Source organism: Staphylococcus sp. M0911, from assembly GCF_003491325.1.
GTDB classification, from domain to species: domain Bacteria; phylum Bacillota; class Bacilli; order Staphylococcales; family Staphylococcaceae; genus Staphylococcus; species Staphylococcus warneri_A.
Map to the genome: position 1 here is coordinate 2,133,846 of NZ_CP022881.1, position 115,343 is coordinate 2,249,188.

Here is a 115,343-nt window from a genome sequence, read left to right on the forward strand (position 1 = left end):
GACGCACATCTCTTACTGGATTCAATTGATATTTAGTAAGATCTAACCACTGGTGTTCAACATTTTCTAGAGCATATTTTGTGAGTTGTGCAGTATTGCCTTCTGGACGACTCCCACCAAATAATACCGTAATCATTCATTATTCCTCCTATATCATTTCAGTTTGAAACGCTTTCATTTATTCAATATCTTTCCTTACCCGTTTATAAAAGTTTTATGTATGTATTGAGCAAAATATTGTTATTATCCAAAGATAATTTTTCCATTAAAAAAATACCCGTAAAAAACTATGTGCTAGTTCCTTTACGGGCATATTCTAAAAAAGTTAGTGACTCAAATGATTTCATGACTTTCAATATTATTTATTAATCGGGAATAATGAATCAATTTGATTAATTTCATCTTGAGATAATTCGACATTAGCTGCATCAATATTTTCTATCACTTGTTCTGCACGTTTAGCTCCAGGGATAACAACGTCTAATGCAGGACGAGTTAAGTAAAATGCTAAAACGATATTAGCAATAGAAGTTTGATGCGCTTCGGCGATATCTTTAAGTTGATTGACACGACGCACGTTATCTTTAAACACTTCTGGTTTAAAGTCTCTTCTTGTCGCACGGTGATCATCAAATGTTGTATCTTCATCATACTTACCAGCTAGAATACCAGAAGCTAATGGGAAATATGGTACAAATGTAATTTGATTTTCTGCTGCATATTGCATCACTTCTTCATTTTCTCTATGCAATAAATTATATTCTAACTGCACAACATCTACATAGCCATCTTTATTAGCCTCTTTCAATTGGTCTAATGTAAAGTTAGATACACCAATTGCTTTGATTTTCCCTTCTTCTTTTAGCTCTTGTAAAGCAGCGACAGCTTTGTCTTTTGGCGTATTATCATCTGGGAAATGAATATAATACAAGTCTATATAGTCAGTTTGTAGACGTTTCAAACTGTTTTCAACTTGTTGTTTAATAAATTCAGGGTCATTATTTTGTTGTACATTATCATCTTCATCGAAATAATGAGATCCTTTGGTAGCAATTTTAACCTGTTCTCTTGGATATTCTTTGACTACTTCTCCAACTAATTCTTCAGAACGCTCTGGACCGTATATATAGGCTGTATCAAGTAAAGTAATACCATGATCTATTGCTTTTCTTACAACTTCTTTTCCTTGTTCCTCATCTAAATTTGGATATAAGTTGTGTCCACCAACTGCATTTGTACCTAATGCAATAGGGAAAACTTTAACATCTGATTTACCTAAAGTGACTTCTTTAGCCATAATAGACATCTCTCCTTCAGTGATCATATATTTAATATTTACCCTAATTTAAATCTAATCATACATAAGGAAATCGCTACTTTATTATTAACAAAAAAAGAGGTCTGACAAAAGTTTTGTGCATTTGAAACGCTTTAACAGTGTCCCAAAAGCAGGATTTTGTCCCGACCTCTTCATTCATCATATATTATTTAACTGCTTTTTTCTTAGCTAGCTTTTCTTTTAATTTACGATCTTGTTCTTCTTTACGACGTTTACGTTCTTCATTTCGCTTTCTTAGTCGCTCTTCTTCTTCAGGATCTCTAGGTTTTTTAAGTTGTTTCGTAACCTTTTCCATTAATTCTTCTTCAGTCAAAGCAGCAAGCGGACGATTATTCACAAATGCAAAGGTTTTTCGTCTACCAGGACCACAATATGACTGACAACCAATTTCTATCTCTGCATCAGGATCAAGTTTTTCTAATTTCTTTTTTAATGTTTTAATATTTACAGCCTGACATTCATCACAAATTAAAAACTTATTCTTCATATTGCTTCCCACCTTTCTGCTCATTTGTTTTATTTCCAATCTTCTTTTTAACGTTCATGTTAATTGTCTGGAACATGAATAAATGTCCCAGTATATAATCATATTTACCAATAGTGGCTTTTAAAGCCATTCTTTTCTTTAAAACCTTAGTATTTCTTACGCATATTCATAATATCTATGATTCTTATTAAGAATAAATGAGCTAAGGTTAATGCGTTTGAACCACTACATAATAATCGAAAAGTGGTTCTTCATTACTTCTGTCCCGCTCGTTTCTATTAATTATCAACTCTAATTATTTTACTCTTTTTATTTAAAAATTCAAGGTCATTTTTTCCAACACGCTATTAGAACATAAAAAAACAACCTTTTTAAATGAAAAACTCAATGACCATCTAAAAGATGAGATAGATGATCATTAATTATCATTGTAAAGATTGTTTCATTATTGTCCGTGATAGATTTTAAATTGTAATGGTTTGATATCATTCTCTATCCATTCATCGTAAATCTTTTGTTTATCTACATTTTGATGAATAATAGTGATACCGCAATCGCCACCACCTGCACCTGATGTTTTAGCAGCGCCACCATGCTTTTCAGCAATATCACATAATGATTTTAATTTATCCGTTTCAATATCAACTGATGCTTGGTCATCCATCTTACGAATGATAGCGCGATTTTGACGAATCATTTTTTGTACGCCTTTAATATTGTTGGTCTTAAATGCATGAATTAAATATTCAACACATTGATGAGAATGATCTAAGAACTCACCATAAAAAGCCGGGTCCGCTTTTAGTCGTTTAACTTCGCTTACTAAATGCGGTGATGATGCAGGTGATCCAGTCCAACCGATCAGAACTTCCATATTTTCTGGTGCCTGTAATGGCTCGATATGTAGACCAGGCCAGTTCTTCTCTAACACTGTGTTGACCGATGTTGTTTCGATTTGTTGTTTCACCCAATCATGATCAAACGTACTATACGCTAGCCAACCACTATAAACACTTACTGCAATATCGCCACAAGAACTTAAACTTTGTAATTTCATATTTGAAATAACAGCTAATTTATAAATATAAAGATTGGATAATTCTAGTCCATAAAATTCATTCAATACTTTAACTACTGAAACTAGCACTGCTGCACTCGATCCAAGTCCATATTTATTACCATTCGCATCATCTAAGTTACTGTCTATCGTTAAATGAAAGTGTTTTAACGGAATCTCACAACTTTTGGCATATTGCTCAAATACCTCTATTGCTGTAACAACATAATTTAGTTGTTTGGCAGCTTGAGGGTCAGAAATGACAATACTATCCTCATCTCTATAAAAAGTGACCGGTTCATGATGTAATGTCTTTGAGTGTATCGTACCTTCAACTTGTGTAGAAGGTTCAATAGTAGCTGTAACAAAGCGGTTTAGTGCAATTAAGACAGACTTATACCCTGGTTCTGTAACTGCATATTCACCAGCTATATAAAGTTTACCGGGTGCTTTGACCTGAATCATTCTATCATTTCCTTACTTAATTATTTCAACGCCTGTAGCGATAATATCACTCGCAATAATTTGTGATGCTTCAAAATGTTTTAAAAATTGGTCGATAACTAATTGTTTATTTTTCTTTTCTACAAGGACTTTTACATTAGGCCCTGCATCCATAGTGAAATAACAAGGCACTCCCATCTTACGACATTCATGTACAATAGCCATCGCATCGTAACTTTCTTGAACCAAATATGTAAACGGTGGTTGAGAACCTAAATTCGTTGCATGCATACGTAGACCATTGGCTTCTATGACTTCACCTAGTTGTTTAAAGTCTTTAGCTTCAATTGCTTGTTTAGCCTCTTTAATGTCTTCATCGACATGATCTAACCAATATTGATAAAAACGTGACGTATCACGTGTCAATGACATCCCAGATCGACTTGATACTTTTTTCGATTGATTATTAATGACCACAAATATCATTGAAAGTTCATCTTCCCAGTGTTCTGCATCTATAGGGTGTGCATATGATGTTTCATCATCATGGCCTTTTTCCCATTCTGCAAATCCACCAAAAATACTACGTGAAGCTGAGCCAGAACCACGGCGTGCTAAACGCGATAAATCTTTATCTGATAACTCAAGTTGTAACGCTTCATTACATGCCGCTGCTAATGCTGCATAAGCACTCGCAGATGATGCTAATCCAGCTGCTGTTGGTACAAAGTTTTGACTATCAATTCGTGCATGCAAGTCTGTATTAGCAATCTCTCTAACTATATCCATATATGATTGAATCTTTTTAGTTTCTTTCTCATTGGCTTCTTTACCATTTAAAATCAATTGATCAGCAGGGTAATCACTATCAAATGTGACTTTCGTTTCCGTATAAAACTTATCTAATGATACTGATAAACTATTATTCATAGGTATGATCAATTTTTCATCAGCTTTACCCCAATATTTAATCAATGCGATATTTGTATGTGCGCGTGCTTTACCACTCTTTGCCAATGGGTTAACCTCCTAAATTCTCAATCCATGTATGTGCTGCTCCAGCCTTTTCAACTGCAGCTACAATGTTTTTAGCTGTTTTTAAATCTTCAGTAAGTAATAACATACTACCACCTCGGCCGCCACCAGTTAATTTACCTGCAATGGCACCATGTGCTTTACCGATTTCTAACAACTCTTCTATTTTATCATGGCTTACTGTTAAATTTCTTAAATCTTGCTGGCATTCATTAAAAATACGGGCAATCTGATTAAAATCGTGATGTTCTATTGCTTGGCTTGCTTGATACACTAAATCCCCGATATGTTCTATATGACTCATATATTCTGGTGATTCACATAATTGGTGAACGTCTTCAACTGCTTGTTTTGTAGAACCTTTTACACCTGTATCAATGACAACCATATAACCATTTAATTGTAGTGTTTTCAACGTTTCTGCATGTCCTTTTTGGAACCAAACAGGTTTGCTAGAGACAATGGTTTGTGTATCAATACCACTTGGTTTACCATGTGCAATTTTCTCAGCCCAATTGGCCTCTTCAATTAATTCTGCGTCACTTAACGGCTTGCCTAAGAAATCATAACTGGCCCTAGTAAATGCTACTGCTATAGCAGCACTTGAGCCTAAGCCTCTAGAAGGCGGCAAATTCGTTTGTATTTTAACTAATAATGGCTCTTCTACACCTGTATTATCTATAAAGCGCGTTACCATAGACTTTAAATGCTCTGGTGCATCATACAATAGTCCATCATAAACATTACTTTCAATCGCTGAATAATTTCCTTTTTCAAGACTTTCAATTAAAACCTTAATCTTACCGGAATTAAATGGAATAGCTATAGCAGGTTGACCAAAAGTTACTGCGTGTTCACCTATCAAAATAATTTTACCGGTAGACTCCCCGTATCCTTTTTTTGTCATGTTATTATCACCTTTTAATATACCTTCACTAATCTGTTTCGTATTATTAATGCCCGTGCTTTTATTTGTACTATTAAGTTTATCATTAATAGCAAACACATGATTTTATAATTTTTGTTCAAAATCTTGCATATATTTACCTTTAAATAAGATTTTGTAAACATTTTTCGAATAATATATAAACAGTTTGCTATTTATTCTTAAATTTTTCCACCTAAACTATAATACTACAAATATTTCTTGGAATACACAGATTTATATATATAATAAGGCAAGTTTAATACATAAAATTTGGCTTTCGCGAGAGATGAATGCGTAAAAAACCGCCTTATTCAAAATGCATCATAAACTAGGACTATGCAACCAGTCTCAAGTGCATAGTTATGATGACAAAAGATGTCTGAATAAGACGGTCATTACTATTTTGTTATCTTTAATATCTAATTTATACTACTTTTCGTTCATTTTTGTAATCATTTTCGCATTACGATCAATCATCTTATCGAAATAACCCTCATAGCGTTGCCATTCTTCATCAGTGATAGGATCCATATTTAAACGTCCACCTAAATCTTTAATAGCATACAATAGTAAAAACATGACATCTTGAACTGAAATTTTTCGGTTTAATAGCGTCTCAAGTGAAGCCATACAATTGGGTTCAATGTCAGGATAAGTGAATTTAGTTGCTTCACCTTTAAGTGCATGCTCATAAAATTCTTTCATCATTAATGCACGCTCAGAACCAGATCCTTCGACACATAGATATACCTGTACAGCGATTCCACCACGCACACGTCGTTGTGAAATACCGGCAAATTTCTTACCATCAATACTCAAATCAAATTTACCAGGACAGTATGAGCGTTCAATTTCATGTGTATCGATGTCTACATCTTCATCTTCAAACATTTTAGCAATAAGTAAGTACATGACTGTAAATGCCTCATCGATTGTTGTCTCTGTCTGTCCTTTGAACATCAATGAAATATTGAGCACACCTTGGTCTAAGACAACCCCTAGACCTCCCGAATTACGTACTATTGCATTATATCCTATTTTATCTGTTAAAAAGGCAATACCATCCTTTAAAAATGGTAAACGTGAATCATGAATGCCTAAAATCACTGTATGTTGGTGAACCCATGTCCTCACTACATTAGTCGACATATCTTTGCCTACACTTTCGCAAAACGTATCATCAAAAGCAAATGATTGCATAGGTTCTAAGCCACTAGAATGATCTATATATCGCCATTCAATACCATTAAAATATTTGTTACCTAAATCCATTATTGTAATGACTGTGCAGCAGTAATAATTGATAAATTATAGACATCTTCGATAGAGCATCCACGTGATAAATCATTTACAGGAGAATTAAGTCCTTGAAGAACCGGACCAACAGCGTCATAGCCACCTAATCTTTGTGCAATCTTGTAGCCAATATTACCCGCTTCTAAACTAGGGAAAATGAACACATTTGCATCTCCTTGAATTTTTGCACCTGGTGCTTTTTTCTCAGCTACACTTGGTACAATTGCGGCATCAAATTGGAATTCACCATCAATGACAACATTATCCAATTGTTCTTCAGCTACTTTATCTTGTGCTAATTTCAATGCATCTTGAACTTTAGTCACATCGTCTGATTTAGCAGAACCTTTAGTTGAAAAGCTTAACATAGCAACTTTTGGTTGCATACCGAAACTTTGAGCAGATTTGGCACTTTCTACTGCAATTTCAGCTAATCCTTGTGCATCCAATTCTGGATTAATTGCACAATCACCAAAGATATATTGTTCTTCACCTTTCATCATAAAGAAGATCCCTGATGTTTTAGAAACACCTGGTTTAGTTTTAATGACTTGTAGTGCTGGACGTACTGTATCTCCAGTAGAATGTGCTGCACCACTTACTAATCCTGCTGCTTTACCAGTGTATACAAGCATAGTTCCAAAGTAATTAACATTATCTAATAATTCTTCAGCTTGTTCTTTTGTCGCTTTACCGTTACGACGTTCAACAAATGCGTCTACCAATTCTGATTTCAATTCACTTGTTGAAGGATCGATGACTTCTATATTGGCAAGGTCTAAACCTTTGTCTTTTGCTAATGATTGAATCTTATCTTTATTACCTAAAACGATTGGTGTTACATAGTCAGTCACTTGTAATTGCGTTGCTGCAGTTAACACACGTTCGTCTTCCCCTTCAGGTAATACAATATTTACATTTTTCCCTGCTAATTTGTCTTCTAATATGTTTAATAGATTAGCCATAATGTCCTCCTTGAATTTCATTTCATAATAACGTTTACAAAACTAATTATACGTCATTTTAAAATAGAATGCCATTTCACTCTTTTGTAATCATTTACTTAGTAGTTAGCTATTTGTTTATGATAAAATTTAGTATGAATTGAACATATAGTTTTAAAGGAGCGATAAACATGAGTGAAGCAGCCGAAACACTAGACGGTTGGTACAGTTTACATTTATTTTACGCAATTGATTGGGCAACATTTAGATTAGTACCAGAAGAAGAACGTGAAACTATGATTACTGAATTTGAAAATTTCGTGAACAGTAAAGCGGAAGCAAGAACAACACGTACTGGCGATCAAGCAGTTTATAATATTACTGGTCAAAAAGCAGATTTATTATTATGGTTTTTACGACCTGAAATGAAAGAACTCAATTCAATTGAAAACGAGCTTAATAAGCTACGTATTGCAGATTTCTTTATTCCAACATACTCATATGTATCTGTTGTCGAATTAAGTAATTATTTAGCAGGTAAATCTGATGAGGACCCTTATGAAAATCCTCATGTAAAAGCTAGATTATACCCTGAACTACCTCATGCAGAATATATTTGTTTCTATCCAATGGATAAACGTAGAAATGAAACATATAACTGGTACATGTTACCTATGGAAGAAAGAAAATCATTGATGTATAACCATGGTATGATTGGCCGTAAATATGCCGGTAAAATCAAACAATTCATCACAGGTTCTGTAGGTTTTGACGATTTTGAATGGGGTGTCACATTATTCTCTGATGACATTCTACAATTCAAAAAGATTGTTTATGAAATGCGTTTTGATGAAACAACTGCACGTTACGGAGAATTTGGCAGTTTCTATGTTGGCCATATCTTAAAATCAGAAGACTTTACTCAATTTTTTAAATTTTAAATATAAGCGATGTCGATGAATCCTTATTAAATAGGGGTTCATCGTTTTTTAATGGCATAAAAAAGTACACTTTGCATGCAAAGTGTACTTCTGACGAGTAGTATCCTTGGGAGAACTTTAATCACTACTACGTATAAGTTAACTACAAAAAATATATTGTCGCTACCCAATATATTCTGTAATAGTTAACTAATGTTATTTTAACCATTTTGAAATATTTGAAACATAACTTTAGTGTTTATTTATATAAAAGATGTAATAAGTTTATATAAGTTGACAATTGAACCTACAAACCTACATTTTCTAAAAATTATCAAATACTGTTCAATATAAAACCATTCTACATTATATATCCAAACAACCATAATGCGTCTTCTTACTTTTGCAGTCTTTACTTCATTTCGCCTTTTATTAAGACACCCTTAACTTTATATAATGGTTTTTTCTCAATACATCCTCTATAATAAATCTAACTTCAAAATTTTAAAAAATTGGTGATTAAATGACAAAAGTAGTGAATGAAAACGATCATGAGCGTCTTATTAAAGATGTTGTCATGTTGGCAGCGCGCATTTTACTAGAATCTGGTGCTGAAGGTACAAGAGTCGAAGATACAATGAATCGCATCGCCAAAAAATTAGGCTATCAAGAGAGCAATAGCTTTGTTACAAATACAGTAATTCAATTCCATTTGCACAACGAATCAACACCTCGCATGTTCAGAATTAATGCGCGAGATACGAATTTAATTAAGATTTCTCAAGCAAATGAAATTTCTCGTTTGATCACTAAAGGTGCTATCACATTAAAAGAAGCTAAAGAAAAATTAGAGAAAATATATGTTGCTAAACGAGATAGTAGTCTCCCCTTCAAGGGATTTGCAGCAGCAATGATCGCTATTAGCTTTTTATATTTGCAAGGTGGTTCGCTTATAGACATTTTGACTGCCTTACTTGCAGGAAGTCTAGGTTATCTAGTCGTTGAAATTCTAGATAGAAAACTACATGCACAATTCATTCCTGAATTTATTGGTTCCGTCGTCATAGCCATTATAGCTGTTGCCGGTCATACCCTCATACCTCATGGCGATCTCGCAACAATTATTATTGCTTCAGTCATGCCTATTGTACCTGGAGTATTAATCACAAATGCCATTCAAGATTTATTTGGTGGTCATATGCTAATGTTTACCACTAAATCATTAGAAGCACTTGTCACTGCCTTTGGTATAGGTGCTGGTGTTAGTTCAATTTTAATTTTAGTCTAGGAGAGCTGTTATATGTTTTGGATATTAAATTTTATATTTAGTTTTTTAGCATCGCTGTTCTTCTGCGTGATATTTGATGCTCCTAGAAAATTATATCTTTCTTGTGGTGTTGTAGGTGCGTGTGGATGGATGATATATATTCTCTTTTATAATGGTTTACAAGTACACACCATATATTCTAGTTTCTTTGGCAGTCTTGCGTTAGGCTTATTAAGCCACTATATGGCACGATATAAGAAAGAACCAGCAATTATCTTTATGGTTACTGGAATCATTCCATTAGTACCTGGAGGGCTTGCCTATGATGCTACTAAAAGCTTAGTCCTTTTACATTTCAATAAAGCCATCAATACGATGTTAGAGGTGACATTAATCGCAGGCGCAATAGCCCTGGGCTTACTTTTTGCAGATCAAATCTCAAAAATTATTATCTCTGGCTTCGATAGAACAAGAAAGAAATTATAAGTCATAATAAAAAAAAGTCATGGTGAGTATAAAGAGATTCTCTCTTCACTCACCATGACTATTTTTTATGATTTATGATTTGCTGGTTCTTCGACCATACTTTCTACTTCGTCTTCACTTCTATTTAAAATTAATCTACTTAATTCATCATTGTCCATTTTTTTAAGTTTAGGATAGCGAATCGCAAAGAAGACTAATCCTAATACTAACCATACACCTAATGCAATGTATGATGGTAATGATAATGAAGCTTTAGTTCCTGGTATTAATAATAAACATAAGAAGATAAACGATACGACTGAACCGATGATACCGAATGTTTTATAAATAGGTGCATACGTATTACTTTGTTTATTATAACTAAATAATTTAGTAGCTGATAAACAGGTTACAAAGTACGCAACAGAAACACCTGTTGATGACATATCAACTATCCATGTTAACGCTGTACGTCCTAACCATGGCGCAATTAATGATACACCTACTAGGAAAATAATTGCCACATAAGGTGTTTTGTATTTACTGTGAATACGACTGAATACGCTTGGCATAATGCCTGAGCGTCCCATTGAGAAAAGCAGTCTACTGGCACTCATTAAGAAACCATTTAATCCAGTAAAGATGCCCATCATAATGGCAATGGCTAAAACGGCTAATCCAACATAACCAAATGCTGATTGCGTTTCAGCACCTGTTAACCATAGTTGTCCATTTAAACTTTTCTGATTTGTACTTAACCATCCTGTATATAACAACATCACTACATAAGTCATTGATGCTGCAAGTAAACTATAGACGATTAATTTAAATGTCTTATTAGGCGCAAAGTTAAATTCTTCAGCTGTCTGCGGAATATTATCAAATCCTACATAAGCCCATGGCGCAATCGATACAATCGTAATAATTGAGATAAACCAACCTTGTTCTGGATTAGCCAAAGGTTGTAAATTATCTAAAGCAAAATTATTACCAAAGAACGAACCAAAGAACATCAGTAATACTACAACAACCATCGCTACACAGAAATAATATTGTAACGAGCCAGATACGCTTGCACCTCTAATAGCTACAAACATAAATACAAGCAACAATATTGTCGCAATAATAATTTCTGTTATGTAGACGTCCCAACCTGCAACAGTGTATAATTTCCCATTATTCAATACATTAGGTAATAAGAATTTAATCAATAAACTAAATGCGGTAGCATTTAAAGCTACGACACAGACATACCCAAAGGTTAAGAACCATGAAGAAAAGAAACTCACATATCTACCGAAACTTAAAAAACTAAATGCAAACGCCCCACCTGATACAGGGAATTTTTCTACTAAGGCGCCATAACTTACTGCAATTAAAATCATAAGCAAGGCACCGATCACTATACCGATGGATGCTGCAATGGGACCTGATTGTCCTATCCAGTCACCTGGAAGAATAAATGCGCCCCAACCAATACACGAACCATATGCAATCGCCCAAACAAACTTCTCTGATAAGTTTTGTTTGAGGTCGCCTCTATCTACCTGTTTATTTTTGTCATTTTCCATAATTAAAAACTCACCTCGAGATATTCATATACCCGAAAAGGTGAGTCATGTAACTTAATTATTAAATTATTGTTATCAAATTTACATGTAATTCGTAAAATTACCATACATTATGCTGAGAATTTAAATGTAGCAATAATAAACATTAACCAACGATGAATAAAACGCCTCCAATTGGCGTAATGGCACCTAAAATACGAATTTGAGTTAACGCTAAAACATATAATGATCCACTAAAGAATACAATACCGAAGAAGATGAGCCAACCTGCCCAATTCACATTAATAGGTGTTGTACCACTAATGACACCGATGATAAGTAATGCTAAGCCATGATACATTTGATATGTTGTTGCCTTTTCCCAAACAGACATGTATTTGTCCGATAGTTTACCTTCTAAACCGTGTGCCCCAAATGCGCCAGTACCTACTGCCATCATTGTATTTAAGGCCCCTAAAATAATAAATAATTTCATCATAATTTACGTTCTCCTTTATTATTAAAAATCAAATATCGATTCACCGTTTCCAATTTCATCATCTGTTGTCATTAAATTAGAATTAGATAACGTTGAGGATGATTGTTCTTTATTTGAATGATTTGTATGCGTCACCTTTCCACCTATTGCTTGAATTTCTTCTGGTGTCACATGATCATATGACTTTTGCTGATTTGTTGTCTTCATCAACTTATGCTGTGTATCAATATCTGTGTGTGTAAAATCATTATGTTGTAAGCTTTGCGTAGATGATGTTGTGTACAGAGATGTAATGGTGTGTATGGCATACATATGTTTCTCAAATTCATGTTGTGATGATGATTCATCAGCTTGAACTAATTCACGCTCAATTAATTGAATAATTTTGTCTTTATCCATGTGTTGTATCCTCTCTTTCACACCATTGAATAGGTGTTTGCCCTTTAGATTCTAAATATGCGTTTGCTTTAGAATAAGGTTTTGAGCCGAAGAAACCTCTATAGGCCGATAAAGGACTTGGATGTGGTGATTTTATAATAAAATGTTTAGACGTATCTATTAACTTTATTTTTTGTTGGGCCGGTTTTCCCCATAAAATAAAGACGACGTCTTCTCGCTCTTCTGAAATTGTGCGAATCACTTCATCTGTAAATATTTCCCATCCAATGTCTTTATGAGAATGTGCTTCACCTTGTCTTACTGTTAAAACCGTATTCAAAAGTAAGACACCTTCTCTTGCCCAATCTTGTAAATGAGGTGACTGACGTCGACATCCTATATCGTCTTCTAATTCTTGGTACATATTTCTTAATGAAGGCGGAAATTTCGCATTTGGTTGAACTGAAAAAGCTAAACCATGTGCTTGATTAGGACCATGATAAGGATCTTGTCCTAATATCACGACCTTAATATTTTCAAATGGTGTTAAATCAAAAGCTTGATAAATATTTTCTCGATCCGGATAAACAACTTGTGTTGTATATTCCTTTTCAAGAAAGTCATGCATAGCTTTAAAATCATGTTTTGTCGTTATATTGTGAAATACTTCAGACCATTCCATCCTATTCACCTCAATGGTATTTTAACACAACTATCTCTATAAATTATATTGCTTCATTAATGTAAACTGTATAAATAGAAAAGTTTACAAATGTATTCGTTTTGTATATAGTGCATATTAAGATGACTTAAGTTTGGAGCGACGTATATGTGTACAGGATTTTCATTTTTCACACAACAACAACATCATTATTTAGCTAGAACGATGGACTTTGCGTTTGAATTTAACGGAGTACCAACTGCAGTACCTAGAAACTTTGAGTATCAATTTGATTTAGAGCCTTCAATGAAACTGACCTATGGCTTTGTAGGAACAAATTTAAAGGTAGGCCGCTATCGATTCGGGGATGGTATTAATGAATGTGGTGTAGCAATTTCGAATCATTATTTCACCGGTGAAGCTTCCTACAGTAAACATAAGAGATATGGCTATTTCAATATGGCTCCTGAAGAATTTATTATTTGGGTTCTAGGTTTCACTAAAAGTATTCAAGACTTAAAACATAAAGTTAAAAAAGTTAATATTATGAATGAAAAAAACGAAACACTAAATATTGTACCTCCACTTCATTTTATTATCACTGACCGTGAAGGACATACCGTTTCAGTTGAACCACATAATGGTCTACTTATCGTTAAAGATAATCATGTAAAGGTACTAACCAATGCCCCGAAATTAGAATGGCATGTTGAAAATTTAAGGAATTATGCATTGTTATCACCTGAAAAGTCAACTAATCAACTAGTTGGTAAAGTTCTTGTGCGTTCTATGGGTTGTGAGGCAGGCACTAACGGTTTACCAGGCGGCTATACATCTACTGAGCGCTTTGTTAGAACAACTTATTTAAGACATCATTTGCCTCAATCACACGATGAAAGCGTAAATTTAATGAATTGCTTTAAAGTGTTAGACGCAGTGAGTATTCCTCAAGGTGCAGTGGTCGATGCAGGAGAAACGCATTATACACAATACCAACTAGTAATGGATAGTAAAGACCGTGCGTACTACATCAAACCCTATTTCACGAATCAAATATTTAAAATACAATTAAACGAACAATTACTTACTAAAAAAGATATGACTTTTATAGATGTTAATCATCAATTGACTATCACACAATTGAATTAAAACAATTAACCAATCCTACCATAGCACAATTTTATTTTTCTCATACTTGAATCGTGATATGATGGTACATGTATTAGAAAACATTGGGAGTGAATACAAATGGCATTAAAAAAAGTATTAACAATAGCTGGTTCAGATACTAGTGCAGGTGCTGGTATGCAAGCAGATTTAAAAACATTTCAAGAGTTAGATGTCTATGGTATGGTCGCTTTAACAGCTATCGTTACAATGGATAAAGCAACATGGTCTCACGATGTAACACCATTACCTATGGATGTATTTGAAAAACAACTTGAAACTGCAATTTCAATTGGTCCAGATGCTATAAAAACAGGCATGTTAGGTACTGAAGAAATTATCAAACGTGCTGGTGAAGTATATGAACAATCTGGTGCAGACTACTTCGTTGTTGATCCTGTAATGGTATGTAAAGGGGAAGATGAAGTACTTAACCCGGGAAATACTGACGCAATGATTCAATATTTATTACCTAAAGCAACGGTCGTGACACCTAACCTATTTGAAGCTGGACAATTATCTGGCCTAGGTAAACTTACTTCTATCGAAGACATGAAAAAAGCAGCTCAAATCATTTTTGATAAAGGGGCTAAACATGTCATTATTAAAGGTGGTAAAGCACTAGACCAAGATAAATCATATGATTTATACTACGATGGGCAATCATTCTATCAATTAACAACGGATATGTTCCAACAAAGTTACAATCACGGTGCAGGTTGTACATTTGCAGCAGCTACCACAGCTTACCTTGCAAACGGTAAATCTCCAAAAGAAGCTGTCATAGCAGCCAAAGCTTTCGTTGCTTCAGCTATTAAAAACGGTTGGAAAATGAACGATTTTGTAGGACCCGTTGATCACGGTGCCAATCGTCGTGTTGAACAAATCGACGTACAAGTCACTGAAGTGTAAACCATAATGGTACTTTCAAGCTCAAAAAGAACATTAACGTTCTTTTTGGGCTTTTTATGTCTCTATAAATTATGAAAATGGACTACGCATAAAGTCGTAGTCTTGCCTCCAATGTTTGACTGATACAAAGTTGATACTAGAGCCTCATGTTTTTTATTAAAAAGAGAGATATTATATAAAGTGTAGAGAGACAAAGGAGGCAATACAACATAATTATTCATAAACAAGATATACAAAATGGTGTCCCTATGTATGAAATCATCACGAAAAAGTTCAAGACAATTACAGTTAAATTTGATGAAACTTTAAATGACAATGATTTCTATCGCTTGCTCTCTCTACTAGAAAATGACATAGACACTATGCAATTCAGTCAAACATGAGTGTTATTTTCAACATCAAAGAAGAGATACATTATTTGCTATTGAACATTAATCATTCCATATTGTATAGCTGCCCAAAATGATGATTTTAAAGTTGCTTGTCCCCTAACCAATGCATACTTTAAATGCCATCACCCCTAAAATACTCATCTTAATATTAATCAAAAGCACTATTGTTAGCCAAAGTTGTCCCCTTTGGCGCTCAGAGAGAAACTTTGAGCTATTCTAACAATAGTGCTTTTCTTATTGAATCCAATTTACATATAAGCATAAAAACACAAGAGTCAAGCAAAGCATTCTATAGTTTTATTAATTTTATTAACGAATTTGCATAAACTTATATCACTTTAGATTTTTATGATTTATATATAAAATATAATGTTATATTAATTTATGAAAGAGTTACCTTTAAATTAATAGAAAAGGAGTGTTTATATGATAACCAAATGTCGCAATGCCATAACCTTGGTACTACTGTTTTTAATGGGATTGAGTATCTTTAGTTTTCTTAATCAAGCACACGCAAACTCAAACGTAAATCAAGAAACCACACAATCCAATAGTACTCAAGTTAAAGTAGAAAATAAGGATGTTCCTAAAGATGTTGACCGTTTAGCAAAGAAAAATTTCCTATCACATGTCAGTTTGCTAGATCAAGCATCTCACACTTCAAAAAGTGCTTATACATTGGGTGAGCCATTCAAAATTTACAAACTCAATAAACAAAGTGATGGCAACTTCTATTATCCCGTCCTTAATAAAAGTGGCGATGTAAAATATATCGTTACAATTTCTCCTAATCCTTCTAATAAAGCAAAATATTCAATTAATGTTTCCCCTTTCATTTCAAAAGCATTAAATAACTATAAAAATCAAAAGGTCACTATCTTCACTAGTAAAAAAGGTTACTTTATAATGGGTGAAGATAAAGCACCTCACTTAGTATTAAAAACGCCTCGACAAGATGCCAAATCAGATAAAAATCTTACTAAAGAATCAGCCGTAAGATATAGTAATGAATTTAACCAAACAAGCCATATTGCAAAACCAATTACTAAATATCAAACAGCTATTAATCAACAACCTCAATATGTTAATACCCTTAAAAATATGCAAATTAGAGAAACTCAAGGCCAAAATGGGTGGTGTGCAGGTTATACTATGGCATTTTTATTAAATGCTACTTATAACACTGGTCATTATAATGCTGAAATGATTATGAGAGCATTACATCCAAATCTAAGTGGCCAAGCCTTCCAATTCACAGGGTTAACCCCTCAAGAAATGATGAGATATGGTCAATCTCAAGGTAGAAATGTCAATTACTTAAATAGAATGCCTCAGTTTGATGAAGTAGATAGATTAACTAAACAAAATAAAGGTATTGCTTTAATCAGTTCTAGTGTAGAACCTAGAAACGGTATTCATGCTGGTCATGCTATGGCTGTTGCTGGTAATGCTGTATTAAATAATAACCAACGTGTTATTCTAATATGGAATCCATGGGATAATGGTTTAACTACGCAATCAGCTGACAGTAATGTGATACCTGTGTCTGATGGTACTCATTTTAGATGGAATGCTTCCATTTATGGTTACTAATAATGTGAAAGATAGAGGGACTATATGACTCAATTCGAAATAATTAATATTATAGATGTAAATCCCTACTCTCCAAATAGTTCATTCCTTAAGGTTTTAGAGGGTAATTGGTTTCCTAAAAATTTTGACACAACACCTCTTAAATTCGTATTTAATGAAACAATGCAACCAAGTTATTACTGTACCAAATTAGATACTAATCAACGGACGATTGTATTAACTGAAAAATCCACTTTATCTATAGTGATTGAAATATGCATCATCAATCCAAATAAAATCATTTTCAATTTAATTAATATCAATGCTATTGGCGCTTCACCTAAGATTATATTTGAAAGATAGGCAATAGAAGGTAACTCTTTCATAGCAATATAAAAAGGCTAAAAGATGAAATACACATTTCACCTTTTAGCCTTTCTTTAATGACTATTACTTACTCTGTTTCACTTTAGAATGTATCTAACAATAAGTAACTAAAATCATCATATTAAATTAAAAGTTTTCTTTATCTTGTCTTTCTTTAACCCACCATAATGCTTCCTTAGGGTGTGCTTCATAATATGCTCTATCTTCTTCATTATCTACGTTTGGATAAGACCCTTTAAGTGACTTACCAGCTGTAGTGACATGAAGTAATAAAATGACTAAGAAACCAATCACACTAATTGCTGTTAAATAGTACGCTGGCGCTAATACATTACCAGTAGATTCAACTAACCATGACGCAACTAATGGTGTTGTACCACCAAAAATTGATACTGAGATGTTGAATGTGATTGATAACGTACGATATCTAATATGTGTATAGAAAATTGTTGGTAACGATCCAGGCATTGTTGCTTCATACGTTGATAAGAAGAAACCTAAGATAAGTACACCAATAATAATAAACGGTAAAGATTTAGTTGCTAACAATGAAAATGCAACAATACTTAATAATGTAAGTCCACCTGTACCGATTAAGAATACTTTTTTCTCTCCAATTCTATCAGCCATTTTACCAAATCCTAATGCTAAAGGAATCATAATAGCCATCACACAAGTAATAATCACACTTGTCGTTGTTTCGTCTACTTTGGCTACTTGCCCTAAGTATGTTGGTAAATATGCTGTTACCATATAGTTTGTAACATTGAAGAATACTACCGCAACAAAGCAAACTAAGATATCTTTATAATAATAGCGAATAATACCGAAGAAACCGATTGTATCACGTTTCGGTGTTGTTGCTACATCATTTTCATAAACTGGTGATTCTTCCAATTTACGACGTAAGTATAACCCAAATAATCCTAAGAATAATCCTAAAATGAATGGAATTCTCCAACCCCATGATTGCATTTGATCATGTGTTAAGAAGAAACTTAATAACGCAATCATAATTGACGCTGCAATGTAACCTGATAATGTACCAATTTCAAGCCCGCTACCTAAACTGTTACGTTTTTTATCTGGAGACGATTCAGCCACATAAGTCATGGCACCTGCATATTCCCCACCAGTTGAGAAACCTTGCAATATACGCGCCAATAGTAAGAGGATAGGCGCCCATATACCAATCGTATCGTAATTCGGTAATAACCCGATTGTTAGTGTTGAAAGGGCCATTAAAATAATAGTCGTTGTTAATACAACTTTACGTCCATATTTATCTCCAATAATACCAAATACTATTCCACCAATAGGTCTAAGTAAAAACGCTATAGCTAGTGCAGCAAATGTAAAGATTTGTTGTATTTGAGGGTTTTGCACTGGAGAAAAGAAATTCGCTCCTATGTATGCAGTCGTATAAGCATAAACACCAAAGTCAAACCATTCCATGGCATTACCAATACCGGTTGCAACAACGGTTTTTTTCGCTTTTTGAGCGTTGACCATGTTAATATTTTCTTTTTCGAAATCCATGAATTTAAACACTCCCTTTTATATGTTACATAATTATACTCAGTTAAATATCAATGTCAAATTAATTCAAAATTAATTCTTTTCAAAAATACAAGTTTATTCAATTTACAGAATATTTTATTTAACATTTGAACCCGACACGATTAACTAAGTGTTATACGAATAATAATTTGAAATGATTATTTTTTTATCTATTTTTAAATATAGATAGTTTTACCCTCTCTTTTTTGATCCAAACCGTTTAAAATAAACATATTTGTCAATCATTAATGATATCAATGGTTTTAAGGCAACAAACTTGTACTATCTTCCCTAAATAGCGCCACTATTCACTTTATCAAACTAAAATTTCTTTTAATTTGATATCGGTGTCATTTCATAATAATGTTTCTTGATTTCACCATAGCTTCATTTTCATAATCAATTGGACAAAAATACTATTTTAAATATATATACATCTTCAGTTATTTTTATTAATTTGGAATCATTGCTAAAATTTGACGTTTTTTGCCTCTCTTTTTCTCAAAATTCCCTGTATAGTCGCTTTTCAAATAATCTATGTAACAAATTTATTATTATAGGTATATTAATACTATTATTTTAAAATAATGATTTAGTTTATGAAGAAGCAAAATAAATATTGCCCCTTTTGTATTTCTTTAATAACTTCAAACTTACATTTAACATTCTAAATGCCAGCAAAGTAATAACACTTCACTGGCATTAAGATAATCTATTTATAGTATGGTATTGATTTCATCCGCTTCATTTAAAATATAATCTGGATTTTCTCTTAATAATGCCTTTGCGTCAAAAGCACCCCAAGTTACACCACAAGACTTAATACCAGCTGCTTTAGCCATTTGAATATCATGTATAGCGTCGCCAATGTATATACTGCGTGCCGGATTAAGATGATGATTCTGAATAATATAGTTGATACCATCTGGATCTGGTTTATAACGTGTTACTTTATCAGAACCAATAGCTTCTTTAATAAATCTACCAAGGCCTAAATGGTCTAAATTTCTCAACAACACATCTGTTTTTTTACTAGAAACCACAAACACCTGCTTCTTTTTTCGCAATAATTGTTCTAATGTTTCAGATATACCGATTACCGAACATAAATATGTTGTTTCTAATTGACGGTATTGTTCTCTAAATAATTGTAACAATTGATTTAATGCATCTTCTGTTAAAAAACGGTCACTCATTTCTATAAATGACTTTTCAATGGGAATTCCCATATAATGTACAATATCTGCATCACTTGGTTCAGATAACCCAAATTGTGCAAAAGCTTCTTTAGTTGCTTCAATAGAGCACTGCTTAGAATTCGCTAACGTTCCATCAAAGTCAAAAATATAGTTGTCAAAATTCATGATGATCACCTCTAAAGTACATATAACATATTTTCATTATATAGTAATTTCATTATTTTTTTCTATAAAAAAAGTAACTCTCAATTCATGAGAGTTACTTTTTATGATTTATTCTAAATTGGCATGATTATTTTGCATTGTCGTCTCATCGACGTCTAATTGTGCCATTAATCCAATAACTACACTATCTAAAAAGATTTGTGATGATTGTTCAAACAAACTACCTAACGGTTGATTAGATCCAGTGGCATCGTGCTTTGTACCTGCGGGTAATTCAACTACTGTGTCTGCAATTTCACCAATTGCAGAATCTAGTTTAGTTGTTAGTAATACCACTTCTGCTTCAACTGATTTCGCTTTATCTGCTAATAAGCGAAGATGTTCTGTTGAGCCTGAACCAGAAATCACAATAAATAAATCACCTTTTTGAATTGATGGTGTTGTTGATTCGCCAATAACAAATGCTTGCTTGCCTAATTGATTGAGTCTCATTGCAAAACTATTTGCAACGAATCCAGAACGCCCCTTACCTGCAACAAATATACGTGATGCTTCAGTTACTTCTGATGCAAATCCATCAAATTCTTCATCTTTAACATGAGATAAAGTGCCCTTTAGCTCATCTAAAATTAATTGATAATGATTAAAAGTTGCCATCATTATTTACCTTCAATAGCATCACGACATTGTTTAGCTGCTTCAACAGGGTCATCAGCATTGGCGATACCGCCACCAACAATTACTAAGTCAGGTTCTTCTGCAACAATTTCTTTAATTGTATCTGGTTTAATACCACCAGCAACTGCGACTTTAGAATTTTTAATTACTGATTTAACTTTACGTAAGCTATCTAATGGAGATTGTCCTTCAGCTTGTAAATCATAACCAGTGTGCACTGCAATATAGTCAGCACCCATTTCATCTAATTCTTTCGCACGTTTTTCTAAATCTTGAACAGCAATCATATCTACTAATAATTGTTTGTCATTTTTATGTGCTTCTTCAACTGCTGCTTTAATTGATGCATCTTCAGCTACACCTAAAATTGTTACAACATCAGCGCCGAATTTAACAGCTTGGCTTACTTCATAGTCTGCTGCATCCATGATTTTTAAGTCTGCTAATACTTTAGCATTGCTTATATTTTCATTTAAATGTTGAACGGCAGGTAAACCTTCGTTAATCACAATTGGTGTACCAATTTCTACAATATCAACATATTCTTCTACTTTTTTCGCTAATTCTGCTGCTTCTTCTTTATTTAATAAATCAATAGCTAATTGTAATTCCACTATAATTCATCCTTTCAAATTTATCTGTATTTATCTATCTCATTGAATGAATTACCCTGTACACTTTTATTTTAAACGAAATATATTTTTCAAAATAGCTTAGCTATTCTTTAAGTCTGGTGCAGCCGCGTCATCTACATAGATTTCTACATTTGGATGTATCTTTAAAATTGTAGACGGGATATCTTTGCTTACCGGTTGATTCAATAAGTCATTTATTGCTTGTTTCTTTTTCTCTCCAAACGCTAATAAAATGATTCTTTTAGCTTTAATAATTGACTGAAGGCCCATTGATATTGCTTGCTTAGGTACTTCAGACTCATCGTTAAAGTATCTACTATTTGCTTTAATTGTACTTTCAGTTAAATCCACGACATGCGTTTCACTTTCCAATGATGTTCCTGGCTCATTAAATCCGATATGTCCATTTTCACCAATACCTAACAATTGAATATCGATCGGTCCTTCTGATTCAATTAATTGATTATAGCGTCTTGCTTCTTGTTCAAAATCAACTACGTCTCCATTAGGGATATGAATCCGTTGGCGATTAAAATATGGATATTGATTAAATAATATGTCATCCATATAATAATGATAACTTTGTTCATGCTCAGGTTCTAAACCGACATATTCATCTAAATTGTACGTAGTCACTTGTGAGACATCTATTTGATTTTTCTTTAATAGTGTAACTAGACTCTGATAAACATCTGTCATAGTACCTCCTGTAGCTAATCCTAATTTACTATCTGGGCTATAGTCCATTTGTTTAAATAACTCACAGGCAACATAAAATGATGCTAATTCTTTAGAACCTAAATTAATAATTTTCATAATTAATCACCTCAAAAATTTGCTATCAACCAACATAAAAACAAACCCCTTAATTACATTTGGATTATAACACGATACAACATTTTTTTAGTACTAAAGTGATATGCCAACTTTAAAACACTGATATATATGAATAATTTTAAATTTCATAAAAGAAATTGAGCAGAGATGTACATTTATTGCGTTGTTTTTAGTAAAATAGACTGATAAACACATTGAATGGTGTAAGGAGTGAACGTGTTGGAACCTATCAAATATGAAGCAGTGATGAAATTACTCACCTCTTATGAAAATAAACCCGTTTACCTACATGTTGAGACGACAAATGGTGCATATGCTAACCATTTTGATGAACGTGTATTTAATGCAGGTACTTTTTTAAGAAATATACAAGTGACTTATGAACACGCACAACTAAAAGGCGGAGATAAAGATCCATACCGTATCGGTTTAAAACTTCGCGATGGCGGTTGGGTTTATGTTCAGGGACTAACACATTACGAAGTCAACCAAGATAACGAATGTCTCATAGCAGGATTTAATTATGAAGGGCAATTGGCTGCTACATTAGAAATTAGCGAAAAGCCATTTACTATATAGAGGAGGTCAAAATCATGACTGATGAAAGACATGTACTCGTGATATTCCCTCATCCAGATGATGAAACCTTCTCATCTGCGGGAACCATTGCAAGCTATATTGAAGCAGGCATTCCTGTAACCTATGCTTGTTTAACACTCGGTCAAATGGGCAGAAATTTAGGTAACCCCCCATTTGCCACAAGAGAATCATTACCGGATTATCGTGAAAAAGAATTAGAAGAGGCTGCTAAAGCGATTGGTATTACAGATTTACGCAAAATGGGATTACGAGATAAAACAGTAGAATTTGAACCCCATGATCAAATGGATGACATGATTAAAAAATTAATTGATGAAACGAATCCTTCATTAATTATTTCATTCTATCCTAAATTCGCTGTTCACCCTGATCACGAAGCAACTGGCGAAGCTGTAGTAAGAACTGTTGGACGCATGCCTAAAAATGAGCGTCCAAGGTTGACTTTAGTTGCATTCAGTAATGATGCGCCAGATATTTTAGGCGAGCCAGACATCCAAAACGATATTTCTAAATATAAAGACATTAAAATCAAAGCTTTTGAAGCACATGCATCACAAACTGGCCCTTTCTTAAAAGAATTAGCAAGTCCACAAGTAGATGGACAAGTTCATAGCTTTTTAGAAATCGAACCATTTTGGACATATCATTTCGAATCTTAATGGAGGTTAACAATGACAGAATTTGATTTATCTACACGAGAAGGCCGATGGAAACATTTTGGTTCTGTTGACCCTATCGAAGGTACGAAACCAACTACCAAAAATGAAATGACTGATCTACAAAGCACACACAAAAACTTCTTATTTGAAATAGAAGAAGTAGGTATTAAAAATTTAACCTATCCTGTATTGATTGATCAATTTCAAACAGCAGGTACATTTAGCTTTTCAACAAGTTTAAATAAAGATGAAAAAGGTATTAATATGAGCCGTATCTTAGAAAGTGTTGAAAAGCATTATAATAATGGTATTGAATTAGAATTTAATACGCTCTATCAAGTATTAAGAACATTACAAGAAAAGATGAACCAAAACGCAGCAGGTGTGGATGTTAGTGGCAAATGGTTCTTTGACCGCTTTAGTCCGGTAACCCAAATTAAAGCCATTGGAAATGCTGATGTCACTTATGGTTTAGCAATTGAAGGTACTAAAGTAACGCGCAAAGAATTAACAATTCAAGCGGCCGTTACGACGTTATGTCCATGTTCAAAAGAAATCAGTGAATACTCAGCACATAATCAACGTGGTATCGTTACAGTGAAAACGTATTTAAATAAAGATGACATTGTCATTGATGATTATAAAGATAAAATTTTAGATGCGATGGAGGCAAATGCAAGCTCCGTACTTTATCCAATTTTAAAACGACCTGACGAAAAACGTGTCACGGAACGTGCTTATGAAAATCCACGTTTTGTTGAAGACTTAATCCGATTAATAGCAGCTGATTTAGTTGAATTTGATTGGATAGAAGGCTTTGATATCGAATGTCGTAACGAAGAATCCATACATCAACATGATGCTTTTGCGCGTTTAAAATATAGAAAATAATAAAAGAAATGCAGTACTTCCAAATATATCAATTTGGGAAGTACTGCATTTTTTATTTTGTCATATGCATTTTCTTTTCACCTGGTCTAACAAAGCACATTGCAATGATACTAATTAATGATGCAACCACTGCAGATACAAACATTGAAGAGTAGCCATAAGATGCTACTAAATAGCCTGTTAATGTTGGCGCAATGACCGTTGCAGTATTAACAAAGAAATGTGTAATACCTCCGTATGTACCTGTATTGTTAGGTGTTGTATCAATAATTACAGCCCAATATACGGCATTAGGTAAGAAAATAAATGCGTTTCCAATCATCATTAAAATCATGACCGCTACAATACTATGTGTAAATGGAATGATTAAAAAGCATGTAGCAGCGCAAATCATACCTGCTATTGAAAGTCCAGATCTCGCAATACGTAGACTTCCTGTCTTTTTTCTAAACCAATCTGATAATTGACCACCGAAGTAAGCTGTAAAGACTGCCCCAATCCATGGAATCATACCTAAATACCATAATGAATGGATTTCAAAATGATATTCATCCTGTAAATATTTAGGCGTCCAAGTTAAAATAAGAAAGTTAACATATTGGAAACCAAAATAACCTAACATATTACAAATTAACGTTGTACTTGTAAAAAAATGATACCATTTTTCTTTAGATTGTTCTGTATCAACTGTCTTTTCGACATTTAAACTATCCTCAGTAGATCGAATAGATTGTAATTCTTCTTCAGAAATTCTTTTATTATCTTCAGGGTAATCTGTAAATACCATAGACCAAACAACTACCCAAATCAGGCCTAATATCCCTAGCAAGATAAATAGTAAACGCCAATTAGAAATTGTTAAAAAACCTGAAACAATGGGTGCTGTAATGAGTGCACCTAATGGTACACCGATTAATCCTAATGCAGATAATAAACCTCTTTCTTTAGGCGCAGCCCAATTGGCATTGGTTTTACTAATTGTAGAAAAAATAGGCCCTTCAGCCACACCAAACATGACACGCAACATGCCGAATCCTGCTAAAGCAGAACCTCCAAATACTGCAATACCTAATTCACCAGCAAATGCCATAGCAATTTCTACTAATGACCAAGCAGTTCCTGCTACAATCCATACAAATTTCGGTCCTTTTTTATCCGCTGTAATACCCCCTAACAGCGAACCAAACATATAACCATAACCAAAATATCCTAGAATAGAGCCCCAAGCAATCGTATCAAAACCAAATTCTTTGATAATATCCTCTTGAGCGTATGAAATAGCACCCCTATCAATATAATTAATCATTGTCATAATGACAATCATCGTAATAATAAAATAGCGATAACGCTTCATTATGTCCCACCCCTTCATGAACTTTTACACTCGTTAGTAGTGTAGCATAGTTGTAATTGGAAGCGATACCATAAATAGTTAGAATTTTAAAATAATTAGAAAAAAAGCGAAATGTTGTATGCATTAATATATTTATATGCAATAAACATGTTATAATTAATGAAAAATATACTAAATATGAGGTATTTATATGAATTATTTTGTAGGTTTTAATTTAGGAAGTACAATTACAGGGATTGAGAAAGCTTTAATCAATCGTCTTTATCTATTTAAAAAAGCAGGATTACCAGCTAAATGTGTTTTTATTAAATGGAATCGTTTTATAGCAAAATAGCATAGTGATTTTATCAATAAAGAAGATATGATAAATATGTATGATTATTTTCAAGAAGTAGATAACATTACCGAATCATATCATTTCGATTGGATATCGTATTGGGAAAATGAATGTAATTATGATATAGAATATGTTCCAAATACGAACGATGTAAGGGTCTATAATAATGGCACTTTCATTATTTATGCTCATTTTTTCACTCCAAAGCGTAAGCAAATCGACTATATTAACTATTTTGATAAAAACAGAAGAAAAGTTAAAAGAGAATTTTATGATGTACGTGGCTTTTTAAGTTGCACAAGACTATTAACTGGAAAACAAAATACTGTTTATGAATCCTATCATAATATCAATGGTGAAATTTTAATCGAAAAATATTATCATAATAATTCTGAAAAAGATGTCTTAGATTTAATTGTCTTACAAAATCATAATAAAAATCATTATTTTAATAATGAAAATGAATTAGTAGCATATTTCATTGAAAGTATTTATCAAAAAGGAGATATGTTTTTTAGTGATAAGAACTTACATACTGCACCTTCATTTAATTTAACTAATCCTAAAATACCTGTAGTAGCTGTTTTACATAATACACACGTGAAAAATGCAAATGAAATTGAAACTTCCAACTATAAAAATTCTTACAAACACTTATTTAGCAATTTGCCAAGATATAAAGCAATTATAGCTTCTACTGTAGATCAAAAAGAAGATGTTACTAAGCGAATCAATAATGCAATACCTGTTGTCAATATACCTGTTGGATTTACTAACATTACTTTAACGAATCCAAAAAAAGTTGAACCAAAAAAACTCATCGCTGTTGCAAGGTACTCACCGGAAAAGCAACTTGACCATCAAATTAGATTAGTTGAAAAATTAAAAGATACTTATCCTCAAATAGAATTACATATGTTTGGTTTTGGTATGGAAACTGAAAAATTACAGACAATGATAAAAGAAAAAAATTTAGAAAAACATGTATTTTTACGAGGTTTCTTAAATTCATTAGAAGAAGAATACAAAAATGCTTACTTATGTTTAATAACTAGTAATATGGAAGGATTTAACTTAGCTTTATTAGAATGTTTAGCTCATGGAATACCTGCAGTTAGTTATGATATGAAGTATGGTCCTAAAGAAATGATTAATAATGGTGAAAATGGCTATTTAATTGAAAAAGATAATGAAGATGCATTATACGAAAAAGTAAAATATCTATTAGATCATCCTAAACTGCAACACGAATTTTCACTAAATAGCATAAAAGTTGCCAATCATTTTTCTGAAGATCATTTAATTAAACAATGGCAATCCTTCCTTAAAACGTTATAATTTCTAGCAATCATAAAAATTCCCAAGATACATTTTGTACCTTGGGAATTTTATTATCCTTTAATCCTTAAAAGCTTTTTGATATTGAACATAACCAGAAACATAATGTTCTATATCATCAATTCTAACTCTATAACCGTGATGTTTTATAAAGAAACTACCTAATATTCTAGCTGGATTTTTAAAATACATAGCTAATTCTGGATAGAAAAAGCCTGTTCTTTGATAATCTGCTCTTATATGGATAATATCAATTAATTTCTGTTCATCTATTAATGATTCAACTAATTCTTCATGTCCTTCTTGTTTGGCTTTTTGAATCAATCTATATGTGGCCATTAACATTTCTAAAAATGTTGGGAAAGTAGTTTCACGATTTTTAATATAATCTAAATGCGTGCTTACATTTTTAATTCCAAACTCAAAATATTTAGCTTCTGGATTAATTTGTACTAGTTCATTAGTACAGTATCCTAACCAGTGGTCATGATATTTCCAATAATCTTTAGCAATAAATTGATCAACTAAACTTTTAACTGTATTCAACCATTGTTCATTATGGTCTTGTTGATATAGTCGCATTAATGCTAACGCTGCCTCACCATCATAATAAACAATTCTAAATTTCTCTTTAACAGGTAAATCAGGATAGTTTAATACATGAGTAGTATCCCACGTATTTTCATCTATCATAGTTAATATGCCATTAGCCACCTTTTGTGCTGCTTCAAGGAATCTTTCATTATTGTGTTCTTTTAAATATTCACATACTGCAAATATAAATGATGCATTTTGTCCTAATTTAATCTCATTTATATTTTTTGTATCATCAAATACATATGCATTGCCATTACTTTCATATATATAATTGTCGATGATATAATTAATAGCTTTTTCTGTTGAATTTAGTGGTTCTCCTAAATAGTTTAATCCTTCAATTAACGCGTATGTAGATGAAGAATGTCGTAAAATATTATAAAATCCTATTTTTTTATCAAAATGTGGTAAATATCCGTAATTATATCTACCACTATCTTCCATCATATCATCTAAAAAGCGAGTACTACTTTTTATCAATTTATCTATCTCATTACTCAAATCGTCTATTTTTCTTAAGCCTTTTCGATAGCCTTTCGAATGCAACTCATAAACTTCTTCGTCATCTAAAAAGTATGATTTAGTATAAAATTTAGTGACCTCTTTACCTTTATATAAATCCTCAGAAAATGGTCTTTTATAATTAGTATATTTACGCATATAGTTATTAATATTGTCTTCAGATAAATAAAATTCTTTAGTCTCTTTAGATGGTCTTACAAATGCATTTACATTAATTTCCTCAGGTAAAAAAGTGATATTCCAATTTGAGTCAAGAGCAATACCATATTCAATATAATTTCGTCTAGTTGTAATCAAATCATTTTTCAGTTCATTAAATGGTACATTATCAAAATGCGTAACAATATCAACTTTAATCCATGTTGGATATACAGCTGCCTTTTTCTTGTATTTTTGACATAATTTATTAATCTCACGTTCTAAATAAGTAGTTTTCTTTAAAAGCTTCACCTGAGCTTTAACATTAGGTTTCCCTAAACTAACAAACGCATAACCTTCAATATTTTCTTTATCATTAATAAACTCTACTAATTTTCTTATTTTTCTTTCAATATCCATATTAACCTCCATATTACACATATATCATAATCAATTATATCAATTATTAATATTTTAGTGTAATTTTCAAATAAAACCAGGCCAAAATGACCTGGTTTTATCCATAATTATATATTTAACACAGATTAGATATTACTTGTTATCTGCATCTTTTTTACGACGTCTACCAAATAAGAATAGAGATCCTAATGCCGCGAATAATGAACCGAATAAAGTAGCATTGTTTTGATTAGAGTCATCACCCGTTTCAGGTAATGCATCATCTCCATGCTCTTTATCTGCATCGCTATCTGAGTCGGAATCGCTGTCTGAATCTGAGTCACTGTCGGAATCAGAATCGCTATCTGAGTCGGAGTCGCTATCTGAATCAGAATCGCTATCTGAGTCGGAATCGCTGTCTGAGTCTGAGTCGCTATCTGAGTCTGAATCGCTGTCTGAATCTGAGTCGCTATCTGAATCGGAATCGCTGTCTGAATCAGAATCGCTATCTGAGTCGGAATCGCTGTCTGAGTCTGAGTCGCTATCTGAGTCGGAGTCGCTGTCTGAATCTGAGTCGCTATCTGAATCGGAATCACTGTCTGAGTCTGAATCGCTGTCTGAATCTGAGTCGCTATCTGAGTCAGAATCACTGTCTGAGTCGCTGTCTGAATCGGAATCGCTGTCTGAGTCTGAGTCGCTATCTGAATCTGAGTCACTGTCTGAATCGGAGTCACTGTCTGAATCTGAGTCGCTATCTGAATCGGAATCACTGTCTGAGTCTGAATCGCTGTCTGAATCTGAGTCGCTATCTGAGTCAGAATCACTGTCTGAGTCGCTGTCTGAATCGGAATCGCTGTCTGAGTCGGAGTCACTATCTGAGTCTGAGTCACTATCTGAATCGGAATCACTATCTGAGTCGGAGTCGCTATCTGAATCAGAATCGCTATCTGAGTCGGAGTCACTATCTGAGTCACTGTCTGAATCTGAGTCACTATCTGAGTCGGAGTCGCTGTCGGAATCTGAGTCGCTATCTGAATCTGAGTCACTGTCTGAGTCTGAATCACTGTCTGAGTCTGAATCACTATCTGAATCTGAGTCGCTATCTGAGTCGGAATCGCTATCTGAGTCGGAGTCGCTGTCTGAGTCTGAATCACTATCTGAATCTTCTTCGAAGTAACCATTGTCTATTGTGAAATCATCATGATCTTTAATAGTTACATGTACATCTTCCCCATCAGCATCTTTATCATCATCACTAGAATCTACTTTAGTTTGTGTTAAGTTTGCTGGTTTATCAAAATGAACAACGTAATCACCATTATCTAAATTATCAAAACGGTATTTACCATTTTCATCTGTTGTTGTTGTTTGAAGCACGTTACCATCTTTGTCTTTTAATGTAACAGTTACACCAGGAATTCCTTTTTCAGTATCATCTTGTTTACCGTCTTTGTTTGTATCTAACCAAACATAATCACCTAAACTATATTTTGGTGTTTTATAGAAACCACTATCTAATGTCCAGTTATCTGCATCTTTAATCACACCAGTAGTAGTTAAGCCATCTGAATCGACACTATCATCTGTACCAGCATTTGCTGTTGTTGGTGTATAACCTTCTGGAGTTGAGAATTCAACTGTGTACGTCCCATTTGTTAAGTCATTAAATTGATATTTACCAGTGGAATCTGTAGTAGTACGATCTAATTCTTTTCCATTAGCATCTTTAAGGATGACGTATACACCTTGAATACCTTTTTCATCAGCATCTTGTTTACCGTCTTTATTCGTATCTTCCCATACGTAATCACCTAATGAATATTTTTTTAAATCTCCATTAGCAGTGGAAGATCCTGCAGCAGTTGAATAAGAGTTAGACCAAGTATAAATTTTTTCATTAGTATCTAAACGGTAATCAATTTTACCATTCGTATCATTTGCTGTATCTAGAGGATAGGCAACTTGTTCAATAATATATTGCTTATTACTACTTCTTGCTCCGTTTAATAAATCAACAGTTGCAGTTTGATTGTTATTACTGTAATTAATTTTAAAATTACTAGTTACGTCCTTAAGATTAGATGTATCTGGTGTAAAACTATCTACAAATTGGTTTTGATCTGTTACTTCATAGATTTTGAAGTTATTTTTAGTTGGATCGAATTTAAATCCCGTTAGGTTTGTAGTAAATATTTCTTTCGTAAATGTTGATTTAGGTTGGTTAATGTAAGCTGTCATATGACGTGCTAATGTACCATTTTCAATATAATTTGTACTTGTAATGATAGGTGCATTCTCTTTATTACCATAATCCACAATAACATCTTTAGAATATGATTGATTACCTAAAGTGACTTGCATTGGATAAGCCGTTTTATCAGTTGTTGCATTTTCACGTTTAGCAAACGTAATCTGTTCAAAACTACCTTTAATATTATTATATTGATCAACGTAGTTAGTAAATGTATAAGTAGTTGAATTAGTATTACTATCGTAAATACCTTTAGCAACTAATCCACCATTTGCATCATATAAATTCTGTTGAGTAGAAGGTAAACTTACTGAACCAGGACGGAAGTAGTCACCGTATTGGAAAGTCATTTGATCGCCTTCATGTACATCATCATCGATTGTATAATCTGCTTTTAATTTTAAAACATCACTTGATGTAGCCCAGAATTCTTTTTGTCCTGTTTGAGGATTTGTATGTCCTTTATCAATAGCTATATCGATATTAGAAAAATGAACTTTATCATTTACATTTGTACCTTGTCTTACTGCTGCTAATTTTTTAATACCTAAACGATTAACAGGTTTTGGTGTTGATGTAGTTGAACGTGGTGTAGCATACGTTGTTGTTGAATCTTTTTTATTTGAATAATCTTGAGCTAGTGCACTTAATAATGTTGTTTCATCAAGATTCTTATAATCTAAATCTAAGTTTTCAACTTGTGCTTTTGCATCTTCTTTACTTGTGTTATTTGTATCAGCAATATAATTCGTTAAAGCTTCTTGTTTATCTTCAGTTGTTGATGCATTTTGAACATTATTTACTACTGTATCAAATTCTTGTGTTGTATTTGCTTCTGGTGAATTTTGAGTTTGAGTTGTTGGTTGAGTTGATTGTTCTGTAGTTGTTTCTTGAGAATCAGTTTGGTTTGATTCTGGAGTTTGATCTGTAGTTGTTGGAGTTTCTTTTGTTGTGTCAGCTTTTGGTGTTTCTGTTGTTGCTGGCTCTTCTTTTGTTGTGTCAGCTTTTGGTGTTTCTGTTGTTGCTGGCTCTTCTTTTGTTGTGTCAGCTTTTGGTGTTTCTGTTGTTGCTGGCTCTTCTTTTGTTGTGTCAGCTTTTGGTGCTTCTTCCGTTGTTGCTGGCTTTTCTTTTGTTGTGTCAGCTTTTGGTGCTTCTGTTGTTGCTTCTTCTGAAATGCTAGCTTCATTTGTTACATCAACTTGTTCAGGAATGTCATTATTGTTAGTTGCTTGTTCACTAGTTTGAACATCACCTTTTTGTTTAACACTGTCTTGTGATGATGTATCTTCGTTAGATTGTGTAGATTCTTCAGTACTTGTTTTCTCAGCAGCTTGCGCTTCGTTATTACTAATACCGAATACTAATGTAGCTCCGACTAAAATTGACACCGTCCCTACTGTAAATCGTCTGATTGAGTACTTGTTCATTTTGTTTGGTAAAAAATCCATTCTTTTCTTCATATATTTCCTCCTAGAGAAATTTTTCATAATTATATGTAACAACCATATATATTCTTTTGATTGCTAACACAAATATAATACAAGCAATATTATTTTACAACACATAATATTTTAATAATAAAGTGCATACACTTAGTATTCTAAATATAATAAAACAAATAATGAATTAAAAATAGAAATTACATTTGTTAAAACATTCAGTTTGAAAATTTTTCAAATAAATAATCCTTTTGAAAGCTATATGTCATATAGTTACGCTATAAAATAATGATTAATCGATTCGCACTATATTTTTAATGACAAATATAACAATCAAAAGGATTATTGTTTTATATATTCTAAACTTATTATCAAAACATGCTTGTTTATCAAACTTCATTTAATTATTATGTATAATTTGTTAGATAATGACTTAAATCATTAAATGACCTTCAATGATTTAAGAATATCATTATATAATCTTTTTAAATAAATCACAACAATAATATCATTTGAGAATTAAATACTTTAATTCTCAAATGAATATAAATAAAACATATATTTACTTATCAGCAACAAAAAACTCAAACAAGTTTTATATAATGTAGATATTTAGAAATTAGTATATTTTCTAACTACTCTTTAATATCTATTCAATACTTGTTTGAGTTGATTTTAATCATTTTCTATTTTAGTTGTGCTTTTATTTTAAATGGTCATATGGACTATTATTTACGAAAGATACAATTTGATCTACAAATAATCTAGCACGTAACTGGAATTCATCATCTTCTAAATATAATGTGCCATCATCTAATTTAGCGTAATCACTATCATGCGTAGCAATTTGCGTAGGTACAGCAATGCCTAATAAACTTCTCACGATAATTCTTAAATGTGATAGTGGTTCAGAACTTAAAATACCACCACTATTTCCAATCAATCCAACAGGTTTCATTTTAAAGTAATCCATATTCAAGTGGTCTAATGCGTTTTTTAAAATACCTGAAAATGAACCGTGGTAATTAGGTGTCCCTAATATGAAGAAATCCGCTTCCATAGCCTTACTTTGTAATAAATCAACATTATTTTTAATCTCTTCAGTCGCTTGTGTTGTCCCTGCAAAATCAAGTTGATGTATAGGATTTTTCGCTAATTCAAAAATTTCCAACTCTACACCATGTTCTTCGAATTGACCTTGTAAATATTGGGACAATGCGTGTGTATGAGATCCTAATTGTGCACTACCGATAATTGCTAGTCCTTTCATTATCTATATCTCCTTTGTCGATTGTATTATTTTTTCTGATCAATCAATTTCATTATAGCTTTACCAACACCACTATTTTCATTAGTGTCAGTAGTGTATGTTGCAATTGCCTTCACTTCCGGTGCGGCATTTTCCATTGCAACAGGATAGCCAACACGTTCTAACATAGACATATCATTCAAGTTGTCACCAAGCGCCATTACATTTTCCATTTTCACACCTAAACGTTCTGCGATTGTTTCCAACGCAATACCTTTTTGGGCATCTGAATGTGTAATTTCTAAATTTCCTCTTGAAGAAGAAGATATAGCTAGGTTAGGTGACGTTGCAAGTTCTTGTCCAACACGATCCATTTTTCCTAAATCAGGATTGAAGGCTAACACTTTCATTATTAATTCACCAGGGATGTCCTCTATCGCATCGTAGCTATCAACAACTTTTAAAGTTCCATTCTTAATACGTTTTTGAATACCATTTTTAATTTTTTCGACATCTGCTTTTTGACCTGCTCTCTCAGCGATATCAATATAAATATCCAAATCACGTTGTGGATCTTCAGTATAAATACCTCTATTGGTATAGATTTGGTAATAAATACCTTCCTCTTTTAATTTTGAAGTAACTTTATGCACTAATTCATGATTCAAATGAGAGGTACTCATTATATTGAATGTTTCATCTCGAACCTCTGCCCCATTCAAGCAAATATAAGGTACTTTCAAATCTGTCTCAGCAACTGGCGTGTTAGCTTCATAAAATGCTCTACCTGTCGCTATGACTACAGTAATACCTTGTTCTTGGGCATATCGAATTGCTTGCTGATTTTCTTCTGAAATTTCGTGTGCTGCGTTTAATAACGTACCATCCATGTCTGTTGCTATTAACTTAATCATTCGTTAACCTCGTTTCATACTATATAGTATTCATTATATTAAAGATTCGTGGATTGACAATCACTTGCCTTACTACACTATTCTAACAAATCCGATTCATGATTTAGTATAGCCCGTTTGTCAGATTTTTTCTTTTTTCTTAACTTTCTAAAGAAGTTTCTTAGTAAATCACCACATTGTTCTTCTAAAAGTCCACTCTCTACTTGTGCTCTATGATTAAAGTCCGGTTGGGTCAATAAATTCATTAAACTGCCTGAACATCCGCCTTTAGGATCTGCTGCGCCATATTTAATATATGGTATTCTACTCATGACAATAGTGCCTGCACACATCACACAAGGTTCTAACGTGACATATAAAGTACAATCTTCAAGTCGCCAACTACCTATTACTTTGGCTGCCCGTTCAATAGCTAAATGTTCAGCATGGGCCGTAGGTTGTTGCATCGTTTCTCTCAGATTATGCGCTCTTGCGATTACATGACCGTTCTTAACTATAATTGCACCAATAGGAACTTCACCTAGTAGTTCGGCTTTTTTAGCTTCTTGGATTGCAAGTTTCATATAATATTCATCAGTTTCCATTCGTGTCCAGACACCTCACTTGTGTTACAATACTCACTGTCTATCTTAACATTTGGAGAAGTGAATATGAATAAACCATTTATCGCAATTGAAGGTCCAATCGGTGTTGGAAAATCTTCTCTTGCCCACAAATTAAGTCAATCCTTAGATTTTTATGAAGAAAAAGAAATTGTCGATGAAAATCCATTTTTATCTGACTTTTATGATGACATTTCAAAATGGAGTTTCCAAACAGAAATGTTCTTTTTATGTAATAGATACAAACAGTTTAAAGATATCGAGTCACTTCATAAAGGTATAGTAAGTGATTATCACATTTATAAAAATAAAATCTTTGCTAAAAATACATTAGACAATCATGAATTCAATAAATTCTCACGTATATATGACATTTTAACTGAGGATTTAACAATGCCAAATACAATTATCTTTTTAGATGCAGAATTAGATGTATTAAAACATAGAATTGCTAAAAGAAATCGTAGTTTCGAACATCAAATCGAAGATGATTATTTACTGGCTTTGAAACATGATTATCATACATTTTATAGTTCTTTAAAAGATAGTAACGTTCAAGTATTGCACATCAATACGTCAAATATGGATTTTGTCAATAATAACAAAGATTATCAAGAGATACTTACTCAGGTAAAATCAATGATTGGAGATAAATAAAATGAATTCATTTAACATACCACAAGATGCCATTATCACAATTGCAGGTACAGTAGGTGTCGGTAAGTCTACCCTTACTCAAGCTTTAGCAGATAAGTTAAATTTTAAAACCTCATTTGAAAATGTAGATCATAATCCATATTTGGATAAATTCTATCAAGATTTTGAGCGTTGGAGCTTTCATTTACAAATCTACTTTTTAGCAGAACGTTTTAAAGAACAGAAGCGTATGTTTGAGTATGGTGGTGGATTTGTACAAGACCGTTCTATATATGAAGACGTAGATATCTTTGCCAAAATGCATGAAGAAGAAGGAACTATGAGTCAAGACGATTTCAATACTTATTCAGAACTATTCAATGCCATGGTCATGACACCTTATTTTCCAAAGCCAGATGTACTTATTTATTTGGAATGTGATTATGACGAAGTCATTGAACGCATCAAGCAGCGTGGTCGTGACATTGAAATTGATACCAATCCTGAATATTGGCAAAAATTATTCGAACGTTACGATCATTGGATTAATAACTTTAATGCTTGTCCAGTTGTTCGCGTGAATATAAATGAATATGATATTCATAACGACCCTGACACACTTAATCCTATTATCGATAAAATTGCACATGTTATCGATACGTATCGTCAAGTTGACCCAAGATAATCAATAACCAAATATTTAAGCTCCCAACTTTATTTACCCACATATTTAGTGGACACAAAGTCGGGAGCTTTTTTATTTTAAAAATCACGATTATTATTGTTTATCAAGCACTTGTTTAACTTCACTCGCACTTTCAACGATGACATCCGCTTCGTGAAGTTCTTCTCTTTTAGCAATACCTGTTAAGACACCAATACTCAATCCTAATTGTGCATTAATTGCAGTCTTCATGTCATTTGCTGTATCCCCTACAATCACTACATGTTCTGGTTTAACATCATAGACTTCGAATAATGGGTCTAATACTTTGGGACTCGGTTTTTCTTCAGCATGTGTTTCAGTTGAAATAACTAAATCGAATAAATGTTTTGATTGTGTTGCTTCTAAAAATTGGGTAACCCCTTTTTTAGTATCACTTGTTACAATGCCTATTTTATAGCCATCTTGACGTAAAGCTACAATCGTATCGTATACACCATCTACCCAATGATTTTCAGGCTCTCTTGAGTCCACTAACTCTTGACTCGTATTTCTTGTCCATTCAGATGTGTCTTGGCCGGTAACATCATCGAAGGATTTGATCATTTCACCTAGAGATCCTGAACCCATCACAGAATCTGGAACAATTTTATCATCTATGATTCCTAATTGTCTGTGCGCTACTTCTTTATCATGAACAGGAAATGTATCTAACAATTTATCAACCAGACGTATACCAATTTTTTCCCAACTCTTATCAAACTCTATTAACGTGCCATCTTTATCAAACAGTATCCATTCCATTGATATCACTACACTCCATATTTTATTTTTGTTTCAATACGTACTATTGTAGTACAATCATTCTTAAAAATGTAGGAAAGTTACTTTTAAGTCGCTTCTTGGATTAAAAATAATTATTTTAACTATACGAATAATATTATAACTTTAACGCATATAATCGCTGTATTATTGTTTATTAAAAAAAACTAGAAACCTTTAATAAAGGCTCCTAGCATTAATTTAATATTTTAATATCTAGGCACTACAAAACGCCAACCGTGACGATCTTCTAGTGAACCATTTTGAATACCTGTATATTCATTATAAAGTTTTGTCGTAATTTCACCTGGTTCATTGTTATTAATGACAATTTCTCTATCTTCATAACGCAAAGTTCCTACCGGTGAAATAACTGCTGCTGTACCAGTACCAAATACTTCGGTTAACTCACCTTTGTCGTACGCTTCAAATAATTCGTCAATAGAAACTCGACGTTCTTCAACTTCATAACCTAAATCTTGTGCTAATTCGATAATAGATTTACGTGTTATACCAGGTAAAATACTACCATTTAATGCAGGTGTAACGATTTTTCCGTTTTCAACAAAGAAGATATTCATACTGCCTACTTCTTCAACGTACTTTTGTCCAACACCATCTAACCAAAGTACTTGGTCGTAACCTAATTTGTTAGCATTCGTTTGCGCTAATAAGCTTGCAGCATAGTTACCTGCTACTTTAGCAAACCCTACACCACCACGTACTGCACGTACATACTCATCTTCAACATAAATTTTAGTTGATTTTAGTGTGTCACCACCATAATAAGCACCTGATGGCGATAAGATAATGAATAATTTATATGAATGAGATGCTCTTACGCCAAGAATGCCTTCAGTCGCAAATACAAATGGACGAATATATAATGATTGACCTTCGCCTTCTGGAATCCAATCACGTTCAACATCTACTAATTGTTTCAAACCTTCTAACAACACTTCTTCATCTACTTCTGGCATTTCCAAACGTGCTAAAGAATTATTAATTCGTTTAAAGTTTTCATCTGGGCGGAATAAAACAACTTCATCATTATATTTATATGCTTTCAAACCTTCAAATACAGCTTGACCATAATGTAAACCTTGAGCGGCTGGTGAAATTTCAAATGGTGCATAAGGCACTATTTTTAAATCATGCCAACCCTTATCAGCATCATAATCATAACTCAACATATAATCTGTAAAGTATTGACCAAACCCTAAATTCGAATTATCTGGTTTTTCTTTTAGCGTATCTCGTTTCTCAAATTTAACTTGTTCTGTCATGATAACGGCCTCCTAATATTGCTACCAATATAAATAGTTATACTAGATTATAGCAATCGTATATATACTATTCAATAAATTTTCCGAAAATTCAAACTAAATACTAATATGTATAATATACCTTAAGTAAAACACTATCGCTTTTATCTTACAAGTCAAGTAACTACTCGAAGATAAAAAATCACTCCTTCTAATGTAAAAATAATTAGAAGGAGTAAAACTAACATTTACTACGTTATATTTAATAAGCAGATTATTTTGTTGCTTTTTCTTTAGCTTCAATAGCATCTAACATTAATTTAGTCATACTTTCTAAATCATATTTAGGATTGAAACCCCATTCTCCACGTGCACAACTTGTATCGATACTATCTGGCCAACTTTTAGCAATCCCTTCTCGAACTGGATCCACATCATAGTCTAACGTAAAGTCTGGATAGTGTTCTTGGATAGCTTCTTTAACCATTTCAGGATCAATACTCATAGCACTTAGATTATATCCATTTCTAGTTTCTAATTTAGCACCATCAGCTTCCATTAATTGAATAGTAGCTTCAATTGCATCGTCCATGTACATCATATCCATAAATGTGCCTTTATCAACATAACTTGTATAATGATTTTCTCTAACTGCTTTAAAGTATATTTCTACAGCATAATCTGTAGTACCACCGCCTGGTTCTTTAATATGTGAAATTAATCCTGGGAATCTTACACTGCGTGTGTCTACGCCAAATTTCGTAAAGTAATATTGACATAATAATTCTCCGGCAACCTTGTTAACACCATACATTGTTGTAGGTTGTTGAATTGTGACTTGTGGCGTATTGACTTTAGGTGTTGAATCTCCAAATGCACCAATTGAACTTGGTGTGAAGAAATGTAAATCGTATGTACGCGCTGCTTCTAAAGCATTCATTAATCCACCCATATTTAAATCCCAAGCAAACATAGGGTTCTTCTCTGCTGTAGCTGATAATAAAGCAGCCATGTGCATTAACGTATCAGCTTCAAAATCCTTAACTAATTCAAACATTTTGTCACGATCTGTTACATCTAAAATTTCAAAAGGCCCATCATTAACTGGTGAATCCGCTTCTGGTTCTCTAATATCCGTAGCTAGTACATTATCTGTTCCATAAATTTCTCTACATTTAACTACTAATTCTGTACCTATTTGTCCTAAAGCACCTGTTATCATAATTTTTTTCATTATAAATCTCCCCTTGTGTTTATAGAAAATTCGTTGTCTTTCTCGTGTGAACAAATTCTCGATTTACATCTATATTATAATATAAAAGCGCTTTCTTGTATATATAGTGAGTACAAAGTTAAATTTTCTATTTTTTGTTATTAAATCAATATTTAGAGGAAATTCTATATTTATTACTCACAATGACATACACGTTAATCAAATATTAATAAACCTTAAAATTACAGTAAATTATGTTTATACAATATTTTTATTTAAAATTTATATGCTAAAATTGACTTGTTATATTTTTGATTATTAAGGAGGCCAATATGAAGCGTCTATTTTTTTCATTCATATTAATCATGTTGATTGGTTTAGGTTTTATAAATCATCCTATACAAGCAGCTGAAAATCAAAGTGAAATTCAAAAGAGCAATGCCACAACAACTCAACAAATAAATACAAGTAGTCAAGATTCAACGCCAAGAGCCCACATAGAACAGCAACTTTCAAAAGACGATACTACGACATCGTTACCTGAAGATAAAACTAATCATACGTCTTCAAATAATAACAATGATAATTCGCAAAATATTTCTTTACATAAAGAGGAACGAGCGAAACATCAAAACAAAGTAGATGATACAAATACTCAAAGTAATGGCAACAATAGAAATGATTTAGTAAATAAAAATGCTACAAACACAACTTCTTATCATTTAAATACACAACACGAGCAACCAAATTCAAATACCAAGGAACCAGTAGTTAATATTAACAAGAATTCAAATACACCAAAGCAACAGTTAAAAGAACAGCAATCTTCAACTAAAAATCAAAGTAACAATGATAAAAATCATCAACAGCAGGCTGATCAGAACAAGCAACTATATGTAACTTCTACACAAACACAAGAAAAAGCTAAAAATAATGATAGCTCGAAAACAAAAAGTACTAACAAAAATGAACATAAAATTTTACATACAAACGATATCCATGGTCGTTTTGTTGAAGACGATGGAAAAGTCATTGGTATGCCTAAAGTTAAAGGCCTTAAAGATAAAGAAAATCCCGATTTATTATTAGATTCTGGTGATGCTTTCCAAGGCTTACCTGTGTCTAATAATTCTAAAGGTGAAGAAATGGCAAAGGCTATGAATAGTGTCGGTTATGATGCCATGACTCTAGGCAATCATGAATTTGATTTTGGATATGACCAATTACTTAAATTAAAAAAGCAGCTAAACTTTCCGATGATTACTTCAAATGTTTATAAAAATGGCAAAAGTGACTTCGAACCATCAACAATAATCAATAAAAATGGAATTCGATATGGTATCGTCGGAGTGACCACTCCAGAAACTAAAACTAAGACTTCACCATCGGCTGTAAAAGGTGTTGAATTTAAAGATCCACTGACAAGTGTGAAACGTGCTATGAATGACATTAAAGATCAAGTAGATGTTTTTGTCATTTTATCTCATTTAGGTGTAGATCCTAATACTAAAAAAGAATGGCGTGGCGATTATTTGACTGAACAATTATCGAAAGATAAATCATTTAAACAATCTATCATCGTGTTAGATAGTCACTCTCATACTGTCATTAAAAATGGTAAATCATACGATAAAAATGTATTAGCTCAAACGGGAACAGCATTAGAAAATGTGGGACGCATCCGATTTAATAGAGAGGATAATCAAACGAAAAATCTTAAAGCTGATTTAATTAACGTTGCTGATACAAAAAACATTCAGCCTGACACTAAAGTTGAAAAACAAGTAAACAAAGCGAATGATGACTTCTTAAAAGCGACATCAACAGTCATTATTCCTAATAACAAAGTGAAACTTAATGGTGAACGTAATGTTGCCCGTACACAAGAAACAAATTTAGGTAATTTAATTACCGATGCAATGGAGGATTATGCTTCTAAGAAGTTTAGCCATCGACCTGATTTTGCTATTACGAATGGTGGTGGCATTAGAGCGTCTATCGATAAAGGTAAAGTAACTCAAAATGACATTATTACTGTTTTACCTTTCGGAAACTTAATCTCTCAAATTAAAGTAAAAGGCTCTGACGTAAAAAAAGCTTTTGAACATAGTTTAAGTGCACCTACAGAATCAAAAAATGGCAAACCACAGTTGACGGCAAATGGTGGCTTCTTACAAGTATCTAAGTCTATTCGCATTGGGTTCGATATGGATAAAAAGTCAGGCGATAGAGTTACAGATATACAAATCATTAATCATGATACTGGTAAATTCGAAAAATTAGACCCCAATAAAACATATTATGTAGCAACGAATGATTTCACAGCTAATAAAGGTGATGGTTATGACATGTTCGGAGGCAAACGAGAAGAAGGTGTTTCTTTAGATGAAGTAGTTGCTCAATACATTAAAAATGCTGATTTATCTAAATATGATACCAACAAACCTGAAAGAATCATCAATAGTCAACTGCCTCAAAATAATAAACATAGTGACAAAGTCATCCCACTTCCAAAAACAAAAGACATTAAAACGACTTATTACCCTGGAAATAATGTAGCGACAATCTCATCACATCAAAGAAACCACTCAGGCAAACCTTCAAACAGAACGGTTAGTCATATCGATGCCTACCAACCAAGCCCTAGCAATAAAATATCAATAGCGACTCAAAACAATACGCATCATCATGATAAGTCATTAAATAAAAAGCGCAGTGAAACATCAAATCAAAGTGATGACCAAATCAAAACTAATATATTTAATACAAAATCTACTTATCTAAAAAACGCAACATCATATTCTCAATCAAATTTAGATATCGTAACATCTAACACTAAACATATACAAAACATGTATAATGGAGAACGTTCTCAACAATCGACTCATGACAATTTAGCTATTCTTCCTAATACAGGAGGTAGCAATCATTCTGATGTAATCGCACTATTAGTAGCGATAACTGGCATCACTTTATTATATTCACGTAAAAAATCTGCATAATATAAAGAAGGTCATGAGACAGTATTGCATGTCTCATGACCTTCTTATTACAACCTTTATTCCATTAGAAAGTCTTTAAATGTTTGTGGCTTGTCGTTAACTAAGTTTTCAAAATCATTAGAATGTTGATCCAGTAATCCCCTTGCACCCGCTTCATACATGGATGCTAGAAGTGCTCCAAATCCTTTTGGTTCATCATACATATTTGCAAACGTCTCTAATGAAACAGGTTCATATTTAATTTCTGTTTGAGATACATCTGATAAAATATCTGCAAGCTCATACATATCATAACTATATCCTGATAATAAGTAACGTTCTCCCCATGTATCAGGATTTTCTATGATAGCAATGATACCTCTTGCAATATCATGTCTAGTTATATAATTAATTCGTCCTTCACCTACTGGATATATCAACTTATGCATATCCATTAATTCTGGAAGATACGGTTTCAATGGATCCATATACATTGCCATTCTGACATATGTATAATCAATACCGCTTGAAGCAAGAAGACGTTCAGCATATCCAAAGTAAGGACTCATATGGAAAGGATTATTATGTTGATCAGCATAATATCCAATATAAATTATATGACTAACACCGCTTTGCTTTGCTGCACTAATTAGATTCTCTACTTCTGGAATTCTTTTAATAGATGGATGTATGATACTTGGTATAAAAATGACCGTATCCATATCTTGAAATGCTGTAATCATACTTTTTTCATCAAAATAATCCAATTGCCTTACAGAAACATTATCTCTCCATCGTTCTGGAACTTTCTCTAAATTTCTTACCCCTATATAAAATCGGTCAATACCATGTTCGATGGCTTGGCTAGTAATATGATGACCTAAATTTCCTGTAGCACCTGTTAACATTATATTCATTTCAGTCAGCTCCTTTATTTAAGCCTAATACTTCTAACCACATAAATAAACTTATTGATACAAAAAACACTTAGTGAATTCAACTTCTCCAACTCACTAAGTGCTAAAATCTATTTTTATGCTTCCATTAATTTACCCACATTACGCATGATTCTCGCTTTTTTATAACCATGAATATCATGCAATTCTTTATACGCGCTGAATAGTTTCTTATAACGTTTCACTTTTTCAGGATCTGGCGTTACTTCATATAAAACAGGTTCTTTCATAGACTCAATAGCTTCATTTAACGTTTGATGTGCACCACCACAAACTGAACCAAGAATTGCTGCACCAATAGCAGGTGCATATTCACTATCTATTATTGTTACTTTTTTATTTAGTACATTTGCATAAATGTCCATCATTAGTGGATTTTTCTTAGGAATACCACCACAAGCAAAGACATCTTCAACATCCATATTCCAACTTTGGTATTGTTGCATAATCATTTTAGTACCAAATGCTGTAGCTTCTAAGTATGCACGGTAAAGTTCTTCATGTGTCTTTTGTAACGACATGCCAAATACACACCCTTTTAAGTTACTATCACTTAACACACTTCGGTTACCATTGTGCCAATCTAAAACAATTAGACCACTCTCACCTGGCATTTGGTCTTTTACTTTCTCATTTAATAATTCAAAAATTGAAATATCTCTTTCATTCGCTTCATCGACATATGCTTTCGGTGATTGATTTGCAATATATTCAAAAAGATCACCTACTGCTGATTGTCCCGCTTCATAAGCATATAATTCTGGAATAATTGCACCTTTAACAGAACCTGAAATACCAGGCACTTGATGTTGTTGTTCATTTAACATAAGATGACATGTACTTGTTCCAATTACCATTGTCATTTGCTTGTCTTGTTGTGAACCAATACCTAATAAACTAGAATGTGCATCGATGATAAACGGACTTACTTTTGTTTTGGTAGAAAGACCCAATTTCTCTGCCATCTCTTCAGAAATTTGGCCAACTGTTTCGCCTATTTTAACAATTGGTGCGTCCACCTTTTCACGTACAACATCTGATAATTGATCATCTACTTTATCAAACAAATCATAATGGAATCCTTCATTTTCTTCCCAAAATGATTTAAAACCTAAACCACAATTAGAGCGAACATTTTGTCCTGTTAATTTATTAACAATCCAATCTCCAGCTTCCATGATATTAGATGTTTTTTCTAACACTTCTGGTGCCTTGTTCATTACTTCCATAATTTTAGGAATCATCCATTCACTACTAACATTAAATCCATAGTAGCCTAACCATCTACTCTTATTATCTAATGCCGTTTGGAAAAGTTGATCCGCTTCTGCTTGAGCACCATGATGCTTCCATAGTTTTACATATGCATGTGGATTATTTTCAAATCCTGGTAAATTATGAATAGGTTCTAAATGTTCATCTGTAAACATAACTGTAGAAGAAGTAAAATCAATGCCAATACCTACAATTTCTTCTGGGTTTACACCTGAAGATTCAATTAAATATGGCACACCCTCTTCTAAAACTTCCATATAATCATTTCCATTTTGAAGTGAGAAGCTATGTGGTAACTTAACTCCATTTAAATTCTTTTCAATTGTGCCATGTGTATATGGCTTTATATATTTATCTATTATTTTTCCATTTCTTGTATCAACTAAAAAAGCTCTTCCTGAGCCTGTTCCGTAATCTACTCCAATGCTATAACTCATAGTTATACCCCCATACTTTATCTACATCTCTTTAAGTAAGCGTTTTCCTAAATAATACGCATAAATGAACAATAAATCAATCATAAAAGTTCAAAAAGAACCAAAATGAACATTTTTATATAAAAAATCATTGACACAGGCAACTGTAAGCGTTTACTATTGTTTACATAAATAAAAGTGAACAAGTATTAAAGGTAGATGAACAAAAATGAGCATTGAGTCAAAAGCTTATCGCCTAATTCAACCTGGCGAATTTGAATATACAACAATTAATCATGAGTTTAGAGATGGTGATGTTATTGTTAATCCTTCTAAAGCAAGTGTTTGTCATGCTGATTTAAGATATTACACAGGTAATAGACGTAAAGAAGCATTAGACAAAAAATTGCCTATGGCATTATTCCATGAAGGTATCGGTACTATTGAAGATTCTAAACATCCTGATTATCAAAAAGGAGATAAAGTAGTTATCGTTCCGAATATCCCTTCTCGCTTAAGAGCTGGTGACTTCGAAGAAACAGATTTATTAGATAATTATGATGAAAATGCCGTATTTATGGGTAGCGGCTATGATGGTATTTGCCAAGATAGAATGGTTGTACCCGGAGATAACATCGTGAAAATTCCAGACACATTAGATGAAGACGTCGCTTTATTAGCTGAATTATGTTCAGTATCATTATTCCCAATCAATCAACTTAAAGAGATTACTACTAAATCTTCTCCACAAGTTGCAGTATTCGGCGACGGCCCGGTTGGTTATTTAGCAGCAACTGCACTTCATTATATATATGGCATTGAAAAAGAAAATTTAATTGTTTTCGGCGCTATTGAAGAAAAACTTCAATCATTCGAAAACTTTGCGACAACACATCTTGTATTTGATTATGATTTCAACAGTCATAAAGGCGTTCATACTGTATTTGAATGTTGTGGTGGTAAATTCTCTGAATCTGCAATCAACCAAGCTATCGATTTAATTGATAGACAAGGACAAATCGTTTTAATGGGTGTTACTGAAGACTTAGTTGGTATTAATACACGTGACGTATTAGAAAAAGGTTTAACACTTTCAGGTAGTTCAAGAAGTACAAAACAAGAATTTGAACAACTCATTGCTTCATTCGAAAATGAAGAGTATCAACAAGCCCTTAAAAAATTAATCCCTGATGAATACTATGATATCCATAGTACAGAAGATCTTAAAAAGGCGATGGATGATACTGCAGCACATAAAGGTTGGAAAAAAACATATTTAAGATATCACTGGTCATAAACCATGATATCTAAGGGGAGATAACATAATGATGAATAAGACAACGTTTTTAGGTATGCCCAAACAAATCGTATGGGGTTACATTGGGATATTAATATTTATGATGGGAGACGGCCTAGAAATTGGTTGGCTAAGCCCCTATTTGCAACATAATGGCTTTAGCTCAAATGAAGTAAGTTGGTTATTTGGGTGCTATGGTATTACGGTTGCAATTGCAAGTTGGTTCAGTGGTGTTTTAGCTGAAGCATTAGGCGGTAAACGTACGATGTTTATCGGTTTAGTATTGTACATTATTGGAACAATATTCTTTGTTGGTATTGCACTACCTTCTGAGAATTTAGCAATTATGTATCCTGCTTATGCATTAAGAGGTTTAGGTTATCCTTTATTCGCTTATTCATTCTTAGTTTGGATTTCATATCGTTCTGAACAACGTACGTTAGGCGCAGCTGTAGGTTGGTTCTGGCTTGTATTTACTGGTGGATTAAATGTGCTAGGTGCATTTTACTCTATCTTTGCTATTAAATACTTAGGTCATATCGGAACATTATGGAGCTCATTATTCTGGGTAGTTTTAGGTGGATTCTTAGCAATCGTCTTGAATAAAGATAAATTACCTACTGATAAAAGTAATGCCAAAGCAAAATTAGCTGAAATGTTAAAAGGATTCACAATCGTTGTTGAAGAACCAAAAGTATTAGTAGGTGGTATTGTACGTGTCATTAATACTACTGCACAATTTGCTTTCCCAATCTTCTTACCACTTTACTTAGAATCATACGGCATCCCGACTTCTAAATGGTTAGCTGTTTGGTCAGCTATTTTCTTCGGAAATATCGTCTTTAACCTTATTTGGGGTATTATCGGAGATAAAATTGGTTGGCGTAATACTGTTATGATTTTCGGTGGTATCGGTAGTGGTATCTCATGTCTATTAATGGGCTATGTACCTATCTGGTCACACGGAAATATCATTTTACTTACAATTGTTGGTGTTGCTTGGGGTATCTTTATCGCAGCATATGTACCTTTAACTGCTTTAATTCCTTCATTAGTGAAAAAAGATAAAGGTGCTACCCTTTCAATTTTAAACTTAGGTGCTGGTTTACCAGTGTTCGTAGGCCCAATGATCGTAAGAATTTTCTTAGAACCGTTTGGTGACTTAGGCGTAATTTGGATTTTAGGTATATTATACTTTATTAGTACAATTTTAACTTACTTCATTAAAATGCCGAAAAGTCAACAATACGGTGAAACAGAATAAAACTCAATAATATAAAGGCTGTAGGCTAAGTATAAGATGGTCATTTCATTGTCATACTTTCATCTACAGCCTTTATTATGTATTTGATATACTATAATAAGCATACATAAATCATGGATTATTTATATAATTTGAACAAAACTACTAGATGGAGACGGTGAATATGTTACCTGCCGAAAGAGAACAAAAAATTATATCCTATTTAACTAAATACAAAACTGCCTCAGTTCACACATTAGCTAAAGAATTTAATGTACATGATGCCACAATTCGTCGCGATCTTGTTAAACTCGAGCAATATAACCAAATTAGACGTACACATGGTGGTGTGGTGTTAAATAATGAAAATGTATATAGTGAGCTGAATTTCGATGAAAGACAGACAGAATATTATTACGAAAAGCTAGGTATTGGATACAAAGCTGCTGAGTTCGTTGAAGATGGAGACACACTTATTATCGACTCAGGTTCAACCACATTATTATTTGCTAAAGCTTTACTGCATAAGCAACATTTAACCATCATTACAAATGATATCCATATCGCTTCGATACTTCGTTCTTCTAACCATAAAGTCATCGTGACTGGCGGCACACTATATCATAACAACTATGTACTAAATGGTTTAATTACGACACAAACACTACAATCATTTAACTCGATGAAGGCTTTTTTAGCTACTCCTGCTATAGATGCGATCAAAGGTGTAACTCACTATAGTGAAGAATTTGTAGACGCTAAACGCCAAATGGTAAATCAATCTAAAGAAGTGTATATGCTTACAGACAGTTCTAAATTGAATAAAATTGCTTTTTACCAAGTATGTCCTATTCATAAAATTACTGCTTTAATCACAGATCATCACGAAGACATACATGAGTATAAGAAGACCATTCCAAATGTGATTGCAGTCAACCCTAAAGATTATCAATAAATAAGCGTTCCTTATATTGAAAGTACTATTAATCGATGTTATAAAGAAGATAAGCGATTTCACATTTATCTATTTTAAATGATAAGTCTGCTGTTTGTCTGCGAGGATACTGCGGATAGTCTTACTTAGTCACATTTTTATTGAATGAGGATGATATTATGAATAATCAAAAGCCGTTGCAAACATACAAATCAAAACAAACAACCGTAATAATTACTAGTATAATATTTATGTTATTTATCATTTCAGATATACGTACGATATTAAGTAAAGACGAATGGCTACCTCTGGCATTAGCCGGTGGATCTTTAATTATATTTATTGTCTTTTTAATGATTAATATAAAGTCATTCATCCATAATTATAAACGCAGACCTTATTAAATTGAAAGTAATGATAAAGATAATGGGAGTGGGATAGAAATAATAAAGAGGTCTGGACAAAAGCGTTTAGGATTTGAGCAGAACCGAACGATGATAAAGAACTACTTCCTTATTCATAGGTTAGTAGTTCTTACAAACTCAATAGTTGAGTTTGTTCATTTGAATTGTTTTCCAAATTTTGTCGAATCGTGAGCGTTTGCCCAACTTGCATTATTTGCAGAAATTGGAATACCAATTTCTCTATGTTGGGTCCCTTCTGCCGATAATCCTGCTTTTGGGACGCCGTTAATCGGTTTCCCAGAAGCACAAAAACTTTATGTCTCAACCTCTTACGCATTAGCCACAGCTAATGTGTACTTTAAAATAGGAATACATGAGTGAAACTCATTCATAAGAAATACTAATTTCTAAAGAAAAAGTATTTCTTTATCGTTGTCCATCCCCAACTTGCATTGTCTGTAGATTTTCTTTTCGAAACTCTCTATGTTTGGGGCCCGTCCTCACGGCAAGGTTGACTTGAAATGAAAAAGCTTAGTACATTAGACCGTCTTTGTAATTTATTACTTAGACGGTTTTATGCATGAACTTTAGTTCATGTATACCTCTAAAGCTTAATTTGAACACATGAGTCAATACGCATGTGTAAGTCAACTACTGCCTAAATATGAATATAACTTGAAATATATTTATGCCCTAGCATGATTTCTTTTATTTCTGTGCTTTTTTATAAAAGTAATTAGCTACGACAATATCTACAATTGCTAGTCCCACTGATTTAAATAGCGTGACTTCTTTCTCATCTGTTCTACCTTGTTTACGACCTGCCACAATATCCCCGAGCTCTGCGTGTAACATATCTTGCGTTAATACGCCTTCTTGTTCGGGAATTTTTAAATCTCCTGTTTCTTCCATTGCTGCTTCTGTTGATTCTACGACAATTTTATTCGCAACCATCATAGATTCTGTTGGTAACTCTTGCATATCAGGTTTAAAAGAACCTACCGCATTCAAATGAACACCTGGATCTAATGTTCTATCGAAAACCGGAGTTGATGAATTAGTAGCAGTGACAACGATATCTGTCCCTTCAATAGCCTGATTTGCATCTTCAAATACTTCAACATTAACATCATATAAATCTTTAGTTTGTTTTGCTAATCTTTCTGCTTTCTCTATCGTTCTACTAGCAAAGTGAATCCTATTAATATTTCTGACTGCTAAAACAGCCGCAATTAGTCCTTCAGCTTGTTCGCCGGCACCAATCACACATAAAGTACTTGCATTTTCTCTAGATAAATATTTTGTGGCAACACCAGATATGGCACCTGTTCTAATTTTAGTCAAATACCCACCGTCTAAAACAGACAAAGTTTCGCCAGTTTCATAATCACTTAAAATAACTGAGCCACTAATGGTCGACTTACCTTTTTCCGGATTTTTAGGTGCAAAAGTCACTGTCTTTAAACCGACAATTTTCAAAGCATCTGATAGCGCAGGCATGACTAAATATCTATTATCTTCATTGAATGGAATAGAATATCGTAAAGGGGTTTCAGTTTCGCCTTCAGAAAAGGCTTTGAGTGATTCTGCTACTTCATCTATCACTTCACGCATATTGAGTAATTGTTGTTGGTCTTTTTCAGTTAAATACAACATATTTACATCCTCCGTATTTCATCATTATCGTATTTTCATACATCTATAGTCATCTTTACCCGATATTTTAATTAAAAATGTCGGTAATTTAAAGTTTATATTGTCTTGTACGCATATTCATGCTATTCTTAAAAACATAAATAAAGAGATAGTTAGACAAGTGTCTTTACCATCTCTGCGATTTTGTTTATTTAAACAAAACTATTTAATTTAACTTTTGACGACACACATTCTCCTATTTAGGGGAATGTTTTTTGTGCATATGATTAATTAATTGGAATATGGTATCGTTTAACAGGTGATCCATTCTTTTTGATATAGGGTTCTATTTCATAGCCGCCATAATACTTGATTACTTTTTGAGAGCTAAAATTCTTAGGATTACATGTCATTAATACATATTTAATTTGTTTTGTTTTTAATATATCTAAAGCATGACCTAGCATTTCTTTTGCATAGCCTTTACCACGTTGTGATTGTGCCACACCATACCCTACATGTCCACCTATTCGCGTTAATGATTCATTCAGCTGATAGCGAATATTAACCGCGCCTACAATAACATTATCTTTAAAGTAAAACGATGTACTTGTTTCCACCCAATCTTCTCTAGGCTTTGACTTATTAATATGATCTACCATTTCTTTAAAAGATGTATATTTTTTTAAATCTGTATTACCAGGAACAATTTTCTCTTCATTTTCGTACCATTCATTAATATATTTTAGAAATTGTGTTTCATCATCATATGTAAGTTGTCGAATTTCATCCATTGCTTCCACTCCACTAAATTTAAAAGCACCCGCAATATACGAGTGCTTGATTTGTTGAATAAATCTATTAAATAATGTTAAGTTCTTTACCAACTTTTTCATATGCTTCTATAGCTTTATCTAACATTTCTTTTGTATGTGCTGCAGTAGGCATATTTCTAACTCTACCTGTACCTTTTGGCACTGTAGGGAAGACGATAGACTTAACATAAATACCTTCTTCTTTAAGGCGTTTACTGAATGCTTGAGTATCTTTTTCATCACCAATAATCACAGGTGTAATTGGTGTCTCAGACTCGCCAGTGTTAAATCCTAGCTTAGCTAAGCCATCTTTAAGATATTGTGCATTTTCCCATAATTGATCATGTAACTCAGTAGAAGCCATTAATTTTTTAACTGCTTCTGTGATGGCTTTAGTATCTCCAGGTGCTAATGAAGTTGAGAACAAGAATGGACGAGATTGTGCCTTTAACCAATCAATAAGTTCTTTAGTACCCGCTACATAACCACCTACAACACCAATTGCTTTAGATAATGTACCAATTTGGAAATCGATTTTATCTTGTAAACCAAAGTGTTTAACTGTACCAGCACCTTTGCCCATTACACCAGACCCATGTGCATCATCAACGTAAGTTAATAAGCCAAATTCTTCTGCGATTTTAACAATTTCTGGTAGTTTAGCAACATCGCCATCCATACTAAATACGCCATCAGTAATATACATCACTTTGTTATATTGACCAGATTCCACTGCTTCTTTAGCTTTAGCTCTTAAATCATCCATATCTGAGTGATTAACACGAATGATTTTAGCTTTAGATAAACGACAACCATCTATAATAGAAGCATGATTTAGTTCATCAGAAAGAATAGCATCGTTTTTATTCATTACTGCTGAAATCGCAGCCATATTACAATTGAAACCAGATTGATAAGCAATTGCTGCCTCTGTGCCTTTAAATTTCGCTAATGTTTCTTCTAATTCGTCATGTAAATCTAATGTACCATTTATCGAACGTACAGCCCCTGCACCAACACCATGTGAATCAATGGCAGCTTTAGCAGCTTCTTTTAAATCTTCATTTGTTGCTAATCCCAAATAGTTATTTGATGATAAGTTAACGTACGTTTTACCATCAATTTTAATTTCTGGACCGTTTGCACCTTCAATTGAATCGATTTCATTATACAATCCATTCTCTTTCAAGTAGTTTATATTTTCATTTAAAAAATCATGTAATGATTGAACCACAACCATATCCCCCTTGTATCTCTATTTATCTTTATAATACCTTAATTTCGCCTTTCATGAAAGCCTTATCACTTATTGTATTTTTAACAATAAATATTCATTTTGAACTATATTGTCTTATTAGATAATGATATACTAATTATCATAATAATACGGAAGAAGTGATAGTTTTGTTTGATTGGTTTCAATTGGCTAGTAAAAAAGAAAAAAGAATGATTCAATTACGTCGTTATTTACACCAATATCCTGAACTTTCTTTTGAAGAAAAGCAAACACATGACTATATCGTTAACCAACTTAGCCAATTGTCATGTGACATTCAAACGCCAGTAGGTCGTAATGGAATTAAAGCTACTTTTAAAGGAAAAGCTGACGGCCCAACCATTGCATTTAGGGCTGACTTTGACGCACTACCTGTTCAAGAATTAAACGATGTACCTTATAAATCTAAAAATGATGGGTGTATGCATGCGTGTGGTCATGATGGACATACAGCCATATTATTAGGCGTTGCAGAAATCATAAATGAACATCGTCATCTATTAAAAGGTAATGTTGTTTTCATCTTCCAATACGGCGAAGAAATTATGCCCGGTGGTTCACAAGAAATGATCAATGATGGATGTTTACAAGACGTCGATAAGATCTACGGTACACATCTATGGAGTGGTTATCCAACAGGTACTATTTATTCTCGTCCAGGACCAATTATGGCCTCACCTGACGAATTTAGTATCACGATACAAGGTAAAGGTGGTCATGGTGCTAAACCACAAGAAACTATTGATCCAATCGTCATCATGGCTGAATTTATTTTAAGCGCTCAGAAGATTGTATCTCGTACCATCGATCCAGTAAAACAAGCGGTGTTAACATTTGGTATGGTTCAAGCAGGTTCTTCAGATAGCGTGATACCAGATAGTGCGTTTTGCAAAGGAACAGTACGTACCTTTGACACTAATTTACAAAACCATATCAAAACTAAGATGGAAAAATTATTACAAGGTTTAGCGGTAGCTAATGATATCACTTATGACTTTAATTACATTAAAGGTTATTTACCACTTCATAATCACCAACAAGCATATGAAGTTGTTAAACAAGCAGCTAATGATATGCATTTACGTTTTAATGAATCTGATTTGATGATGATTGGAGAAGACTTCTCTCACTATTTAAAAGTCAGACCAGGCGCATTTTTCTTAACAGGATGTGGCAATCAAGATAAAAATATTACTGCACCTCATCATAATCCTTATTTCGATATCGATGAATCATCATTTAAATATGCTGCCAGTGAATTTTTAAAAATTTTAGAACTTGAAAATGTATTTTAAAAATATGGTCTTGTGAATTTTCAAAGTCCAACTAATAAATAATCCACTTATTAACCTAAATAAAAGGTAATAAGTGGATTTTTTGTTGATAAATCGCCGGTAAAGTTATGTATTTATAGAAATAAAAAAAGACCCCATTATGGGGTCTTTTTTTATATCGATTAATAAAATTATTCGTGGATTTCAGTTACAACGCCTGATCCTACAGTACGTCCACCTTCACGGATTGAGAAACGAGTACCGTCTTCAATCGCGATAGGAGCGATTAATTCTACTGTCATTTCAACGTTGTCACCAGGCATAACCATTTCAGTACCTTCTGGTAATTGAACAACGCCAGTTACGTCAGTAGTACGGAAATAGAATTGTGGGCGGTAGTTACTGAAGAATGGAGTGTGACGTCCACCTTCGTCTTTAGATAAAACGTAAACTTCCGCTTTGAATTTTGTATGTGGTGTAATTGAACCAGGAGCAGCTAATACTTGACCACGTTGTACGTCTTCACGAGCAACACCACGTAATAAAGCACCAATGTTGTCACCAGCTTCAGCGTAGTCTAATAACTTACGGAACATTTCTACACCAGTAACAGTTGTTTTAGAAGTGTCATGTAAACCGATGATTTCAACTTCTTCACCAACTTTGATTTGACCACGTTCAACACGGCCTGTAGCAACAGTACCACGACCAGTGATTGAGAATACGTCCTCAACTGGCATCATGAATGGTTTGTCAGAATCACGTTCTGGAGTTGGGATGTAGTCATCAACTGCTTGCATTAATTCTAAGATTTTTTCTTCGTATTTTTCGTCGCCTTCTAAAGCTTTTAATGCTGAACCAGCGATTACAGGTACGTCGTCACCTGGGAAGTCGTATTCAGATAGTAAGTCACGAACTTCCATTTCTACTAATTCTAATAATTCTTCGTCGTCTACCATATCAACTTTGTTTAAGAATACAACTAAAGCTGGTACACCAACGTTACGTGATAAAAGAATGTGTTCACGAGTTTGTGGCATTGGACCATCAGCTGCAGATACAACTAAGATACCGCCGTCCATTTGCGCAGCACCAGTGATCATGTTTTTAACATAGTCAGCGTGTCCTGGGCAGTCAACGTGAGCATAGTGACGTTTGTCAGTTTGATATTCGATGTGTGCAGTATTGATTGTAATACCACGTTCTTTTTCTTCTGGTGCGTTGTCAATCATGTCGTATGATTGTGCAACAGTGTCACCGTTCTTAGCTAATACAGTTGCGATAGCAGCTGTTAATGTTGTTTTACCATGGTCAACGTGACCGATAGTACCAATATTGGCATGTTCTTTTGAGCGATCAAATTTTTCTTTTGCCATTATTAAATCTCTCCTATTCTTAATAAAAGTTATTTTCAAATTTATCTCTCATGATAGTTTCTCACCATCATGAGAAGATGTTTGATTAAGTTGTGTCTAAAAGAAATACTACTTAATTCATATTTCCTTTATAATGCATTTACCCACAAAAATCAATTCATAAAAGCGATTAGCCTATAACTAAGCTCAACCTGTATTTTAACCTAGCATAGCTAGTAAAGACAAGTTATATTATTCGCCTTTATTTTTCTTAATGATTTCTTCAGAAATTGATTTTGGAACTTCTGCATAGTGGTCAAAGTACATAGTGTAAGTACCGCGACCTTGAGTGTTTGAACGTAATGATGTTGCATAACCGAACATTTCTGAAAGTGGTACATAAGCATTTACAACTTGTGCATTACCACGAGGTTCCATACCATCTACACGTCCACGACGAGCAGTTACGTCACCCATGATATCACCCATGTATTCTTCAGGCATTTCGATTGTTACTTTCATCATTGGTTCTAAGATAACTGGATCACATTTTTTAGCAGCTTCTTTAAGTGCTAATGATGCAGCAATTTTGAAGGCCATTTCAGATGAATCGACATCATGGTATGAACCATCAAATAATTTAGCTTTAACATCAATTAATGGATAACCAGCTAATACACCGTTTTCCATTGCATCTTTAAGACCAGCTTCAACTGATGGAATGTATTCACGAGGAACTACACCACCAACGATAGCGTTTTCGAATTCGAAACCGCCACCTGTTTCGTTAGGTGTGAATTCAATGTGAACATCACCGTATTGACCACGACCACCAGATTGACGAGAGAATTTACCTTGAACTTGTGCAGCTTGCTTGAATGTTTCACGATATGAAACCATTGGCGCACCAACATTACATTCAACGTTAAATTCTTTCTTCATACGGTCAACTAAGATGTCTAAGTGTAACTCACCCATACCACCGATGATAACTTGTCCAGTTTCTTCGTCAGTATGTGCATGGAAAGTTGGGTCTTCTTCTTGTAATTTAACTAAAGCTTGAGTCATTTTATCTTGGTCAGCTTTAGATTTTGGTTCAACTGATAAGTGGATAACTGGCTCTGGGAATTCCATTGATTCCAAGATAATGTCATTTTTCTCTCCACATAAAGTATCACCAGTACCTGTTTCTTTAAGTCCTACCGCAGCAGCGATATCGCCTGAGTAAACAGTGTCAATCTCTTGACGTGAGTTAGCGTGCATTTGTAATAAACGACCTACACGTTCACGTTTGTCTTTAGATGAGTTCTTCACGTAAGAACCTGAGCTTAAAGTACCTGAGTAAACACGGAAGAAAGTTAATTTACCAACATAAGGGTCAGTCATAACTTTGAATGCTAATGCAGCGAATTCAGCTGAATCGTCTGGTTTAGCAATTACTTCTTCTTCAGGATCATTAGCACGGTGACCAACGATTGGTTTAACATCTAAAGGAGATGGTAGGTAATCAATTACAGCGTTAAGCATTAATTGAACACCTTTGTTTTTGAATGCAGTACCGCAAAGAACTGGGTAGAATTCTACGTCAGTTGTAGCTTGACGGATTGCATTTTTTAATTCTTCTACTGAAATTTCTTCGTCACCAAGATATTTTTCCATTAATTCATCATTAGTTTCAGCTACTGCTTCAATTAATGTTGAACGAGCTTCTTCAGCTCTTTCTTTGTGATCTTCAGGAATTTCAATTTCATCAATTTCTGTACCTAAGTCATTAGTGTATTTGAAGCATTTCATTTCAACTAAGTCAATGATAGCTTCAAATTCATCTTCAGCACCGATAGGTAATTGGATAGGTGCAGCATTCGCTTGTAAACGATCATGTAATGTGCTTACAGAGTATTCAAAGTTTGCACCTAATTTATCCATTTTGTTGATGAAAACGATACGTGGTACGCCGTATGTTGTAGCCTGACGCCAAACTGTTTCAGTTTGTGGTTCAACACCTGATTGAGCATCAAGTACTGTAACCGCACCGTCAAGTACACGTAATGAACGTTCAACCTCAACTGTGAAGTCTACGTGTCCTGGTGTATCGATGATATTTACACGGTGGCCATCCCAAGCTGCAGTTGTTGCTGCAGATGTGATAGTAATACCACGGTCTTGCTCTTGTTCCATCCAGTCCATTTGTGAAGCACCTTCGTGTGTTTCACCAATTTTGTGGATACGACCTGTGTAATAAAGAATACGTTCTGTCGTAGTAGTTTTACCAGCATCAATGTGAGCCATGATACCGATATTACGAGTATTTTTCAAAGAAAATTCTCTTGCCATGTATTTTTTCTCCTTCCAGTTATTACTGAATAAGTACTTTAGATATGGCGATGCCCTAAGCATGAGCCATTATTGGTAAACCAATGATACGGAACACGCTCAGGGTAAAAGCTTTAATCTTACCAACGGTAGTGAGCAAATGCTTTGTTAGCTTCAGCCATTTTGTGAGTGTCCTCACGTTTCTTAACTGCACCACCTGTATTATTTGCTGCATCTAAGATTTCGTTAGCTAAACGTTCTTCCATAGTTTTTTCACCACGAAGACGCGCATAGTTAACTAACCAACGTAATCCTAAAGTAGAACGACGTTCTGGGCGTACCTCAACAGGTACTTGGTAGTTTGAACCACCCACACGACGAGCTTTAACTTCTAATACTGGCATAATGTTTTCAATTGCTTCTTCGAATACTTCAATAGCTTGACGACCACTACGTTCTTCAACTAGGTCGAATGCTGAATAAAGAATTCTTTGAGCTGTTCCGCGTTTACCATCTAACATAATTTTGTTAATTAATTTTGTAACTAATTTTGAGTTATGAATTGGATCTGGTAATACGTCTCTTTTAGGTACTGATCCTTTACGAGGCATAATGTAAATCCTCCCTTCCTATTATAGTATATTGTGATTAATTATTTTTAAAATTTACGTAATCTTAAAAATTAATTTTTAGGTTTTTTAGTTCCGTATAATGAACGACCTTGTCTACGTCCGTCTACACCTGAAGTATCAAGTGCACCACGTACAATATGGTAACGCACACCAGGTAAGTCTTTTACACGTCCACCACGTACAAGTACAACACTGTGTTCTTGTAAGTTATGGCCGATACCAGGAATGTATGCGTTGATTTCAATATTGTTTGATAAACGCACACGTGCATATTTACGTAACGCTGAGTTAGGTTTTTTAGGTGTCATAGTACCCACACGAGTACATACGCCACGTTTTTGTGGAGAATTCAATTCAGTGAATTGTTTCTTCTTACTGTTAAAACCTCTGTTTAAAGCTGGTGAATCAGATTTTTTTGATTTGCTTTGTCTTGGTTTACGTACTAATTGGTTAATAGTTGGCATTGAATATGTCCTCCTCTCTTCATTTTTTAATCCCACACATCCAGGTGGTTCATTTTAAGGTTAAATAAAATTTAGTAAGCAGACACTTACTAATTCTCATTCAATATAGCAACGATTGTTGCATTTACATTGATACCTACATATTCTCCTAATTCTTTCTTAGATGAGAAAAGTGTATATGGTATATTTTTTTGATTGATTTGGCTTAACACGCGAGTCATTAGATGAACTTCTACGTCTCGAGCAATAATCAATGATGTAACTTGATCTTTATTCAACGCTTTGAGCGTTTCCTTCAGACCAACTACATATTGTTGTTTGTTAAAGCGTGCAACTTTTTCATTAGACATGTTCAATATCCTCCAAAGTTCTGCTTGCATCAACCTATAATATATTAACATTGTTACAGTACAATAGTCAATAATTATTCGTGTTTTTATGAAATAAATAAGAATCAAGAGGCTAGAATTAAGTCTAACCTCTTGATCATTATATCAATTATTCAGTAACTTCTACTTCTTCTTCAGAACTAGCAACTGGCGCTACATTTTTATCGTATTGAACGTCACTATAACGTCTCATACCTGTACCAGCTGGAATAAGTTTACCAATAATAACATTTTCTTTAAGACCAAGTAAGTCATCGCGTTTACCTTTAATTGCTGCATCAGTAAGAACACGAGTTGTTTCTTGGAATGAAGCTGCAGATAAGAAGCTTTCTGTTTCAAGAGAAGCTTTTGTAATACCAAGCAATACTGGTTTAGCAGTTGCAGGGCGTTTACGTTCTTTAAATGCATCTCTGTTAGCATCAGTAAAGTTGTGAATATCAACTAATGAACCAGGTAATAACTTAGTATCTCCTGCTTCGATGATACGTACTTTACGTAACATTTGTCTAACCATAACCTCAACGTGTTTATCATCAATTTCAACACCTTGCATACGGTAAACTTTTTGTACTTCTTTTAATAAGTAGCTTTCTGTAGCATTTAAACCAGCAACGGATAAGTAGTTTTTCGGCTCGATTGAACCTTCTGTTAATACTTCACCACGTTCAACTGATTGTCCTACTTCAACTTTAAGTCTAGAAGTACCTGAAGCTAGATAAGATCTAGTTTCATTTTCGCCTTTAACAACAATTTCTTGTTGACGGTCTTTCGCTAATTTAATATCTTCTACTACACCTTCGATTTCAGTGATTACCGCTTGACCTTTAGGGTTACGGGCTTCAAAGATCTCTTGGATACGTGGAAGACCTTGAGTGATATCGCTTCCGGCTACCCCACCTGTATGGAAGGTACGCATTGTAAGCTGTGTACCTGGTTCACCGATTGATTGGGCAGCGATTGTACCAACTGCTTCACCAACTTCAACTTTTTCACCTGTTGCAAGGTTTTTACCATAACATTTTTCACATACACCATGACGTGTATTACAAGTGAATGCTGAACGGATATACATTTGTTCGATACCAGCATCAGTAATTTTCTTAGCGATTTCCGCAGTGATTAATTCGTCTGGACGAATAATAACTTCATCTGTCTCAGGATGACGAATTGTTTCTTTTGAATAACGTCCTTCAATACGTTCAATGAATGGTTCAATCATTTCTGTACCTTCTTTGATGTCAGAAACAAGTAAGCCACGGTCAGTACCACAATCTTCTTCACGCACAATAACATCTTGCGCAACGTCAACAAGACGACGAGTAAGGTAACCTGAGTCAGCTGTTTTAAGTGCTGTATCGGCAAGACCTTTACGCGCACCGTGAGTAGAGATGAAGTACTCTAATACTGTTAAACCTTCACGGAATGATGAAGTGATTGGTAATTCAATGATTTTTCCTGATGGAGCAGCCATTAATCCACGCATACCAGCTAACTGAGTAAAGTTAGATGCGTTACCACGGGCACCAGAGTCACTCATCATGAAGATTGGGTTTGTTTTTTCAAGTGATTGCATTAATTCACCTTGAATTTGATCTTTAGCATCTGTCCAAATTTCAACGACAGCGTTGTATCTTTCTTCTTCAGTGATTAAACCACGATTGAATTGTTTAGTCACGCGTTCAACTAATTTTTCATGTTCATCTAGAATATCTTTTTTATCTGGTAATACCACGATATCAGATACACCAACAGTTATACCTGCTTTAGATGAGAATTTGAATCCTAAGTCTTTCATACGGTCAAGCATCATAGATGTATCAGTAATACTGAATCTATTAAATACTTCAGCAATGATATTACCTAAGAATTTTTTATTGAATGGTTCAATTAATTCTTTAGTTTCAAAGAATTCTTTTAATCCGCCTTCACCTAATTCTGTTGGGTCAACAAAGTATTTATCTGGTGTTGTACCCTCTAGGTTAGTTTGAGTTGGCTCATTAATATAAGCAAATGAATCAGGAATGATTTCATTAAAGATAATCTTACCTACTGAAGTAGCTAAGATTTTCTTATTTTGTTCCTCAGTGAATGTTGGATTATTGAATGAACTTGCATGAACACCAATTCTAGTGTGTAAGTGAACATATCCATTTGCATAAGCTTTTAATACTTCGTTTGTATCATTATAGATAGTACCAGTATTAACTGCGTCTGTACGTTCAAGTGTTAAGTAGTAGTTACCTAATACCATATCCTGAGATGGTGTAACTACTGGTTTACCATCTTTAGGGTTTAAGATATTTTGAGCAGCTAACATTAACATACGTGCTTCGGCTTGAGCTTCTTTAGATAATGGAACGTGAACCGCCATTTGGTCACCATCAAAGTCAGCATTATATGCTGTAGTAACAAGTGGATGTAAACGGATGGCACGACCTTCTACTAAAGTTGGTTCAAATGCTTGGATACCTAGTCTATGAAGCGTAGGCGCACGGTTAAGTAGTACTGGGTGTTCTACGATAACTTCTTCTAAAACATCCCACACTTCGTCATCCATACGTTCAATTTTACTTTTAGCATTTTTGATATTTGTTGCAATTTCACGTTGAACTAATTCTTTCATAACGAAAGGTTTAAATAGTTCAAGTGCCATTTCTTTCGGTAATCCACATTGGTACATTTTCAGACTTGGTCCTACTGCGATAACGGAACGACCTGAATAGTCAACACGTTTACCAAGTAAGTTTTGACGGAAACGACCTTGTTTACCTTTTAACATATGTGACAATGATTTTAATGGACGGTTACCTGGTCCAGTTACAGGACGGCCACGACGACCATTATCGATTAAAGCATCAACAGCTTCTTGTAACATACGTTTTTCGTTTTGAACAATGATTCCAGGTGCACCAAGATCTAATAAACGTTTCAAACGGTTATTACGGTTAATAACACGTCTATATAAATCGTTTAAGTCACTTGTAGCAAAACGTCCACCGTCTAATTGAACCATTGGACGGATTTCAGGTGGAATGATAGGAAGTACATCTAAAATCATCCATGCTGGATCATTACCAGAGTTACGGAATGATTCAACAACTTCTAAACGTTTAATAGCACGAGTAAGTCTTTGTCCTGTTGCAGATTCTAATTCATCGCGTAAGATTTTTAGTTCTTCATCTAAGTCAATTTCAGATAATAAGTCTCTGATACCTTCAGCACCCATTTTAGCTACAAATTGACCTGGATATTTATCATAATAATCTCTGAATTCTGCTTCTGATAATAAAGTTTTCTTTTCTAAACCTGTTGGACCTGGATCAACAACAACATAAGAAGCAAAGTAAATAACTTCTTCCAATGCTCTTGGAGACATATCTAATAAAAGTCCCATACGGCTTGGAATACCTTTGAAATACCAAATGTGTGATACTGGTGCTGCTAATTCGATGTGTCCCATTCTTTCACGACGTACTTTAGACTTCGTTACTTCAACACCACATCTATCACAAACCATGCCTTTATAGCGTACACGTTTGTATTTACCGCAACTACATTCCCAGTCTTTAGTTGGTCCAAATATTCTTTCACAGAAAAGACCATCTTTTTCAGGTTTTAACGTACGATAGTTAATTGTTTCAGGCTTCTTAACTTCACCATAAGACCATGAACGAATCTTTTCAGGTGAAGCTAATCCTATTTTCATATAATGGAAATTATTTACATCAATCAAGGAGCCTACCTCCTTCAATTTAGATTAGCTGTGCTATTTGATTGATTTACATTTATAGTATATAGAATTTGAGAAAGGTATGAGCGACATTTAAAATCGCTCTACCTCTATCATTCTAATTATCTTAAGTGCATATTAATCAGTAGTTTCTTTTTGTGATTCTGGCGCATCTTTTTGTTGTAAATCTACTTTGCGTTCTGTTACATCTTCATCTTCAATGTCTGCCATTTCGATTTCGTTATCTTGCTCATCCATCACTTTAACGTCTAATCCTAAACTTTGTAATTCTTTCATCAATACTCGGAATGATTCAGGAACACTTGGTCTAGAGATATTTTCGCCTTTAACAATAGATTCGTATGTTTTAACACGACCTACTGTATCATCTGATTTATAAGTCAAGATTTCTTGTAATGTGTATGCAGCACCATATGCTTCAAGTGCCCATACCTCCATCTCACCGAAACGTTGACCACCAAATTGTGCTTTACCACCTAGTGGTTGTTGCGTTACTAATGAGTATGGACCAGTTGAACGCGCATGTAATTTATCGTCAACCATGTGTGCAAGTTTAAGCATGTACATAACACCAACTGAAATACGGTTGTCGAATGGTTCACCAGTACGACCATCGTATAATACAGTTTTACCGTCACGTGCCATACCAGCTTCTTCGATAGTTGACCATACGTCATCATCATTAGCACCATCGAATACTGGAGATGCAACATGGATACCTAAGTTTTTAGCAGCCATACCTAAATGTAATTCAAGAACTTGTCCGATGTTCATACGTGATGGTACACCTAGTGGGTTTAACATGATGTCAATTGGACGTCCATCTGGTAAATATGGCATATCTTCTTCTGGAACGATTTTTGAGATGACACCTTTGTTACCATGACGACCACACATTTTATCTCCGACATGAATTTTACGTTTTTGAACGATATAAACACGTACTAATTGGTTAACACCTGGTGATAATGTGTCGTCTCCTTCTTCACGATTGAAGACTTTAACATCTAGAACAATACCGCCAGCACCATGTGGTACGCGTAATGATGTATCACGTACTTCACGTGCTTTTTCACCAAAGATGGCATGTAATAATCTTTCTTCGGCTGTAAGCTCTGTAACACCTTTAGGCGTTACTTTACCTACTAAGATGTCTCCATCTTTAACTTCAGCACCGACATACACAATACCACGTTCGTCTAGGTTTTTAAGTGCACTTTCGGAAACGTTAGGAATGTCACGAGTGATTTCTTCAGGTCCTAGTTTAGTATCACGTGCTTCTGATTCATATTCTTCAATATGGATAGAAGTGTATACGTCATCTTTAACTAGACGTTCACTCATGATTACAGCATCCTCGTAGTTATAACCATCCCATGTCATGAATCCTACAACTACGTTACGACCTAATGCCATTTCACCTAATTCCATTGAAGGACCGTCGGCTAAAATTTCGTTGTATTCAACAATGTCACCTGTAGCAACAATTGGGCGTTGGTTGTAACAAGTACCTGAGTTTGAACGTTTGAATTTCGCTAATGGATAGCGATCTAATTCACCTTCATACTCTTGACCATCTTGTTCTACTAAACGACGTACTAAGATTTCATTAGATTCAACATGCTCTACACGACCTCTGTGGTTAGCTGTAATAGCTGCACCTGAGTCACGCGCAGCAACATGCTCCATACCTGTACCAACGAATGGCGCTTCAGGGTTCATCAATGGTACTGCTTGACGTTGCATGTTCGCACCCATCAATGCACGGTTAGAGTCATCGTTTTCTAAGAATGGAATACAAGCTGTAGCGGCTGAAACAACCTGCTTAGGTGAAACGTCCATGTAATCCATTTTTTCTTTAGCCATCACTGTGTTATTACCACGGAAACGACAAACTACTTCATCGTCTAAGAAACGTCCGTTTTCATCTAAACGTGAGTTCGCTTGGGCAACAACATAACTATCTTCTTCGTCAGCAGTTAAATAATCGATTTGGTCTGTTATCGCATTAGTGTCTAAATCCACTTTACGGTATGGTGTTTCAATGAAACCAAATTCGTTTACACGTGCATAACTAGACAATGAGTTGATTAATCCAATGTTTGGACCCTCTGGTGTTTCAATCGGACACATACGACCATAGTGTGAATAGTGTACGTCACGCACTTCCATTTGAGCACGTTCACGTGTTAAACCACCAGGTCCTAAAGCAGATAGACGACGTTTATGTGTCAACTCTGCTAATGGGTTAGCTTGGTCCATGAATTGTGATAATTGAGAACTACCAAAGAATTCTTTAATTGATGCAATAACGGGACGGATATTGATTAATTGTTGTGGCGTGATTGAGTCAGTGTCTTGAATAGACATTCTTTCACGTACCACACGTTCCATTCTTGATAAACCAATACGGAATTGGTTTTGTAATAGTTCGCCTACTGAACGTAAACGACGATTACCTAAATGATCAATATCGTCTGTATAACCAATACCACTTAATAAGTTAAAGAAATAACTCATTGAAGCAATAATATCAGCTGGTGTAATACATTTAACTTCAGAATCTGGTAAAGCATTACCAATTACTGTAGTTGTACGACCTTCATCATCATTTGGAACATATACTTTAATTGACTGAATTTCAACTGGTTCATCAATAACTGTTCCTTCTAACTCGAACACTTCACTATTAGCATTTGCTTCTAATACATCCATGATTTCGTCTAACTTACGACGATCAAGGACTGTACCTTCTTCAACAACTATTTCACCTGTTTCACTATTAACAATTGGTTCTGCTAATTTTTGATTGAATAAACGGTGTTTTAAGTGAAGTTTTTTATTTGCTTTATAACGACCAACGCTTGCTAAGTCATAACGTTTTGGATCGAAGAAACGTGAATATAATAAACTTTTAGCATTTTCAACTGTTGGTGGTTCGCCAGGGCGTAAACGCTCATAAATTTCTAATAATGCTTGTTCAGTATTTTCAGTACCATCTTTTTCAAGTGTATTGCGTAGGTATTCACTGTCGCCAAGTAAATCAACGATTTCTTGGTCACTAGAGAAACCTAATGCTCTTAATAATACAGTTAATGGTAATTTACGAGTTCTATCAATACGTACATAAACTACATCTTTAGCATCAGTTTCATATTCTAACCATGCACCACGGTTAGGAATAATAGTTGCATCGTAGTTCTCACGTCCGTTTTTATCAATTTTTTCATTGAAATATACGGATGGTGAACGTACTAATTGTGATACGATAACACGTTCTGCACCATTAATAACAAAGGTACCTGTATCAGTCATTAATGGGAAATCACCCATAAATACTTCTTGCTCTTTCACTTCGCCAGTTTCTTTAATAATAAGACGTACTTTTACACGAAGAGGTGCAGCATAAGTAGCGTCACGGTTTTTTGATTCTTCTAAGTCGTATTTTGGTTCACCTAATCTATAATCTACAAATTCTAAAGATAGGTTTCCTGTGAAATCTTCAATCGGAGAAATGTCTCTAAACATTTCTAATAAACCTTCTTTAAGGAACCAATCGTAAGATTTTGTTTGAATTTCTATTAAGTTCGGTAATTCTAATACTTCTGAAATTCTCGCGTAGTTTCTACGTTTACGACGTCTTCCATATTGGACAACTTGACCTGCCAAACAGATTCACCCCTCAAAAATTGTGTGGGTTGCTTTTACTAATAAAACAAAGAGTATCACAAGATTTAAAGACAAAAAGAAAACGGCAACACTTCAGATGACACCATTTTCTATTCTATATTTATCTTGATTTACTTATTTGTTTTTGCGTAAAAGTACACACTTATTGAACATAAATTTTTACATTTTATAACTATATCAGAATAATACTTTTAAATCAAGCTTTTACGCTTTTCAATATATAGTATCCTTTACTTTTATTCACAACTTCCACATTGTTAAATAATTCATCCATTTTCTTTTTAGCCGAAGGCATACCTTGCTTTTTTTGAATAACAACATATAATTCGCCATTGCTTTTCAGTTTTTGATACGCTTCTTCAAAAATACGATGAACGACAGCTTTACCCGCTCTGATTGGCGGATTTGTTAATACAAAATCAAATTGGTTATCATCAACCTGAGTCATACCATCACTTTCAAAAATATCCGCATTTTCAATATGATTTTTCTTTTTATTCTTTTTAGCTAATTCTAATGCTCTACGATTGACGTCTAACATTGTAATCTGGTGGTGCGGTGATACTTTGGCGATCATCAACCCAATCGGCCCATATCCACAACCTACATCTGCAATCGTTTTACTTGGTCCAGGAGGATTTGCCTTCAAGAATGATTGGATTAGTAAATCTGATCCAAAATCTACTTTATCTCTAGAAAATACACCATTATCTGTTATTAAATTAATAGAATGTTGATAACATTCATAAGTAATATGCTTTTCATCACTTTTTACATCCGGATTTTCGTCGTAGTAATGACTCATGTCTTCACCTCTATTAGTCTTTTGCATTCCTATCATTATAAATTTAGCTATAAATGAATTAAAAACCCCGTTATCGCGATAACGGGGTTTTTAACTTCTCAAAGAATGTGGCTACGATTCAAAATCGATAACCATATTATTTAGTTAGGAAACTAGAACTATTTTAATTCTACAGTAGCTCCAACTTCTTCTAATTGTTCTTTAAGTTTTTCAGCGTCTTCTTTAGGCATAGCTTCTTTGATTACTTTAGGAGCTCCGTCTACTAATTCTTTAGCATCTTTTAATCCTAAGCCAGTTGCTTCTTTAACAGCTTTAACAACTTTGATTTTTGAAGATCCAGCTGAAGTTAATTCAACATCAAATTCAGTTTTTTCAGCTGCTGCTTCTCCGCCGCCAGCTGCACCTGCTGCTGCTACTGGAGCTGCTGCAGTTACACCAAATTCTTCTTCAATTGCTTTTACTAAATCGTTTAATTCTAAAACTGACATTTCTTTAATTGCTTCAATGATTTGTTCTTGATTAGCCATTTTATAATTCCTCCGTTATTTTTAATTTTTTATGCGCAATTATTCAGCGCTTTCTTCTTTTTGTTCTCCAACAGCTTTAACCGCATAAGCGAAGTTGCGTACTGGAGCTTGTAATACAGATAAAAGCATAGATACAAGACCGTCGTGTGAAGGTAATGAACCAACAGTTTTAACTTCTTCTGCTGAAATAACATTTCCTTCCATAACGCCTGATTTAACTTCTAAAGCTTCATGTTCTTTAGCAAATCCTGCAATAACTTTTGCTGGAGCTACAACATCTTCAGTTGAAGTTGCAATAGCAGTTGGACCTGTTAAGAATTCATCTAAGCCTTCGATTCCAGCTTTTTCAGCTGCGCGACGTACCATTGTGTTTTTGTATACTTTATACTCAACACCAGCTTCACGTAATTGTTTACGTAATTCAGTAACTTCAGCTACTGTTAATCCACGGTAGTCAACGATCACTGTTGAAACTGAGTTTTTAAGTTGATCAGCAATAGTATCAACTAATTGTTTTTTAGCTTCAATGATAGCAGACATTCAGACACCTCCATTTAGTATTTTTCGGTGCTTTTTTTAAGATTAATAAAAAAAGCACTTTCTACCCACGGCAAAAAGTGCTTGAAAGTTTAATAGTCACGTTCAAGTCAATTTTAGCCTCGGCAGGATCGGTTTTTAAGTTATCAAATAACTCCTACTGTCTTAGGTAAAATAATCACAATAATTAATATAACCGTTTAATTGTAATATGTCAATATATTTTTAGAAACTCTTTGCATTTTAATGCTTAGAGTTTCTTATGCATGAGCTTTGCTCAGGCGTTCCTATTCCTATGCATTTTATTGCTTAAAGTTTCTCTGAGTAATTCTGATATTTTTGATCCCTTAGTATAGTCAGGCCAAAATGGTCAGGATCCAATTATATTTTGAAATCGAATAACTCAGATGCTGACTACATATTGTTTACTTAAATACAATTAAAATACAACGCTTATAAAAATCGTCAATTTTCTCTTTCAAAAATCAAGCCTAGAACATTCATTGTCCTAGGCTTGATGTAATTTAAATATATTTAAATTATAGTTTGAATGAAGCAGTATCAACTTTAACTCCAGGACCCATTGTTGTTGTAACAGCAACAGATTTGAAGTAAGTACCTTTAGATGAAGATGGTTTAGCTTTTGCTAATACATCTTGTAAGGCTTTGAAGTTTTCAACTAATTTTTCATCGCTAAATGAAACTTTACCGATAGAAGCATGTACGATACCAGCTTTTTCAGCACGGTATTCAACTTTACCAGCTTTGATTTCTTCAACAGCTTTTTTAACATCCATAGTTACAGTACCAGTTTTAGGGTTTGGCATTAAACCTTTAGGTCCTAATACACGACCAAGTTTACCAACTTCGCCCATCATGTCTGGAGTAGCAACTACTACGTCAAAGTCGAACCAACCTTGTTGGATTTTTTGTACGTAATCAGATTCACCTACGTAATCTGCGCCTGCTTCTTCAGCTTCAGTGATTTTGTCACCTTTTGCGAATACTAATACACGTTGTGATTTACCAGTTCCGTTTGGTAGTACAACTGCACCACGGATTTGTTGGTCATTTTTACGTGTATCAATTCCTAAACGGAATGCAACTTCAACCGATGCGTCAAAGTTAGCAATGCTTGTTTCTTTAGCTAATTTGATTGCTTCTTCAACACTATAGTATTGAGTACGGTCAACTTTATTAGCTGCTTCTTGATACTTTTTACCTTTTTTAGCCATTTATTGTTCCTCCTTTAGTGGTTTTAGCGGAATTTCCTCCCACATTTACTTGTGTTAGCCACAAGTTAAGAGCAGATAACAGATAGTGTCTTAATCAAATTAGCCACAGAGACCAAAGTGTAATAAGATGTCATAGACAATATGGATTGTTTACCTATTCTGTTACCTGCTTTTATCGTCTAAATCAGTTCATTTCAAATTAAATTTGATTGCTTATTATTCTACAGTGATTCCCATACTACGAGCAGTACCTTCGATAATACGCATAGCTGCTTCTTCGTCAGCAGCATTTAAGTCTTGCATTTTGCTATTAGCAATTTCACGTACTTGATCTTTAGTTACTGAAGCAACTTTGTTTTTGTTAGGTTCGCCTGAACCTTTTTCAACGCCAGCTGCTTTTTTAAGTAGTACTGGAGCCGGTGGAGTTTTTGTAATGAATGTAAATGAACGGTCTTCATATACACTAATTTCTACCGGAATGATTAAACCTGCTTGTTCTTGAGTACGTGCATTGAACTCTTTACAGAATCCCATAATATTCACACCTGCTTGACCTAATGCTGGACCAACTGGTGGTGCTGGGTTTGCTTTACCTGCAGGAATTTGTAATTTAACTACTTTTTCTACTTTTTTAGCCACGATGTGCACCTCCTTGATATCGTGATGTGGTCACAGGGCTCAGTTTTGCCCTCCCACTCTTAACATTTCGTGACGAAATGAACGCTCTAAAAGCGCGACCACATTATTTTAACACTTTTTTATTTCAAAAAGCAATAGTAAAATTTCAACTTTTACATTTAAAAACGTTAAAGCATCTCACTATAATTTTTCGATTTGATCAAATTCTACTTCTACTGGTGTTTCACGTCCAAACATGTCAACTAAAACAGTTAATTTGAATTTTTCAGCTTCAATCTCTTGAACTTCTCCAACTTGGTTTGCGAATGGTCCAGATTTAATGCGTACTTGTTCTCCAACATCTAACTCTACATCGATTGTTTTTTCTTTTAATCCCATTTGTTTAAGAATAAAGCGAACTTCTTCTGGTAGTAATGGGTTAGGTTTTGAACCAGCTCCAGCTGAACCGACAAATCCAGTCACACCTGGTGTATTTCTTACTACGTACCATGACTCATCTGTCATTACAAGTTCAACTAGCACATAACCAGGGAATGTTTTCTTCACAAGTTTTTTTGCTTTACCATCTTTAACTTGTGTTTCTTCTTCTTCAGGTATGACAACTCTAAAGATTTGTTCTGTCATATTCATTGATTCTACTCTTTTTTCAAGATTCTTTTTAACTTTATTTTCATATCCTGAGTATGTATGCACTGCATACCAACGCTTTGCGCCTACTTCTTCAGACATGTCGCCACTCCTAACCTATTAATAAATTTTTCAATGCTGTAATTCCTAAATCTAAGGCATAGAAAAAGACTAAGAAGAATATTACTGTTGATACTACTATAACAGTATATTTAAACAATTCTTCTTTAGTTGGCCAACTTGTCTTTTCCATTTCTGATTTTACACCTTGAAAAAAGCTTTCTTTTTTAGCCACTAATAAAACCTCCAAATCTTTAACAATAGCCATTAAATATTTGATTATTGTTTATTTTGATTCTTTATGTACTGTATGAGCATTGCATCTTGAACAGTATTTCTTAAGGGTCAATCGTTCTGCTGAACCTTCTTTTTTGGGTACATGATAATTTCTATTGCCACACTCTTCACAATTCAAGGGTACTTTTTTCACTTTCATTCACCTTTACTCATTAATATACCAGTCTACTATACATAAATCTAAATACGAATGTCAAACTGATATATGACTATCACAGTAAGTATTAGTGGGAACAGACTGTCGTCACACTACACTATTATTTTAATCTATATTCTAAATGATGTCTTATTTTCATTTTACAACGTTGTATCGCATTGTAAACTACTTTGTCTTTTATATTTAGTAAACGTGCAATTTCTTTTGGTTTATAACCTTTACTATATAACTCAAATACTTCTCGTTCTTGTTTAGTTAATTTCTCACACGCATCATTTAATAGTTTGATTGCTTCACATGTTAAGATTTCTTTTTCAACTCGATCATGGTCAAGCAAATTCGTTTGATATTCAACCACAGCATCATTCACTACATTCGTAAACCGCTTTTGTTGAGTATAATACCGTCGATAGTAATCACATTTCACTGATTTGATGAGGCGCGATATATATTTTATAAACGAATCATCATATTGAAACTGTTGGCGTTTAAGTGCTAGATATAGTTTGATGAGTACTTCTTGATAGAGGTCGTCTTTTTCAAAATCATTTTGAGAAATGTAATTAATTCTACCCACAATAAAAGAATTGAATTGTTGAAGGATAGCTTTTAATTCTAAATCTATTTTTTGTGACTTTGATAATAATACTGATTGCTGTTTTATGTTGTTATTCTTTTGTGTCATACCATAGTTGCCTTTCAAAATTTTAAGGCTATTTTATATGAAACACTTTCTAAATAACAATGATGCAAAATCAGTCTTTTTTGTGGTTTCCTCTTCGTATTTTTTCAAATTCTGCAAGTATGTCTTCTGATAGCGGAATTCGAGTTCTTGGCTTTGTTTCTGTAATATCTTCGAGGGATTTACTCACCGTTATTTGATTTTCTCTCAAATCTCTCCACATTTCTCTTGAAGATACGCGATAAGCGCCTGAACCAAAAATAGCATGTTGTTCGCTCATATCACTCGTCACAACTGTAATATGCGTTGTATGTTTATCGTATAATTCATACACATATCGTTCAATAAAACTATCTGCCGTTTCCTTTTCTTTAGTAAATACTGTTTTCACGCCATGGTACATATATTCTCTTTCTATGCCGGATTGTTCGTAAGCATCAAAGACACAAACAATTTCATCGGCAATAACAGCATTATAGTTTGCAATCGCATCAATGAGTTGTTCTCTCGCCTCTTCTAAGTTTTCCTTGGCAATTTTACTTAACGTTGGTGATTGACCAATCATGTTATACCCATCAATTATTAAATAACGTTCTTTCATTATTTATCTCCGTTCGAGTGTCTTTTACGGAATACCTCATACATCATTAAACTAGCAGCAACAGATGCATTTAAACTATTCACATGACCGACCATAGGAATTTTAATATAAAAATCACATTTATCACTTACTAATCTACTCATACCTTGCCCTTCACTACCAATTACAATTGCTAATGACATATCAGCTTCTAAGTCTCTATAATCTGTTGCGTTATTCGCTTCTGTACCAGCGACCCAAAAACCGTTGCTTTTTAATTCATCAATGGTTTTGGCTAAGTTTGTTACTCTAATCACTGGCACATGTTGAATTGCACCTGTAGATGCTTTAGCAACCGTTTGAGTTAATGAAACAGAACGACGTTTAGGAATAATCACGCCATCCACACCTGATGCGTCAGCCGTTCTTAAGATTGATCCGAGATTATGAGGATCTTCTAATCCATCTAGTATGATAACCGTAGATAAACCATCTTTTTCTTTTTGTTGCTTTAAAAATTGATCAAAATCTGCATATTCATATGGTGCTACTAATGCTGCTACACCCTGATGAGGTGCAGTTGATAAGAAATCTAATTTGGATTTTGGTACTGTTTGTACTATTAGTTTTTGATCTTTTGCATTTTTTAAAATATCGTTAATTTGTTGTTTTTTTATACCGTCTTGAATCAAAATTTTATTTATAGAATGACCTGAAATAATGGCTTCCTTTACTGCATGTCTACCAACAATGACTATATCTTCCACGTACTCACGACCTCTCGTTAACTATTTCTATGATTTTATTTAGTAATGCTTTCAATCGTTCTTCTCTATGTTCTAAATACAAAAAGCCAATTACCGCTTCTAATGCAGAACTTTTACGATACGTTTGAACGTCTGTATTTTTAGCTTTAGTATAACTTTTGGCATTGCGCCCTCTTTTTAATATATCCATTTCTTCTTCAGTAAACCATGCCTCACCAATAAGTGTTTCAAGTGTCTGTGCTTGGCTTTTCGCTGACACATATAACTTAGACATTTGATGTAATCGATTGGGTTTACTTCGTAATTTGAGTACGATATATTCTCGAACATGTTGATCTAAAACGGCATCTCCCATATAGGCTAATGTTAACGGGTTCAGTAATTTAATATTCATATTATCCACGTTTAAATCTAACACCTTGAGGTGTATCTTCTAAAATAATATTTTGTTCTTTTAAATGATCTCTAATTTCATCAGCACGTGCGAAGTCTTTATTTTTGCGAGCTTCATTTCGCTCTTCTATCAATTTTTCAATTTCTTCGTCCAATAGATCATCTTGTTGGTTTCCTTTTAGCGGAACTCCTAAGACATCACTGAATATTCGATATACTTCTTTAAATTTAGCAATTACGTTTGTAGATGTTACGTTTTCTAAAACATATCGATTCGCTAATTTAGCCAAATCATACCATGCTGTTACTGCATTAGCAGTGTTAAAGTCGTCATCCATTACTGTTTCAAAGTTTTCTAAAATTTGATCAATTTGATTGATATATTCTTCCTGATTATCTATATCTGTCGCGATAGCTTCTCTTTCTTCGATAAGTTGGTAACTATTTCTAATACGTTCAAGCCCACTTTTAGCAGCGCTCACAAGTTCTAAATTATAGTTGATTGGGCTACGATAATGAACACTAATCATAAAGAATCTTAATACATCTGGGTCAATTTCTTTGATAATATCATGTACTAAAATAAAGTTACCTAATGACTTACTCATTTTTTCATTATCAATATTGATAAAGCCATTATGCATCCAATAGTTAGCAAATGGTGCATGGTTATGTGCTTCAGATTGTGCAATTTCATTTTCATGGTGAGGAAATTGTAAATCTGATCCACCTGCATGAATATCAATAGTTGGGCCTAGTTCATGAAATGCCATAACTGAACATTCTATATGCCAACCTGGACGACCTTCTCCAAATGGACTTTCCCAACTAATTTCACCTGGCTTAGCCTTTTTCCATAAAGTGAAATCAAGTGCATCTTCCTTCTGATCGCCAGCTTCAATACGTGCACCTACTTTTAAATCATCAATTGATTGATGACTTAATTTACCATAGTCTTTAAATTGACGAGTTCTGAAATAGACATCGCTATTACTTTCATAGGCATATCCTTCATCCACTAATTTTTTGATGAAATTAATGATCTCATCCATATGATTCATAACTCTTGGATTTGATGTTGCTTTTTTAACATTCAGTGCACCTACGTCCTCATAGAATGCCTTAATATATTTATCTGCAATTTCAGGAACACTTTCATTTAATTCTTTTGAACGTTTGATTAATTTGTCGTCGACATCTGTAAAGTTGGATACATATACCACTTCATAACCTTTATATTCAAAATATCTACGCACAACGTCATAATTTATCGCCGGTCTAGCATTCCCAATATGAATATAGTTATACACGGTTGGACCACAAACATACATTTTAACCTTACCTGGTTCTATTGGTTCAAATGTTTCTTTTTGACGTGTTAACGTATTATATAATGTAATCATCTTGAATCTCTCCGTTTCTTGTTTTTTCAAGTTGTCTTTCTAAGTGTTTAATTTGTTCAAATAATGGATCAGGTAAATTACGATGATCGAATGTTTTACCAATACGTTTACCATCTTGTTTTACAATATGGCCAGGTATACCTACAACTGTAGAATAACTTGGTACTGATTGTAACACTACTGAATTCGCACCTATATTTACGTTAGAACTAATTTGAATATTGCCTAAAACCTTTGACCCAGCTGCGATAAGGACATTATCCCCGATATCTGGATGTCTTTTACCTTTTTCTTTACCAGTCCCACCTAAAGTTACACCTTGATATATCGTTACATTATCCCCAATCGTGCACGTTTCACCAATCACTACGCCCATACCATGGTCGATAAATAAACGTTTACCAATTTTAGCTCCAGGATGAATTTCAATACCTGTAAAAAATCTTGATATTTGTGAAATAGCTCTGGCAGCTACATAACGCTGATTATTATATAATTTATGCGCAATCAAATGACTCCATACCGCATGTAATCCTGCATATGTTGTAACAACTTCAATAGTTGAGCGTGCCGCTGGATCCTGTTCAAACACCATTTTTATATCGTCTCTCATTCTTCTTAACAAAACATTCTCCCCCTTAGCTTTACAACTAATATTAGTTCTTTAATTTGTATATTTGAATAAAATAAAAAATGCACCTCTAACTTTTGGGTTAGAGGCGCATAAGCACGGTTCCACTCTTCGTTCAGTAAATCTTTGTATATACATCAATTCAATGTATTATATCACATAAATTTACTCTCATTTAATCCATATATAATTTAACTATCAAAGGTGCATTCATTAATTTCCATGTTGTGCTCGCAGCCACCGCACACTCTCTGCATCATGTACTATTTAATTACTAATCCTTTGTTTTAATTCACTTATTACATTCAATATTATGTGTTAAATTATAATTTTTCAAGTGTGAATTTCAACTTTTTTGATTTTATCAATATGCTTAGATATATTCTTTCAAACGTGATAATACTTTATCTTTACCAAGCACTTCAATTGTATTTGGTAATTCAGGACCATGCATTTGTCCTGTCACCGCAACTCGAATTGGCATAAACAATTGTTTACCTTTAATGCCAGTTTCTTTTTGTACTTCTTTAATCGTTTTTTTAATTTCCGCTGCTTCGAATGGTTCAAGTGCTTCTAATTTGCCATATAAGTGTGTCATTAGTTCTGGCACTTGTTCGCCATTGATTACTTCTTTTTCTTCTTCTCCAAATTCAGGCATGTCATTGAAGAACATTTCTGAAAGTGGAACGATTTCACCAGCATAACTCATTTCTTTTTGATATAAAGCAACAAGTTTACGTCCCCAATCTAAATCTTCTTCAGAAGGGTTTTCTGGGATTAAGTTAGCTTTAATTAAATGTGGTAGTGCTAATTCAAATACTGTTTCAGTATCTTTTTGTTTCATATATTGGTTATTAACCCATGCTAATTTTTGTTTATCAAAGAATGCAGGTGATTTAGATAATCGTTTTTCGTCAAAAATTTTAATGAATTCTTCTTTAGAATAAATTTCTTCTTCACCTTCAGGTGACCAACCTAATAATGTAATAAAGTTAAATAACGCTTCTGGTAAATAACCTAAATCACGATATTGCTCGATGAATTGTAAAATTTGTCCATCACGTTTACTTAGTTTCTTACGTTCTTCATTAACAATAAGTGACATATGAGCAAATCTAGGTGCTTCCCATCCAAATGCTTCATAAATCATTAATTGTTTAGGCGTATTTGAAACATGGTCATCACCACGTATAACATCACTGATTTCCATGTAATGATCATCAATGGCTACGGCAAAGTTATATGTTGGCACACCATCTTTTTTCACGATAACCCAGTCACCCATATTATTTGAATCAAATGAAATTTCACCTTTAACCATATCATTAAAAGTATATGTTTTATCTTTAGGTACACGGAATCTAATTGATGGTTGACGACCTTCCGCTTCGAATTGTTGACGTTGCTCTTCTGTTAAGTGAGCATGTTGACCACCGTATCTTGGCATTTCTCCACGTGCAATTTGCGCTTCACGTTCTGCTTCCAATTCTTCTTCAGTCATATAACATTTATAAGCTTTATCTTCATCTAATAATTGCTTAATAAGTGGGTTATAGATATCTGCACGTTCAGATTGACGATATGGTCCATAACCTTTATCTTTATCAACTGATTCGTCCCATTCTAATCCTAACCATTTTAAGTTATCGAATTGTGAAGATTCTCCATCCTCTAAATTACGTTTACTATCAGTATCTTCAATACGCACTACAAAATCGCCGCCATAGTGCTTAGCAAATAAATAGTTAAATAAGGCAGTACGTGCATTACCGATATGCAAGTATCCTGTTGGACTTGGTGCGTATCTTACTCTTACGCGTTCACTCATTTTATCCACTCCTGTAGTTTTTAATTATCGATATTTATATATTGTAACAATATTCATTCAACTTTCCTTATTGAATATGTAACGAATGTTTATCTATGATTTAGTTTTTATGATAAATATAATGTCTATCTGTCAAACATGAATCATTGATAATACAAATTGTGTCAGAAACAATTGTAGCACTTCTACGCTACTTTGATAAGTTACTAGCCTTCATTTTTCGTGTATTCATACTACTAGGTTTTCAACTCGTTTCACATGAAACTGATTTTCCATATACAATAATCATTCTTCCGTTATTTCATTTAAGATTTTAGCAAAGACAATACGTCCTGATGATGTTTGTAATAAACTAATAACTTCTAAATCAACATGTTGTCCTATCAATTTCTTAGCATTATCAACAACAACCATAGTACCATCGTCTAAATAACCAACTCCTTGACCTGGCTCTTTCCCCATCTTAGTAAGTAAGATATTTAAATGGTCTCCTTGGTGTACATTGGGTTTAATCGCTTCAGATAAATCATTAACGTTTAACGCACTTATTCCATGTACGTGACAAACTTTATTAAGATTGAAATCTGTTGTAATAATATGTGCGTGATACTGTTTTGCTAATTTAATCAACAAAGTATCTATATCACTATGTGATTTTGTTGGGTGTATTACACGTGTGGGATATTCTAAATCATATATTTGATTCAGTTTATCTAAACCTCTTTGTCCTTTTTCTCGTTTAACACTATCATTAGCATCAGCGATGACTTGTAGTTCATTAATCACACCTTGTGGAATAAGTACCTCTCCGTCCATAAATCCACATTTCATAATATCTATAACTCTCCCGTCAATAATGGCACTTGTGTCGATGATTTTAGGGATTGCTTTAAATGAATGTTGAAACATTGAACGTGAGATGTTTTCTGGCAAAAACATAAGCATTTCGTCTCTCTTTTTTAAGCCAAATTGAAAGCCAAAATAACATAAAATCATTGTAATAATAATTGGAATAAAATGATTTAAAACTGAATTCCCTATTAATTCTAAAATAAATGAAATCATTACAGAGATTAGTAGTCCAATAATTAAGCCAATTGTAGCAAATAATATTTCTACAGCACTACGCTTCATGATTGTATGTTCTAAGTCTTTAAAAGCAAATGTAATTTGTTTGATAAAGAAACCAAAAATAATAAAAAATACAATAATCCCAATGAGTCCGTCAATATAATGATTCGTCAAAATTGGAAATTGGTTAAATCCTAAATCATTCACAACTTCTGGAATAATAATGATTCCTAAAGTCGCACCAATAATCATATAAATAGCTACAACCATTAATCTTAATGGGTTCATTTTTTACCCCCTCTCTTTCAAATCATTTATGAATTAAATGCGTATTTTAATGCTTCGTGTACTGATGAAACGCCTACTACTTTAATACCTTCAGGGAAAGTCCAACCACCAATATTAGTTTGTGGAATAATAACTCTCTTAAACCCTAACTTAGCCGCTTCTTGCACACGTTGTTCTATTCTAGCAACCCGCCTTACTTCTCCTGTTAGACCTACCTCACCAATAAAGCAGTCTAAGCCGTCTACAGCTTTATCTTTAAAGCTTGAAGCTGTAGCGACGATGATACTTAAATCAACTGCAGGTTCAGTTAATTTTACGCCACCAGCAACCTTAATATAAGCATCTTGTTGTTGTAGTAGATAATTTTCTTTTTTCTCTAAAACTGCCATTAATAGGCTTAAACGATTGTGATCGATACCAGTAGCCATACGACGTGGATTATTAAATGTAGTCGGTGTTACAAGCGCCTGTACTTCAATAAGTAGTGGTCTTGTACCTTCCATAGTTGAAACAATTGTTGAACCTGGCACGTTAGTTGAACGTTCTTCTAAAAACATCTCTGAAGGGTTCAGAACACCCTTAAGACCACTCTGTTTCATTTCAAATATTCCCATCTCATTTGTCGAACCAAAACGGTTTTTAACTGCTCTTAGTATTCGATAAGCATGATGTTCATCACCTTCGAAGTACAATACAGTATCCACCATATGTTCAAGTAATCTTGGTCCAGCAATTTGACCTTCTTTTGTAACATGTCCAACAATAAATGTAGCTATATTCATTTGTTTAGCTATATTCATTAAACTTTGCGTACTTTCTCTAACTTGTGACACAGACCCTGGTGCAGAACTGATTTCTGGATGGTATATCGTTTGGATAGAGTCGACGACTAGTAAGTCCGGATTAATGTCTTTAACTGTTTGATAGATGACTTCTAAATCTGTTTCAGCTAATACTTGTAATTGACTTGAATCTTCTTCTAAACGATCTGCACGTAATTTGGTTTGGTTAATTGATTCCTCACCTGTTATATATAAAACATTTTTAGATTGTGAGAGTGAGGCACAAATTTGTAGAAGTAACGTGGATTTCCCAATTCCTGGATCTCCGCCTATTAACACTAATGATCCATTGACAATCCCTCCACCAAGTACACGGTTAAATTCTTTAGATTCTGTAAGAATACGTGGTGTTGATTCATTTTTGATACTATCTAATGTTTGTACTTTTCCTGCTGCTTCTTTAGATTTAACACCATGTTTAGGGTTGGCTGCTTTTTCTACTATTTCTTCCATCTGGTTCCATGCACCACAATTAGGACACTTTCCCATCCATTTTGGAGATTGATAGCCACATGCCATACATTCGAATATTATCTTTTTCTTGGCCAATTTCGCACCTCCGTTATATTTAAGAACAAATCTATTTTAAACTGACACTTTCATAATGACAAATTAAATGTTAATGCTTTAATTAATTTTTTAAAAGTATTCATAATTCAATTCGATAAAGTCATTTTTTCGTAATAATATGTAAATTTTAATTTTTATTAATTAATGCTTTTCTACAATTATCAATAAAGACAATTATATATCACTAGCATTGATTTCTATTATGTCACAACTCAATTTAGTAATCATTGGAAATATTAGAATAATAGTGTTATCGGAATATAAATAAAGAGGTGGGAATACTTCAGTTCCCACCTCTTATAGCATAATAGAGTCTATAATTGTTTACGCTTCAGTAGAAGCCTTATCTTCTTTTCTATCTTGAATATCATATTTAAATGCTTCACCATCATGGTCCACTGTTACTTCTTTACCTTCCAATTGATTTCCATCTAAGATTAATTCACTTAGATTATCTTCAACTGTTTTTTGAATTGCACGAATCAATGGTCTTGCGCCATATTCTGGGTCATAACCTTCTTCAGCAATTTTTTCTTTGGCTTTTTCAGTAACTTTGATATTAATATTTTGTTCTGATAAACGCAATGTTAATTTATTCACCATCATAGTGACGATTTCTTTAAGTTCATCTTTAGATAATTTATGGAAGACAATAATATCATCCACACGGTTTAAGAACTCAGGACGGAAAGCATTTTTAAGCTCTTTCATCATTGTTTTACGTATAGATTCATAGTCTTGACCATCATCTGCACCACCAAAACCAGCAAAACGTTGGTCTTGTAATTCTTGTGCACCAACATTGGATGTCATAATGATAACTGTATTTCGGAAATCAACTTGACGTCCTTTAGTATCAGTTAAATGACCATCATCTAAAACTTGTAAAAGTATATTAAATACATCTGGATGTGCTTTTTCAATTTCATCAAATAGGATAACTGAATATGGTTTACGTCTTACTTTTTCAGTTAATTGACCGCCATCATCATGTCCAACATAGCCTGGAGGGGCTCCGACTAAACGACTGACAGCATGTTTTTCCATAAACTCACTCATATCAACCCTAATCATAGCATCATCTTCACCAAACATTGACTCTGCTAAAGCACGGGCTAATTCAGTTTTACCTACACCTGTAGGCCCTAAGAATATAAAGCTACCAATTGGACGTTTAGGGTCTTTCAAGCCTGCTCTTGCTCGTCTAACAGCTTTACTGATGGATGTAACGGCATCTTTTTGACCAATAACTCTATGATGTAGTGTATCTTCTAGATTTAGTAAACGGTCTGATTCTGTCTCATTAATTCTAGTTAATGGGATACCTGTCCAACCCGCAATAACTTCAGCAATATCTTCTTCTGATAATGATGTACTCACCCCATCTTGTGAGTTTTTCCATTCATTTTTAGCTTCTTCGTATTGTTTTTCTAATTTTGTTTGTTTATCTCTTAGGTTAGCTGCATTTTCAAATTCTTGTGCATGGACAGCTGCATCTTTTTCATTTTTTACTTTTTCAATTTGTTGTTCAATTTCTTTTAAATTATTAGGTGTTGTATGACTCTTCAATCTTACTTTTGAACTTGCTTCGTCAATTAGATCAATCGCTTTGTCTGGTAAGAAACGATCTGATACATAACGATGACTTAATTTAGCAGCCGCTTCTAAAGCTTCATCTGAAATATTGATACGGTGATGTGCTTCATAACGATCACGAAGTCCTTTTAAGATTGATACAGTGTCTTCAACTGTAGGCTCATCAACTTGAATAGGTTGGAAACGACGCTCTAAAGCGGCATCTTTTTCAATGTTTTTACGATATTCGTCTAACGTTGTGGCACCAATACATTGTAATTCGCCACGAGCTAATGCCGGTTTGAGGATATTTGAAGCATCTATAGCACCTTCAGCGCCACCTGCACCTACTAATGTATGCAATTCGTCAATAAATAGAATCACATTACCAGCCTGATGAATTTCTTCCATTACTTTTTTCAATCGTTCTTCAAATTCACCACGGTATTTTGTACCAGCTACAACCGTACCCATATCTAGTGACATGACACGTTTGTTTTTTAGTGTTTCGGGCACTTCATTGTTCACTATTGCTTGAGCTAATCCTTCCGCAATTGCTGTTTTACCTACACCTGGCTCACCAATTAATACAGGATTATTTTTAGTACGACGACTAAGTACTTCTATAACTCGAGTAATTTCTTTGTCTCGACCCACAACTGGATCTAATGTGCCATCTTTAGCAATAATTGTTAAATCACGTGCTAAACCATCTAATGTAGGTGTGTTATTAGATTTATTTGCTTGAGCGTTTTTATTACTCATTTCTGGACTTCCTAATGCTTTAACCACTTGTGCACGTGCCTTTGTGATATTTAAATCAAGGTTAGCAAATACACGTGCTGCTACACCTTCATTTTCACGGATTAAGCCAAGTAAAATATGTTCTGTTCCAACAAAGTTATGATGTAGCTTACGTGCTTCATCCATTGATAATTCAATCACTTTTTTAGCTCTAGGTGTATAGTGTAATGTTGCCATAGGTGCTTGACCATGACCAATTAGTTTCTCAACTTCTTCAATAACTTTATCCTCTGTAATATTAAAACTTTCTAATACTTTTGCTGCGATACCTTCAGGTTCTTTCATTAGACCTAATAAAAGATGTTCTGTTCCAATATTTGAATGGTTCAATCGAATTGCTTCTTCTTGTGCATGAGCCAATACTCTTTGTGCACGTTCAGTTAATCTACCAAATAGCATATGATTTGTTACCTCCTATTTTATATGTTCTCTTAAAACATTCGCTCTCTTTTCATTGACTGGTGTTTCATCCTCTTCATCAAATAAAAATGGTGTTTGAATTCCTACCATCAGTTCATTGAATTTAAAATTATCTAGTTTGATATAATTTAAATCTATGCCTAATTTAACTTCACTCAATCGATAAGATGCTTCTTCCATAGTGATAAGCCTGCTATTTTGCAGTATTCCTAATGAACGATAAACTCTATCTAACGTTTCTAAATGTTTATGTTTATCTAATCTTGATCGAATTTGAAGTTCTTCATTTATAATTTGATTGATTACTTCTGTTAAATTCTCTATGATTTCTTCTTCTGTTTTCCCCAATGTTAATTGGTTTGAAACCTGGTAAATGTGGCCATAAACTTGTGACCCTTCACCGTATATTCCTCGAATGGTAAAACCAAATCGATTGATTGTTTGTGCTATACCTGACATTCTTTTCATGATAGAAAGACCTGGCAAATGCAACATCACACTTGCTCTCATACCAGTTCCTATATTAGTAGGACATGTTGTTAAATAACCTAGATGTTCATCATAACTGATATCGAGTTGTTGATCGATTTCATCATCTAACGTCGACGCTTCTTTATACAATCTTTCTAGAGATAAATCTGTACCTAGCGCTTGAATTCTAATATGATCTTCTTCATTAATCATGACACTGATTGATTCATCATCATTTAATAGAACGGCCGATGCAGGTTGTTTAATCAACTCTGGACTCACTAAATGTTTAGCTACTAATTTCATTTTATTTTGTTGGTCCATCATGTCTAGTCTTTTCAAAGTCATGTTGGGTAATGCATCTTGTACTTCATTTATTACTCTAAATCCATCTTGTTCTGTCGGAAACATGAGTGGATGAACATGATTTTCAAGATTTCTTGCTAAGCGAATTCTTGAAGAAATGACCACTGGTGCTTCTTTAGTCGTTTTCATCCACTCACTAATGTTAGGTTCTAAGTCACTCATCCTGTTGCACCTCGCTCTCATCACGTAGCGATTTAATTTCGTCTCGAACAATGGCTGCCTGTTCAAAATCTTGTTCATCTATTAATTGTTGTAAAAATTGTTTCTTCTCTTCGATTTTCTTTTTAAGCGCAAGCTTATGATAAGAAGATTGAGGCACTTTTCCAACATGTTCATACTGACCGCCTTGCACACGTCTTACTATGTCTAAGATGTCATCCTTGAATGTTGCATAGCAATTGGAACAACCAAATTTGCCTACATGTGCGATGTCTTTTAACGTCATATGACAAGTTGGACATCTTTTTTCTTCCTGAAATGCCATTTCTTGAAAATTAATACCATGTTTAGTCGCTAAATGTTGTAATATTTGCTTTACAACAAATGCTTCTTCTATATCATCTTGATGATGATAGGATGATTGCTCTTGGTGCGTCCATGGGTTATCACCTTTCGCACAAGTACTACATACCCATTTTTCTTGCACACCATCTTTACTTTTAACTGTTAATTTAACTTCAGCTTCATTTAAATGGCAATTTTCACAAAGCAAAAAGCAACACCTCAATTCTTCTAGTAGTAATTTATGACAGGTAAAATTCTTTTAAGAATATTTGCTCTAATAATATCTCGAGATACAATATCCATTTTTAACGTTTCTCGATCAATAGCAGCAATAATCATTTTTGCTTCTCTTTCATTTACAAGTCCTTTATCTAACAAGCCATCTATTAAATAAAGTGCTTGTTGTTGGGATATTGAAGGACCTATTAATTGAAGTAAATGATTAATATAACCTGTTTCATCTTTGTTTTCAATTTTCGTGATTCGGATGTAACCACCACCACCACGTTTACTTTCTATTTCGTAACCATGCTCATTTGTAAATCTCGTTTTAATCACATAGTTTAATTGAGAAGGGACGCAGTCAAAACGTTGAGCAATATTTGCTCTTTGAATTTCCACCACATCTTCATTGGTTTCTTCAAATAAATGTTTAATGTACTGTTCTATGATGTCGGACATATTATGCATGATTATCACCTCTTTTTGACCTTCTTTGACTATATTATATGACCAACTTTGACCATTTTCAATTAATTTGATTTTAAATTTTTAAATTTTATGATGTTAGCGCTTATTTTTTATTGTATGATAGACAATAGAATAAATTAAAGGAATGAAAAAACATGCACATTCTCATAGGGATTATTGGAATTATTTTCTTTTTAGCACTCGCGTACTTATTTAGTTCAGATAGAAAGAATATTCGTTGGCAATATGTTGGATTATTATTAGTAATTCAATTAATTTTCGCCTTCATTTTATTAAAAACAAATATTGGTATTACAGTCATTGGTGGTATTGCTAATGGTTTTGGTTATTTACTATCTAAAGCAGCAGAAGGCGTTAACTTCGTTTTCGGTGGTTTTAAATATGTAGATCCTAAAAATCCACCATTTTTCTTTAACGTTTTATTACCAATTGTATTTATTTCAGCATTAATCGGTATCTTACAATACACTAAAATTTTACCATTTATAATTAATGTGTTAGGTTTCCTGATTTCAAAAATCAATGGTATGGGACGTTTGGAATCATACAATGCAGTAGCAGCAGCAATTTTAGGTCAATCTGAAGTATTTATTTCTTTAAAACAACAACTTCCTTATATACCTAAACAACGTTTGTATACATTAACTGCATCTGCAATGTCTACTGTATCTGCTTCAATTATTGGTGCTTATTTCACATTAATTGAACCGAAATACGTCGTAACAGCCGTTGTATTAAACTTATTTGGTGGTTTCATTATCGCTTCAATTATTAATCCTTATAAAGTTAATGAAGAAGATGATAAATTATTAGTTGCCGAAAGTGAAACTAAAAATCAATCTTTCTTTGAAATGCTTGGGGAGTATATTTTAGATGGATTTAAAGTGGCAGTCATCGTAGGCGCGATGTTAATTGGATACATCGCAATCATCGCGTTACTTAATGGTTTAGTAAGCGGTGCTTTCAGTTTACTTTCAGGTGGTGCAATCAAATGGGATTTCCAAACTTTAATTGGATTTGTTTTTGCTCCATTTGCATTCTTAGCAGGTGTACCATGGAACGATGCGGTTCAATCAGGTTCTGTTATGGCAACTAAATTACTATCAAATGAATTCGTTGCAATGCAGGCATTAGGTAAGTTAAATGGCATTTCAGAACATGCTAAAGGTGTTACTTCAGTATTCTTAGTATCATTTGCTAACTTTAGCTCTATTGGTATTATTTCTGGTGCTATTAAATCATTAAATGATAAAAAAGGTGACGTTGTTGCAAGATTCGGATTAAAATTATTATTCGGTGCGACATTAGTATCATTTATTTCAGCAGCAATTGCTGGATTCTTCATTTAATGAACAAAGGCAATGTATGATTGGGTATTTAAACTCAATCATACATTGCCTTATTTTTATTTTTGAATCATATGGTTAATAAAATAGTCCGTTACACGATAATCATCTGTTAATTCAGGATGGAATGATACCCCTAAATATTTATCTTGCTTAACAGCAACGATTTTATCGCCAATTTCACTTAATATTTCAACATGGTCAGCTACTTTCGCAATATGAGGTGCTCTAATAAAAACACCTTCTATATCCGTAGCGATACCTTTAATGTCTAATTCTGATTCAAAGCTATCTACTTGTCTACCAAATGAATTACGTTGAACTGTAATATCCAATTTATTTAAATAGCCTTCCTCACCTTCAACATCACTAGCTAGTACGATTAAACCAGCACAAGTACCAAACATAGGTAAATCTGATTGCTGAAGCTTTTCTTTAAAACCATATAAATCCATTAACCTTCTTAATGTTGTTGATTCACCACCAGGTAAGATTAAACCATCGATATCATCTAATTGTTCTACTTTTTTAATTGCGATACCTTCATGACCACTCAATTCTATATGACGAATATGTTCACGAACTGCACCTTGAAGCGCTAATACACCTATTTTCATATATTACCAACCACGCTCTTGCATACGTTCTTCTAATGAAATTTGGTTAATGTCTAAGCCTTTCATAGCAGTTCCTAATTCGGCAGCTAATTTACCAATTAGCTCATAATCTTGATAGTGTGTCGTAGCTTGAACAATCGCTTTAGCGAATTTTTCTGGATCCTCAGATTTGAAAATACCTGATCCAACAAATACACCATCTGCACCTAGTTCCATCATTAAAGCAGCATCTTGAGGTGTTGCAACGCCACCTGCAGCAAAGTTAACAACTGGTAATCTACCATTATCTTTGATTTGTTTTAAAACTTCATATGGTGCTCCGATATCTTTAGCAAATGTCATAATTTCATCATCATTCATAACAGTCAATCGACTCACTTCAGCATTAACTCTTCTCATATGTCTTACTGCTTCGACAATATTACCCGTACCCGGTTCTCCTTTAGTTCTTAACATAGCAGCCCCTTCGCCGATACGACGAGCAGCTTCACCTAAATTACGACAACCACATACAAAAGGTACTGTGAATTGATCTTTACGCAAATGATATTCTTCATCAGCAGGTGTTAGTACTTCTGATTCATCAATATAATCCACACCCATTGCTTCTAATACACGAGCTTCTGTAATATGACCAATTCGTGCTTTAGCCATAACTGGAATAGATACAGCATTCATAACTTCTTCAACAATTTTAGGGTTAGCACTACGTGCAACACCACCAGCTGCACGGATGTCAGAAGGTACTCTTTCTAATGCCATAACTGCAACAGCACCAGCTTCTTCTGCAATTTTAGCTTGTTCCGCATTGACAACATCCATAATAACGCCGCCTTTTTGCATTTCAGCCATTCCTCGTTTAACTCTTTCAGATCCAACTATTTTAGACATAAATTCTACCCCTTTACTTCTTGATTAAATTAATTGTAAAGGATAAACTGATATTTAAAAAGGTTCAATTTATTTATTATAAAGGAGGTCAGATGAGTGAAAGAGAAACAATCACTGTATATTGATTTATACGAAAAGTTGAAAAAGCAAATTATAGAAGGTCAATATCAGTCAAATGACAGATTCCCTTCAAAACGTCAATTAAGTGAGCATTTATCTTTAAGCCAAACAACTATTGAACACGCCTATCAATTGTTATTGGATGAAGGGTTTATATACTCTAAACCACGATCAGGTTATTACGTCTCCGATATCGAATCATTACCTGTACTATCCAAACAATATGTTGTGCCCACAACTACATACAACAATAATGAAAATTTGGATGAAGATAAAGAACATTATGCTTATTCTTTTAACTTATCAGAAATCGACGCAGAATATTTTCCCTCACATTTATTTAGAAAATATGCAAAAGATGTATTTGAAGATAATCAGTTTGAACTATTACAAAGAGGAAATAATCAAGGTGAATTTGAATTAAGACAACAAATTGCGCATTATTTATTCAGCAGTAGAGGAGTAACATCTCATCCAGATCAAATCATAATAGGATCTTCAACAGAACAATTATTAAATATGTTAACTGATATACTCGAAGATGCGTCATTTGCTATAGAAAAACCTAGTTATCCTCCGATTAAACAAGTATTAGATAAAAAGAAATTCAACTATTTACAAGTCCCAGTCGAGAAAAATGGTATACAAACTCATCCTATTTTATCATCGGATCATAACATAATTTATATCACACCTTCACACCAGTTTCCTACTGGCCATGTTATGAATCTAAAGAAAAGAACCCAACTCATCAACTGGGCTCAACAACAAGATAATAGATACATTATCGAAGATGATTATGATTCAGAATTTAGATATTTTGGTAAACCTATCCCTGCATTACAGAGTCTTGATTCACAGGATAAAGTCATTTATCTTAGTACCTTTTCTAAATCTATTTATCCAAGTTGCAGAATTGCATATATTGTATTACCACCGAAATTGTTAGAACAATATCATCATTATCATTATAAAGAAGCCAATACAGCTCCAGTTCATATCCAAAGAATGATTGCACAATTTATGAGTAGTGGTAGTTTTGAACGTCATTTAAATAAAATGAGAAAAATTTATAAAGAAAAGTTGCAATTTATTTTAAATGCTTTGTCACCATACGAAAATCAGTTGAAAGTTGACGGTGCACTTACAGGTATGCATTTTACTCTAACTGTTTTAAACGGATTAAATATGGAAGAATGTTTACAACGCGCTAAAAAGCATTCACTGAAATTACACCCCTATGAATTTGAAGAAAATACAAGTTCAACTCCAAAATTCATTATAGGTTTCGGTGGTATTCCTAAAAACCAATTAACTTCCCATACAGAAGCACTCATCAATACGTTAATTATAAAGTAACACTTCTTTTTCTTTTGAAAAAGTTAGTGTTACTTATGCAATTGACGTTAGTCTATTGTATTCATAATTAACTTGAGGGATATAATTAAAGAGAAATGGATAAACTGACTCTTTTTATTTTTGGGCATAAAAAAAGAGACCTTGCGGTCTCAATTATATTTGCCTGGCATGGGCTATTGTTCTTAATAGCTCATGCTATTAAGTAAGTAAAACATGTGATTTTCAATCACTGTTTTGCTTTAGAACGTTAGTCTGCTACCTTCGGCGCTAAGGAGCTTTTTCAACTTGAGAGAAATGCGCTTATACTTCTTCATTTTCATCTCTCCCTTACTCACTTAGCTCGACTAAGCTCGTTGCGCTCATTCTTCAATTCATCGTCTAAACGCATTTGCTCTGCGTTGACTTTCTTTTTTGGGCATAAAAAAAGAGACCTTACGGTCTCAATGCGGCTCATCGCATCCTATTATTTGCCTGGCAACGTCCTACTCTAGCGGAACGTTAGTCCGACTACCATCGGCGCTAAGGAGCTTAACTTCTGTGTTCGGCATGGGAACAGGTGTGACCTCCTTGCCATTGTCACCAGACAAATGGAATGTATTATACATTCAAAACTAGATAGTAAGTAAAATGATTTTGCGTCGCAAAACATAAATTTTGATTAAGTCTTCGATCGATTAGTATTCGTCAGCTCCACGTGTCACCACGCTTCCACCTCGAACCTATTAACCTCATCATCTTTGAGGGATCTTATAACCGAAGTTGGGAAATCTCATCTTGAGGGGGGCTTCATGCTTAGATGCTTTCAGCACTTATCCCGTCCATACATAGCTACCCAGCTATGCCGTTGGCACGACAACTGGTACACCAGAGGTATGTCCATCCCGGTCCTCTCGTACTAAGGACAGCTCCTCTCAAATTTCCTACGCCCACGACGGATAGGGACCGAACTGTCTCACGACGTTCTGAACCCAGCTCGCGTACCGCTTTAATGGGCGAACAGCCCAACCCTTGGGACCGACTACAGCCCCAGGATGCGATGAGCCGACATCGAGGTGCCAAACCTCCCCGTCGATGTGAACTCTTGGGGGAGATAAGCCTGTTATCCCCGGGGTAGCTTTTATCCGTTGAGCGATGGCCCTTCCATGCGGAACCACCGGATCACTAAGTCCGTCTTTCGACCCTGCTCGACTTGTAAGTCTCGCAGTCAAGCTCCCTTATGCCTTTACACTCTATGAATGATTTCCAACCATTCTGAGGGAACCTTTGAGCGCCTCCGTTACCTTTTAGGAGGCGACCGCCCCAGTCAAACTGCCCACCTGACACTGTCTCCCACCACGATAAGTGGTGCGGGTTAGAAAGCCAACACAGCTAGGGTAGTATCCCACCAATGCCTCCACGTAAGCTAGCGCTCACGTTTCAAAGGCTCCTACCTATCCTGTACAAGCTGTGCCGAATTTCAATATCAGGCTACAGTAAAGCTCCACGGGGTCTTTCCGTCCTGTCGCGGGTAACCTGCATCTTCACAGGTACTATGATTTCACCGAGTCTCTCGTTGAGACAGTGCCCAAATCGTTACGCCTTTCGTGCGGGTCGGAACTTACCCGACAAGGAATTTCGCTACCTTAGGACCGTTATAGTTACGGCCGCCGTTTACTGGGGCTTCGATTCGTAGCTTCGCAGAAGCTAACTACTCCTCTTAACCTTCCAGCACCGGGCAGGCGTCAGCCCCTATACATCACCTTACGGTTTAGCAGAGACCTGTGTTTTTGATAAACAGTCGCTTGGGCCTATTCACTGCGGCTCTTCTGGGCGTTAACCCTAAAGAGCACCCCTTCTCCCGAAGTTACGGGGTCATTTTGCCGAGTTCCTTAACGAGAGTTCGCTCGCTCACCTTAGAATTCTCATCTTGACTACCTGTGTCGGTTTGCGGTACGGGCACCTGTTATCTATCTAGAGGCTTTTCTTGGCAGTGTGAAATCAACGACTCGAGGAAACAATTTCCTCTCCCCATCACAGCTTGACCTTATGAGTGCCGGATTTGCCTAACACTCAGTCTTACTGCTTGGACGTGCAATCCAATAGCACGCTTCGCCTATCCTACTGCGTCCCCCCATCGATTAAAACGATACTAGGTGGTACAGGAATATCAACCTGTTATCCATCGCCTACGCCTGTCGGCCTCAGCTTAGGACCCGACTAACCCAGAGCGGACGAGCCTTCCTCTGGAAACCTTAGTCAATCGGTGGACGGGATTCTCACCCGTCTTTCGCTACTCACACCGGCATTCTCACTTCTAAGCGCTCCACATGTCCTTGCGATCATGCTTCGACGCCCTTAGAACGCTCTCCTACCATTGTCCTACGGACAATCCACAGCTTCGGTAATATGTTTAGCCCCGGTACATTTTCGGCGCAGTGTCACTCGACTAGTGAGCTATTACGCACTCTTTAAATGATGGCTGCTTCTAAGCCAACATCCTAGTTGTCTGCGCAACGCCACATCCTTTTCCACTTAACATATATTTTGGGACCTTAGCTGGTGGTCTGGGCTGTTTCCCTTTCGAACACGGACCTTATCACCCATGTTCTGACTCCCAAGTTAAATTGATTGGCATTCGGAGTTTGTCTGAATTCGGTAACCCGAGAAGGGCCCCTCGTCCAAACAGTGCTCTACCTCCAATAATCATCACTTGAGGCTAGCCCTAAAGCTATTTCGGAGAGAACCAGCTATCTCCAAGTTCGATTGGAATTTCTCCGCTACCCTCAGTTCATCCGCTCACTTTTCAACGTAAGTCGGTTCGGTCCTCCATTCAGTGTTACCTGAACTTCAACCTGACCAAGGGTAGATCACCTGGTTTCGGGTCTACGACCAAATACTAAACGCCCTATTCAGACTCGCTTTCGCTACGGCTCCACATTAGCTGCTTAACCTTGCATCAAATCGTAACTCGCCGGTTCATTCTACAAAAGGCACGCCATCACCCATTAACGGGCTCTGACTACTTGTAAGCACACGGTTTCAAGTTCTCTTTCACTCCCCTTCCGGGGTACTTTTCACCTTTCCCTCACGGTACTGGTTCACTATCGGTCACTAGAGAGTATTTAGCCTTAGGAGATGGTCCTCCCAGATTCCGACGGAATTTCACGTGCTCCGTCGTACTCAGGATCCACTCAAGAGAGTATATATTTTCGACTACAGGATTATTACCTTCTTTGATTCAACTTTCCAGATGATTCGTCTAATATATACTTTTGTAACTCCGTATAGAGTGTCCTACAACCCCAACAAGCAAGCTTGTTGGTTTGGGCTCTTCCCGTTTCGCTCGCCGCTACTCAGGGAATCGATTTTTCTTTCTCTTCCTCCGGGTACTAAGATGTTTCAGTTCTCCGGGTCTGCCTTCTGATATGCTATGTATTCACATATCGATAACATGACATAACTCATGTTGGGTTTCCCCATTCGGAAATCTCTGGATCAACGCTTACTTACAGCTCCCCAAAGCATATCGTCGTTAGTAACGTCCTTCATCGGCTTCTAGTGCCAAGGCATCCACCGTGCGCCCTTAATAACTTAATCTATGTTTCCATCCTACAGGAAACGCGTTATTAATCTTGTGAGTGTTCTTTCGAACACTAGCGATTATTTCTTATGAATTCAAGCTTTAAAACTCTAATTCACTCGGTTTTGCTTGGTAAAATCTATTTTACTTACTTATCTAGTTTTCAATGTACAAGTTCTATTTCCAGTCAAGCGTTTGCATACTGCTTTGTTATCATTACTTTAAATACCCATTTACTCTAGTAAACTCCGCTTTAAAGTATCTCAACGCATTGTCTGCGAATCGCTTTCTTTGAAAAAGAAGATATGTTGAATGTTGTATAAACATTCAAAACTGAATACAATATGTCAATGTTATTCCTTCATCTTCTACGAAGATGTTCCGAATATATCCTTAGAAAGGAGGTGATCCAGCCGCACCTTCCGATACGGCTACCTTGTTACGACTTCACCCCAATCATTTGTCCCACCTTCGACGGCTAGCTCCATAAATGGTTACTCCACCGGCTTCGGGTGTTACAAACTCTCGTGGTGTGACGGGCGGTGTGTACAAGACCCGGGAACGTATTCACCGTAGCATGCTGATCTACGATTACTAGCGATTCCAGCTTCATGTAGTCGAGTTGCAGACTACAATCCGAACTGAGAACAACTTTATGGGATTTGCTTGACCTCGCGGTTTAGCTGCCCTTTGTATTGTCCATTGTAGCACGTGTGTAGCCCAAATCATAAGGGGCATGATGATTTGACGTCATCCCCACCTTCCTCCGGTTTGTCACCGGCAGTCAACTTAGAGTGCCCAACTTAATGATGGCAACTAAGCTTAAGGGTTGCGCTCGTTGCGGGACTTAACCCAACATCTCACGACACGAGCTGACGACAACCATGCACCACCTGTCACTTTGTCCCCCGAAGGGGAAAACTCTATCTCTAGAGCAGTCAAAGGATGTCAAGATTTGGTAAGGTTCTTCGCGTTGCTTCGAATTAAACCACATGCTCCACCGCTTGTGCGGGTCCCCGTCAATTCCTTTGAGTTTCAACCTTGCGGTCGTACTCCCCAGGCGGAGTGCTTAATGCGTTAGCTGCAGCACTAAGGGGCGGAAACCCCCTAACACTTAGCACTCATCGTTTACGGCGTGGACTACCAGGGTATCTAATCCTGTTTGATCCCCACGCTTTCGCACATCAGCGTCAGTTACAGACCAGAAAGTCGCCTTCGCCACTGGTGTTCCTCCATATCTCTGCGCATTTCACCGCTACACATGGAATTCCACTTTCCTCTTCTGCACTCAAGTTTTCCAGTTTCCAATGACCCTCCACGGTTGAGCCGTGGGCTTTCACATCAGACTTAAAAAACCGCCTACGCGCGCTTTACGCCCAATAATTCCGGATAACGCTTGCCACCTACGTATTACCGCGGCTGCTGGCACGTAGTTAGCCGTGGCTTTCTGATCAGGTACCGTCAAGATGTGCACAGTTACTTACACATTTGTTCTTCCCTGATAACAGAGTTTTACGATCCGAAGACCTTCATCACTCACGCGGCGTTGCTCCGTCAGGCTTTCGCCCATTGCGGAAGATTCCCTACTGCTGCCTCCCGTAGGAGTCTGGACCGTGTCTCAGTTCCAGTGTGGCCGATCACCCTCTCAGGTCGGCTACGTATCGTTGCCTTGGTAAGCCGTTACCTTACCAACTAGCTAATACGGCGCGGATCCATCTATAAGTGACAGCAAAGCCGCCTTTCACTATTGAACCATGCGGTTCAATATGTTATCCGGTATTAGCTCCGGTTTCCCGAAGTTATCCCAGTCTTATAGGTAGGTTATCCACGTGTTACTCACCCGTCCGCCGCTAACGTCAAAGGAGCAAGCTCCTTATCTGTTCGCTCGACTTGCATGTATTAGGCACGCCGCCAGCGTTCATCCTGAGCCAGGATCAAACTCTCCATAAAAAATTATGATGTTTGATTAGCTCATAAAACTAAATTAATTGTTGTAACTTTCGTTACATTATTGGAATTAACGTTGACATATTGTCATTCAGTTTTCAATGTTCATTTCTTTTACCGACAAGAATTAATTATACGCTTTATTAACTCGAAAGTCAACAACTTTTTATAAATAATTTTTATCGTATATACCTCACAAAAAAATGACCTCACGGCCAAATATAGGTATTGCCTGGCAACGTCCTACTCTAGCGGAACGTTAGTCCGACTACCATCGGCGCTAAGGAGCTTAACTTCTGTGTTCGGCATGGGAACAGGTGTGACCTCCTTGCCATTGTCACCAGACAAATGGAATGTATTATACATTCAAAACTAGATAGTAAGTAAAATGATTTTGCGTCGCAAAACATAAATTTTGATTAAGTCTTCGATCGATTAGTATTCGTCAGCTCCACGTGTCACCACGCTTCCACCTCGAACCTATTAACCTCATCATCTTTGAGGGATCTTATAACCGAAGTTGGGAAATCTCATCTTGAGGGGGGCTTCATGCTTAGATGCTTTCAGCACTTATCCCGTCCATACATAGCTACCCAGCTATGCCGTTGGCACGACAACTGGTACACCAGAGGTATGTCCATCCCGGTCCTCTCGTACTAAGGACAGCTCCTCTCAAATTTCCTACGCCCACGACGGATAGGGACCGAACTGTCTCACGACGTTCTGAACCCAGCTCGCGTACCGCTTTAATGGGCGAACAGCCCAACCCTTGGGACCGACTACAGCCCCAGGATGCGATGAGCCGACATCGAGGTGCCAAACCTCCCCGTCGATGTGAACTCTTGGGGGAGATAAGCCTGTTATCCCCGGGGTAGCTTTTATCCGTTGAGCGATGGCCCTTCCATGCGGAACCACCGGATCACTAAGTCCGTCTTTCGACCCTGCTCGACTTGTAAGTCTCGCAGTCAAGCTCCCTTATGCCTTTACACTCTATGAATGATTTCCAACCATTCTGAGGGAACCTTTGAGCGCCTCCGTTACCTTTTAGGAGGCGACCGCCCCAGTCAAACTGCCCACCTGACACTGTCTCCCACCACGATAAGTGGTGCGGGTTAGAAAGCCAACACAGCTAGGGTAGTATCCCACCAATGCCTCCACGTAAGCTAGCGCTCACGTTTCAAAGGCTCCTACCTATCCTGTACAAGCTGTGCCGAATTTCAATATCAGGCTACAGTAAAGCTCCACGGGGTCTTTCCGTCCTGTCGCGGGTAACCTGCATCTTCACAGGTACTATGATTTCACCGAGTCTCTCGTTGAGACAGTGCCCAAATCGTTACGCCTTTCGTGCGGGTCGGAACTTACCCGACAAGGAATTTCGCTACCTTAGGACCGTTATAGTTACGGCCGCCGTTTACTGGGGCTTCGATTCGTAGCTTCGCAGAAGCTAACTACTCCTCTTAACCTTCCAGCACCGGGCAGGCGTCAGCCCCTATACATCACCTTACGGTTTAGCAGAGACCTGTGTTTTTGATAAACAGTCGCTTGGGCCTATTCACTGCGGCTCTTCTGGGCGTTAACCCTAAAGAGCACCCCTTCTCCCGAAGTTACGGGGTCATTTTGCCGAGTTCCTTAACGAGAGTTCGCTCGCTCACCTTAGAATTCTCATCTTGACTACCTGTGTCGGTTTGCGGTACGGGCACCTGTTATCTATCTAGAGGCTTTTCTTGGCAGTGTGAAATCAACGACTCGAGGAAACAATTTCCTCTCCCCATCACAGCTTGACCTTATGAGTGCCGGATTTGCCTAACACTCAGTCTTACTGCTTGGACGTGCAATCCAATAGCACGCTTCGCCTATCCTACTGCGTCCCCCATCGTTTAAAACGATACTAGGTGGTACAGGAATATCAACCTGTTATCCATCGCCTACGCCTGTCGGCCTCAGCTTAGGACCCGACTAACCCAGAGCGGACGAGCCTTCCTCTGGAAACCTTAGTCAATCGGTGGACGGGATTCTCACCCGTCTTTCGCTACTCACACCGGCATTCTCACTTCTAAGCGCTCCACATGTCCTTGCGATCATGCTTCGACGCCCTTAGAACGCTCTCCTACCATTGTCCTACGGACAATCCACAGCTTCGGTAATATGTTTAGCCCCGGTACATTTTCGGCGCAGTGTCACTCGACTAGTGAGCTATTACGCACTCTTTAAATGATGGCTGCTTCTAAGCCAACATCCTAGTTGTCTGGGCAACGCCACATCCTTTTCCACTTAACATATATTTTGGGACCTTAGCTGGTGGTCTGGGCTGTTTCCCTTTCGAACACGGACCTTATCACCCATGTTCTGACTCCCAAGTTAAATTGATTGGCATTCGGAGTTTGTCTGAATTCGGTAACCCGAGAAGGGCCCCTCGTCCAAACAGTGCTCTACCTCCAATAATCATAACTTGAGGCTAGCCCTAAAGCTATTTCGGAGAGAACCAGCTATCTCCAAGTTCGATTGGAATTTCTCCGCTACCCTCAGTTCATCCGCTCACTTTTCAACGTAAGTCGGTTCGGTCCTCCATTCAGTGTTACCTGAACTTCAACCTGACCAAGGGTAGATCACCTGGTTTCGGGTCTACGACCAAATACTAAACGCCCTATTCAGACTCGCTTTCGCTACGGCTCCACATTAGCTGCTTAACCTTGCATCAAATCGTAACTCGCCGGTTCATTCTACAAAAGGCACGCCATCACCCATTAACGGGCTCTGACTACTTGTAAGCACACGGTTTCAAGTTCTCTTTCACTCCCCTTCCGGGGTACTTTTCACCTTTCCCTCACGGTACTGGTTCACTATCGGTCACTAGAGAGTATTTAGCCTTAGGAGATGGTCCTCCCAGATTCCGACGGAATTTCACGTGCTCCGTCGTACTCAGGATCCACTCAAGAGAGTATATATTTTCGACTACAGGATTATTACCTTCTTTGATTCAACTTTCCAGATGATTCGTCTAATATATACTTTTGTAACTCCGTATAGAGTGTCCTACAACCCCAACAAGCAAGCTTGTTGGTTTGGGCTCTTCCCGTTTCGCTCGCCGCTACTCAGGGAATCGATTTTTCTTTCTCTTCCTCCGGGTACTAAGATGTTTCAGTTCTCCGGGTCTGCCTTCTGATATGCTATGTATTCACATATCGATAACATGACATAACTCATGTTGGGTTTCCCCATTCGGAAATCTCTGGATCAACGCTTACTTACAGCTCCCCAAAGCATATCGTCGTTAGTAACGTCCTTCATCGGCTTCTAGTGCCAAGGCATCCACCGTGCGCCCTTAATAACTTAATCTATGTTTCCATCCTACAGGAAACGCGTTATTAATCTTGTGAGTGTTCTTTCGAACACTAGCGATTATTTCTTATGAATTCAAGCTTTAAAACTCTAATTCACTCGGTTTTGCTTGGTAAAATCTATTTTACTTACTTATCTAGTTTTCAATGTACAAGTTCTATTTCTAGTCAAGCGTTTGCATACTGCTTTGTTATCATTACTTTAAATACCCATTTACTCTAGTAAACTCCGCTTTAAAGTATCTCAACGCATTGTCTGCGAATCGCTTTCTTTGAAAAAGAAGATATGTTGAATGTTGTATAAACATTCAAAACTGAATACAATATGTCAATGTTATTCCTTCATCTTCTACGAAGATGTTCCGAATATATCCTTAGAAAGGAGGTGATCCAGCCGCACCTTCCGATACGGCTACCTTGTTACGACTTCACCCCAATCATTTGTCCCACCTTCGACGGCTAGCTCCATAAATGGTTACTCCACCGGCTTCGGGTGTTACAAACTCTCGTGGTGTGACGGGCGGTGTGTACAAGACCCGGGAACGTATTCACCGTAGCATGCTGATCTACGATTACTAGCGATTCCAGCTTCATGTAGTCGAGTTGCAGACTACAATCCGAACTGAGAACAACTTTATGGGATTTGCTTGACCTCGCGGTTTAGCTGCCCTTTGTATTGTCCATTGTAGCACGTGTGTAGCCCAAATCATAAGGGGCATGATGATTTGACGTCATCCCCACCTTCCTCCGGTTTGTCACCGGCAGTCAACTTAGAGTGCCCAACTTAATGATGGCAACTAAGCTTAAGGGTTGCGCTCGTTGCGGGACTTAACCCAACATCTCACGACACGAGCTGACGACAACCATGCACCACCTGTCACTTTGTCCCCCGAAGGGGAAAACTCTATCTCTAGAGCAGTCAAAGGATGTCAAGATTTGGTAAGGTTCTTCGCGTTGCTTCGAATTAAACCACATGCTCCACCGCTTGTGCGGGTCCCCGTCAATTCCTTTGAGTTTCAACCTTGCGGTCGTACTCCCCAGGCGGAGTGCTTAATGCGTTAGCTGCAGCACTAAGGGGCGGAAACCCCCTAACACTTAGCACTCATCGTTTACGGCGTGGACTACCAGGGTATCTAATCCTGTTTGATCCCCACGCTTTCGCACATCAGCGTCAGTTACAGACCAGAAAGTCGCCTTCGCCACTGGTGTTCCTCCATATCTCTGCGCATTTCACCGCTACACATGGAATTCCACTTTCCTCTTCTGCACTCAAGTTTTCCAGTTTCCAATGACCCTCCACGGTTGAGCCGTGGGCTTTCACATCAGACTTAAAAAACCGCCTACGCGCGCTTTACGCCCAATAATTCCGGATAACGCTTGCCACCTACGTATTACCGCGGCTGCTGGCACGTAGTTAGCCGTGGCTTTCTGATCAGGTACCGTCAAGATGTGCACAGTTACTTACACATTTGTTCTTCCCTGATAACAGAGTTTTACGATCCGAAGACCTTCATCACTCACGCGGCGTTGCTCCGTCAGGCTTTCGCCCATTGCGGAAGATTCCCTACTGCTGCCTCCCGTAGGAGTCTGGACCGTGTCTCAGTTCCAGTGTGGCCGATCACCCTCTCAGGTCGGCTACGTATCGTTGCCTTGGTAAGCCGTTACCTTACCAACTAGCTAATACGGCGCGGATCCATCTATAAGTGACAGCAAAGCCGCCTTTCACTATTGAACCATGCGGTTCAATATGTTATCCGGTATTAGCTCCGGTTTCCCGAAGTTATCCCAGTCTTATAGGTAGGTTATCCACGTGTTACTCACCCGTCCGCCGCTAACGTCAAAGGAGCAAGCTCCTTATCTGTTCGCTCGACTTGCATGTATTAGGCACGCCGCCAGCGTTCATCCTGAGCCAGGATCAAACTCTCCATAAAAAATTATGATGTTTGATTAGCTCATAAAACTAAATTAATTGTTGTAACTTTCGTTACATTATTGGAATTAACGTTGACATATTGTCATTCAGTTTTCAATGTTCATTTCTTTTACCGACAAGAATTAATTATACGCTTTATTAACTCGAAAGTCAACAACTTTTTATAAATAATTTTTATCGTATATACCTCACAAAAAAATGACCTCACGGCCAAATATAGGTATTGCCTGGCAACGTCCTACTCTAGCGGAACGTTAGTCCGACTACCATCGGCGCTAAGGAGCTTAACTTCTGTGTTCGGCATGGGAACAGGTGTGACCTCCTTGCCATTGTCACCAGACAAATGGAATGTATTATACATTCAAAACTAGATAGTAAGTAAAATGATTTTGCGTCGCAAAACATAAATTTTGATTAAGTCTTCGATCGATTAGTATTCGTCAGCTCCACGTGTCACCACGCTTCCACCTCGAACCTATTAACCTCATCATCTTTGAGGGATCTTATAACCGAAGTTGGGAAATCTCATCTTGAGGGGGGCTTCATGCTTAGATGCTTTCAGCACTTATCCCGTCCATACATAGCTACCCAGCTATGCCGTTGGCACGACAACTGGTACACCAGAGGTATGTCCATCCCGGTCCTCTCGTACTAAGGACAGCTCCTCTCAAATTTCCTACGCCCACGACGGATAGGGACCGAACTGTCTCACGACGTTCTGAACCCAGCTCGCGTACCGCTTTAATGGGCGAACAGCCCAACCCTTGGGACCGACTACAGCCCCAGGATGCGATGAGCCGACATCGAGGTGCCAAACCTCCCCGTCGATGTGAACTCTTGGGGGAGATAAGCCTGTTATCCCCGGGGTAGCTTTTATCCGTTGAGCGATGGCCCTTCCATGCGGAACCACCGGATCACTAAGTCCGTCTTTCGACCCTGCTCGACTTGTAAGTCTCGCAGTCAAGCTCCCTTATGCCTTTACACTCTATGAATGATTTCCAACCATTCTGAGGGAACCTTTGAGCGCCTCCGTTACCTTTTAGGAGGCGACCGCCCCAGTCAAACTGCCCACCTGACACTGTCTCCCACCACGATAAGTGGTGCGGGTTAGAAAGCCAACACAGCTAGGGTAGTATCCCACCAATGCCTCCACGTAAGCTAGCGCTCACGTTTCAAAGGCTCCTACCTATCCTGTACAAGCTGTGCCGAATTTCAATATCAGGCTACAGTAAAGCTCCACGGGGTCTTTCCGTCCTGTCGCGGGTAACCTGCATCTTCACAGGTACTATGATTTCACCGAGTCTCTCGTTGAGACAGTGCCCAAATCGTTACGCCTTTCGTGCGGGTCGGAACTTACCCGACAAGGAATTTCGCTACCTTAGGACCGTTATAGTTACGGCCGCCGTTTACTGGGGCTTCGATTCGTAGCTTCGCAGAAGCTAACTACTCCTCTTAACCTTCCAGCACCGGGCAGGCGTCAGCCCCTATACATCACCTTACGGTTTAGCAGAGACCTGTGTTTTTGATAAACAGTCGCTTGGGCCTATTCACTGCGGCTCTTCTGGGCGTTAACCCTAAAGAGCACCCCTTCTCCCGAAGTTACGGGGTCATTTTGCCGAGTTCCTTAACGAGAGTTCGCTCGCTCACCTTAGAATTCTCATCTTGACTACCTGTGTCGGTTTGCGGTACGGGCACCTGTTATCTATCTAGAGGCTTTTCTTGGCAGTGTGAAATCAACGACTCGAGGAAACAATTTCCTCTCCCCATCACAGCTTGACCTTATGAGTGCCGGATTTGCCTAACACTCAGTCTTACTGCTTGGACGTGCAATCCAATAGCACGCTTCGCCTATCCTACTGCGTCCCCCATCGTTTAAAACGATACTAGGTGGTACAGGAATATCAACCTGTTATCCATCGCCTACGCCTGTCGGCCTCAGCTTAGGACCCGACTAACCCAGAGCGGACGAGCCTTCCTCTGGAAACCTTAGTCAATCGGTGGACGGGATTCTCACCCGTCTTTCGCTACTCACACCGGCATTCTCACTTCTAAGCGCTCCACATGTCCTTGCGATCATGCTTCGACGCCCTTAGAACGCTCTCCTACCATTGTCCTACGGACAATCCACAGCTTCGGTAATATGTTTAGCCCCGGTACATTTTCGGCGCAGTGTCACTCGACTAGTGAGCTATTACGCACTCTTTAAATGATGGCTGCTTCTAAGCCAACATCCTAGTTGTCTGGGCAACGCCACATCCTTTTCCACTTAACATATATTTTGGGACCTTAGCTGGTGGTCTGGGCTGTTTCCCTTTCGAACACGGACCTTATCACCCATGTTCTGACTCCCAAGTTAAATTGATTGGCATTCGGAGTTTGTCTGAATTCGGTAACCCGAGAAGGGCCCCTCGTCCAAACAGTGCTCTACCTCCAATAATCATAACTTGAGGCTAGCCCTAAAGCTATTTCGGAGAGAACCAGCTATCTCCAAGTTCGATTGGAATTTCTCCGCTACCCTCAGTTCATCCGCTCACTTTTCAACGTAAGTCGGTTCGGTCCTCCATTCAGTGTTACCTGAACTTCAACCTGACCAAGGGTAGATCACCTGGTTTCGGGTCTACGACCAAATACTAAACGCCCTATTCAGACTCGCTTTCGCTACGGCTCCACATTAGCTGCTTAACCTTGCATCAAATCGTAACTCGCCGGTTCATTCTACAAAAGGCACGCCATCACCCATTAACGGGCTCTGACTACTTGTAAGCACACGGTTTCAAGTTCTCTTTCACTCCCCTTCCGGGGTACTTTTCACCTTTCCCTCACGGTACTGGTTCACTATCGGTCACTAGAGAGTATTTAGCCTTAGGAGATGGTCCTCCCAGATTCCGACGGAATTTCACGTGCTCCGTCGTACTCAGGATCCACTCAAGAGAGTATATATTTTCGACTACAGGATTATTACCTTCTTTGATTCAACTTTCCAGATGATTCGTCTAATATATACTTTTGTAACTCCGTATAGAGTGTCCTACAACCCCAACAAGCAAGCTTGTTGGTTTGGGCTCTTCCCGTTTCGCTCGCCGCTACTCAGGGAATCGATTTTTCTTTCTCTTCCTCCGGGTACTAAGATGTTTCAGTTCTCCGGGTCTGCCTTCTGATATGCTATGTATTCACATATCGATAACATGACATAACTCATGTTGGGTTTCCCCATTCGGAAATCTCTGGATCAACGCTTACTTACAGCTCCCCAAAGCATATCGTCGTTAGTAACGTCCTTCATCGGCTTCTAGTGCCAAGGCATCCACCGTGCGCCCTTAATAACTTAATCTATGTTTCCATCCTACAGGAAACGCGTTATTAATCTTGTGAGTGTTCTTTCGAACACTAGCGATTATTTCTTATGAATTCAAGCTTTAAAACTCTAATTCACTCGGTTTTGCTTGGTAAAATCTATTTTACTTACTTATCTAGTTTTCAATGTACAAGTTCTATTTCTAGTCAAGCGTTTGCATACTGCTTTGTTATCATTACTTTAAATACCCATTTACTCTAGTAAACTCCGCTTTAAAGTAACTCAACGCATTGTCTGCGAATCGCTTTCTTTGAAAAAGAAGATATGTTGAATGCTGTATAAACATTCAAAACTGAATACAATATGTCAATGTTATTCCTTCATCTTCTACGAAGATGTTCCGAATATATCCTTAGAAAGGAGGTGATCCAGCCGCACCTTCCGATACGGCTACCTTGTTACGACTTCACCCCAATCATTTGTCCCACCTTCGACGGCTAGCTCCATAAATGGTTACTCCACCGGCTTCGGGTGTTACAAACTCTCGTGGTGTGACGGGCGGTGTGTACAAGACCCGGGAACGTATTCACCGTAGCATGCTGATCTACGATTACTAGCGATTCCAGCTTCATGTAGTCGAGTTGCAGACTACAATCCGAACTGAGAACAACTTTATGGGATTTGCTTGACCTCGCGGTTTAGCTGCCCTTTGTATTGTCCATTGTAGCACGTGTGTAGCCCAAATCATAAGGGGCATGATGATTTGACGTCATCCCCACCTTCCTCCGGTTTGTCACCGGCAGTCAACTTAGAGTGCCCAACTTAATGATGGCAACTAAGCTTAAGGGTTGCGCTCGTTGCGGGACTTAACCCAACATCTCACGACACGAGCTGACGACAACCATGCACCACCTGTCACTTTGTCCCCCGAAGGGGAAAACTCTATCTCTAGAGCAGTCAAAGGATGTCAAGATTTGGTAAGGTTCTTCGCGTTGCTTCGAATTAAACCACATGCTCCACCGCTTGTGCGGGTCCCCGTCAATTCCTTTGAGTTTCAACCTTGCGGTCGTACTCCCCAGGCGGAGTGCTTAATGCGTTAGCTGCAGCACTAAGGGGCGGAAACCCCCTAACACTTAGCACTCATCGTTTACGGCGTGGACTACCAGGGTATCTAATCCTGTTTGATCCCCACGCTTTCGCACATCAGCGTCAGTTACAGACCAGAAAGTCGCCTTCGCCACTGGTGTTCCTCCATATCTCTGCGCATTTCACCGCTACACATGGAATTCCACTTTCCTCTTCTGCACTCAAGTTTTCCAGTTTCCAATGACCCTCCACGGTTGAGCCGTGGGCTTTCACATCAGACTTAAAAAACCGCCTACGCGCGCTTTACGCCCAATAATTCCGGATAACGCTTGCCACCTACGTATTACCGCGGCTGCTGGCACGTAGTTAGCCGTGGCTTTCTGATCAGGTACCGTCAAGATGTGCACAGTTACTTACACATTTGTTCTTCCCTGATAACAGAGTTTTACGATCCGAAGACCTTCATCACTCACGCGGCGTTGCTCCGTCAGGCTTTCGCCCATTGCGGAAGATTCCCTACTGCTGCCTCCCGTAGGAGTCTGGACCGTGTCTCAGTTCCAGTGTGGCCGATCACCCTCTCAGGTCGGCTACGTATCGTTGCCTTGGTAAGCCGTTACCTTACCAACTAGCTAATACGGCGCGGATCCATCTATAAGTGACAGCAAAGCCGCCTTTCACTATTGAACCATGCGGTTCAATATGTTATCCGGTATTAGCTCCGGTTTCCCGAAGTTATCCCAGTCTTATAGGTAGGTTATCCACGTGTTACTCACCCGTCCGCCGCTAACGTCAAAGGAGCAAGCTCCTTATCTGTTCGCTCGACTTGCATGTATTAGGCACGCCGCCAGCGTTCATCCTGAGCCAGGATCAAACTCTCCATAAAAAATTATGATGTTTGATTAGCTCATAAAACTAAATTAATTGTTGTAACTTTCGTTACATTATTGGAATTAACGTTGACATATTGTCATTCAGTTTTCAATGTTCATTGTTGAAATAAATAATGGTGGAGACTAGCGGGATCGAACCGCTGACCTCCTGCGTGCAAAGCAGGCGCTCTCCCAGCTGAGCTAAGCCCCCATTTTTTTAAGAAGTCGGGAAGACAGGATTCGAACCTGCGACCCCTTGGTCCCAAACCAAGTGCTCTACCAAGCTGAGCTACTTCCCGTATGTAGTTATGTTCTTTAAAATGGCGCGCCCGATAGGAGTCGAACCCATAACCTCTTGATCCGTAGTCAAACGCTCTATCCAGTTGAGCTACGGGCGCTTATTAAAGATGGTGCCGAGGACCGGAATCGAACCGGTACGGTGATCTCTCACCGCAGGATTTTAAGTCCTGTGCGTCTGCCAGTTCCGCCACCCCGGCAAAATAATGGAGCAGAAGACGGGATTCGAACCCGCGACCCCGACCTTGGCAAGGTCGTATTCTACCGCTGAACTACTTCTGCATTATTTCGCTTAAAATTATAAATAAAATCGTAATGAGCCATAGAGGATTCGAACCTCTGACCCTCTGATTAAAAGTCAGATGCTCTACCAACTGAGCTAATGGCTCAAAAGATGGTGCCGGCCAGAGGACTTGAACCCCCAACCTACTGATTACAAGTCAGTTGCTCTACCAATTGAGCTAGGCCGGCTATTAAATGGTGGAGAATGACGGGTTCGAACCGCCGACCCTCTGCTTGTAAGGCAGATGCTCTCCCAGCTGAGCTAATTCTCCTGTTATCTATTGCCTGGCAACGTCCTACTCTAGCGGAACGTTAGTCCGACTACCATCGGCGCTAAAGAGCTTAACTTCTGTGTTCGGCATGGGAACAGGTGTGACCTCTTTGCTATTGCCACCAGACAAATTAACTTACTTTATTAATAATACACGTTTGTTAACAACATTTCAATAGTTAATTTTACACTTTGTTAAAATTAATTTTACATTTCGTTAACCAAACTACGTGTTTTTGACGACTTTTATATATTACTTCATTTACTTAAGAAAGTCAACAGATTATTTTCATTTTTTTCGAAAGACGGAATTTCAATTCCTACGTCTTTTCCACTTGATCTATTCTACCACATATCACTTTCCTAAACTATAGGTATTATTACTTTCTATCAGTAAATAAGTTACTTTTACTTATCAAAAGTAACATTTATTTAAGAAAAAAATTAATTTCATCTCACTTTTTCAACAATTAGATTACATAAAAACACCAATCACAATTGTGATTGGTGTTTATCGATATATTATTTTTGTCTCATATAAGGGAATAATAATACGTCTCTAATTGATGGTGAATCAGTTAATAACATAACTAATCTATCAATTCCGATTCCTAGACCACCTGTAGGAGGCATACCATATTCTAATGCTTCGATATAATCTTCATCCATTTCATGTGCTTCATCATTACCTTGCTCTTTTTCAACTAATTGAGCTTCAAAACGTTCTTTTTGATCGATAGGGTCATTAAGCTCAGTAAAGGCATTAGCATGTTCTCTTCCTACGATAAACAATTCAAATCTATCTGTAAATCTAGGATCTTCCGGATTTTTCTTAGCTAACGGTGATATATCAATTGGATGACCATATATGAATGTTGGTTGAATTAATGTCTCTTCTACTTTTTGCTCAAAGAATTCATTTAAAATATGACCATATTTCATATTGTCAGTAATTTCAATTCCATGTTCCTTTGCCAATGCTTTAGCTTCTTCATCAGATTTCACATTATAGAAATCTACACCTGTAGCTTCTTTAACTGCATCAACAATGTGTAATCTTTTCCATGATGATTCTAAATCAATCTCAGTTCCATTATATTGAACCTTAGCTGATCCAAGTACTTCTTGAGCAATATGTCTAACCATTGATTCTGTTAAATCCATTATATCATGGTAATCTGCATATGCTTCATACAATTCAATCATTGTAAATTCAGGGTTATGTCGTGTAGATACGCCTTCATTACGGAATACGCGACCAATTTCGTATACTTTTTCTAATCCGCCTACGATTAAACGTTTTAAATGCAATTCGATAGCTATACGCATATACAAAGTAGCGTCTAATGCATTATGGTGTGTCACAAATGGTCTAGCAGCAGCCCCTCCAGCGATTTGATGCATCATTGGTGTTTCTACTTCTAAGAAACCTTTTTGATTTAGATAATTACGCATTTCTTGAATGATTTTACTACGATTAATAAATGTTCGTGTACTATCTTGATTTGTAATTAAATCTAAATAACGTTGACGATAACGTTGTTCTATATCTTGTAATCCGTGGAATTTATCTGGTAATGGTCTTAAAGCTTTAGTTAATAGTGTAAATGATTTCGCTTTAACCGATAATTCACCAGTATTAGTTTTAAACATTACACCTTCAACACCGACAATATCCCCTAAATCGGCATGTTTCCATAAATCAAATTGTTCTTCTCCAATTTGATCTTTTCTAACATAAATTTGAATTTGTCCTGATAAGTCTTGAACATGTGCAAATCCTGCTTTACCTTTTCCACGTTTAGTCATAATACGACCTGCTATCGCAACATGACTTTCTTCTTCTTTTTCATGTAATTCTTCTTTTGAGAATTCGTCCCAAGCTGATTTTAATTCTGCTGCTGAAGCAGAACGATCGTATCTTTGACCAAATGGATCAATTCCTAAATCTCTTAATTCTTGTAGTTTTTGGCGGCGCACCTGCATTTGGTCATTCATTTCTTCTGACATAACTTTCTCTCCTTTTGCTTCTTGTTTTTCAATTATTTATTTTATACATTTTGTTAGAAATGTTTAGGTATATCAATCATTTCTCTTGTTCTTAGAGACACTCTTATTCCCTCTATCGTCCACTCTAAATATAACGATGCCAAGAAGCGTGTTAAATCTTTTCATAACATCTATCTTCCCACCATCTCATTTTACTAAACGGCAATGTTCTAATAAAGTATTTACTTCTTTGCCTTTAACTGTTAAACCTTAATCTATTTAAAAAAACAACTAGAATTAAATAATTTAAGTCACTATGTAGTGTCTCACATCATCAATCTCTTCGTTACTCATTAAGACATATATCTTTTAACAGTACTATCTGCTGTTACTAAATTTTCAATCAATCTTTGGGAACGGGGTTCAATATGTTTCGATGCAATATCATTCAATGGAATAAGCACAAAAGCGCGTTCAACCATTCTCGGATGAGGAATGATTAGATTATCTTCTTCAATGATTTCATTTCCATACAGTAAAATATCAACATCTAGCGTTCTAGGCCCCCATCGAATCTTCCTTACACGGTGAAGTGCTTGCTCTGTTTCTAAACATCGCTTTAATAATTCTTGAGGTTTTAATGTTGTCTCTATTTCTATACATAAGTTAAGAAACTGAGGTTGATCAGTGTAACCAACTGGCTCTGTTTCATAGATAGGAGATACAGATGTAACATCAATATGTTGAAATCGGTCGATAATTTGGATAGCTTGTTGTAACTGATGTGCTCTATCACCCATATTACTTCCCAAGCCTAAATACGCTTTAACCATTTAATGACGCTCCCTCACTATTTCGATACCTACCCCATCGTAATGTCCGGGTATCGGAGGATTTTCTTTAGTTATTCTAACTTTCGTTTCCATTACACGATTATAGTGTGAATTTATACGTTTGGCAATACGTTCTGCTAGATGTTCGAGCAAATTAGAGGGGGCACCTTCAACAATCTCTTTAACATCCTCAAAGACTTCTCCATAATGTACCGTGTCTCTTACATCATCTGATTGACCAGCATCATGTAAATCTACTTTCAAAGTAATATCTACAATGAATATTTGACCTATTTCATTTTCTGCTGGCAATGCACCGTGATAACCATAAAATCGCATTCCATTAAGAAATATGATGTCGTTCATTTTCATTCTCCTTTAGAAAATCCATGCCTTGTGCAATACGTGAATTAAGTTTAACATTATGTACTCTCACAGCTTGAACGCCCTTCATTATACCATAAGCAGTTGTCGCTGCAGTAGCTTCATCCCTTTCAATAGCTTTTGTATCTCCACCTATCATTTCTTTAATGAATCTTTTACGACTAGTAGCCAATAGAATCGGGTAATCTGTTGCAACTAACTCATCTAGTCGAGCCATCACTTCGTTTTCTTCATCTCTAGTTTTAGCAAACCCTATACCAGGATCTAGCCAAATTTTAGACTGTGGGATACCTGCCATTTCTGCTTTATTAGCTTGTGCTAATAGGGTAACAAGCATTTCATCTACAACAGGCTTATCTCTTTCACCATCCCCATTGTGCATTAGAACAATTTCCGCATCATATTGAGCAACAACATTCAATATTTTAGGATCGTACAAACCCGCCCATTGGTCATTAATCATTGTAGCACCTAACTTCAAACAAGCTTCTGCTACTTCACTTCTATATGTATCAATTGATATTTGTACATTAAGCTCTATCAATGCTTCAACAACTGGCACAACTCTATTCAACTCTTCTTCTAGGGTAACTTCTTGATATCCAGGTCGTGTTGAAACACCACCTACATCCACTATATCAACACCTTCATCCACCATTTCTTTTGCTCTCGAAACTGCTTTTTCAACAGAATTATATTTCCCACCATCTGAAAATGAATCTGGCGTTACATTAAGTATGCCCATAATTTTAGTTTTTGACATTTAATCACCTTTTCTATATTGAAATATTTCATGCATTTTCATATCACTTACTATGATATCACTACTTTCAAGATAATTTCAGTGGTAAAAATCAAATAACTTACTCTAAATAACAGTTAAAATGAATTGACTATACTAATACACATATCATCAAATATAAAAAAGCGAAGTCGATTTATCCCGACTTCGCTTTGGTAGCTTCTATAATTAGTCATCAAATGAGTATAAAGGTGTGGATAAGTAACGTTCACCATTACTTGGTAATACTGTTACTACTGTTTTACCTTTACCCAGTTCTTTGGCTTTTTGAATAGCTGCATGGATAGCTGCACCAGAAGAAATACCTGATAAAATACCTTCTTCTTTTGCAACACGTCGTGCCATTTCCATAGCAGTTTCGTTGCCTACTTTAATAATACTATCGTAAATGTCAGTATTTAACGTATCCGGAACAAATCCAGCACCTAAACCTTGTAATTTATGTGGTCCTGGTTCTCCACCACTTAGCACTGGTGATGCTTCTGGTTCGATAGCAACTATTTCAATATCTGGGTATTGTTGTCTTAAAACTTTACCTACACCAGATAACGTGCCTCCAGTACCTACGCCAGCTAAGAAAGCGTCGATTGTTTTACCTTCAAACTGTTCAACTAATTCTGGACCAGTTGTAAGTTCATGAACTTCAGGGTTCGCTGGGTTTTCGAATTGTTGTGGTTCAAAGTAACCATGCTCTTCTTTAAGTTCTTTAGCTTTTTTAATTGCACCTTTCATTGCTTCTGAGCCAGGTGTTAATACTAGTTCTGCACCATATGCTTTTAATAAGTTACGACGCTCTTGACTCATTGTTTCAGGCATTGTGAACACTGCCTTGTAACCTTTAGCTGCACATACAAATGCTAAACCAATACCTGTGTTACCACTTGTCGGCTCCACAATAGTATCTCCAGGTTTGATTTTTCCTTCTTTTTCAGCTTTTTCAATCATAGCTAAAGCTATACGGTCTTTAACTGAACCACCTGGATTTTGATATTCTAATTTAACGTAAATATCTGCCGCATCTTCATCAACAACGTTTCTCAATTTAACTACTGGTGTGTTACCAATAATTTGCGTAATGTTTTCTACTGGTTTTTGTGCCATTCCAAACACTCCTTATAGATAGAATTAATAAAACTTAGTCTTTTTATCGGATATTTATATTCTATCAGAATTTTCTAAAAAAACAAATGTATCCTACAAAATCTAATGCACATTTATCGACATACGTTTAATAAATTCCCTATTTTAATTTATTATAAACTTCTGTTGATTTTATGCCATGGATTCTAATAATTGATTAAGCTCTGTTTCACTATAATTGTATTTATTACCACAGAAATGACAAACTGCTTCTGCACCATGATCTTCTTGAATCATATCTGTAATTTCTGCTTCGCCTAACCCTTTAATAGCATTCAAGAATTTTTCATGGCTACAATTACATTCAAATTGTGCAGGTGATGTTTCTAAAATTTGGACATGCTCTTCTCCTAGAATTTCATTTAAAATTCCTTCAGGTGTCAATCCTTGCTCAATTAGCTTAGATACTGGTGTCATTTGATTAATTGCTTCTTCTAATTTACTGATTGTTTCTTCTTTGGCACCAGGCATCACTTGAATAATGAATCCGCCCGCTGCTTTAATCGTATTATCTGGGTTAACAAGTACACCTAAACCAACAGAAGATGGCGTTTGTTCACTTGTTGCATAATAGTACGTAAAATCTTCTCCTAGTTCCCCTGATACTATTGGACTTGAACCAGAAAAATAATCTTTCATTCCTACATCCTTAACTACTTGAATCGAACCCTCTGTCCCTACAGCTCTTCTAACATCTAATTTACCTTGTTCATTTAATGGGAAATGTGTTTGTGGATGATCTACATAGGCACGTACATTACCTTTTGCATCTGCATCTGCGATAATTCTGCCAATAGGACCACGACCATCGACTGTTACAGTTAATTTTTGATCTCCTTTAAGCATTGCTCCCATCATTACGGTAGCAGTCATCGTTCTTCCCATTGCGGCTGAAGCAGTTGGCCACGTATAGTGTCTTGTTTGAGCTTCCTGTACTGATTCTGTTGTTAATGTTGCATATGCTCTAATTTCACCGTCAAACGCTAGTGCTTTAACAATATAGTCATGTGTCATTATTATATTACTCCTTTATATATCTTTACGATGCTTCGTTTCTTTTAATCAATATCATTTTCGAATAACTATTATACATCTGTTGTTTATTTTCATGAAATGATTTGTTTCAAGATCATTTTGGCTATTTGTTTATTTAAAAAGTATTTATAAAAATATACTTCACATATTTATACAAAAATATCTCCCTACTATATGGGTGATAGTAGGGAGATTAAACTATGTGCTACTTTACTCTCTGTGATTTGGATCGTTAGGATTATATGGTTTGTCTATATTTGGTGATTGTTCATGACCAGTTGGTTCATCTTCTGACTCATCTTCGTGATGATTGTCGTCACCTTTATGATCTAACGATTGCTCTTTACGAACATCTTCGTATGATTTGCCATATTTACCTTCATCAAATTCAGAATTTGTTTCTTTAACAACTTCTGCTGAATCGTAATCAACCTCTGGCAATTTACCTTCATGGAATAATGATTGAATTTGTTCAGCAACCAATGTTTCTTCTGTAAGTAAAGTTTTAGCAATAAGTTTTAATTGATCTTGATGCTCTAATAAGATTTCTTTACAACGCTCATATTGCTCTTTAACTATACGTTGTACTTCTTTATCAATTTCGTAAGCGATTTGACCTGAATAATTAGGTTCACCTTGCATGTCTTTACCTAAGAATACTTGGCCGCCACCGCTACTAGAGAATTGTAATGGTCCAAGTTTTTTACTCATACCGTATTCAGTAACCATAGAACGTGCGATTTGAGTCGCTCTTTCAAAGTCGTTAGAAGCACCAGTTGATACTTCACCAAAGTTAATATCTTCTGAAACTCGACCACCTAATAAACCACAAATTTTGTCTAATAATTCTGGTTCAGTCATTAAGAAACGGTCTTGTTTAGGTAGCATCATTGCGTAACCACCTGCTTGTCCACGTGGAACAATTGTTACTTTGTGTACAACTTCTGCTTCATCAAGCACCATACCGATAATCGTATGACCTGCTTCATGGTGGGCAACAATATTTCGCTCTTTATCAGAGATAACACGTGATTTTTTAGCAGGACCAGCAATAACTCGGTCAGTTGCTTCCTCAATATCACGCATATCAATTTTGTTCTTACCTTCACGAGCTGCGATTAATGATGCTTCGTTTAATAAGTTTTCTAAATCAGCACCTGAGAATCCCGGTGTTCTTTGAGAAATAGCTTTTAAATCAACTGTTTCATCAAGCGGTTTGTTTTTAGCATGAACATGTAAAATGGCTTCACGACCTTTAACATCTGGACGACCTACTTGAATTTGTCTATCGAAACGACCTGGACGTAATAACGCTGGGTCTAAAATATCAGGACGGTTTGTTGCAGCAATCATAATGATACCTTCATTCTCGCCAAAGCCATCCATTTCAACTAAC

General features: G+C 35.8%; 88 protein-coding genes, 8 tRNA genes, 10 rRNA genes, 2 pseudogenes and 1 other annotated feature (2 of these 109 cut by a window edge). Of the genes and pseudogenes, 21 read left to right on the forward strand and 87 right to left on the reverse strand.

The genetic code is table 11. The features are described 5' to 3' along the window. From ssp1_RS10415 to pta, 9 genes are all read right to left on the reverse strand, one after another. Positions 1-136, reverse strand: the 5' portion of a protein-coding gene (locus tag ssp1_RS10415) for a flavodoxin family protein (protein ID WP_075778607.1). Its footprint begins 413 nt before the window's first position; 136 of the gene's 549 nt are visible here — the first part of the coding sequence; it begins with the start codon at positions 134-136; the stop codon falls past the left edge of the window. Positions 137-358: 222 nt separating this feature from the next. Next, the gene (locus ssp1_RS10420) at positions 359-1,297 is read right to left on the reverse strand and encodes an aldo/keto reductase (RefSeq protein WP_002451074.1); all 939 of its coding nucleotides are present in this window, start codon (positions 1,295-1,297) and stop codon (positions 359-361) included. Positions 1,298-1,484: 187 nt separating this feature from the next. Then, positions 1,485-1,826, reverse strand: coding sequence for a YuzB family protein (locus tag ssp1_RS10425; RefSeq protein WP_002451075.1), 342 nt, complete (start codon positions 1,824-1,826; stop codon positions 1,485-1,487). Then, a complete protein-coding gene (locus ssp1_RS11925) occupies positions 1,816-1,956 on the reverse strand; it encodes a hypothetical protein (RefSeq protein WP_158256370.1) in 141 nt (46 codons plus the stop codon). The genes ssp1_RS10425 and ssp1_RS11925 overlap by 11 nt, the downstream gene beginning before the upstream one ends. A gap of 315 nt (positions 1,957-2,271) precedes the next feature. Then, positions 2,272-3,348 (reverse strand): phosphomevalonate kinase, encoded by a 1,077-nt coding sequence (locus tag ssp1_RS10430; RefSeq protein ID WP_049424419.1) that lies wholly within the window; start codon positions 3,346-3,348, stop codon positions 2,272-2,274. A 12-nt stretch (positions 3,349-3,360) separates the two neighbouring features. Continuing rightward, positions 3,361-4,344 carry a diphosphomevalonate decarboxylase gene (gene mvaD / locus ssp1_RS10435; RefSeq protein ID WP_075778606.1) on the reverse strand — a complete coding sequence of 328 codons (984 nt, stop codon included), beginning with the start codon at positions 4,342-4,344 and terminating at the stop codon, positions 3,361-3,363. A gap of 4 nt (positions 4,345-4,348) precedes the next feature. Continuing rightward, positions 4,349-5,269: a mevalonate kinase gene (gene mvk, locus ssp1_RS10440; RefSeq protein WP_075778605.1), complete on the reverse strand. Its 921-nt coding sequence runs from the start codon at positions 5,267-5,269 to the stop codon at positions 4,349-4,351. Between the two features lie 450 nt (positions 5,270-5,719). Beyond that, a complete protein-coding gene (locus ssp1_RS10445; protein WP_075778604.1) occupies positions 5,720-6,562 on the reverse strand; it encodes a lipoate--protein ligase family protein in 843 nt (280 codons plus the stop codon). Then, entirely contained in the window at positions 6,562-7,551 is a 990-nt protein-coding gene (gene pta, locus ssp1_RS10450; RefSeq protein ID WP_075778603.1) for a phosphate acetyltransferase, read from the reverse strand. Before pta ends, ssp1_RS10445 begins: the two co-directional genes overlap by 1 nt. A 170-nt stretch (positions 7,552-7,721) precedes the next feature. On the opposite strand from pta, the gene hemQ reads away from it, so the two are divergent. From hemQ to ssp1_RS10465, 3 genes are all read left to right on the forward strand, one after another. Further along, the gene (hemQ, locus tag ssp1_RS10455; RefSeq protein ID WP_002451081.1) at positions 7,722-8,471 is read left to right on the forward strand and encodes a hydrogen peroxide-dependent heme synthase; all 750 of its coding nucleotides are present in this window, start codon (positions 7,722-7,724) and stop codon (positions 8,469-8,471) included. A 502-nt stretch (positions 8,472-8,973) separates the two neighbouring features. Then, positions 8,974-9,738: a threonine/serine exporter family protein gene (locus tag ssp1_RS10460; RefSeq protein ID WP_075778602.1), complete on the forward strand. Its 765-nt coding sequence runs from the start codon at positions 8,974-8,976 to the stop codon at positions 9,736-9,738. A 12-nt stretch (positions 9,739-9,750) separates the two neighbouring features. Next, the gene (locus tag ssp1_RS10465; RefSeq protein ID WP_023374681.1) at positions 9,751-10,203 is read left to right on the forward strand and encodes a threonine/serine exporter family protein; all 453 of its coding nucleotides are present in this window, start codon (positions 9,751-9,753) and stop codon (positions 10,201-10,203) included. A gap of 65 nt (positions 10,204-10,268) precedes the next feature. Here the strand turns inward: ssp1_RS10465 and ssp1_RS10470 are convergent, their stop codons facing one another. From ssp1_RS10470 to ssp1_RS10485, 4 genes and pseudogenes are all read right to left on the reverse strand, one after another. Beyond that, on the reverse strand, positions 10,269-11,753 hold the full coding sequence (locus tag ssp1_RS10470; protein WP_075778601.1) for an APC family permease: 1,485 nt from the start codon (positions 11,751-11,753) through the stop codon (positions 10,269-10,271). Between the two features lie 110 nt (positions 11,754-11,863). Continuing rightward, a pseudogene (locus tag ssp1_RS10475) lies at positions 11,864-12,228 on the reverse strand (DUF423 domain-containing protein). A 24-nt stretch (positions 12,229-12,252) separates the two neighbouring features. Beyond that, a complete protein-coding gene (locus ssp1_RS10480; protein WP_118828216.1) occupies positions 12,253-12,630 on the reverse strand; it encodes a DUF5327 family protein in 378 nt (125 codons plus the stop codon). Continuing rightward, positions 12,623-13,291, reverse strand: a complete 669-nt coding sequence (locus tag ssp1_RS10485; protein WP_002451087.1) for a uracil-DNA glycosylase — start codon at positions 13,289-13,291, stop codon at positions 12,623-12,625. Before ssp1_RS10485 ends, ssp1_RS10480 begins: the two co-directional genes overlap by 8 nt. Before the next feature lie 147 nt (positions 13,292-13,438). Between ssp1_RS10485 and ssp1_RS10490 the strand changes: the two genes are divergently transcribed. From ssp1_RS10490 to ssp1_RS10505, 5 genes are all read left to right on the forward strand, one after another. Then, a complete protein-coding gene (locus tag ssp1_RS10490; protein ID WP_118828217.1) occupies positions 13,439-14,419 on the forward strand; it encodes a choloylglycine hydrolase family protein in 981 nt (326 codons plus the stop codon). Positions 14,420-14,518: 99 nt separating this feature from the next. Then, the gene (thiD, locus tag ssp1_RS10495; RefSeq protein ID WP_002451089.1) at positions 14,519-15,349 is read left to right on the forward strand and encodes a bifunctional hydroxymethylpyrimidine kinase/phosphomethylpyrimidine kinase; all 831 of its coding nucleotides are present in this window, start codon (positions 14,519-14,521) and stop codon (positions 15,347-15,349) included. A 209-nt stretch (positions 15,350-15,558) separates the two neighbouring features. Continuing rightward, the gene (vraX, locus tag ssp1_RS11930) at positions 15,559-15,732 is read left to right on the forward strand and encodes a C1q-binding complement inhibitor VraX (RefSeq protein ID WP_158256371.1); all 174 of its coding nucleotides are present in this window, start codon (positions 15,559-15,561) and stop codon (positions 15,730-15,732) included. A 435-nt stretch (positions 15,733-16,167) separates the two neighbouring features. Beyond that, the gene (locus tag ssp1_RS10500; RefSeq protein ID WP_075778599.1) at positions 16,168-17,334 is read left to right on the forward strand and encodes a C47 family peptidase; all 1,167 of its coding nucleotides are present in this window, start codon (positions 16,168-16,170) and stop codon (positions 17,332-17,334) included. A gap of 24 nt (positions 17,335-17,358) precedes the next feature. After that, positions 17,359-17,676: a staphostatin A gene (locus ssp1_RS10505; protein ID WP_037552014.1), complete on the forward strand. Its 318-nt coding sequence runs from the start codon at positions 17,359-17,361 to the stop codon at positions 17,674-17,676. A gap of 150 nt (positions 17,677-17,826) precedes the next feature. On the opposite strand, the gene ssp1_RS10510 is transcribed toward ssp1_RS10505, so the two are convergent. The 5 genes from ssp1_RS10510 to nagB form a co-directional block, all read right to left on the reverse strand. After that, positions 17,827-19,239 carry an MFS transporter gene (locus ssp1_RS10510; protein ID WP_002451093.1) on the reverse strand — a complete coding sequence of 471 codons (1,413 nt, stop codon included), beginning with the start codon at positions 19,237-19,239 and terminating at the stop codon, positions 17,827-17,829. A 737-nt stretch (positions 19,240-19,976) separates the two neighbouring features. Further along, positions 19,977-20,624, reverse strand: a complete 648-nt coding sequence (locus tag ssp1_RS10515) for an HAD family hydrolase (protein ID WP_075778598.1) — start codon at positions 20,622-20,624, stop codon at positions 19,977-19,979. Positions 20,625-20,732: 108 nt separating this feature from the next. Further along, positions 20,733-21,281 (reverse strand): 6-phospho-3-hexuloisomerase, encoded by a 549-nt coding sequence (hxlB, locus tag ssp1_RS10520; RefSeq protein ID WP_182459451.1) that lies wholly within the window; start codon positions 21,279-21,281, stop codon positions 20,733-20,735. A gap of 2 nt (positions 21,282-21,283) precedes the next feature. After that, a complete protein-coding gene (gene hxlA / locus ssp1_RS10525; RefSeq protein ID WP_002449613.1) occupies positions 21,284-21,916 on the reverse strand; it encodes a 3-hexulose-6-phosphate synthase in 633 nt (210 codons plus the stop codon). Positions 21,917-22,015: 99 nt separating this feature from the next. Further along, entirely contained in the window at positions 22,016-22,753 is a 738-nt protein-coding gene (gene nagB, locus ssp1_RS10530; protein WP_075778596.1) for a glucosamine-6-phosphate deaminase, read from the reverse strand. A gap of 237 nt (positions 22,754-22,990) precedes the next feature. On the opposite strand from nagB, the gene ssp1_RS10535 reads away from it, so the two are divergent. Genes ssp1_RS10535 through folE2 form a run of 3 tightly spaced genes read left to right on the forward strand, consistent with a single transcriptional unit; the run spans position 22,991 to position 24,924 of the window. Then, positions 22,991-23,353, forward strand: coding sequence for a YojF family protein (locus ssp1_RS10535; protein WP_171970138.1), 363 nt, complete (start codon positions 22,991-22,993; stop codon positions 23,351-23,353). 14 nt (positions 23,354-23,367) lie between these two features. Beyond that, positions 23,368-24,033 carry a bacillithiol biosynthesis deacetylase BshB2 gene (gene bshB2 / locus ssp1_RS10540; protein WP_002451098.1) on the forward strand — a complete coding sequence of 222 codons (666 nt, stop codon included), beginning with the start codon at positions 23,368-23,370 and terminating at the stop codon, positions 24,031-24,033. 12 nt (positions 24,034-24,045) lie between these two features. Next, a complete protein-coding gene (gene folE2 / locus ssp1_RS10545) occupies positions 24,046-24,924 on the forward strand; it encodes a GTP cyclohydrolase FolE2 (protein ID WP_002451099.1) in 879 nt (292 codons plus the stop codon). Positions 24,925-24,976: 52 nt separating this feature from the next. Here the strand turns inward: folE2 and ssp1_RS10550 are convergent, their stop codons facing one another. Next, positions 24,977-26,278, reverse strand: coding sequence for an MFS transporter (locus ssp1_RS10550; RefSeq protein ID WP_118828218.1), 1,302 nt, complete (start codon positions 26,276-26,278; stop codon positions 24,977-24,979). 190 nt (positions 26,279-26,468) lie between these two features. Here ssp1_RS10550 and ssp1_RS10555 point away from each other — a divergent pair. After that, positions 26,469-27,953: pseudogene (locus ssp1_RS10555) on the forward strand (glycosyltransferase family 4 protein). Positions 27,954-28,013: 60 nt separating this feature from the next. On the opposite strand, the gene ssp1_RS10560 reads toward ssp1_RS10555, so the two are convergent. From ssp1_RS10560 to tadA, 5 genes are all read right to left on the reverse strand, one after another. Further along, complete coding sequence (locus tag ssp1_RS10560) at positions 28,014-29,630, reverse strand: poly(glycerol-phosphate) alpha-glucosyltransferase (protein WP_107536229.1); 1,617 nt, start codon at positions 29,628-29,630, stop codon at positions 28,014-28,016. Between the two features lie 132 nt (positions 29,631-29,762). Further along, positions 29,763-33,320: an SdrD B-like domain-containing protein gene (locus ssp1_RS10565; protein WP_118828219.1), complete on the reverse strand. Its 3,558-nt coding sequence runs from the start codon at positions 33,318-33,320 to the stop codon at positions 29,763-29,765. A gap of 682 nt (positions 33,321-34,002) precedes the next feature. Beyond that, positions 34,003-34,569, reverse strand: coding sequence for an NADPH-dependent FMN reductase (locus tag ssp1_RS10570; RefSeq protein WP_075778345.1), 567 nt, complete (start codon positions 34,567-34,569; stop codon positions 34,003-34,005). A gap of 26 nt (positions 34,570-34,595) precedes the next feature. Beyond that, positions 34,596-35,462 carry a Cof-type HAD-IIB family hydrolase gene (locus tag ssp1_RS10575; protein WP_049423315.1) on the reverse strand — a complete coding sequence of 289 codons (867 nt, stop codon included), beginning with the start codon at positions 35,460-35,462 and terminating at the stop codon, positions 34,596-34,598. Positions 35,463-35,539: 77 nt separating this feature from the next. Continuing rightward, on the reverse strand, positions 35,540-36,046 hold the full coding sequence (gene tadA / locus ssp1_RS10580) for a tRNA adenosine(34) deaminase TadA (RefSeq protein ID WP_049423313.1): 507 nt from the start codon (positions 36,044-36,046) through the stop codon (positions 35,540-35,542). A 66-nt stretch (positions 36,047-36,112) separates the two neighbouring features. Here tadA and ssp1_RS10585 point away from each other — a divergent pair, with 66 nt between their 5' ends. Further along, complete coding sequence (locus tag ssp1_RS10585; protein ID WP_075778346.1) at positions 36,113-36,721, forward strand: deoxynucleoside kinase; 609 nt, start codon at positions 36,113-36,115, stop codon at positions 36,719-36,721. A gap of 1 nt (position 36,722) precedes the next feature. Beyond that, a complete protein-coding gene (locus ssp1_RS10590; protein ID WP_002451992.1) occupies positions 36,723-37,385 on the forward strand; it encodes a deoxynucleoside kinase in 663 nt (220 codons plus the stop codon). 93 nt (positions 37,386-37,478) lie between these two features. Here the strand turns inward: ssp1_RS10590 and ssp1_RS10595 are convergent, their stop codons facing one another. The 3 genes from ssp1_RS10595 to ssp1_RS10605 form a co-directional block, all read right to left on the reverse strand. Then, positions 37,479-38,168, reverse strand: a complete 690-nt coding sequence (locus ssp1_RS10595; protein WP_075778347.1) for an HAD family hydrolase — start codon at positions 38,166-38,168, stop codon at positions 37,479-37,481. Positions 38,169-38,395: 227 nt separating this feature from the next. After that, positions 38,396-39,472 carry a branched-chain amino acid aminotransferase gene (locus ssp1_RS10600; protein WP_075778348.1) on the reverse strand — a complete coding sequence of 359 codons (1,077 nt, stop codon included), beginning with the start codon at positions 39,470-39,472 and terminating at the stop codon, positions 38,396-38,398. Positions 39,473-39,725: 253 nt separating this feature from the next. Next, positions 39,726-40,685 (reverse strand): NAD-dependent epimerase/dehydratase family protein, encoded by a 960-nt coding sequence (locus ssp1_RS10605; RefSeq protein WP_118828220.1) that lies wholly within the window; start codon positions 40,683-40,685, stop codon positions 39,726-39,728. Positions 40,686-40,996: 311 nt separating this feature from the next. Here ssp1_RS10605 and ssp1_RS10610 point away from each other — a divergent pair, with 311 nt between their 5' ends. Beyond that, on the forward strand, positions 40,997-43,666 hold the full coding sequence (locus ssp1_RS10610) for a 5'-nucleotidase C-terminal domain-containing protein (protein ID WP_075778350.1): 2,670 nt from the start codon (positions 40,997-40,999) through the stop codon (positions 43,664-43,666). A gap of 56 nt (positions 43,667-43,722) precedes the next feature. Here the strand turns inward: ssp1_RS10610 and ssp1_RS10615 are convergent, their stop codons facing one another. Both ssp1_RS10615 and ssp1_RS10620 read right to left on the reverse strand, forming a co-directional pair. Continuing rightward, entirely contained in the window at positions 43,723-44,562 is an 840-nt protein-coding gene (locus tag ssp1_RS10615) for an SDR family oxidoreductase (RefSeq protein WP_075778351.1), read from the reverse strand. A gap of 116 nt (positions 44,563-44,678) precedes the next feature. Then, complete coding sequence (locus ssp1_RS10620; RefSeq protein ID WP_107536011.1) at positions 44,679-46,313, reverse strand: ribulokinase; 1,635 nt, start codon at positions 46,311-46,313, stop codon at positions 44,679-44,681. A 208-nt stretch (positions 46,314-46,521) separates the two neighbouring features. On the opposite strand from ssp1_RS10620, the gene ssp1_RS10625 reads away from it, so the two are divergent. The 3 genes from ssp1_RS10625 (at position 46,522) to ssp1_RS10635 (ending at position 49,787) form a co-directional block, all read left to right on the forward strand. Then, the gene (locus ssp1_RS10625) at positions 46,522-47,589 is read left to right on the forward strand and encodes an alcohol dehydrogenase catalytic domain-containing protein (RefSeq protein WP_075778353.1); all 1,068 of its coding nucleotides are present in this window, start codon (positions 46,522-46,524) and stop codon (positions 47,587-47,589) included. A 28-nt stretch (positions 47,590-47,617) separates the two neighbouring features. Continuing rightward, on the forward strand, positions 47,618-48,853 hold the full coding sequence (locus ssp1_RS10630; protein WP_075778354.1) for an MFS transporter: 1,236 nt from the start codon (positions 47,618-47,620) through the stop codon (positions 48,851-48,853). Between the two features lie 163 nt (positions 48,854-49,016). After that, positions 49,017-49,787, forward strand: a complete 771-nt coding sequence (locus ssp1_RS10635) for a DeoR/GlpR family DNA-binding transcription regulator (protein WP_002452001.1) — start codon at positions 49,017-49,019, stop codon at positions 49,785-49,787. Between the two features lie 1,091 nt (positions 49,788-50,878). Here ssp1_RS10635 and ssp1_RS10645 read toward each other — a convergent pair. The 3 genes from ssp1_RS10645 to ssp1_RS10655 form a co-directional block, all read right to left on the reverse strand. Then, complete coding sequence (locus ssp1_RS10645) at positions 50,879-51,826, reverse strand: ornithine cyclodeaminase family protein (protein WP_107536012.1); 948 nt, start codon at positions 51,824-51,826, stop codon at positions 50,879-50,881. A 266-nt stretch (positions 51,827-52,092) separates the two neighbouring features. Then, on the reverse strand, positions 52,093-52,599 hold the full coding sequence (locus ssp1_RS10650; protein WP_049423933.1) for a GNAT family N-acetyltransferase: 507 nt from the start codon (positions 52,597-52,599) through the stop codon (positions 52,093-52,095). Between the two features lie 67 nt (positions 52,600-52,666). After that, the gene (locus ssp1_RS10655; protein ID WP_002451227.1) at positions 52,667-53,854 is read right to left on the reverse strand and encodes a glycine C-acetyltransferase; all 1,188 of its coding nucleotides are present in this window, start codon (positions 53,852-53,854) and stop codon (positions 52,667-52,669) included. A 170-nt stretch (positions 53,855-54,024) separates the two neighbouring features. Between ssp1_RS10655 and ssp1_RS10660 the strand changes: the two genes are divergently transcribed. After that, entirely contained in the window at positions 54,025-55,191 is a 1,167-nt protein-coding gene (locus ssp1_RS10660; protein WP_075777919.1) for a M20 family metallopeptidase, read from the forward strand. Between the two features lie 170 nt (positions 55,192-55,361). Here ssp1_RS10660 and tuf read toward each other — a convergent pair whose 3' ends face one another. From tuf to ssp1_RS10805, 28 genes are all read right to left on the reverse strand, one after another. After that, the gene (tuf, locus tag ssp1_RS10665) at positions 55,362-56,546 is read right to left on the reverse strand and encodes an elongation factor Tu (protein WP_002451225.1); all 1,185 of its coding nucleotides are present in this window, start codon (positions 56,544-56,546) and stop codon (positions 55,362-55,364) included. A gap of 231 nt (positions 56,547-56,777) precedes the next feature. Continuing rightward, positions 56,778-58,859, reverse strand: a complete 2,082-nt coding sequence (gene fusA, locus ssp1_RS10670) for an elongation factor G (RefSeq protein WP_075777920.1) — start codon at positions 58,857-58,859, stop codon at positions 56,778-56,780. Positions 58,860-58,978: 119 nt separating this feature from the next. Further along, a complete protein-coding gene (gene rpsG, locus ssp1_RS10675) occupies positions 58,979-59,449 on the reverse strand; it encodes a 30S ribosomal protein S7 (RefSeq protein WP_002451223.1) in 471 nt (156 codons plus the stop codon). A gap of 71 nt (positions 59,450-59,520) precedes the next feature. Next, on the reverse strand, positions 59,521-59,934 hold the full coding sequence (gene rpsL, locus ssp1_RS10680) for a 30S ribosomal protein S12 (protein WP_002451222.1): 414 nt from the start codon (positions 59,932-59,934) through the stop codon (positions 59,521-59,523). Positions 59,935-60,023: 89 nt separating this feature from the next. Continuing rightward, positions 60,024-60,284 carry a ribosomal L7Ae/L30e/S12e/Gadd45 family protein gene (locus ssp1_RS10685; RefSeq protein WP_002451221.1) on the reverse strand — a complete coding sequence of 87 codons (261 nt, stop codon included), beginning with the start codon at positions 60,282-60,284 and terminating at the stop codon, positions 60,024-60,026. A gap of 148 nt (positions 60,285-60,432) precedes the next feature. Continuing rightward, the gene (gene rpoC, locus ssp1_RS10690; RefSeq protein WP_161767509.1) at positions 60,433-64,029 is read right to left on the reverse strand and encodes a DNA-directed RNA polymerase subunit beta'; all 3,597 of its coding nucleotides are present in this window, start codon (positions 64,027-64,029) and stop codon (positions 60,433-60,435) included. A 162-nt stretch (positions 64,030-64,191) separates the two neighbouring features. Continuing rightward, positions 64,192-67,743 (reverse strand): DNA-directed RNA polymerase subunit beta, encoded by a 3,552-nt coding sequence (rpoB, locus tag ssp1_RS10695; RefSeq protein WP_118828221.1) that lies wholly within the window; start codon positions 67,741-67,743, stop codon positions 64,192-64,194. A gap of 217 nt (positions 67,744-67,960) precedes the next feature. Beyond that, positions 67,961-68,569: a class I SAM-dependent methyltransferase gene (locus ssp1_RS10700; RefSeq protein WP_002451218.1), complete on the reverse strand. Its 609-nt coding sequence runs from the start codon at positions 68,567-68,569 to the stop codon at positions 67,961-67,963. 158 nt (positions 68,570-68,727) lie between these two features. After that, a complete protein-coding gene (gene rplL, locus ssp1_RS10705) occupies positions 68,728-69,096 on the reverse strand; it encodes a 50S ribosomal protein L7/L12 (protein ID WP_002451217.1) in 369 nt (122 codons plus the stop codon). 39 nt (positions 69,097-69,135) lie between these two features. Then, positions 69,136-69,636 carry a 50S ribosomal protein L10 gene (gene rplJ / locus ssp1_RS10710; protein WP_002451216.1) on the reverse strand — a complete coding sequence of 167 codons (501 nt, stop codon included), beginning with the start codon at positions 69,634-69,636 and terminating at the stop codon, positions 69,136-69,138. Positions 69,637-69,675: 39 nt separating this feature from the next. After that, positions 69,676-69,821: a sequence feature (ribosomal protein L10 leader region), on the reverse strand. A 351-nt stretch (positions 69,822-70,172) separates the two neighbouring features. Continuing rightward, the gene (gene rplA / locus ssp1_RS10720; RefSeq protein WP_002451215.1) at positions 70,173-70,868 is read right to left on the reverse strand and encodes a 50S ribosomal protein L1; all 696 of its coding nucleotides are present in this window, start codon (positions 70,866-70,868) and stop codon (positions 70,173-70,175) included. A gap of 216 nt (positions 70,869-71,084) precedes the next feature. Further along, positions 71,085-71,507 (reverse strand): 50S ribosomal protein L11, encoded by a 423-nt coding sequence (gene rplK, locus ssp1_RS10725; RefSeq protein ID WP_002451214.1) that lies wholly within the window; start codon positions 71,505-71,507, stop codon positions 71,085-71,087. A gap of 180 nt (positions 71,508-71,687) precedes the next feature. Next, on the reverse strand, positions 71,688-72,236 hold the full coding sequence (nusG, locus tag ssp1_RS10730; RefSeq protein WP_002451213.1) for a transcription termination/antitermination protein NusG: 549 nt from the start codon (positions 72,234-72,236) through the stop codon (positions 71,688-71,690). Positions 72,237-72,246: 10 nt separating this feature from the next. Further along, positions 72,247-72,429: a preprotein translocase subunit SecE gene (gene secE / locus ssp1_RS10735; RefSeq protein WP_002451212.1), complete on the reverse strand. Its 183-nt coding sequence runs from the start codon at positions 72,427-72,429 to the stop codon at positions 72,247-72,249. 51 nt (positions 72,430-72,480) lie between these two features. After that, positions 72,481-72,624 carry a 50S ribosomal protein L33 gene (gene rpmG / locus ssp1_RS10740; RefSeq protein ID WP_002451211.1) on the reverse strand — a complete coding sequence of 48 codons (144 nt, stop codon included), beginning with the start codon at positions 72,622-72,624 and terminating at the stop codon, positions 72,481-72,483. Positions 72,625-72,748: 124 nt separating this feature from the next. Beyond that, entirely contained in the window at positions 72,749-73,333 is a 585-nt protein-coding gene (locus ssp1_RS10745) for a sigma-70 family RNA polymerase sigma factor (RefSeq protein WP_075777924.1), read from the reverse strand. 70 nt (positions 73,334-73,403) lie between these two features. After that, complete coding sequence (locus ssp1_RS10750; protein WP_002465578.1) at positions 73,404-73,931, reverse strand: NYN domain-containing protein; 528 nt, start codon at positions 73,929-73,931, stop codon at positions 73,404-73,406. Beyond that, positions 73,931-74,677, reverse strand: a complete 747-nt coding sequence (rlmB, locus tag ssp1_RS10755) for a 23S rRNA (guanosine(2251)-2'-O)-methyltransferase RlmB (RefSeq protein ID WP_049423914.1) — start codon at positions 74,675-74,677, stop codon at positions 73,931-73,933. The genes ssp1_RS10750 and rlmB overlap by 1 nt, the downstream gene beginning before the upstream one ends. A 4-nt stretch (positions 74,678-74,681) precedes the next feature. Continuing rightward, complete coding sequence (locus tag ssp1_RS10760; protein WP_037552091.1) at positions 74,682-75,071, reverse strand: Mini-ribonuclease 3; 390 nt, start codon at positions 75,069-75,071, stop codon at positions 74,682-74,684. Between the two features lies 1 nt (position 75,072). After that, a complete protein-coding gene (cysS, locus tag ssp1_RS10765) occupies positions 75,073-76,473 on the reverse strand; it encodes a cysteine--tRNA ligase (protein WP_075777926.1) in 1,401 nt (466 codons plus the stop codon). Next, positions 76,457-77,086, reverse strand: a complete 630-nt coding sequence (cysE, locus tag ssp1_RS10770) for a serine O-acetyltransferase (protein WP_171970107.1) — start codon at positions 77,084-77,086, stop codon at positions 76,457-76,459. The genes cysS and cysE overlap by 17 nt, the downstream gene beginning before the upstream one ends. A gap of 391 nt (positions 77,087-77,477) precedes the next feature. Next, positions 77,478-78,932: a glutamate--tRNA ligase gene (gene gltX / locus ssp1_RS10775; RefSeq protein ID WP_002451203.1), complete on the reverse strand. Its 1,455-nt coding sequence runs from the start codon at positions 78,930-78,932 to the stop codon at positions 77,478-77,480. Between the two features lie 285 nt (positions 78,933-79,217). Continuing rightward, positions 79,218-80,291, reverse strand: coding sequence for a PIN/TRAM domain-containing protein (locus ssp1_RS10780; RefSeq protein WP_118828222.1), 1,074 nt, complete (start codon positions 80,289-80,291; stop codon positions 79,218-79,220). A 26-nt stretch (positions 80,292-80,317) separates the two neighbouring features. Continuing rightward, on the reverse strand, positions 80,318-81,682 hold the full coding sequence (gene radA, locus ssp1_RS10785; RefSeq protein WP_002451201.1) for a DNA repair protein RadA: 1,365 nt from the start codon (positions 81,680-81,682) through the stop codon (positions 80,318-80,320). 345 nt (positions 81,683-82,027) lie between these two features. Further along, positions 82,028-84,481, reverse strand: a complete 2,454-nt coding sequence (locus ssp1_RS10790) for an ATP-dependent Clp protease ATP-binding subunit (RefSeq protein ID WP_049423903.1) — start codon at positions 84,479-84,481, stop codon at positions 82,028-82,030. Positions 84,482-84,496: 15 nt separating this feature from the next. Further along, positions 84,497-85,501: a protein arginine kinase gene (locus tag ssp1_RS10795; RefSeq protein WP_002451199.1), complete on the reverse strand. Its 1,005-nt coding sequence runs from the start codon at positions 85,499-85,501 to the stop codon at positions 84,497-84,499. Further along, positions 85,494-86,051 (reverse strand): UvrB/UvrC motif-containing protein, encoded by a 558-nt coding sequence (locus tag ssp1_RS10800; RefSeq protein ID WP_049423900.1) that lies wholly within the window; start codon positions 86,049-86,051, stop codon positions 85,494-85,496. The genes ssp1_RS10795 and ssp1_RS10800 overlap by 8 nt, the downstream gene beginning before the upstream one ends. Before the next feature lie 20 nt (positions 86,052-86,071). Further along, entirely contained in the window at positions 86,072-86,533 is a 462-nt protein-coding gene (locus tag ssp1_RS10805) for a CtsR family transcriptional regulator (protein ID WP_002451197.1), read from the reverse strand. A 155-nt stretch (positions 86,534-86,688) separates the two neighbouring features. On the opposite strand from ssp1_RS10805, the gene ssp1_RS10810 reads away from it, so the two are divergent. Next, positions 86,689-87,903: a NupC/NupG family nucleoside CNT transporter gene (locus tag ssp1_RS10810; protein WP_002451196.1), complete on the forward strand. Its 1,215-nt coding sequence runs from the start codon at positions 86,689-86,691 to the stop codon at positions 87,901-87,903. A gap of 56 nt (positions 87,904-87,959) precedes the next feature. Here the strand turns inward: ssp1_RS10810 and pdxT are convergent, their stop codons facing one another. Beyond that, a complete protein-coding gene (pdxT, locus tag ssp1_RS10815) occupies positions 87,960-88,517 on the reverse strand; it encodes a pyridoxal 5'-phosphate synthase glutaminase subunit PdxT (protein WP_002451195.1) in 558 nt (185 codons plus the stop codon). A 3-nt stretch (positions 88,518-88,520) separates the two neighbouring features. Then, positions 88,521-89,408, reverse strand: coding sequence for a pyridoxal 5'-phosphate synthase lyase subunit PdxS (gene pdxS / locus ssp1_RS10820; protein WP_002451194.1), 888 nt, complete (start codon positions 89,406-89,408; stop codon positions 88,521-88,523). A 96-nt stretch (positions 89,409-89,504) separates the two neighbouring features. Here pdxS and pdxR point away from each other — a divergent pair, with 96 nt between their 5' ends. Beyond that, complete coding sequence (gene pdxR, locus ssp1_RS10825; RefSeq protein WP_107536013.1) at positions 89,505-90,887, forward strand: MocR-like pyridoxine biosynthesis transcription factor PdxR; 1,383 nt, start codon at positions 89,505-89,507, stop codon at positions 90,885-90,887. Positions 90,888-91,356: 469 nt separating this feature from the next. Here the strand turns inward: pdxR and rrf (ssp1_RS10830) are convergent. The 25 genes from rrf (ssp1_RS10830) to ftsH all read right to left on the reverse strand — a co-directional run. After that, a 5S ribosomal RNA gene (gene rrf, locus ssp1_RS10830) occupies positions 91,357-91,471 on the reverse strand. 70 nt (positions 91,472-91,541) lie between these two features. After that, positions 91,542-94,463, reverse strand: a 23S ribosomal RNA gene (locus tag ssp1_RS10835). A 380-nt stretch (positions 94,464-94,843) separates the two neighbouring features. Beyond that, a 16S ribosomal RNA gene (locus tag ssp1_RS10840) occupies positions 94,844-96,396 on the reverse strand. A gap of 227 nt (positions 96,397-96,623) precedes the next feature. Further along, positions 96,624-96,738, reverse strand: a 5S ribosomal RNA gene (gene rrf / locus ssp1_RS10845). A gap of 70 nt (positions 96,739-96,808) precedes the next feature. Continuing rightward, positions 96,809-99,729: ribosomal RNA gene (locus ssp1_RS10850) — 23S ribosomal RNA — on the reverse strand. A 380-nt stretch (positions 99,730-100,109) separates the two neighbouring features. Continuing rightward, a 16S ribosomal RNA gene (locus tag ssp1_RS10855) occupies positions 100,110-101,662 on the reverse strand. Between the two features lie 227 nt (positions 101,663-101,889). Continuing rightward, positions 101,890-102,004, reverse strand: a 5S ribosomal RNA gene (gene rrf / locus ssp1_RS10860). 70 nt (positions 102,005-102,074) lie between these two features. Beyond that, positions 102,075-104,995, reverse strand: a 23S ribosomal RNA gene (locus ssp1_RS10865). A gap of 380 nt (positions 104,996-105,375) precedes the next feature. Continuing rightward, positions 105,376-106,928: ribosomal RNA gene (locus ssp1_RS10870) — 16S ribosomal RNA — on the reverse strand. A gap of 121 nt (positions 106,929-107,049) precedes the next feature. Continuing rightward, positions 107,050-107,125 (reverse strand) — tRNA-Ala (locus ssp1_RS10875). A gap of 14 nt (positions 107,126-107,139) precedes the next feature. Continuing rightward, positions 107,140-107,213: transfer RNA gene (locus tag ssp1_RS10880), tRNA-Pro, on the reverse strand. Positions 107,214-107,235: 22 nt separating this feature from the next. Beyond that, positions 107,236-107,312: transfer RNA gene (locus ssp1_RS10885), tRNA-Arg, on the reverse strand. A 10-nt stretch (positions 107,313-107,322) separates the two neighbouring features. After that, positions 107,323-107,411, reverse strand: a tRNA-Leu gene (locus tag ssp1_RS10890). A 7-nt stretch (positions 107,412-107,418) separates the two neighbouring features. Then, positions 107,419-107,493 (reverse strand) — tRNA-Gly (locus ssp1_RS10895). Between the two features lie 34 nt (positions 107,494-107,527). Beyond that, positions 107,528-107,600, reverse strand: a tRNA-Lys gene (locus ssp1_RS10900). A gap of 6 nt (positions 107,601-107,606) precedes the next feature. Next, positions 107,607-107,682 (reverse strand) — tRNA-Thr (locus ssp1_RS10905). Positions 107,683-107,689: 7 nt separating this feature from the next. Continuing rightward, a tRNA-Val gene (locus ssp1_RS10910) sits at positions 107,690-107,765 on the reverse strand. 11 nt (positions 107,766-107,776) lie between these two features. Then, positions 107,777-107,891, reverse strand: a 5S ribosomal RNA gene (gene rrf, locus ssp1_RS10915). Together the 16S, 23S and 5S rRNA genes with 8 tRNA genes alongside form the textbook arrangement of a ribosomal RNA operon. 395 nt (positions 107,892-108,286) lie before the next feature. After that, positions 108,287-109,774: a lysine--tRNA ligase gene (gene lysS, locus ssp1_RS10920; RefSeq protein WP_107533001.1), complete on the reverse strand. Its 1,488-nt coding sequence runs from the start codon at positions 109,772-109,774 to the stop codon at positions 108,287-108,289. Positions 109,775-110,106: 332 nt separating this feature from the next. Further along, positions 110,107-110,586 carry a 2-amino-4-hydroxy-6-hydroxymethyldihydropteridine diphosphokinase gene (gene folK, locus ssp1_RS10925; protein ID WP_075778442.1) on the reverse strand — a complete coding sequence of 160 codons (480 nt, stop codon included), beginning with the start codon at positions 110,584-110,586 and terminating at the stop codon, positions 110,107-110,109. Then, positions 110,587-110,952: a dihydroneopterin aldolase gene (gene folB, locus ssp1_RS10930; RefSeq protein ID WP_002451749.1), complete on the reverse strand. Its 366-nt coding sequence runs from the start codon at positions 110,950-110,952 to the stop codon at positions 110,587-110,589. Next, complete coding sequence (gene folP / locus ssp1_RS10935; RefSeq protein WP_002451748.1) at positions 110,930-111,733, reverse strand: dihydropteroate synthase; 804 nt, start codon at positions 111,731-111,733, stop codon at positions 110,930-110,932. Before folP ends, folB begins: the two co-directional genes overlap by 23 nt. Before the next feature lie 207 nt (positions 111,734-111,940). After that, entirely contained in the window at positions 111,941-112,873 is a 933-nt protein-coding gene (gene cysK, locus ssp1_RS10940) for a cysteine synthase A (protein ID WP_002465696.1), read from the reverse strand. Positions 112,874-113,044: 171 nt separating this feature from the next. After that, the gene (gene hslO / locus ssp1_RS10945) at positions 113,045-113,926 is read right to left on the reverse strand and encodes an Hsp33 family molecular chaperone HslO (RefSeq protein ID WP_002451746.1); all 882 of its coding nucleotides are present in this window, start codon (positions 113,924-113,926) and stop codon (positions 113,045-113,047) included. Between the two features lie 231 nt (positions 113,927-114,157). Further along, on the reverse strand, positions 114,158-115,343 hold the 3' portion of the coding sequence (ftsH, locus tag ssp1_RS10950; RefSeq protein WP_002451745.1) for an ATP-dependent zinc metalloprotease FtsH. It continues 872 nt past the right edge of the window; 1,186 of the gene's 2,058 nt are visible here — the last part of the coding sequence; its start codon lies beyond the right edge, outside the window — the gene reads right to left on this strand; it ends in the stop codon at positions 114,158-114,160.

What these genes read in the sequence shown, in the direction of transcription:
- ssp1_RS10745 (WP_075777924.1), bottom strand. Translation starts at nt 73,333, where the DNA reads ATGACACAAAAGAATAACAACATAAAACAGCAATCAGTATTATTATCA.
- nusG (WP_002451213.1), bottom strand. Translation starts at nt 72,236, where the DNA reads ATGTCTGAAGAAGTAGGCGCAAAGCGTTGGTATGCAGTGCATACATAC.
- ssp1_RS10465 (WP_023374681.1), top strand. Translation starts at nt 9,751, where the DNA reads ATGTTTTGGATATTAAATTTTATATTTAGTTTTTTAGCATCGCTGTTC.
- ssp1_RS10760 (WP_037552091.1), bottom strand. Translation starts at nt 75,071, where the DNA reads ATGAATATTAAATTACTGAACCCGTTAACATTAGCCTATATGGGAGAT.
- ssp1_RS10750 (WP_002465578.1), bottom strand. Translation starts at nt 73,931, where the DNA reads ATGAAAGAACGTTATTTAATAATTGATGGGTATAACATGATTGGTCAA.
- ssp1_RS10590 (WP_002451992.1), top strand. Translation starts at nt 36,723, where the DNA reads ATGAATTCATTTAACATACCACAAGATGCCATTATCACAATTGCAGGT.
- ssp1_RS10570 (WP_075778345.1), bottom strand. Translation starts at nt 34,569, where the DNA reads ATGAAAGGACTAGCAATTATCGGTAGTGCACAATTAGGATCTCATACA.
- ssp1_RS11925 (WP_158256370.1), bottom strand. Translation starts at nt 1,956, where the DNA reads ATGGCTTTAAAAGCCACTATTGGTAAATATGATTATATACTGGGACAT.
- ssp1_RS10795 (WP_002451199.1), bottom strand. Translation starts at nt 85,501, where the DNA reads ATGAGTGACTTAGAACCTAACATTAGTGAGTGGATGAAAACGACTAAA.
- folE2 (WP_002451099.1), top strand. Translation starts at nt 24,046, where the DNA reads ATGACAGAATTTGATTTATCTACACGAGAAGGCCGATGGAAACATTTT.
- ssp1_RS10500 (WP_075778599.1), top strand. Translation starts at nt 16,168, where the DNA reads ATGATAACCAAATGTCGCAATGCCATAACCTTGGTACTACTGTTTTTA.
- ssp1_RS10620 (WP_107536011.1), bottom strand. Translation starts at nt 46,313, where the DNA reads ATGAGTTATAGCATTGGAGTAGATTACGGAACAGGCTCAGGAAGAGCT.
- folB (WP_002451749.1), bottom strand. Translation starts at nt 110,952, where the DNA reads ATGAACGACATCATATTTCTTAATGGAATGCGATTTTATGGTTATCAC.
- folK (WP_075778442.1), bottom strand. Translation starts at nt 110,586, where the DNA reads ATGGTTAAAGCGTATTTAGGCTTGGGAAGTAATATGGGTGATAGAGCA.
- rpoC (WP_161767509.1), bottom strand. Translation starts at nt 64,029, where the DNA reads ATGAAAATAGGATTAGCTTCACCTGAAAAGATTCGTTCATGGTCTTAT.
- ssp1_RS10595 (WP_075778347.1), bottom strand. Translation starts at nt 38,168, where the DNA reads ATGGAATGGATACTGTTTGATAAAGATGGCACGTTAATAGAGTTTGAT.
- hxlB (WP_182459451.1), bottom strand. Translation starts at nt 21,281, where the DNA reads ATGGCAACTTTTAATCATTATCAATTAATTTTAGATGAGCTAAAGGGC.
- ssp1_RS10490 (WP_118828217.1), top strand. Translation starts at nt 13,439, where the DNA reads ATGTGTACAGGATTTTCATTTTTCACACAACAACAACATCATTATTTA.
- gltX (WP_002451203.1), bottom strand. Translation starts at nt 78,932, where the DNA reads ATGAGTGAACGCGTAAGAGTAAGATACGCACCAAGTCCAACAGGATAC.
- ssp1_RS10600 (WP_075778348.1), bottom strand. Translation starts at nt 39,472, where the DNA reads ATGACAGAACAAGTTAAATTTGAGAAACGAGATACGCTAAAAGAAAAA.
- folP (WP_002451748.1), bottom strand. Translation starts at nt 111,733, where the DNA reads ATGTCAAAAACTAAAATTATGGGCATACTTAATGTAACGCCAGATTCA.
- mvk (WP_075778605.1), bottom strand. Translation starts at nt 5,269, where the DNA reads ATGACAAAAAAAGGATACGGGGAGTCTACCGGTAAAATTATTTTGATA.
- fusA (WP_075777920.1), bottom strand. Translation starts at nt 58,859, where the DNA reads ATGGCAAGAGAATTTTCTTTGAAAAATACTCGTAATATCGGTATCATG.
- ssp1_RS10460 (WP_075778602.1), top strand. Translation starts at nt 8,974, where the DNA reads ATGACAAAAGTAGTGAATGAAAACGATCATGAGCGTCTTATTAAAGAT.
- ssp1_RS10805 (WP_002451197.1), bottom strand. Translation starts at nt 86,533, where the DNA reads ATGCATAATATGTCCGACATCATAGAACAGTACATTAAACATTTATTT.
- cysK (WP_002465696.1), bottom strand. Translation starts at nt 112,873, where the DNA reads ATGGCACAAAAACCAGTAGAAAACATTACGCAAATTATTGGTAACACA.
- ssp1_RS10685 (WP_002451221.1), bottom strand. Translation starts at nt 60,284, where the DNA reads ATGTCTAATGAAAAAGTTGCACGCTTTAACAAACAACAATATGTAGTT.
- bshB2 (WP_002451098.1), top strand. Translation starts at nt 23,368, where the DNA reads ATGACTGATGAAAGACATGTACTCGTGATATTCCCTCATCCAGATGAT.
- ssp1_RS10420 (WP_002451074.1), bottom strand. Translation starts at nt 1,297, where the DNA reads ATGGCTAAAGAAGTCACTTTAGGTAAATCAGATGTTAAAGTTTTCCCT.
- nagB (WP_075778596.1), bottom strand. Translation starts at nt 22,753, where the DNA reads ATGAAAATTATTAATTTAGGTTCTAAAGAATTAGCATCATTTTATGTT.
- ssp1_RS10470 (WP_075778601.1), bottom strand. Translation starts at nt 11,753, where the DNA reads ATGGAAAATGACAAAAATAAACAGGTAGATAGAGGCGACCTCAAACAA.
- ssp1_RS10635 (WP_002452001.1), top strand. Translation starts at nt 49,017, where the DNA reads ATGTTACCTGCCGAAAGAGAACAAAAAATTATATCCTATTTAACTAAA.
- hslO (WP_002451746.1), bottom strand. Translation starts at nt 113,926, where the DNA reads ATGACACATGACTATATTGTTAAAGCACTAGCGTTTGACGGTGAAATT.
- ssp1_RS10605 (WP_118828220.1), bottom strand. Translation starts at nt 40,685, where the DNA reads ATGAAAAAAATTATGATAACAGGTGCTTTAGGACAAATAGGTACAGAA.
- ssp1_RS10445 (WP_075778604.1), bottom strand. Translation starts at nt 6,562, where the DNA reads ATGGATTTAGGTAACAAATATTTTAATGGTATTGAATGGCGATATATA.
- ssp1_RS10585 (WP_075778346.1), top strand. Translation starts at nt 36,113, where the DNA reads ATGAATAAACCATTTATCGCAATTGAAGGTCCAATCGGTGTTGGAAAA.
- ssp1_RS10430 (WP_049424419.1), bottom strand. Translation starts at nt 3,348, where the DNA reads ATGATTCAGGTCAAAGCACCCGGTAAACTTTATATAGCTGGTGAATAT.
- thiD (WP_002451089.1), top strand. Translation starts at nt 14,519, where the DNA reads ATGGCATTAAAAAAAGTATTAACAATAGCTGGTTCAGATACTAGTGCA.
- ssp1_RS10485 (WP_002451087.1), bottom strand. Translation starts at nt 13,291, where the DNA reads ATGGAATGGTCTGAAGTATTTCACAATATAACGACAAAACATGATTTT.
- ssp1_RS10790 (WP_049423903.1), bottom strand. Translation starts at nt 84,481, where the DNA reads ATGCTATTTGGTAGATTAACTGAACGTGCACAAAGAGTATTGGCTCAT.
- ssp1_RS10565 (WP_118828219.1), bottom strand. Translation starts at nt 33,320, where the DNA reads ATGAAGAAAAGAATGGATTTTTTACCAAACAAAATGAACAAGTACTCA.
- ssp1_RS10505 (WP_037552014.1), top strand. Translation starts at nt 17,359, where the DNA reads ATGACTCAATTCGAAATAATTAATATTATAGATGTAAATCCCTACTCT.
- ssp1_RS10810 (WP_002451196.1), top strand. Translation starts at nt 86,689, where the DNA reads ATGCACATTCTCATAGGGATTATTGGAATTATTTTCTTTTTAGCACTC.
- cysE (WP_171970107.1), bottom strand. Translation starts at nt 77,086, where the DNA reads ATGAGAGACGATATAAAAATGGTGTTTGAACAGGATCCAGCGGCACGC.
- cysS (WP_075777926.1), bottom strand. Translation starts at nt 76,473, where the DNA reads ATGATTACATTATATAATACGTTAACACGTCAAAAAGAAACATTTGAA.
- rplJ (WP_002451216.1), bottom strand. Translation starts at nt 69,636, where the DNA reads ATGTCTGCTATCATTGAAGCTAAAAAACAATTAGTTGATACTATTGCT.
- ssp1_RS10550 (WP_118828218.1), bottom strand. Translation starts at nt 26,278, where the DNA reads ATGAAGCGTTATCGCTATTTTATTATTACGATGATTGTCATTATGACA.
- ssp1_RS10575 (WP_049423315.1), bottom strand. Translation starts at nt 35,462, where the DNA reads ATGATTAAGTTAATAGCAACAGACATGGATGGTACGTTATTAAACGCA.
- rplA (WP_002451215.1), bottom strand. Translation starts at nt 70,868, where the DNA reads ATGGCTAAAAAAGGTAAAAAGTATCAAGAAGCAGCTAATAAAGTTGAC.
- hemQ (WP_002451081.1), top strand. Translation starts at nt 7,722, where the DNA reads ATGAGTGAAGCAGCCGAAACACTAGACGGTTGGTACAGTTTACATTTA.
- ssp1_RS10630 (WP_075778354.1), top strand. Translation starts at nt 47,618, where the DNA reads ATGATGAATAAGACAACGTTTTTAGGTATGCCCAAACAAATCGTATGG.
- rpsG (WP_002451223.1), bottom strand. Translation starts at nt 59,449, where the DNA reads ATGCCTCGTAAAGGATCAGTACCTAAAAGAGACGTATTACCAGATCCA.
- tuf (WP_002451225.1), bottom strand. Translation starts at nt 56,546, where the DNA reads ATGGCAAAAGAAAAATTTGATCGCTCAAAAGAACATGCCAATATTGGT.
- tadA (WP_049423313.1), bottom strand. Translation starts at nt 36,046, where the DNA reads ATGGAAACTGATGAATATTATATGAAACTTGCAATCCAAGAAGCTAAA.
- ssp1_RS10780 (WP_118828222.1), bottom strand. Translation starts at nt 80,291, where the DNA reads ATGAACCCATTAAGATTAATGGTTGTAGCTATTTATATGATTATTGGT.
- ssp1_RS10625 (WP_075778353.1), top strand. Translation starts at nt 46,522, where the DNA reads ATGAGCATTGAGTCAAAAGCTTATCGCCTAATTCAACCTGGCGAATTT.
- ssp1_RS10425 (WP_002451075.1), bottom strand. Translation starts at nt 1,826, where the DNA reads ATGAAGAATAAGTTTTTAATTTGTGATGAATGTCAGGCTGTAAATATT.
- ssp1_RS10515 (WP_075778598.1), bottom strand. Translation starts at nt 20,624, where the DNA reads ATGAATTTTGACAACTATATTTTTGACTTTGATGGAACGTTAGCGAAT.
- ssp1_RS10510 (WP_002451093.1), bottom strand. Translation starts at nt 19,239, where the DNA reads ATGGATTTCGAAAAAGAAAATATTAACATGGTCAACGCTCAAAAAGCG.
- rplL (WP_002451217.1), bottom strand. Translation starts at nt 69,096, where the DNA reads ATGGCTAATCAAGAACAAATCATTGAAGCAATTAAAGAAATGTCAGTT.
- pta (WP_075778603.1), bottom strand. Translation starts at nt 7,551, where the DNA reads ATGGCTAATCTATTAAACATATTAGAAGACAAATTAGCAGGGAAAAAT.
- ssp1_RS10645 (WP_107536012.1), bottom strand. Translation starts at nt 51,826, where the DNA reads ATGTTGTATTTAACTGAAAAAGACCAACAACAATTACTCAATATGCGT.
- ssp1_RS10610 (WP_075778350.1), top strand. Translation starts at nt 40,997, where the DNA reads ATGAAGCGTCTATTTTTTTCATTCATATTAATCATGTTGATTGGTTTA.
- ssp1_RS10560 (WP_107536229.1), bottom strand. Translation starts at nt 29,630, where the DNA reads ATGGATATTGAAAGAAAAATAAGAAAATTAGTAGAGTTTATTAATGAT.
- pdxS (WP_002451194.1), bottom strand. Translation starts at nt 89,408, where the DNA reads ATGTCTAAAATAGTTGGATCTGAAAGAGTTAAACGAGGAATGGCTGAA.
- ssp1_RS10480 (WP_118828216.1), bottom strand. Translation starts at nt 12,630, where the DNA reads ATGGATAAAGACAAAATTATTCAATTAATTGAGCGTGAATTAGTTCAA.
- ssp1_RS10650 (WP_049423933.1), bottom strand. Translation starts at nt 52,599, where the DNA reads ATGGATGAAATTCGACAACTTACATATGATGATGAAACACAATTTCTA.
- ssp1_RS10615 (WP_075778351.1), bottom strand. Translation starts at nt 44,562, where the DNA reads ATGAATATAATGTTAACAGGTGCTACAGGAAATTTAGGTCATCATATT.
- rpsL (WP_002451222.1), bottom strand. Translation starts at nt 59,934, where the DNA reads ATGCCAACTATTAACCAATTAGTACGTAAACCAAGACAAAGCAAATCA.
- lysS (WP_107533001.1), bottom strand. Translation starts at nt 109,774, where the DNA reads ATGTCAGAAGAAATGAATGACCAAATGCAGGTGCGCCGCCAAAAACTA.
- pdxT (WP_002451195.1), bottom strand. Translation starts at nt 88,517, where the DNA reads ATGAAAATAGGTGTATTAGCGCTTCAAGGTGCAGTTCGTGAACATATT.
- ssp1_RS10700 (WP_002451218.1), bottom strand. Translation starts at nt 68,569, where the DNA reads ATGAGTCATTACTACGACGAAAATCCGGATGTAAAAAGTGATGAAAAG.